Genomic DNA, 115,343 nt, shown 5'->3' with positions numbered 1-115,343 from the left:
GGGCAGCCTCGTGGCTCCGGCGGCGGCGAGCAGGCAGAAACCGAGCACCCACCAGAAGGTGTCGGCGAACGCCCAGGAGATGTCCGGGCCGCGGGCGGTCAGCCGGTTCTGGAGGACCACGGCGAGGGCCGCGGTGCCGACCGAGCCGCCGACGGTGTTGAGGAGGTTCAGGGCTCCTGAGGCGCGCGGGAGGTGTTCGGGTTCGATGCGGCTGTAGACGATGTTCATGACGGGCGCGCCGATCATGGCCATCCCGACGCCGCGGACGGCGAGCGCGGCAGCGATCACGAAGTCCGGAGGTTCATGGCCGAGTTGGGTGAAGGGGATGGTGCCCGCGACGATGAGTGCGATGCCGGTGACCACGAGGGTCCGGGGCGCGACCTTGTCGATGGTGCGGTTGACGAGGACCGAGCCGGCCGCCGCGCCCAGTCCCTGGGGGGCGAGCAGCAGTCCGGCCTCCCATGCCGAGAGGCCGCGGCCCGTCTGGAAGTACAGCGGCAGCAGGAACATCGTGCCGAACACCGAAGCGCCCAGGACGAGCAGGGCGAGGGCGGCGGCGCCGAAGGGGGGGCGGGTGAAGAGGCGTGGGTCGACCAGCGGGGTGCGGCTGGTCCGCAGGCCGTGGACGGTGAAGGCGATCAGCATCGTCAGGCCCGCCGTGATGCCGACCACGGCCGGCAGGTTGCGGTCGTGGGAGACCTCGGTCAGGCCGTACACCAGCACGGCGAGGCCGGGTGAGAGCAGCGCGGCCCCGCGCAGGTCGAACGGCGTCCGCCGTGTCGACGGCGGCACGTCGGGAACGTACCGACGGGCAAGGAGCACCGCGACCGCGCCGATCGGCAGGTTGACGAGGAACAGCCACGGCCAGGACGCCGCGCTGAGGATGGAGCCGCCGACCAGGGGGCCGAGTACCGGTGAGAGGAGGGGGACGACCGCGACGACGCTGATCACGCGGCCGGTGCGGCCGGGGCCCGCGACGCGGGCGAGGAGTGCCTGCCCGGTCGCGGGCAGCAGACCGCCGCCGAGGCCCTGGATCACCCGGAAGACGATCAGGCTGGTCGCCGACCAGGCAAGGGCGCACAGCAGCGAGCCGAGCAGGAAGACCCCGATCGCGGCGAGCCAGGTGCGCCTGCCGCCGAAGCGGTCGGCCAGCCAGCCGGAGGCGGGTACGGCGGTGACCACTGCAAGGAGGTAGGCGGTGGAGACCCATTGGATCTCGGTGACCGAGGCGCCGAAGTCGGCGGACAGGGTGTCGATTCCGACGCTGACGATCGTGGCGTCCACCGTGGCCATGAAAGTGCCGAGGACCAGGATGAAGGCGATGCGGAGGAGGTTTTTGTCGATCCGATCGGGGGGTGTGGGTGGGGGTGCGGAGTCGTTCTCCTCCGTCGGCGCTCCGGGGGATTCCTGGGATTCCTCGCTCATCGGGGCTCCAGGAGGTCGAGTACGTTCTCGTCGAGGTGGGCGGCCAAGTTGCGCAGCAGGTCCAGGAGTTCCTCCGCGAGGCCTTCGATGTCCGCGCCGGACCGGTGGGCGAGTACGGCCGTCCAGCCGTTGCCGTCCGGCATGACCGTGAGGGTCACCGGGTGGTGGGTGGCCTCGCGGAAGCGGGTGCCGACGACCGTGAGGCCGGGGGCGGGTTCGCGGAGGCGGTCCGGGTCGACCGGGTAGTTCTCGAACACGACGAGGCTGTCGAACAGCCTGCGCCGTCCGGTGAGTTGCTCCAGGTCGGGCAGGGCGACGTGCTGGTGCTCGACCAGCGTGCGCTGGCGGGCCTGCAGGTCGGCGAGCGTGTCCGCGAGGGTGCCGGTGAGTCGGGCGCGTACGGGAACGGTGTTGGCGAGCAGGCCGATGATCTCCTCCACGCCCTCCAGCTCCGGCGGGCGGCAAGCCACCATCGCGCCGAAGCAGACGTCCGTGCGGCCGGAGCGGCGTGCGAGGAGCACCGCCCACGCGCCCTGGACCAGCGTGTTGCGGGTCAGGCCGCGGCGGGCGGCGAGGTGGGCAAGGTCTGCGACGAGTGGGGCGTCGAGGGTGATGAGTGTGGGCTCTTGCCAGGCGGGGCCTAGTTGGCTGCCGCCGGGTTCGCTGTCGGTCAGTTGGCTTTCGCCGCGATGGCCTTCGCCGCTGTGGCCGTCGCCGCGTCCGCTGTCGCTGGGCGCGCCGTCGCCGCGTCCGCCGTCGCCGAGTTCACCGTCGCCGGGTTCGCCGTCGTTCCGTCCAGCGCCCGTTACGTAGTTCCCCTCGGGCAGGCCCGTCAGTTCGACGGCCCAGGCGCCGAGGTCCGGCTCGTGGTCGGCGCGCCAGCGCAGATAGTCGCCGAACGGTACGGGAACGGGCAGGTCAGGGGTCTCGTCGCGGAGCCGTGCGGTGTACAGGGCGAACAGTTCGGTGAGGATGCGGGGGGCCGACCAGCCGTCGGAGAGTACGTGATGTGTCGTCAGGACCAGGTCGGCGCGCTCGGGGCCGCGGTGGATCACGGTCAGGCGGACGAGGGGGCCTTCGGCCAGCTCGAAGGGTTCGGCGAGGTCGGCGGCGAGGAGCTCCGCCACTCGGCCGTCGAAGGCCACCGGTTCGTCGGATCCCGCGTGCCCGTCAGGCTTCAACCGCCCGTCGAACGCCGCCGGTTCGTCGAACGCCGCCGGCTCGTTGGCTTCCGCCGGCTCGTCGGATTCCACCGGTTCGTCGGATTCCACCGGTTCGTCGGATTCCACCAGCACGTCGACCGACACCCGCCCGTCCAGCACCCGGAACTCCGGCCGAGGCGACTCCGGGATCACCGCCAGGTCCGCGGGGAACACGGCGCCCAGGTTCGGGTGGCGGGCCAGCAAGTCGTCGCCCGCCGCGCGCAACGCGTCGACGTCGAGCGAACCCGCGAGGGAGAACGTCGACTGCACGGTGTACGGGTCGGGGCGCTCCGTACGGGAGTGCCGCAGCATCACCTCCTGCAGCGGGGTGAGCGGCTGCACCTCCGCGACCGGGCGATCCCCGGCGGCGCGGTCGAGCGCCAGGATCTCCGGCGCGGCGGCGGTACGCAGCAGCGCCGCCCGCAGCCGCTCGGCCAGGTCCTCGATCTCGGCGGCGGTGAACAGCGCGGCCGGCCAGGTGATCCGGACGCCGAGCACGGAGCCGCCGGCCGCCGCGTCGTCGCGTACCAGCGCGTTGACCATCAGGCTGTGCGGCAGCGGCAGCGCGTCGGTGCCGCCGGAGCCGAGCGGGTCTGCGTCCGGGGGTGCCTGCCAGGGCGTCTCCTCGGCCGGGGCGCCGGGGAATTGGCCGAGGTAGTTCCAGGCGACCTCGGGGCGTACGGGGTCCAGGAGGCCCGCCGTGGTGAGGATGCCGTGGCCGAGGCCGTCGCCCTGGGCGCGAAGCCGCTCCCCGACGGCCTTCACGTCGTCGGCGGCGTCGAGGCGTACGGGGTGGACGGCGGTGAACCAGCCGGCGGTCTGGGACAGGTCGACATGCGTCGGGCGGCCGTGGCTCTCCAGCGCGACGAGCAGTTCCGGCGTGCCGCGCCAGTCGCGTACCGCTCGCGCGAGTGCCGTGAGCAGTACGGCGTCGGGCGTGGTGCGGTGGGCGGCGGGCAGGGTCGTGATCAGGGCGCGGGTCGCGGCGGAGTCGAGCCGGAACTCGTGGTGCGTGGCGGTGGCCACGGTGTCCCTGGCGGGGTCGAGCGGGCGGGTGAGCGCCGGAGTGGCGGTCATCCGCTGCCAGTGCGGGAGTTCGGCCTGCCGGTCGGCGTCGCGCAGCGAGCGCGCCCAGCCGAGGAAGGACTGGCCGTGCCGGGCCAGCGTCCCGCCGGAGTACGCGTGCTCGACGTCGTCGAGCAGGACGCGCCAGGACACACCGTCGACGACCAGGTGGTGGGCGATCAGGACGAGCCTGCCCGGCCGGTCGGGCCCGGCGTCCACCCACACGGCACGCAGCAGCGGACCGGTGCGGGGGTCCATCGACTCGCGTACGACGGCGACTTGGGCGTCGACGAGGGCACGCAGGTCGGCCGCTTCGGAGTCGGCCAGGGCGCGCGGGCTGTCTCCCGCTTCGGAGCCGACCACCGCACGACCGCCGTCGGTCACCCCGGAGCCAGCCACGACCCGCAGGCCGTCCGCCGCATCGGAGCCGACCCCCGCACCAACACCATCGGCCGACTCAGAGCCCCCCAAAACCCGCAGGCCACGGACCGCCTCGGAGCCGGCCAGAGCGCGCGAACCCTCCCCCGCCCACACGCACGTCAGCACCTCGCCCGCCGTCACCGCACCCACCGCCGGAACGCGCAAAGCGTCGTCCACCAAGTGCGCCCGCAACACGTCGTGCCGGGCCAGCACCGCGTCCAACACGCCCCGCCAGCCCGCCTCGTCCCCGCCCGCGGGCACACAGATCTCCACCCACTGGCAGAATCCGTCGGCCGCGGAACCGGCACGGCTCAGCAGGTCCCGCATGATCGGGGTCAGGGGTGCGTCGCCGACGGCCGGAGTGTCGGCGGCGGCGAGGGCGCGTGCCCGTGCCGCGATCCCGGCGACCGTCGCGCCCTCGAACACGTCGCGCGCGGTCAGGCCGAGGCCTCGGCGGCGGGCGCGCGACACGACCTGCAGGGAGACGATGCTGTCGCCGCCGATGGCGAAGAAGTCGTCGTCGGGGCCGACTTCCTCGGTGCCGAGGACGTCGCGGAACACGCCGAGCAGGACGGTTTCGGCCTCAGTGGCGGGTTCGCGTCGCGCGGCGGCGACGGTCTCGGGGGCGGGCAGTGCCGCGGCGTCGAGCTTGCCGCTGGGGCTCAGGGGCAGTCGGTCGAGGGGGACGAGGGCCGTCGGCACCATGTGGTCGGGGAGTTCGTCGGCGACGTACGCACGTACTCGTGTGGTGTCCAGGTCGGCGCCGTCGGTGGGGATGACGTAGCCGACGAGCCGGCCCTCGCGGACGATGACGGCGGCGGCGCGGACGTCGGGGTGGCGGGTGAGGGTGGACTCGATCTCGCCCAGCTCGACCCGGAAGCCGCGGACCTTGACCTGGTGGTCGACGCGGCCGAGGAACACCAGCTGCCCGTCGGGGCGCCACCGCACCAGGTCGCCGGTGCGGTACATGCGTGTGCCCGACGCGCCGTACGGGTCGGCGACGAACGCCGACGCGGTCAGGGCGGGGCGGCCGAGGTAGCCGCGGGCCAGGCTGGGCCCGCCGAGGTACAGCTCGCCCGTGACGCCGACGCCGACGGGCTGGAGCCCGGAGTCGAGGACGTACGCGCGGACGTTGGGATCCGGGCGGCCGATCGGCAGCGGACCGGTGTCGTCCGGGTCGTAGTGCCAGGTCACGGAGTTGATGGTGACCTCGGTGGGACCGTAGGCGTTGAAGAGCGCCTTGCGGCCCGTGCCCCAGCGCCGCGCGAGGGCGGGGTCGAGCCGCTCGGCGCCGACGACGAAGAACACGTCGGGGGCGACGGTGCGGTCGTCGGGCATCGCGGCCAGGAACGACGGCAGCAGGTTCACACCGGTCACGCGGTGCTCGACGATGTAGTCGAGCAGTTCGTCGCCGGGTACGCGCACCTCCTCGGGCGCGATGACGGACGTGCCGCCGGAGAGCAGCGGCACCATGGTCTGCCAGAACGCGACGTCGAAGCTGGTCGACGCGAAGTGCAGATACCGGTCGTGCTCGGTGACCCCGACAACCTCCTCCTGGAGCGCGATCAGGTCGGGCACACCGCGGTGGGTGACGCCGACTCCCTTGGGGCGCCCGGTGGTTCCGGAGGTGTAGATGACGTACGCGAGGGCGTCGCCGGTGAGCTTGGCGCGCGCGTCGGCCGGGTCGGTGTCCGGCATGGAGGCGAGCGTGGCCGGTTCGTCGAGTCGCAGGACCGGGATCTCACGGTCGCCCGGCACGTCGGCGCCGGTCGTGAGGGCCGCGGCCGGGACGATGTCGTCGATCATGTACGCGAGACGGTCACGCGGATAGCTCGGGTCGAGCGGGACGTACACCGCCCCCGCCTTGGCCACGCCGAACAGGGCCACCGTCATCTCGACGTCGCGCCCGAGAAGGACCGCGACCGGGTCCTGCGGCCGTACGCCGCGCGCGATCAGCGCGTGCGCAAGGCGGTTGGCCTGCCGGTCCAACTCGGCGTAGCTGAGGCTGCGGTCGCGGCAGACCAGGGCCTCCGCGTCGGGCTTGCGGCGCACCCAGGCGGCGAACTCCTCCAGCCAGTGGCCGCGGGACTTGGCGGAGACGATCTCGGTGCCCGTACGCAGCATCCGCGTCCGCTCGTCGGGAGCGAGCGCGGGCAGCGCGATCGCGGGGCGTGCCGGGTCGGCGACGATCTCCCGCAGGAGGTTGTGCAGCCAGCGGCCGTAGTCGCGCACGGTCGCCTCGGCGAACGCCCCCGGCTGGTAGCCGAGGCCGATGGTGATCTCGTCGTCGGGGATGACGATGACGGTGAGCGCGTAGTGCGTGGCGTCGGTGATGTCCACGCCGGCCAGGTCGAGGCCGGGGGCGAGCGGGGTGCGCTTCCGGCTGGACAGCGGGAAGTTCTCCATCACCAGCATCGTGTCGAAGAGTTCGCCGACGCCCACCGCGCGCTGGATCTCGGGCAGGCCGACGTGGTGGTGCTCGGCGAGCGCCACGCTCTGTGCGTGTACGTCCGCCATCAGGTCCCGCGCGGTCCGGTCCTGGGTGTGCCGTACGCGTACGGGGATGGTGGTGCCGAGCTGGCCGATCATCGACTCCACGCCGTCGACCTCGGCGGGCCGCCCGGACACCGGGCAGCCGAACACGACGTCGCGGCGCCCGGTGAGCCTGCCGAGCAGCAGGCCCCAGGCGGTCTGGAGCACCGTGGTCAGGGTGACGCCCTGTTCGCGGGCGAACGCGCGCAGGCGGTCGCTGAACTCCTCGCCGAGTCCGACGGTCACGCGGCCGGGCCGCTCGACGCCGGTGCCGACGCGCGCGGGTGCGAGCCGCGTCGCATCGTCCACGCCGGTGAGCGCGTGCTGCCACGCGGCCAGGGACGCCTTGTGGTCGCGGCCCGCCAGCCAGCGGAAGTACTCGGAGAGCGGCGGGGCGACGGGCGCGGCGGGGCCGCCGCCCAGCTCGGCGTAGAGCGCCAGCAGGGTGCGGCCGACCAGCGGCATCGACCAGCCGTCGAGCAGGGCGTGGTGATTGGTGATCACCAGCTTGTGCTCGGCGGGGCCGACGCGGGACAGCAGGAAGCGGATCAACGGTGGCCGCTCTGGATAGAACGTTCGTTCCAGCTCGGTATGTACGGCCTCCTCGAACCGGTCGTCCTGCCGCCAGTCGAGGGCCACCTCGGCGGGGATCACCTGCACCACGTCGTCCCCGGCGGTGCCGAGGTACACGCGCAACGCCGGGTGGCGGCGCAGGAGTTCGCGTGCGGCCTCGGCCATCCGGTCCGGGTCGAGTTCGCCGACGAGGGTGGTGACGGCCTGGACGACGTACACGTCGGTGTCCTGGTCGTCGCGGACCAGGGTGTGGAAGGAGAGGCCGACCTGGAGCGGCGTCGCGGGCAGGACCTCCGCGATGCGGCCGACACCGTCGGCGCTTTCGAGGGCGTAGGCGCGTTCGAGGGCGTCGATGGCGGCCTGGTCGAGGTCGACGAGCGGCAGGTCGGAGGGGGTGAGCCCGCCGGGCGTGTGGCGCGCGTGCTCGGCGAGCGCGTCGAGCGCGGCCGCCCAGGCCGTCTGCAGGGCCGCCACGGCGTCGGTGCCGAGCACCTCGGTCGCGGCGGTCCACTCGACGGCGAGCCGGGGCGCGCCCTCCTCGTGGACGAAGCAGTTGAGGGCGAGGACCTGTTCCAGGGCCTTGGCGTCGGGCTCGGTCACCGCGAAGGCGTCCCGCTCGGGCAGGCGCCATCCGGTTCCGGCCAACGGGGCGAACCGGCCCAGGTAGTTGAGGAGCACGTCCGGCGGCGGGGTGGCCGCCAACTCGGCGCCCGCCACCGGGTCGAGGGAGCGCAGGACGCCGTAGCCGACACCGCCGTCGGGGACGCCGCGCCTGGCCTCCTTGGCCGCGCGCAGCAGCCGCCCCACATCACCCGCGGCGGGCACGCGCACGGGGTACTCGCTGGTGAACCAGCCGACCGTACGCGCCAGATCGAGGTGTTCGCGGCCGTGGCCCTCCATCGTCACGGTCATGGCGTCGCCGCTCACGCCCCACTCCCGCAGGGCGAGCACGAGCGCGGCGAGCAGGACCTCGTCGACGCCCGCGCGGTAGGCCGCGGGCAGGGTGGTGAGGAGTGCCTCGGTGACCTCGGGCGAGGCCACGGTGACCGAGGTGTGGGCGGTGGACACGGTGTCGCGGGTCTGGTCGAGGGGGCGGGCGCCGAGGCGGGCCGCGTCGTCCAACGCGGCACGCCAGTAGGCGAGTTCGCCGCGTCGCGCGCCGGTCCCGCCCTGCTCGGCGAGCAGCGTCGCGTGCCGCCGCCAGGACGCGCCGACCGGGTCGAGCGCGACGCCCGCGCAGGCCGTGTGCAGGTCGGGCAGCAGGACGCGCCAGGAGACGCCGTCCATGGCGAGATGGTGTACGACGATGACGAGCCGGTCCGGCGTTCCGTCGCCGGTACGCAGCAGGGCGGCGCGCAGCAAGTCGCCCGAGCGCGGGTCGAGTTGACCGGCCAGACGCCGGGCGAGAGCGGTGACGTCCGCGTCGGCCTCGTGGACTTCGTTGACGACGGCTCGTACGTCGCCACGCGGAAGCACCTCCAGCGCGCCGCCGTCGCCCACCCGCAGCCGCAGCGCGTCGTGGTGGTCGAGGACCGTCTGTACGCCCATGACCAGGTCGTCGTACGCGAGTTCGTCGACACGCAGGGCCGTCCACTGGGCGTACCCGGCGACGACGTCCACGTCGGGGTGCGGGTCGAGCAGGCCGCGCACGATGGGCGGCGCGGGCACCGGCCCGGTCGGGTCGTCCAGCTCCTGCGGCGCGTCCGCGACGACGTCGGCGGAGGCGGCGAGGGCGGCGAAGGTGCGGCGGGCGAGGAGGTCCCGGGGCCGCAGCTCGATCCCCCGCGCCCGCAGCCTGCTGCTGACGGTGATCGCGGTGATGCTGTCGCCGCCGAGCGAGAAGAAGTCGTCGTCCACACCGACCCGTTCGGCCTCGAAGACCTCGGCGAGGACGGCACACAGCAGTCGCTCCCGCTCGGTGCTCGGCTCCCGGCCGGCGCCGCCGGAGGAGGCGGGCGCGGGCAGGGCGGCGCGGTCGAGCTTGCCGTTGGGCGTGACCGGCAGCTCGTCGAGGACCACGACGGCGGCGGGCACCATGTGCTCGGGGAGCCGCTCGGCGAGGTGGGCGCGTACGGAGTCAGCGGCGATCGGGGCGACGTCCTCGGTGCCGGACGCGTCGTCCCCGGTTCCGGAGCCCGCCACGACGTAACCGATCAGGCGCGACGAACGCACCACGGCCGCCGCCGCGCTGACCCCCGGCACCGCCGCGAGCGCCGCCTCGACCTCGCCGGTCTCCACCCGGTGGCCGCGGATCTTGACCTGCCCGTCGCCGCGGCCCAGGTACTCCAGGCCGCGTCCGGGCACCCACCGGCCCAGGTCGCCGGTGCGGTACATCCGCTCCCCCGGCGCGCCGAAGGGGTCGGCGACGAAGCGTTCCGCGCTCGCCCCGGGCCGGCCGAAGTAGCCGCGGGCCAGGTGCGGCCCAGCCAGGTACAGCTCGCCCGGCGTGCCGTGCGGCACCGGCTGCAGCGCGCCGTCCAGGAGGTGGATGCGGGTGCCCGCGAGCGGGTGGCCGATCGTCGGCACGTCGCCCTCGACCCGCCCGATCGTGCTGGTCACGGTGGCCTCGGTCGGGCCGTACATGTTGCGCGCGGCGATTCCCGCGTCGGCGATGCGCCGCCACAGCGCGGGCGGGGTGGCCTCGCCGCCGAGCACGAGGAGCGCGGGCGCGGGCCGCCGGTCGAGGAGGCCGCCGTCGATCAGCGGCGCGGCCATGGACGGCGTGGTGTCGACGATGTCGATGCCGTCACGGGCGTACGCGGCGAGCAGGGCGTCGGCGTCGCGGGTGGTCTCGGCGTCGTACACGTGCAGTTCGTGTCCGCACAGCAGCCACACCAGGTGCTCGAAGGCGGAGTCGAAGGCGAACGAGTAGGTGTGGGCGGCGCGCAGCCGCCGACCGGCCGTGGCGCCCTCGACCTCGGCGACGACGGTGGAGCGCTGGTGGTGCAGGAGCGCGGCGAGACCGCCGACGCGGCCGAGCACGCCCTTGGGGCGGCCGGTCGACCCGGAGGTGTGGATGACGTAGGCGAGGTGCTCGGGGTGGCGGGGGGCGGCGAGTTCGTGGGCGGCGAGGGGGGCGCCGGACAGGTCGGCGGCCTCGGCGAGGAGGGTGGTCCAGGGCAGGCCGTCCACCGCACTGCCGCTGGGGACGAGCGCGGACAGGTTCGTGTCGGTGAGCACAAGGACCGGACGCGTGTCCTCGACCAACTCCCGCAGCCGCTCCGCCGGATGGGCCGCGTCCAGGGGCAGGAACGCGGCCCCCGCGTCCATGACCGCGAGCAGCGCCACCACCGAGTCGGCCGAGCGCGGCAGCGCGAACGCCACGACGTCGTCGGGCCCGACCCCGCGGGCCCGCAGCGCGCGGGCGACACGGTGCACCCGGCCCGCGAGCTCGGCGGCGGAGAGCCGTTCGTCGCCGCACACCAGCGCGGTGTGCCCGGGACCGGCGGCGGCCATCGCGTCGAACGCGGTCGGTACGTCGACCGGCGGGCCGGGCACGGCGGGCGGCGCCCAGTCCGCGAGGATCCGCTCCACGTCGTCGGCCAGGGCGATCCGGCCCACGGGCAGGCCGTCGGTGAGCCCGGAAAGCAGGGCGCGAAGGCCGGAAAGCTTGGCGTCGACCATGGCCTGGTCGCTGTTCCTGGCGTCGACCTCGAAGCCGAAGAGCAGCCCGCCGTCCCGCGTGGGCAGAACGCTCAGGCCCATGTCCTCCGGCGGACCGCCCGCGACGTTGCGCATCACGCCGGTCGCCCCGGCGAAGTCGATCGCCAGGTCGAACGCCTTGAGGTTGATCCCGCGCCCGTGAAGCAGGGCGCCCGCGCCGGGCACACCGAGGTCGCGCGGCAGGTCCTCGCCCCGGTAGCGCTGGTGCTCGCGCATCTCCTTCATCGCGTCGGCGACCCGGCGGCTCAGCTCGCCGAGGCCGTCCCCGGCACGCACGGTCACCCGCAGGGGCAGGACGTTGACCGCCATGGCGGGCGTACGCAGCTCGGTCGAGCCCGTCCGGCACATCAGCGGCAGCGCGAACACGACGTCGGTGCGCCCGAGGACACGGTGCAGGAAGGCGGCGTAGCCGGCGATCAGCACCTCGCCCCAGGTGACGCCCGCCTGGTCGGCGAACTCCCGCAGCCGGGCCGTCTCTTCGGGCGGCAGCACGGTACGGGCGGTGAGGGTGCGCTCGGGCGGACCGGCGGCGGCGTCGACGTCGCCGAGGTCCGGGAGCGGCGTGAACCGCTCCACCCAGTACGCGCGGTCCTCCGCGAACCGGTCGCTGTCCCGGTAGTCGCGGTCGGCGGCGACGAGGTCGGCGAAGGAGCCGAAGGTCGAACGGCGCGGCTCGGTCCCGCGCACCAGCGCGGTGTAGCGGGCGGCCGTGCGGCGGGCGAGCATCGCGGCGGTGTAGCCGTCGAAGATCAGGTGGTGGCCGAGCTGGGTGTACCAGACCTCGTGGTCGGAGAGCTTGATGACGGTGCGTGAGTAGAGCGGGATGTCCACCATCGCGCGGCAGGCCTCGCCGGTGCGGGCCCGCTCGGCGACCACGAACGCCTCCGCGGCCGCCGCGGGGTCGGCCTCGCCGCTGAGGTCGACCACCCGGGGCGGCTCCACGGGCTCGTCGCCGATCCGCTGGCGCGGGCCCTGTGGGGTCTCGTACACCCGCAGCCGCAGGGTCTCGGCCTCCTCGGTGGTCGCCCTGACCGCCTCGACCAGCGCGTCCACGTCGGCGGGCTCGTCGCCGGATATCTCCACCACGTCGCCGACCACGTAGTACGGCGAGTCCGGTTCGAGGCGCTGCGCGTTCCAGATGCCCACCTGGGCGCCGGTCAGGGCGAGCAGCCCGTCGGGGGCCGCGCTTGCGGACAGGCCGTCCGAGGACACGCTTGCGGTGCTCAACTCATTCTCCTTGCAGGGTGGGGACGACCATCGGCGTGCCCGTCACGGGGTCGGGGACGATGACGCTCGGCAGGTCGAAGACGTCCTTGATCAGCGCGGCGTCCACGACGTCCGTGGGGTCGCCCTCGGCGGCCACGCGGCCGTCCTTCATGGCGACGAGGTGGTCGGCGTACCGGCACGCCTGGTTGATGTCGTGCAGGACGGCGATGACCGTGCGGCCCTCGTCGCGCAACTTGGCCAGCAGGCCGAGCAGTTGGTACTGGTGGGTGATGTCCAGGAAGGACGTCGGCTCGTCGAGCAGGAGGTAGGGCGTCTCCTGGGCGAGCACCATGGCCATCCACACGCGCTGCCGCTGTCCGCCGGACAGCTCCTGCACGGGCCGGTCGGCCAGGTCGGTGACGCCGGCCGCGGCCATGGCGCCGGTGACGGCCTCCTCGTCCTGTTTGGACCACAGGGCGAGCAGCGACTGGTACGGGAACCGCCCTCGGCCTACCAGTTGGCGGACCTTGATGTCGTCGGGGGCCTGCGGGTCCTGCGGCAGGAAGCCGAGTTGCTTGGCCAGGGCCTTGGCGGGGTAGTCGCCGACCTCGCGGCCGTCGAGCTCCACGTGTCCGCCGTCGGGGCGCAAAAGTCGTACGAAGGCGCGCAACAGGGTCGACTTCCCACAGCCGTTGGGGCCGACGACGGCCGTGAACGCGCCGTCGGGGACGTCGAGGCTCAGTCGCGTGGACACCACGCGGTCTCCGTAGCGCAGGGTGATGTCCCGCGCGGTCAGGCGTGCGCTCACGCGCGCCCCACCTCCTTGGTCAACAGCCAGATCAGGTAGCAGCCGCCGATGGCGGTGCTCACCACGCCGACGGGCAGCGCGACGGGTGCGAGCAGCATCTGGGCGACCAGGTCGGCGCCCTGGAGCAGCACCGCCCCGGTCAGCGCGGCCGGGAGCAGCGGCACCCCGGCAGCGCCCGCGAGCCGGCGGCCGATCTGCGGTGCGGCGAGCGCGATGAAGGCGATCGGCCCGGCCACCGCGGTCACCGTGGCCGTGCAGCCCACGCCGACCAGGACCATGAGGAGCCGCAGCCGGTCGAGGCCGACGCCCGTGGTCACCGCGATCGCGTCGCCGAGCGAGGCCTGGTGCATGGCGTGCGACCGGGTGGCCATCAGGGCGAGCAGCACGGCGATCACCGTGAACGGGATCCCGAGGTCGTCCCAGCCGACGCCGTTGAGCGAGCCCGCGCTCCAGCCGACCGCGGCGATCGCCACCTCCAGGTCGGCGCGGAGCACGATCCACGAATTGAGCGCCGTCACCATCGCGTTGACGGCGATGCCGATGACCACGAGCCGCAGCCCGGAGAAGCCCCGGTCGAACGCCAGCAGGTAGATGGTGGCGGCGACGACGAGTCCGCCGAGCACCGAACCGACGGCCAGTTGCGCGGACGTGCCCGACAGGACCGTGATCGCGACCAGGGCGCCGGTGTAGGCGCCCGCGTCGAGGCCGATCACGTCCGGGCTGCCCATCGGGTTGCGGGTGAGGTTCTGGAAGAGCGCCCCGGACACCCCGAGCGCGGCACCGAAGACGAGTCCGGCCAGCACCCGCGGCATCCGCCAGTCCCAGATCACCACGGAGGGCTCCGCCCCGCTGAGCACGGCGAACACCTCGCGGGGCGTGGACCAGGACGTGCCGTAGCAGAGCCCGGTGAGGCCGAGGGCGAGCATCAGGGCAACGAGGGCCGCGACGAGTACGACCGTCCGGCGTTCGACGCGCCAGCCGCCCAGGCCGGCCAACTTGAGTGTGCTCACAGCGACCCCGCCCCATAGCGGCGCACGGCCCAGATCAGCATGGGTCCGCCGAGGAACGCGGTCACGACGGCCACCGGCACCTCACCGGTGGGCAGCAGCACTCGCGACCCCATGTCGGCGACCAGCAGCACGATCGGGCCGAGCACCATCGTGTAGAGAATCAGCCAGGGCACCGATCCGGCCGCGGGCTTGCGGACCAGGTGCGGCACCATCAGGCCGACGAACAGGATCGGTCCGGCCACCGCGGTCGCCGCCCCGCTGAGCACGGTGATCAGTACGAGCGCCATGGCGCGCACCCGGCCGACGCCCGCGCCGAGGGTGTGCGCGACGGTCTCGCCGAGGGCGAGGGCGTTGAGGGCCCGGCTCAGCAGCAGCGCTCCGACCAGGCACACCGCGATCGCCGTCAACGGCCAAGCGAGCGGCGCCTGTTCGCGGGCCGCGAGGGACCCGACCGACCAGAAGCGGTACGCGTCGAACGTATCGGGGAGCATCAGCCGCATGCCGAGCGCGACACCGCTGAGCACCGCCGTCAGCGCCACGCCGGTCAGCACCAGGCGCAGCGGCGAGCGCCGCCCGACCGCGGCCACGAGGAGCGCCGCGAGCACCGAGCCGACGACCGCGGAGCCGAGCTGGCCCGCCTGCCCGGCGGCGAAGCCGAGCCCCGACCCGAGGGTGATGGCGAACCCGGCGCCCGCGGTGACCCCGAGGATGCCGGGCTCGGCCAGCGGGTTGCGGGCAAGGGTCTGGATCAGCGCGCCCGACACCGCGAGGGCGGCGCCCACCGCGACGGCGAGCAGCGCGCGGGGCGCCCGGACGTCGCGCACGATCACGTGGTCGTCGGTGCCCTGGTAGTCGAGCAGGGCGCGCACGACCTCGGTCGGCGAGATCGAGCGCGCGCCGACGCCGATGCTGACCACGGCGACCGCCGCGAGCAGCACGAGCCCGCCGACGAGCAGGCCGATCTGTGGCGCGGCCCGCCTCTCTCCCGCCGCCTCGGACGTGCGGCCTGCGACGGTCACCGGTTCAGCAGCGGCGCGAACGACTTGTCGATCGCGTCCAGGGTCTGCATGCCCGACCCGTAGGTCGCGGCCTCGGTGTAGCGGATCGGGAAGGTCTTCTTCGCCTTGACGGCGGGCAGGTTCTTCCACAGCTTCGAGTCCATGACGTACTTCACCGGCTCGGGGACGCTGCCGTCGGGGTTGACGGAGTACGTGATGGCGTCGGCCTTGCCGAGCGACTCGGGGAGTTCCTCGAGGGAGGGGTACTCACTGACGGCGCGCGAGCCGGGACCCTTCTTCTTGACCTTGCCGTAGTACTTCGCGCCCGCGTCCTCGGCGATGTTCGTGCCCCAGGAGCTGCCGAACTCGCGCTGGAAGGTGCCCTTGGCGGTCTCGCCGTACGCGCCGACGTGGCCCATCTTGAGCTGGGGCAGCACGTCCTTGTACTTCTCGGCCAGCTTGGCGGCCTTGGCCTCGTACTTCGCCTTGACGGCGTCGAACTGCTTGAGCGAGCCCGCGGCGTCGGCCTGCTTGTGGGACAGCTCGCGCCACGCGGACGGCACGGTCGGGCCGATCGCCACCACGGGGGCGATGGACTCGAGGCGCTTCACGTCGATGTCGCCGAGCACCGGGGCGGGCACGCCGATGACGATGAGGTCGGGCTCGGCCTCGGCGACGGCCTCGTAGTTGGTCTCCGTCGCCAGCTCGCCCGCCACCTTCGGGACCTTCTTGTACGTGGCGAGGTCCTTCTTGCTCATCATCGACTCGCCGCGCTTCCACGACGAGATCCCGACCAGCGGCGCGTGCGCCTCGATCATGACGGGCACGGCGTAGCCGGTGGCCACCACGCGCTGGGGGTCGGCCGGGATCTTGATCTTGCCGTTGTCCGCGGCGAACACCCGGGTCCCACCCTTCCCGGAGGAGTCCGACTTGCTGTCGGACGACCCGCATCCGGTCAGAGCCAGGGCCAGCGCCACGGCGCCGACGAGGCCCGAGGATCTGCGTAGGGACATGTGATGCTCCTTGTTGGTTGCTCTTTGTTCTTCGGGTACGCCGCGCTGTGTTGTGTACGGCGCTGTCTCACGTACGGCACGCACGGCACGTACGGCACGCACGGCCCGTCCGTCCGCCGGACGGGGTCAGTGGTCCTCGTCGAAGTCGGCGACGCCGCGCTTCCAGTAGCCGGTGATGTCGTGGTCGGCCTTCTCCAGGCGCAGTTCGTCGCGGACCCAGCGGCGCAGCGGCTTGAGCTGGCCCGCCTCGCCGGCGGCCCACACGTACACCCGCTCGTTCTCGGGCACGATCACCGCGGTCACGGCTCGCGCCAGCTCGTCGCCGGTGCCGGCCGGGCGGTCGCCGCGGTGCAGCCAGCGCACCTCGACGCCGTCGGGCGCGGACAGTTCGATCTCCTCCGCCGCGTCGGCGACCTCGATGAAGGCCCAGCCGCGCGCGTTGCGCGGCAGTTCCTCCAGCCAACGGGCGATCGCGGGCAGCGCCGTGATGTCGCCGGCCAGCACATAACGGTCGTACGCGTGCGGGACGATCAGCCCGCCGGGCGGGCCCGCGAGGTGCATCACGGCGCCCGGCTCGACGGCGCGCGCCCAGTCCGAGGCGAGTCCGCCGTCGTGCAGGGCGAAGTCGATGTCGATCTCGGCGGCGGCGGGGTCGTAGCGGCGCACGGTGTACTCACGCGAGGTGCCCGCGGGGCGCGGCCAGCGCAGCATCGTGCCGTTCGGCTCGGGAAGGCGCAGCGATCCGTCCGGCTCGGGGAAGATCAGCTTCACGTGCTCGTCGGGCGCGTGCGCCTCGAAGCCCTCGGTACCGGACCCGCCGAGGGTCACCCGCAGCAGTCCGGTGCCGACCATGGCGGTGCGTACGACCTCGGTCTCGCGGATGCCGATGGGGTAGCCCACCTTCTCGGGCTCGCGGCCCGCGCGGACCTCCGCGATCCGCTCCAGGTGCCGGTGCCGGTGCCGGTGGTCGACCAGGCTCATGCGGTGCCTCCGGTCAACAGCGCCGTCCAGTGAGCCAGTTCGGGCTGCTCGGCCAGGTCGGGGAACTCCAGGTCCGCGGCTCCGCCGGAGCGCCAGCGCTCGACCAGGGTCATGATCCGTACGGAGTCCAGGCCGAGGTCGAAGAGGTTGTCGTCGGGCGCGATCTCGGCGGGATCGCAGCCGAGCAGCTCCGCGACGTCGGCGCGGACGCGCTCGGGCGACAGGGTCTGGCTCATCGGACGGCTCCTGCGGAGGTGGGGGTGGGGGTGGGCGCGGAGGACCCGGACTGGACGGACGACCCGGCGAGCGCGGTCAGCGCGTCGGCGGTGGTGGTCACCACTCCGCAGCGCTCGGCTACGTACGCACACGCCTGGTCGTGGCGCTCGCGCGAGAAGTCGGCCACCGCGTCCGCCAGCAGGAACGGCTGCACGTCGCGCATGAACGCCTCGACGGCCGTGGCCTGGAGGCCGATGTGCGCGTACACGCCGGTGATCAGCAGCTGGTCGCGGCCGAGCGCGGCCAACCGCTCGGCGAACGTGCTGCGTTGGAACGCGCTGTAGCGCCACTTGACGAGCACGGTGTCGGTCTCGGCGGGGGCGAGCGCGTCGACGATGTCCGCGGCCTGCGGGTCGGTGTCGATCACCGCGCCGATGCCGTCGCCCCAGAACTCGGTGAGCAGCCCGCGGTCCGCGGGGTCCTGCCTGCCGGGCTGCGCGGTGTAGAACACCGGGACGCCGCGCTCGCGGGCCGCCTCGGCGAGGCGCGCGATGTTCGCGGTCGCCTCGGGCACCGGCGCCCCGGCGTACGGCGCCAGGAAGTACCGCTGCATGTCGTGCACCAGCAGCGCCGCGCGGGCCGGATCGGGCCGCCAGTCGACCCGTCCCGCGGGCAACTCGGCAGCCGCGGGCAGCGGATAGGGCCGGATCTCGGGCAGGGACACTCTCATCACTCCTTCCGAGCGAGCGCGGCCAGGGCCGCCCTCAGCTCGCGCTTGCTGGTCTTGCCGACACCGGTCACCGGGAACTGTTCGACGACCTCGACGAGGTCCGGCACCTTGAACGCGGCCACGCCGCGCTCGCGCACGAACTTGCGCAGCTCGGGACCGGTGGGCGAGGCGCCCGCGGCGGGCACGACGTAGGCGCAGGTCCGCTCGCCCAGATACGGGTCGGGGACGGCGACGACGGCGGCGTCTAGCACACTCTGATGGGCCATCAGATGGTTCTCGACCTCCTCGGCGGCGACCTTCTCGCCGCCCCGGTTGATCTGCTCCTTGGCCCGGCCGACGACCTCCAACTGCCCGCCGGGCATACGGCGTACGAGGTCGCCGGTGCGGTAGAAGCCGTCCGGGGTGAACGCGGTGGCGTTGTGCTCCGCGGCCCGGTAGTAGCCGCGGATCGTGTACGGCCCTCGGGTCAGCAGGGCGCCCGTCTCCCCCGGTGCCACGTCGGCGTCGGTCTCCGGGTCGACGACGCGGATCTCGTCGTCCGGCGAGATGGGGCGGCCCTGCGTGCCGAGCACGATCTCCTCGGGGTCGTCCAGGCGGGTGTAGCAGACGAGCCCTTCGGCCATCCCGAACACCTGCTGCAACTGGCAGCCCAGCGCCGGGCCGATCCGTTCGGCCAGCTCCCGCCCGCACTTGGCGCCCCCGACCAGCAGGACCTCAAGAGAGGAGAGATCACGGTCGGTACGCGCCGCGGCCTGCACCCACGCGGCGGCCAGCGGCGGCACCACCCCGGTGATCGTGACGCCTTCGGCCTCGATCAGCCGGAACGCGGTGTCCGCGTCCGGCCGCGGCGCCATGACGACGGCCGCGCCCGCGTGCAGCGCGCCGAGGACACCCGGCGAGCTGAGCGGGTAGTTGTGCGACACGGGCAGGGCGGCCAGGTAGACGCTGTCCGGGCGAAGGCCGCAGATCCGCGCGCTCTCCCGGACGCTGTAGAGGTAGTCGTCGTGGGTGCGCGGGATCAGCTTCGGCAAGCCGGTGCTCCCGCCGGAGAGCTGCAGGAACGCCACGCCCTCCGGGTCGGGGTCCGGCAGCTCGCGCGGCGCCGTCGCGGCCAGTTCGTCGAACTCCGGCGACCCGACGACCAGCACCTGTCGTACGGAGTCCACTTCGGACGCGACGGCGCGTGCGGTCCCGGCGTGGTCGTGCCGTTCGTGCTCGCCGACGGTGATGATCGCGGCGGCCTCGCTGTGCTCGGCGAAGTGCCGCAGCTCGCTGTGCCGGTGCGCGGGCAGCGCGAACACGGGCAGGACACCCGCGCGCCACATCCCGAACACCACGGACAGGAACTCGGGGATGTTGGGCAGTTGCAGCACGACCCGGTCGCCGGGCGCGAGCCCGGAGTTGACGAGTCCCGCCGCGATCCGGTGCGCCCGCTCGTCGAGTTCGGCGTACGTCCACCGCGTGTCCCCGCCGACGACGGCGGTCCGGTCGGCGTACGCGGCGGTCAGCGAGGTGAGCAGCGCGCCGAAGGTCTGCCCGCGCCAGTGGCCGGCGGCGCGGTGGCGCGCGGCGACCTGCGGGGGCCAGAGCACGTGGAGTCCGTGGTTCGCGCTGTGGGGTCCGTGGTCGGCACCGTGGAGTTCGTGGCGCGCGCTGTGCAGTCCATGGTCCGCGCCGTGGGGTCCGTGGTTTGCGCTCACGCCACGCCCTCCGCACCCAGGGCACGCAGCAGCGTACGGAACTTGGCGCCCGTCTCGGCCACTTCGGCGTCGGGGTCCGAGCCCTCGACGATCCCGGCCCCGGCGAACAGCCGCACCGTCCGGTCGCACACCTCGGCGCTGCGGATCGTCACCGCCCACTCGCCGTCGCCGTCGAGACCGGTCCAGCCGACCATGCCCGCGAAGTAGCCGCGCTCCTCCGGCTCCAGGTCCGCGATGGCCGCGAGCGCCCCGGCCTCCGGCACGCCGCACACCGCGGGCGTCGGGTGCAGCGCCTCGGCGAGGCCGAGCGCCGAGCAGGCGGGGTCGGCCGGGTCCGCGAGGCGTCCGGTGATCCGCGTCGACAGGTGCCACATCGTCGGCGTACCGATCACCTCGGGCCCCTCGGGCACCTCCAGGTCGACGCAGAACTTGCCGAGCACCTCGGCCACTTGGGCCGCGGTGTGGGCGTGTTCGCCGAGGTCCTTGGCCGAGTCGCGCAGCCGCGCGATCCGCTCGCGGTCGACGGCCTCGTCGCCCGACCGGGGGGCCGAGCCCGCCAGCGGGTTGGCCACGACGGTCGCGCCGCGCCGGGACACGAGGAGTTCGGGACTGGCGCCGACCAGGGTGCGCGGGGCGGGGTCGCCGGGCGCGGTGACGTCGACGGCGAAGGCGTACGCCGCCGGGTCCGCCCGCACGAGGCGGGCGAGCAGCGCGGGCACCCACACCGGGGTGTCGGCGGTCAGCTCCAGGCCGCGGGCCAGGACGACCTTGCTCAGGTCGCCGCGGCCGATCAACTCCAGTGCGCGGCGGACGCTTTCGGCGTAGCGCGCGGGTTCGGGGCGTGGCGTGACCGTCCACGACGTGCCGTGCTCCGCGTCGGGGGCGCGCACGCCGGCGGGGGCGTCGGCGCGCCGCACCACGGAGGGCACCACCAGGCCGGTCTCCGCCGCCGGGTGGAAGCCGACGGCTCCGGCGACGACGGGCTCGGGCACGCCCGCCGCGGCGGCCGCGCGGAGCGCCTCGGCCACGGCCTGGGCCTGTGCCCCGCCCGTGGCCCGGACCCGGGAGTGCACGCCGTCGGCGAGCAGCGTCCCCCCGGTCGAGGAGAAGTAGAACGAGCCGGGCAGATAGGCGGCCAGCAGGTCGGCCGCCCGGTGCACGGGTCTCGGCCGCACCAGCGCGGATATGGACACGTCAGGGATTCCTTTCTCAGGCGCGCGGTCGCGCCTCGGGCGCACGGGGTCGGCGGCGCCGGGCGCGGGGTCGCGTCTCAGGCGCGCAGGGTCGCGCCGCCGTCGACGAAGAGGTTCTGCATGGTGATGTGCCGGGCCCGGTCGGAGGCCAGGAACAGCACGGCGTCCGCGATGTCGGCGGGATCTGCGATGCGGCCGAGGGGAATGCCCACCCGGAACTGTTCGGGGGTGCCTTCGAGCACCCGCGCGAGGTCGGCGCCTTCCGTCTCACCCGTCCACAACTGACGCTGCATCGGGGTGTCGGTCGAGCCGGGCGAGACCACGTTGCACCGGATGCCGTGCTGCGCCACTTCGAGTCCGAGGCAGCGGGTGAGCATGACGGTGGCGGCCTTGGACGCGGCGTACGCGCCCATGCCGGTGCGGGGTACACCCGCGGCGTTGGAGGCGACGGTCACGAGGGACCCGCTGCCGCGCGGCACCATCCGGCGGGCGAGTTCGCGCAGGACGAAGAACACCCCCGTGGTGTTGACGGCGAAGGTGTCCGACCAGTCCTTGTCGGTGGTCTCGCACAGCGTTCCCGGCCGCAGGATGCCCGCCACGGACACGCCGGTCGCGACCGGGCCGATGTCACGCTCGGTCTTGTCGACGACGTCGGCGATCGCGGCGGCGTCCGCCACGTCGGCGACGAAGGGGACGACTCGCCCCTTCGAGCGGTCCGCGAGTTCCGCGAGACCGTCCGCGTCGATGTCGACGGCGGCGACGGTGGCGCCTTCGCGGACGAGTCCGTCGACCACGGCGGCGCCGATTCCACGGGCCGCACCGGTGACCAGCGCGACCGGGCCCGAGCCTGAACCCGAGCCTTCCTCATCCCGGGCAAACACGCTTCCCCCCTCGCTCGGTTAAGTAAGGCTAACCTAACTAGAGCATGGGGAGATATGCAAGCGGGCTATGCGTTGCATGACTGTGCGACATATGACGCCGCTTCAAGCCTTCGGCGGCAACGGGCAGTTGGGGCACGACCGTCGGATTTCACCGCCTCCTGGGCCTCGGATCCGACCCGTGAGCGGGCATGGCTGAGCGGGGCCCCTCACCTGCGGAAGGACCCCTTACGTGGGGAAACTCGGCGTCGGCCGTGTGAGCAGGCTCGGCACCCGCCACACGGGAAGGCTCAGCCCGCCGCCGCGAGCACCAGCGGAAGCACCCCGTCGCCGCCCGCCCGCCGCAGTAGCCGCGCGGCGACCGCGAGCGTCCATCCGGAGTCCGTGTAGTCGTCCACGAGCAGAACTGGACCGGCGGCACCGGCAAGCGCGGCGGCCAGCTCGTCGGAGACGGCGAACACCCCGGACAGTGCCCTCAGGCGCTGGGCGGAGTTGCTGCGGCGTGCCGCGTGCGCGCCGTCCGGTCCGGTGTACGTCAGGGTCCCGAGGAAGGGCAGGCGGCCGACGCTCGCGATTCCCTCGGCGAGGGAACCGACCAGCTGCGGGCGGGCCAGGGACGGCACGGCGACGACTCCGACCGGCCGCGCGGCGGCGTCCTGGGCGCCCGAAGCCCAACCTCCCGGGGAGCGCGCCCAGTCGGCGAGGACCGCCACCGCGGCGCGCAGCACCTCGTCGGGGACCGGCCCGTCGGGCGCGTTCTCGGCGAGCAGCGGGCGCAGCCGGTTGCCCCAGCCGATGTCCGAGAGCCGCCCCAGGGCACGCCCGGTGGAGCACTGCTCCCGGGCGGGGATGCGCCCCTTGAGGTCGATGCCCAGGGCGGGCATGCCCGTGGGCCACATCCGGCGCGGCTCGATCTCCACTCCCGGGCGGTCCAGTTCCTTCGCCGCCGCCGTCAGCGTCTGCTCGGACACGGAGGCGTCGACCCAGGCGCCCGCGCAGTTGTCGCAGCGCCCGCACGGGGCCGCGCCCTCGTCGTCGAGCTGGCGGCGCAGGAACTCCATCCGGCACCCGTCCGCGCTCACGTAGTCGCGCATGGCCTGCTGCTCGGCGGCCCGCTGCCGCGCCACCCACGCGTACCGCTCCGTGTCGTACACCCAGGGCTGCCCGGTGGCGGTCCAGCCGCCCTTGACCCGCTTGACCGCGCCGTCGACGTCGAGGACCTTCAGCATCGTCTCCAGGCGGCTGCGCCGAAGCTCCACCGCCGCCTCCAGGGCGGGCACGGACAGCGGCCGCCCCGCGTCCGCGAGGGCGGCGAGCGTCTGGCGGACCTGGGTCTCGGGCGGGAAGGCCGTATCGGCGAAGTAGCGCCAGATCGCCTCGTCCTCCTTGCCGGGGAGCAGAACCACGTCGGCGTGCTCGACGCCGCGCCCCGCGCGGCCCACCTGCTGGTAGTACGCGATCGGCGAGGACGGCGAGCCCAGGTGGAGCACGAAGCCCAGGTCCGGCTTGTCGAAGCCCATGCCGAGCGCGGACGTGGCGACCAGCGCCTTGACCCGGTTGGCGAGCAGGTCCTCCTCGGCCTGCAGCCGGTCCGCGTTCTCCGTGCGCCCGGTGTAGGAGGACACGGGGAAGCCGCGCTGGCGCAGGTAGGCGGTGGCCTCCTCGGCCGCGGCCACCGTGAGCGTGTAGATGATCCCCGAGCCCTGCAGTTCGTCCAGATGCTCCGCGAGCCAGGCGAGGCGATGCGCGGCGTCGGGCAGCCGGACCACGCCGAGGCGCAGGCTCTCCCGGTCCAGGGCGCCCCGCAGCACAAGCGCCTCCCCGGCGCCCGTGCCCAGCTGCTCGGCCACGTCCGCCGTCACCCGCGCGTTCGCCGTCGCCGTCGTGGCGAGGACCGGCACACCGGGGGCGAGGTCGGCGAGCATCGCCCGCAGCCTGCGGTAGTCGGGGCGGAAGTCGTGTCCCCAGTCGGAGATGCAGTGCGCCTCGTCGACCACGAGGAGACCGGTCGTGGCCGCGAGCTTGGGCAGCAACTGCTCGCGGAAGTCCACCGAGTTGAGCCGCTCCGGGCTCACGAGGAGGACGTCGGTCTCGCCGCGCTCCACCTCCTCGTAGATGGTGTCCCACTCCTCCGGGTTCGCCGAGTTGATGGTGCGCGCCTTGATTCCGGCGCGGTCCGCCGCCTCCACCTGGTTGCGCATCAGCGCGAGCAGCGGCGAGACGATCACCGTCGGCCCGGAGCCGCGCCGCCGCAGCAGAGCGGTGGCGACGAAGTACACCGCCGACTTGCCCCAGCCCGTCCGCTGCACCACAAGCGCCCGCCGCCGGTCGTTGACCAGGGCCGACACCGCCTGCCACTGGTCCTCCCGCAGCCGCGCGGAACCTCCCGGGTCGCCGACCAGCTCGGCGAGGATCGTGTCGGCCTCGGTGCGCAGCTCCAGATCGTCCATGCCCCCATGCAACCCGATGGCACTGACAATCGGCGAACCCACCCGCTCAAGGGAGTGTTACCGCTGGTCCCGGCCGTACTGGCGGGAAACGGGCTTGGGCGAGGGGCCCGCTGGGCAGGGATATGCGAGACGTATCACCGGATACGGGGCGACGGCTGCAATTGCTCGTTGCCGCAAGCCAGTACGACGGGAAGAATTGGAAGCGCTCCCGCGCGGCTCCCGTGGTCCGGTAGGGCCGGCAAGGCTGTGCCGCGGTGCGCCCCAGTCCGACGCCGCCCCCCTTCGGGGGCGTGTAGCCGAAGGGAGGATCGTGACCTTCGGATTCACTCCGTCCGACGCGGCGTCGACGCCGGATCCATCGGCCGTCACGGCGATACCCGATTCCGGTCAGCCGCTCACCCGCATGCTCGAACCCGCCGAGTGGTCGACCGCCGAGATCCCACTGCTCCGCAATCCGCGCGAGGTGGTGAGCGGTCTGCACGCCCGGCACCGGCCGGCTCCCGCCACGGCGGTCGTGGCCGTCCTCGACCAGGAGGAGCGGGTCACGGCGTCCGCTTCGTTCGCGCGCCGTGCCGGCGTGGCCGACGGCTGGGTGTTCCGCAACGCCCTGCTCGCGCAGTTGCGCCGCGTCATCCCGCACGATCTGCGCCGCCGCACCCCGGTGCGTACGGCCGTGCTGCTCTACTGCCGCGACGGCGACGGCCGTTGGACCCAGGAGGACGGCGCGTGGATGTGGGGCCTGCGGGACGCGTGCACGCTGCACGGGCTGCGCTGCGGGGCGTACATCACCCTGACCCGGGAGGGCTGGCAGGTGCTCGGCGAGGGGCGCGGGGGCCGGCGGCCGAGCACCGGCTCGCGCCCTGAGGACCTCTCCGCGGCCGATCCCGCTCCGCCTCCGGCGCCGCGCATGGGTGGTGCGGCGTCCGAGTTGTTACGTCGCGTCTCCGCCCGCTGACACCAGGTACGGGGCACTCGATGACACCAGGTACGGGGCACCCGAGCACCGAGCCACCGACGACGTCACCCGCGCCGCATCGGCCTCATGCGTCACGTAAGCCGCACGCGTCACAGACACGCGCGCACCGCACCGCACGACACCGCGCACGGCACCGAGCCACCGGCGCGCACCGAGCCACCGCGCACGCCCACCGCCGTGGCGCCCCGCACCCACCCGCGACCGAGCGCGAGGTGCCACGCGCCGCCGCGACACATCGGCGTCGCGGCGTGCCCGCCGGGCGTGGGCGTCAGACGCCCGCGCCCAGCATCGCGTTGATGCGCTGCGGGTCGCCGCAGACGACCAGCAGGGCTCCGGCCCGGGTGAGCGCCGTCGGCAGGGCCGCCACGGCGGCCTCCTCGCTGCCGCCGTTCAGGGCCACGACGACCACAGGACGGGCGGCGGCGCGGGACAGCGCGGCGGCGTCGGCGTAGAAGACGTCGTCGCCCGCGTCGTGCTGGGCCCAGTAGGCGTCCTCGCCGAAGGACAGCTCGTGCGTGGCCCACGGGTGGAGTTCGCCCGTGGTGATCACCAGGACGTCACCGGGACCGCGGCCCGAGTCGAGCAGCAGGTCGACGGCCTCCTCGGCCGCGTCCAGCGCGCCCTCGACGGAAGCCGGGATCAGCTGGATCTGCGGGACCGCGGCGGCGGCGCCGGTGGTGACGGCGTCGTTGGCGGAAGCTTCGGGGACAGCCGGAGCCGTCGGCTCCGGCTTGGCGGCCTGGGCGGTGAGCCCGGGCTTGACGGCCGGTTCGCGGGTCGCGCGCTGCGCGGCCGGCATCGGCCGTGCGGGACCGGGACGTCCTGGCCGCGGCGGCGCCGCGGGACGCGGGCCGGGTACGGGGCGGGGGGTCGGCGCGGTGCGGCCACTGGCCGGCGTGGCGCGGGGACCCTGGGCACTCTCGTGAATCTGAGGCTCCTCGGGAATGAGAGGCATGCGTTGTTGTCTATCAAACGCCGACGCGACACGCGTCGGCGGGTGGCACGTAAGTGCGACCGGAACTGCGGAAAACATCAGAAGTCAAAGCCGAGCTGGCCCTCGATTTCCGGAACGTTTCCCTCCGCCCAGGCGCGGGCTTTCTTGAGATGCCGCCACTGGGGCAGCGCATCAAGATACGCCCACGTAAGCCGGTGGAAGGGAGTGGGTCCCCGTTCCGCCAGCGCGGCCTTGTGCACCGGCGACGGATAACCGGCGTTGGCCGCAAAACCGAAGTCTGCATGTTCGATGCCCAGTTCGGCCATCATTTTGTCGCGCCGAACCTTGGCGATCACCGACGCCGCGGCGACGGCCACGCAGGACTGGTCGCCCTTGATGACCGTACGGACCCGCCACGGCGCCCCGAGATAGTCGTGCTTCCCGTCGAGGATGACCGCTTCCGGACGGACCGGCAGGGCCTCCAGGGCACGGCAGGCGGCGAGCCGCAGCGCGGCCGTCATGCCCAGGTCGTCGATCTCCTCGTGCGAGGCGTGCCCCAGGGCGTGCGCCGTGACCCAGCCCTCCAGCTCCTCGGCGAGCTCGGCCCGCCTCTTGGGGCTGATCAGCTTGGAGTCGGTGAGTCCGGCGGGCGGCCTGCGCAGTCCCGTCACCGCCGCACAGACGGTGACCGGTCCCGCCCACGCTCCGCGTCCGACTTCGTCGACACCGGCGACGATCTTCGCTCCGGTGGTGGCGCGCAGGGAGCGCTCGACGGTGTGGGTGGGTGGTTCGTACGGCATGGCGCCATCAGCGTACGCCGCCGATGACCACTGGCGACACCCCGGTCGCCGCGCGCCGACCCGGCGCACGCCTCACGGGCGCAGCAACGGCATCATGACCTGGTCGATGAGGTCGATGAATTCCTCGTCCGGCCATTCGCTCCCGCACACCTTGGAGCGATACATCATCATCGCCGGAATCACATCGCAGACGTACTGGTCCGTCGCTCCGGAACGCACCTCTCCGCGCTCCATTCCACGCCGCATGACCTGCCTGATGAGTTCCACACTCGGCTCGATGACACCCTCGACGATCACGCCGTGAAAGCGCTCCGCGGTTGCCGTGTCGCACTCGTGAAGAACTGCCATCAGGGCATAGCCGGGCCGTGACGTCATGGCCGCGCGCATCTGTCGGCACAATTGCAGGAGGTCCTCCCGGACACTTCCGCAGTCCGGAACGTCGTCGACCTTCGGCAGGCCCGCCTGCAGGGCATTGACGACGAGGTCCTCCTTCGACGGCCAGCGGCGGTAGACGGCCGCCTTGCCCGTCTGCGCGCCCGCGGCCACGCCCTCCATCGTCAGTCCGCTCCAGCCGACCGTGCTGAGCTGTTCCAGCGCGGACTCGAGGATCGCACGCTCCAGCACGGGCCCCCGACGGCGCGAGGCGACCGCCTGAGCGGAGGCGGACGTCCAACGCGAAGTAACCATCTGCACATCTCCGTTGAGCAATCGAGGTAGCCCCAGTGAACGCTTGCGTTCACTGTCAGGGTGTCACTACCGTAGAGCGCGACAGTGAACGTCTGCGTTCACTAACGCACTTGTGGGGGACCCATAGTGACAACCTCTCAGTTAAAGCAAGATCAAAAGCCAGGCGCGGCCCGCCGCGAAGGGCGCCCCGGTCTGGCGCTCACCATCATCGCCGCCTGCCAACTCATGGTGGTACTGGACGCGACGATTGTGAACATCGCGCTCCCGCACATTCAGGACGCGCTCAAGTTCTCCACGACGGACCTCACTTGGGTCGTGAGTGCGTACACCCTCACCTTCGGCGGCCTGCTGCTTCTCGGCGGCCGTGCCGGTGACATCCTCGGCCGCCGCCGGGTCTTCATGTTCGGCATCCTGCTGTTCACGTTCGCCTCGCTGCTCGGCGGATTCGCCCAGGAGCCCTGGCAGTTGCTGGCGGCGCGCGCCCTCCAGGGCGTCGGTGGCGCGATCGCGTCGCCCACGTCCCTGGCCCTGATCACGACCACGTTCCCCGAAGGCCCCGAGCGGAACCGCGCGTTCGGTGTCTTCGCGGCCGTCTCGGCGGGCGGTGGCGCGATCGGCTTGCTGGCGGGCGGCATGCTCACGGAGTGGCTGGACTGGCGCTGGGTGCTGTTCGTGAACGTACCCATCGGCGTGCTGATCGCCTTCCTCACGCCGCTCTACATCAGCGAGTCCGAGCGCCATCCCGGCCGCTTCGACTTCGTGGGCGCGCTGACCTCGACAGCCGGTATGGCCTCGCTGGTCTACGGCTTCATCAGGGCCTCCGAGGAGGGCTGGCGCGACGGGCTCACGCTCGCCTCGTTCGGCGCGGCGGTCGTCCTCCTTGTGGCCTTCGTGTTCATCGAGAGCCGCGCCAAGGAACCGATCACGCCACTGAAGATGTTCGCCGACCGCAACCGGTCGGGGACGTACGTGATCATGCTCAGCCTGGCCGCGGCGATGTTCGGGATGTTCTTCTTCATCGTTCTCTTCGTCCAGAACGTGTTGAACTACACGCCCATCGAGGCCGGTCTCGCCTTCCTGCCCGTCACGGTCGCGATCGTGATCGGCGCGGGTCTGTCGCAGCGGTTCCTGCCGGTGCTCGGCCCCAAGCCCTTCATGGTGACCGGCTCCGCCATCGTCGCCCTGGGCCTCGGATGGCAGACGTTCATCACCCCGGACAGTTCGTACGCGGGCGGGGTGCTCGGCCCGATGGTGCTCTTCGGCTTCGGCATGGGCCTGAACTTCGTGACGCTCACGCTGACCGCGGTGTCCGGCGTCGCCGTGCACGAGGCGGGCGCCGCGTCGGGCCTGCTCAACGCGACACAGCAGGTGGGCGGGTCGCTCGGCCTGTCCATCCTGACGACGGTGTTCGGCACGGCGAGCCGGGACGAGGCCAAGGACCAGGTCGCGGACTTCATGGCCCACGCCTCCCCGCAGGAGAAGGCCGCCTTCGCCAAGTCCGGCGAGCTACCGGCGCCATGGGGCCACGAGGTGCTCTCCACGGGCATCTCCACGGCCTTCATACCGGCGGTCGCCATGGCCGTACTGGCCCTGATCACGGCCCTGCTCGTGATCCGAGTCCGCAAGAGCGACCTGGACGCCCTCTCCGGTACGGCGAGCGCGGCAGGTCCAGCGGGGGGCTGACGGGGGACGTGTGTGCCGGGCCGTTCGCGACAGCGAGGCCGGCCCGGCACACACGTGGCCACCGCGCGGGGGCGCCCACGCGGGCTCAGGCCCCCGTAAGCGGCGCAAGCGGCAGGCTCAGGCCGACGTGACCGGCACCCAGCCGGGCAGCGGCTCCGTCCGCTCCAGCCACGCGGCCGGCGGCGCCCCACCGGCGCCCGCGGCCACGACTCCGCCCACGATCGCGCAGGTGGTGTCCATGTCGCCGCCCACGCGCACGGTGTCCCAGAAGGCCTGTTCGTACGCGCCGAGGCCACGAGCCGCGGACCACAGCGCGAACGGCACGGTGTCGTGCGCCGTCGTGCGGCGCCCGCACCCCAGGACGGCGGCCACCGTCCCGGCGTCGTCGTAGTCGAGCATGTCCCGCGCGCGGCGCAGGCCCGCGCCCACGGCGCTGCGGGGCACCAGGTCGATGACGCCGTCCAGCAGCGCCTTGGGGGCGGGCGGCCCCGCGGGGTCGGCCGCGAGGGCCGCGGCGGCGGCCACCGCCATGGCGCCGACGACGGCCTCACGGTGCTGGTGCGTCGGGTAGGCCGAGATCTCCGCCTGGTGGGTCGCCTGCTCCGGGTCGTCGGCGTACCAGGCGCCGAGCGGAGCGATCCGCATGGACGCGCCGTTGCCCCAGGACCCCTGCCCCTTGAACAGGGCGGAGGCCAGCTCCCGCCAGTCCCCGCCGTCGCGGATCCGGCCGAGCAGCTGGTTCACGGCGGGGCCGTAGCCCCGGTCGGCGTGGTGGTGCCCGGCGAAGGAGCGGGCCAGGGCGTCCTGGTCGATCCTGCCGTGCCCGGCGAGGACGGACAGGACGGAGCAGGCCATCTCGGTGTCGTCGGTCCAGGGCCAGGGCCCCTCGGGCAGCTCGCGCCGCTTGAGCAGCGGGTAGTGCGCGGGCGTGAAGAACTGGAAGCCCAGCGCGTCTCCCACCGCAAGACCACGCAGGCTGGCGAGGGCGCTCTCAAGGCGCCGGTCTGGAGAGAGGTCAGCGGTCATCGCCCTGTCACCCTATCCGGTGATGCCGTACGGCTCCGGCTCACGCCAGCGCTCGAACGGCCGGTCGAGTGTGTACTTGCCGTCCTCGCCGAGCAGCAGCGTCCGCGACTCGCCGTTGCCCGGGTTGGACAGCGACTCGAAGTCCGCCACCGACCAGTGGAACCAGCGCATGCAGAACAGCCGCATGGTCAGCCCGTGCGTGACGAGCAGGACGTTCGGCGGATGGTCGGGGGCCTCGAAGCTGCGGTACAGGCTCTCCAGGAAGGCGCCGACGCGGTCGTAGACATCGGCACCGGACTCGCCCTGGGCGAAGCGGTAGAAGAAGTGCCCGTAGGCGTCGCGGTAGGCCTTCTGCAGCCTGACGTCGTCCCTGTCCTGCCAGTTTCCCCAGTCCTGCTCCCGCAGCCGCGGCTCCTCCCGCACCCGCACGAGCTCGGGGTCGAGCCGCAGCGCCTGGAAGGTCTCGTGGGTGCGGCGGTACGGCGAGACGTACACGCTCACCCGCTCCCGGCCGAACAGCTCCCGCATCCGCTTGCCGGTCTCCTCGGCCTGGCCCCGGCCCGTCTCGGTGAGGGCGAGAGCGTGGTCGGGCTCGCGTTCGTACACGGTGTCGTCGGCGTTGCCTGCCGATTCGCCGTGCCGGACGAGAACGATGCGCCGCGGTCGTGCCATGGGTCGACCCTAGATCGGCCCCTCCCCCGGCGGCGCAGCCGGGCTCCATCCGGCGTACGCGCCCGGTGAGGCGGCGAGAAGCCCCGCCTCACACCGCCGCCGAACACCTCACACCGTCCACGACGGCTCCAACTCCACGACATCCCCGGTCAGCGAGGCCACGTCCGCCTCCGTCTGCGCGCGCAGCGCGAGCCGTTCGATCCGTTCCACGCGGTACTTCCCGTGCTCGGCGGCGGACTGCCACATCGACAGGATCAGGAATTCATGGCCGGGAGCCTCGCCGAAGAGCCCGCGCACCATGCCGGGCGAGCCCGCCATCGCGGGGTTCCAGACCTTCTCCTGCATCAGCGCGAAGTTCTCCACCCGCGCCTCGTGGACACGGCAGTGCGCCACCCGCACGACGTCCACTTCCGTGAAGCGCGGCTCGAAGCCCGTCTTCACGTCGAAGCGGTGGTCGAAGAGCTTGGCCTGCGCGTTCTTGTACGTGCCCACCTGTGCCGCGGCCAGCCGGTCGTGGGAGCGGGCCATGAAGGAGTCGTAGAAGGCACGGCTCTCCCAGAACGCGAAGACATGCGCCACGTCCGGCCGGCCACGACTCCATCCTCCGCCCTGTCCCCGGAACCCCGGCTCCCCCAGAAGCCCCGCCCACTTTCGCTGCGCCCGCTCGAAACCCCGGCGGTCCACCACGGTGCAGCGAATCCACTTGACCAGCACCGCGCCATCGTACGGCGCGGTGCGTGGCACGGGTCACGCTCCGGCGTAGTGCGCCCGGATCAACTCGGCGAAGTCGTCGTCACCGAGCTCGATGCCGAACTCCCGCACGAGCGTCTCCCTCAACTCGCTTACCGGTACGTCGCGTTCGTCCGTCGAACCGTCGGGGCGCGTAAGGGTCAGCTGCGCGCCGACCAGCCGGCGGCGCACATCGGGAGCGGCCTGCTGGAGCACCGGACGCCGAATGAAGGGCGATTTGGGGTGAGTTGAGGTGTAGTGGTTCATCACCACGTAGTCGACGGGCAGTCGCCGGTCCATCGTGTAGGCGTAGAGGTCGAACCAGCCGTCGGCGTGCTCGGTGCGCAGCACCCGCACACCTTCGTCCTCGCCCACGATGCCGAAACGCCACTCTCCTTGTCGTACGTCGACGCCTTCCCGCATCGGGATGGGTTCGAGCAGTCCGTCCCCGCCGAACCCGACGTCACAGTGCCACTGTTCGCCGTCCGCCTCGACGCTCAGGAGCATGTGCGACGTGGGGCGCGTGGACGACGCGCCCGCCCTGACCCGCGCACCGAGCCCCTTGACCGAGAACCCGAAACGCTCCAGGACCGCGGCGAACAGGAGGTTCTGCTCGTAGCAGTAGCCCCCGCGCCGCCTGCGGACCATCTTGTCCTGGAGCGCGGCCAGGTCCAGGAGGACCGGGCGGCCGAGCATGATCTCCAGGTTCTCGAAGGGGATCGAGGCCACGTGCGCCCGGTGGAGCGCGCGCAGCGTCTCCAGGTCGGGCTTGGCCTCGCCCTCATAGCCGATTCTCGCCAAGTAGGCGTCGACGTCCAGCTCTTCCCCGTTCCATGTCATGGGAACAATGATCGCAGGCGATCCGCAGGGTTCACGGCACCGATGTCAGCGGCAGGCCTTAGCGTGGTCGTAGCACTGACAACGCACGAAGACCGAGGGGGAGTTCGGTGAGCAACATCAACAAGGGGCCCAAGAAGGTCGAGGTCGGCCTGAAATGGGACCCGAGCCCCCTCGGCACGCCCTCCCACGACCTGGACATCGTCGCCGCGACGTACACCGCCGACGACCCCCACGGCAGCCCCGCCTACCTCGTGCACTTCGACAGCCGCTCCCCGGACGGCACGATCACGCTCAGCAGGGACAGCAAGACCGGCCAGGGCTTCGGCTACGACGAGGTCATGGTCCTGGAGCTGGAGCGGCTCGCCGAGAGGTATGTGCGCGTGGTGATCGGCGTGGCCATCCAGCAGCCTCCGGAGGGCAGGGCCTTCGGCGACATAGGGAATCCCTCGGTCCGCATCCGCGAGGGGTACACGGACCTCACCGAGAACGACTTCGCGGACGTGGCCGGCTGCACGGCCTCCGTGGTCGCCGAGTTCACCCGGGAACAGCCGGGCGGGCCCTGGTCGTTCCGCGAGCTGCTCCACGGCTTCGACACCGACCTGGCGTCCTTCACCTCCGCGATGGGTGGCGTCCGCTGAGAAGCGGTGAGGGGCGGCGGGCCCGAAGGCCCGCCGCCCCTCACCTCACGGCGTCAGCCGCTCAGCTGCAGCCGCTGGTGGAGCCGCAGCCCTCGCAGATGTAGCAGGAGCCCGCGCGCTGCATCTTCGTACCGCAGGAGAAGCACAGCGGCGCGTCGGCCTGGATGCCGAGCTGCATCTCCACGAGCTCGGCGCTGGTGTGCGCCTGCTGCGGAGCGGCCTCCTCGACCACGGGCTTCGGCGCGACGACCGCCTTCAGGGCCTCCGTCTGCCGCGGTGCGGACTGGGCCAGACCCTCGACGTCGACGTCCTCGTCGGACGGCTCGTACGAACCGGTCTCCAGGTGACGCTGGCGCTCCTCGGCGGAGTGGATGCCGAGCGCGGAGCGGGTCTCGAAGGGCAGGAAGTCCAGGGCCAGGCGGCGGAAGATGTAGTCGACGATCGACTGCGCCATCCGCACGTCCGGGTCGTCCGTCATGCCGGCCGGCTCGAAGCGCATGTTCGTGAACTTGGAGACGTACGTCTCCAGGGGCACGCCGTACTGCAGGCCGACGGAGACGGCGATGGAGAAGGCGTCCATCATGCCCGCGAGGGTCGAGCCCTGCTTGGACATCTTCAGGAAGACCTCGCCCAGACCGTCGTCCGGGTAGGAGTTGGCGGTCATGTAGCCCTCGGCGCCACCGACCGTGAAGGAGGTGGTGATCCCCGGGCGGCCCTTGGGGAGGCGCTTGCGGACCGGACGGTACTCGACGACCTTCTCGACGGCCGTGCGAATCGTGTCCTCGGCCTTGGCGGTGACCGCCTCCTTCTCCTTCTCCTTGGTCTTGGCGGAGAGGGGCTGGCCGACCTTGCAGTTGTCGCGGTAGATCGCGAGCGCCTTGACGCCCATCTTCCAGGCCTCGAAGTAGACCTCTTCGACGTCCTCGACGGTTGCCGTCTCCGGCAGGTTGACCGTCTTGGAGAGCGCGCCGGAGATCCACGGCTGGATGGCCGCCATCATGCGGACGTGGCCCATCGCGGAGATGGAGCGCTCGCCCATGGCGCAGTCGAAGACCTCGTAGTGCGCGGTCTTCAGACCCGGGGCGTCGATCACATTGCCGTTCTCGGCGATGTGGGCGACGATCGCCTCGATCTGCTCCTCCTGGTAGCCCAGGCGGCGCAGGGCCTGCGGGACGGTGCCGTTGACGATCTGCATGGAGCCGCCGCCGACCAGCTTCTTGAACTTGACCAGGGCGAGGTCGGGCTCGAGGCCGGTGGTGTCGCAGGACATCGCGAGACCGATGGTGCCGGTGGGCGCGATGACCGAGGCCTGCGCGTTACGGAAACCGTTCTTCTCTCCGAGCCGCAGGACGTCCTGCCAAGCCTCCGTGGCGGCGGCCCAGATCGGGGTGTCCAGGTCGTCCGTGCGGACGGCCGCGGCGTTGGCGTCGGAGTGCTGCTTCATGACGCGCTTGTGCGGCGTGGCGTTGCGGGCGTAGCCGTCGTAGGGGCCGACGACCGCGGCGAGCTCCGCGGAGCGCTTGTACGAGGTGCCGGTCATCAGCGACGTGATGGCGCCGGCGAGGGCGCGGCCGCCGTCGGAGTCGTACGCGTGGCCGGTCGCCATCAGCAGGGCGCCGAGGTTGGCGTAGCCGATGCCGAGCTGACGGAAGGCGCGGGTGTTCTCGCCGATCTTCTGCGTCGGGAAGTCCGCGAAGCAGATGGAGATGTCCATCGCCGTGATGACCAGCTCGACGACGTTCGCGAAGCGCTCGGAGTCGAAGGACTGGTTGCCCTTGCCGTCGTCCTTGAGGAACTTCATCAGGTTCAACGAGGCGAGGTTGCAGGACGTGTTGTCCAGGTGCATGTACTCGCTGCACGGGTTCGAGCCGTTGATGCGGCCGGACTCCGGGCAGGTGTGCCAGGCGTTGATGGTGTCGTCGTACTGGATGCCGGGGTCGGCGCAGGCCCAGGCGGCCTCGGCCATCTTGCGGAAGAGGGACTTGGCGTCGACCTCCTCGATGACGTCGCCCGTCATGCGGGACGTCAGGCCGAACTTGCCGCCCTCCTCGACCGCCTTCATGAACGCGTCGTTCACACGGACCGAGTTGTTGGCGTTCTGGTACTGGACGGACGTGATGTCGTCGCCGCCCAGGTCCATGTCGAAGCCCGCGTCGCGCAGCGCGCGGATCTTCTCCTCTTCCTTGACCTTGGTCTCGATGAAGCCCTCGATGTCGGGGTGGTCGACGTCGAGGATGACCATCTTGGCCGCGCGGCGCGTGGCGCCGCCCGACTTGATCGTTCCTGCGGAGGCGTCGGCGCCGCGCATGAAGGAGACCGGGCCTGAGGCGTTGCCGCCGGAGGAGAGCAGTTCCTTGGAGGAACGGATCCGGGAGAGGTTCAGGCCGGCGCCGGAGCCGCCCTTGAAGATCATGCCCTCTTCCTTGTACCAGTCGAGGATCGACTCCATGGAGTCGTCGACGGACAGGATGAAGCAGGCGGAGACCTGCTGCGGCTGAGGCGTGCCGACGTTGAACCACACCGGGCTGTTGAAGCTGAAGATCTGGTGCAGGAGGGCGTACGCCAGCTCGTGCTCGAAGATCTCGGCGTCGGCGGGCGAGGAGAAGTACTTGTAGTCCTCGCCAGCCTTCCGGTACGTCTTCACGATGCGGTCGATGAGCTGCTTGAGGCTCACCTCGCGCTGGGGCGTGCCGACCGCACCGCGGAAGTACTTGCTCGTGACGATGTTGACCGCGTTCACCGACCAGAAGTCGGGGAACTCGACGCCACGCTGCTCGAAGTTGACCGAGCCGTCGCGCCAGTTGGTCATGACGACGTCGCGGCGCTCCCAGACCACCTCGTCGTACGGATGCACGCCGGGGGTCGTGTGAATGCGCTCCGTGCGCAGGCCCTTGCCGCCCTTGGCTCCCTTGGCGCGGGAACCTCGTGCGGGGCCGCTCGTCGTCTCGGTCATGCCGCCTCCCTGTTTCAGGCTAAAACGCCCTGAAGTGCCACGTTCTTCCCGCAGCACGGTGTGTTGTCTTGTGCCGTGGACACCCCTGCGGGCGACCCACGACAGGTCTGGTAAGCCGCCGGACCCGGATCCGGGATCCGGTCAGTCGGCGGCGGTGGCAGGCTGCGGGACTTCGGCAGTCCCACCGGGCCCGCGGCCGGTCGCGGTCCGCTCCGCGGCGGAGCCGTCGGGTGCGGCGTCGCGCCGCCCTCGCAGCTCTTCGACGGCGGCCTCGAAGTCCTCGAGCGAGTCGAACGCCCGGTACACGGACGCGAAGCGCAGATAGGCGACGAGGTCGAGTTCCTGCAGCGGGCCGAGTATGGCCAGTCCCACGTCGTGGGTGGTCAGTTCGGCACTTCCGGTGGCCCGGACCGCCTCTTCGACACGCTGGCCGAGTGCGGCGAGCGCGTCCTCGGTCACGGGCCGCCCCTGGCATGCCTTGCGGACGCCGTTGATGACCTTGGTGCGGCTGAACGGCTCGGTGACGCCGCTGCGTTTGACGACCATCAGCGAGCAGGTCTCCACGGTCGTGAAACGACGCGTGCAGTCCGGACACTGACGGCGCCTGCGGATCGACGTGCCGTCATCAGTGGTGCGGCTGTCGACTACGCGGCTGTCGGGGTGCCTGCAGAAGGGGCAGTGCATGGAACTCCCAACCCTCCTTCACGGCACGTCTCAAAGACCTCAACGGGCCCTCGGGACCCTCGAAGCAGCCCCCAGCATAGGCGATGCCCGCGGGCTCGAAAGACCGGGGACCACAACTTCTGGGCTGCGGTTGCAATCCAACCACTAGATCTGGGGTTTGCCGTAAATTTCGACACCATCGCGTGTCGTCGCCGACACCGCCCGGGAGGGCCCGGTGCCCCGTCGCCGGAGCACCCAGTGGCACTATGGAAACCGCCTCCGGCAGGGTCTCGGCCCCGGCGGTGAAGCGTACCGTAATGAACCGAAATTTCTTTCGGCCCGAGCGTCAGCCATACACCCAGACACGTGATCGCGGCAGGGAATCTACGATTTTTCACTCGAACGTGTGTTTGGCGCAACCTTTCGAAAGCAACTACCGTTGGCTAACTAGGGAGAACATCTCGAGAGGGGCCGACCGACGTGACCACCACCGCAGACAGCGCCACCATCACTGCCCAGGACCGCTCCCAGAGCCGATTCGAGCCGGTGCATGCCATGAATGACGCAGCCACGAACCAGGAGGGGCCCAAGCCCACGCGCTCCCTGCCGGGCCGACCTCCAGGAATCCGCGCCGACAGCTCCGGGCTCACCGATCGCCAACGCCGGGTGATCGAGGTCATCAGGGACTCGGTGCAGCGGAGGGGTTACCCGCCGTCGATGCGTGAGATCGGTCAGGCGGTCGGCCTCTCCAGCACCTCCTCGGTGGCGCACCAGCTCATGGCCCTGGAGCGCAAGGGCTTCCTCCGCCGCGACCCCCACCGCCCCCGGGCGTACGAGGTCCGCGGCTCGGACCAGCCGAGCAACCAGGCCACCGACACCACGGGCAAGCCCGCCGCTTCGTACGTCCCGCTGGTCGGCCGCATCGCGGCAGGCGGCCCGATCCTCGCCGAGGAGTCCGTCGAGGATGTGTTCCCCCTCCCCCGGCAGCTCGTCGGGGACGGCGAGCTCTTCGTCCTGAAGGTCGTCGGCGACTCCATGATCGAGGCCGCCATCTGTGACGGGGACTGGGTCACGGTCCGCCGCCAGCCCGTCGCCGAGAACGGCGACATCGTCGCCGCCATGCTCGACGGCGAGGCGACCGTCAAGCGCTTCAAGCGCGAAGACGGCCACGTCTGGCTCCTGCCGCACAACTCCGCGTACCAGCCGATCCCCGGCGACGAGGCGACCATCCTCGGCAAGGTGGTCGCGGTCCTGCGTCGCGTGTGAGCCTCCGCCCCTGACCGGGCCCCGGGACCTCTGCGCCGGTTCCGGGGCCCGTCTCATGTGCGGACGAGCCCCGCCCCGCGTGAAGAGCCGCGAAGAGCTACGCCTCCGCCGACTCCACCACCGTCGCCGACTCCACCACGGCCGGCTCCACGGCCGACTCCGCCGTCGTCGCCTCCGCCGCATTCGACTCCGCCGCATTCGCCACCGCGTCGATCGCCGCCAGCGAGCGGCGCACCTGATTACGGTCCGTGGTGTACCAGAAGTCCGGCAGCGAAGCCCGCAGATAGCTCCCGTAGCGCGCGGTGGCAAGCCGCGGGTCCAGGACCGCCACCACACCGCGGTCCCCCGACGCCCGCACAAGACGACCGGCGCCCTGGGCCATCAGCAGCGCCGCATGCGTCGCCGCGACCGCCATGAAGCCATTGCCGCCCGCCTCGTCCACGGCCTTCTGCCGGGCGCTCATCAGCGGATCGTCGGGGCGCGGGAACGGGATCTTGTCCATGATCACCAGCTGGCAGTTGGCGCCCGGTACGTCGACGCCCTGCCACAGCGAGAGCGTGCCGAACAGACACGTCTTCGCGTCGGCCGCGAACCCCTTGATCAGCTCACCGAGGGTCTCCTCGCCCTGCAGCAGGATCGGCATGTCGAGCCGGTCCCGCAGCTCCTCGGCCGCGGACTGCGCCGCCCGCATCGAGGAGAACAGGCCGAGCGTCCGCCCGCCCGCCGCCTCGATCAGCTCGGCGAGCTCGTCCAGCATGTCGGCGCGCGTGCCCTCGCGCCCCGGACGTGCCAGGTGCTGCGCGACGTACAGAATGCCCTGCTTGCGATAGTCGAAGGGCGAGCCGACGTCGAGGCCCTTCCAGACCGGGGTGTCCTCGGCCCGGGTGCCCTCGGGGGCAAGGCCAAGGGACGCCCCGACGCCGTTGAAGTCGCCGCCGAGTTTGAGGGTCGCGGACGTCAGGACCACGGAGCGGTCCGTGAACAGCTTCTCGCGGAGCAGGCCCGACACGGACATGGGAGCCACCCGCAGGGAGGCACCGAAGCGGTCGTGCCGTTCGTACCAGACGACGTCGTACTCGGAGCCGTTCGTGATGCGCTCCGCGACGTCGTGGATCGACTCCACGGCGGCCAGGGCCTGCTTGCGGACCGCGTCCTCGTCCTGGACGGACTTGTCGCGGGTGGAGCCGAGCGCCGAGATGACCGTGCGCGCGGCGTCACGCAGGGCCATCAGGGCATAGCCGAGGTCCTCAGGGACCTCTTCGAGACGCCCCGGCAGCGCCAGCTCCATGAGGCGCTCGAAGCCCTCTGCGGCCGTCTGGAGCTGATCCGCGGCCTTCTCGTTGACCAGCTTCGCCGAGCGCCGCACCGCCCGGTTGACCTGCCCCGGAGTGAGCTCGCCCGTGGCGACACCGGTGACGCGGGACACCAGCTCGTGGGCCTCGTCCACGATCAGCACCTCGTGCTGGGGCAGCACGGGGGCGCCCTCGATGGCGTCGATCGCGAGCAGCGCGTGATTGGTGACGACGACCTCGGAGAGCTTCGCCCGCTCCCGGGCCGCCTCGGCGAAGCACTCCTGGCCGTACGCGCACTTCGAGGCGCCGAGGCATTCCCTGGAGGAGACGGACACCTGCGCCCAGGCGCGGTCGGAGACGCCCGGGGTCAGGTCGTCGCGGTCGCCGGTCTCCGTCTCGTCCGCCCAGTCCCGCATGCGCAGCAGGTCGCGGCCCAGCTTGCTGGTGGGCGCCGCGGCCTCGAACTGGTCGAACAGGCCCTCTTCCTCCTCCTGCGGCACGCCTTCGTGGAGGCGGTGCAGGCAGAGGTAGTTCGATCTGCCCTTGAGCATGGCGAAGGCGGGGCGGCGGCGCAGCAGCGGGTGCAGCGCGTCCACCGTCCGCGGCAGGTCGCGCTCGACGAGCTGGCGCTGCAGGGCCAGCGTGGCCGTCGCGACGACGACCCGCTCCCCGTGCGCGAGCGCGGGCACCAGATAGCCCAGGGACTTGCCGGTGCCGGTGCCGGCCTGAACCAGCAGGTGGGAACCGTCGTCGATCGCCTCGGCGACGGTCTCGGCCATGGTCACCTGGCCGGGGCGCTCGGTGCCGCCGACAGCGGCGACGGCGGCGTGCAGGAGCTCGGGGAGGGAGGGCTTCGTCATAGCTCGACCAGCCTACGGTGCCCCACTGACAACAGCGCCAACACCGAGATCAAGACGGGTGGAGGGGGTTGGGCACGGTCCCGTGGACAGCGGCGTGCGGGCGCTGGGGGCGGTCGCGGTAACCATCGAGGTGGAGCCGGTTGCGGTTCAGGCACAGGCGCTCGATACGTGGGGTGAGCAGGTCGAACATCTCGTAGCGCTCCTTCAGCTCGGGGGCGCGGGCCTGATGGCGCAGGATCTCGGCCCGGACGAGGGACCAGAAGTCGGCCTCGGGGACGCCCAGTTGCTCCTCGCACAAGGGAGCCAGATAGCGGAAGACACCTACGAAGAGCCCGGCGTGGATGAACTGCGTCAGAAAGGCCGGCGGCTCGGTGAGCAGGATCTCGCGTACGTCATCGGGCATGGAGGCGTGCTCCGGCACCGGTTCCGCGCTGACGTTGACGTCGTCCACGAAGTCCTTGACCGCGAGGCGCACGGGCACGTCCTTGTCGTCGAAAACGACGATGGTGTTCTCCCCGTGCGGCGAGAACACCGTTCCGTACCGGTAGAGGAACTGCAGTAGGGGCGGTAGCAGCGCGGCGAACAGATGCGTCAGCCAGACCGTGGGGGTGAGTCCGGAGCGGCGTACGAGCTCCGCGACGAACGCGCGGCCCTGCGGATCGGTGTGCAGGAGCGCGGCGAGCGTGCGGGCGCGCTCCCCCGGCGCGAGGTAGCGCGTGAGGGGCTCGCGCCAGATGGCGCCCAACAGTTCCTTGTACTGGTAGGGAACTTCGGGGAGCGAGTCGTACACGGGGTGCTCGACCGCGACGGCGGCGACCTCTCCGAGGAGGATCACCCGGCACTCGTCCCGCAGGAAGGGGTCGCCGTCGCGCAGGGCGTGCACCCAGGAGGTGACGGCCGAGGCGGCGACCGTCCGCTCGGTGGGCAGGCCGCGCCACACCAGGGTGTTGAGGACCGAGAGCGGCAGTTTGACCGTGTGGCGGTCGGGGCGTGTGGTGTTCAGGAAGGTCCGGATGGACTGCTGGGGCAGACGCAGATCGCCGTCGGTGGGCAGCGGGACGATCGTCCCCGCGGCGATGGAGGGGGCGAAGAGGGGCAGCACGATGTCGTCCCACTGCCAGGGGTGCACCGGCAGGTAGAGGTACTCCCGCGGGTCGAGACCGCGCGCGCGGAGTATGGCCGCGTAGGACTCCCTTGTGGCGGGCTCCAGTTCGCGCGCGTACAGCTCGTCCGCGCTGCTCAGGCCCGGCACACCCCGGTAGGTGGCGAGGCTGGTGTGCACCGCGATCCACGGCAGTGGCGCGCTGGTGCGGGCCTCGGGGGCCCAGTGCCGCGCGTCGGTCGCGGAGAACCCGATGCGCCCTTTGTTGAGGACGAGCCAGGGGTGGCCGGTCTGGTGGCCTTCGAGCTCCGCGTAGCCGACGTCGGCGAGTTCCTCGGCGGTCAGCGCGCCGTGGTCGAGGCGGGTGTCGGCGCTGAGGGTGACGGTCAGCTCGCGGATGAGGTGGCCGAGGGTGGCGCCGTCGAGGTCCAGGGTGCGGCGCGCGGCGGTCAGGAAGTGGAGCGGGTCGGTCAGGGGGCGCGGGCCGCCGGTGCCTTCGGTGAGGGTCACGCTCGCCGGGTCCACGCGCCAACTGCCGTAGGAGCCGCGGCGGGCACGGAAGGTGAGGCGGGGGCGGGTCTCGCCGTCCGCGGAGGGCTCGTCGAGGAGGAGGGAGTACGTTTCCGCGGCGCCGGTCGCTGTCGGCCGGATGATTTCCTCGTACGCGAACTCGCCGACGATCTTGGCCAGGAGCCGCTGCCCTGCCTCCTCCCAGCGCTCGCGGGTCAGCTCGGGCGGATCGTAGAGGGCGGCGCGGTCGTGCGCTGTCCGGGGTGACTGAGGCGTAGGGGATGCCTGGGGCATCAGATCTGTTCGGGGTGTCGCGGGGTCGGAGAGATTCGGCACGGGGACTCCTCGGGGAGGGAACCGGATCGGGTCGAGCGGTGTAACAGAAGTGAGCGGATCAGTGAGCGGGTCGGAGGGTGGGTCGGAGGGCGACGGGCTGGGCGGGTCACAGGACGGCGCGCAAGGTCCGGTCGCGGACCATGAGCGCCGCCCGCTTGTCGGGAAGGTCCACCTCGGCGGCGAAGCGGAAGCCGCCGCTCAGAAAGGCGGAGACGGAGGGGGTGTTGCGCAGGTCTGGTTCGGCTACGACGCGTGCGCAGGAAGGACGGTGATCGAGTACGAGATCGGCTGTGGCTCTCAGCAGGATGCTGCCGAGCCCTCGACCGCGGTCGGAGACTCCGCCGACGAGGAGGTGGATGCCGGTGTCATGGGGACGTGCGGGGTAGTGGCGCGCCAGCGGGTCGAGGTCGGCGCGGTAGATCTCCCAGTAGCTCATCGGGGTGCCGGCCAGGACTCCGAGGCAGGGGACGCTGCGTCCGTCGCCCTCGAGCTGGGGGCGCAGGTGGGCCTCGGTGACGGACGGGGGTCCCGCCAGCTCCCAGAAGGCAGCCACGGCTGGGTCGTTCATCCACCGGCTGATGAGCGCGAGGTCCCGGTCGAGGCACACGGGGACGAGCTGGAAGACGCCGGCGTCCGTGGTGGCCGGGCCCCAGGTGGCGACGTGGTCGAGCAGGTCTCCGCGTGCTGTTTCGGCCTCGGTGGCCGCGTTCGTGCGGTCCGGGGCGGCGGGGCCGCCGGAGGTGAGGGGTGCCGTGCGCCCACCGCAGTCGGCGATCAGCGCGACGAGTTCGTCGGGCAGCCGCAGGTCCAGGGTGTCTTCACAGTCCGGGGGGCCCGCGGTGGCGGGCTCGGTTCCGGCGGCGGTGCTCGCGTCGGTGGGAGGCACGGCGTCGCTCCTCTCGGAGGGGGATTCGGCAGTGGTGGGGCCTGGTCCTCAGGAAGGGGTCATGGTCATCAGGAAGCGGGCGTGGTCATCGGCGGGGGAAGGGGGCGTGGTCGTCGGTGGCGCGAACACGGTGGTCCGTGGCGGCGGGAAGAGGGCGCGCCCCGGCCGGGGCGGGCCGGGAGCGGGCAGGTCGCGGGCAGTCACGCATGGAGGGGGTTCGAGATGGTGACGTACACGGATTGGGTGTCGACGGGTCCGACGAGTTCGTCGAGGCCGTGCAGCCGCGTCAGGAGGTTGGCCTTGCAGCGCAGCACGGGTGAGTCGAGCAGCCGGGCGGGCAGCGGGGTGCGGAGCTTGCCGGCACCGGAGGCGGCGTCGGTGAGGAAGCGGCGGAACGCGGCGAGCAACAGCCGTTCGTCGGCGAGGCGTTCGGCGCCCAGGGCGCCGATGAGACCGAGGACGTTGTTGATGCCGAGGTAGTAGGCGAAGCGCTCGTCGGTGACCTCGTCGGAGACGAAGGTGTCGCTGCGCTCCCCGATGCCGGGCAGCCGCTTCTCCAGCTCGGCGCGGCGGGACTCGCGGAAGTAGTAGCCCTGGTTGTCGCGGTAGCGGCCGCCGGTGGGCCAGCCCGCGGGGTCGAGAAGGAGCAGGGTGTTCTGCTGGTGGGCCTCCAGTGCGACGCCTGCTTCGGAGTCGAGCCAGAGCACGGGCCGTACGACGTGCTGGAGGTAGCGCAGGAACCACTCCGTGGCGACAGCCCCGCGGGAGCGGCCCGTGTGTCCGGCAAGCCGGGTGATGATCGCGGCGAGCCGGGAGTGCATCGGGGGCCGGTCCTGGCCGGTGGGCTGAGCGGTCGGCCGCGGGGATACGAGACCGGCGATGCAGGTGGCGTCGTCCCCAGAGCGGAACGGGTTGTGCCGGATCATGAGGTCGAATCCGGTGACCTCTTCGCCGTCGGCGCCGGTGACGGCGAGCCAGGCCGGGTCACGGATCACGTCGAACCCGGGGTGGGCTGCCTGCCACTGCTCGGCGAGACCGCTGCGCAGCAGCCGGTGGACCTCGACGCCGCGGTGGAGTTCCTTGCGGAGGTTCTCACGACGGGAGTTGGTGATGCGCAGGGCGAGGGACAGCTTCAGCATGGCCGGGGCGCCCGGCCGGTAGAGGGTGCGCACGGAGGAGGTGGGGTACCAGGGTTCGCCGTGCGGGCCGAGGTCCTTGAGGAGTCCGGCGTCCAGGAGGGCGGCGGTGTCGGGGCGGTGGCGGAGTTCGCGGATCTGCCACGGATGCGCGGGCAGCGCCGCGTGGCCGTCCGGGAGCGGCAGGTCGGGACCCGCCAGGCGGGCGGTGAGCTGGTCCGCCGGGAGGGCGCGGCCGCGCTCGGTCCAGGCGGAGTCCATGGCGAGCACCGAGCGGTCGACGGCGAGCCAGTGCAGCGGGAAGCCGCCGCGCAACTCCGGTGAGTAGAGCCGGACTTCGGTGTCGGAGAGGCCTTCGCGGCTCTTCGGGGTCGGGTGCAGCGGGTGGCCGAGGAGCAGGGACTGTTCGGCGGCGAGGAAGAGGTCGGGGGTGTCCCCCGGGTTGTTCCTGCGGTCGGCGATGAAGTCGGCGGTGCGGCGGACGGAGTCGGCGACGCGGGCGACGAGGTCGGAGCCGTCGGGGGCTTCCCTCGGGCCGGCGGGCGCGGTGGGTTCCTCGTCCGCCTCGTCCGTCTCGACCGCCTCGTCCGTCCGGGCCGTTTCGCGGCTCAGGAGGGCGGCGACGGTGACGGCGTCCACCGGCGGCGCGTTCGTCGGGCCGTCCTCGAGCCAGGGGAGGCCGAAGCGGTGCCAGCCGGTCGGGGACCAGTAGTCCACCGGCACGAGGAGCGCGGTGCCGCTGGCTTCGAGGGGGACGCGCAGGGTGCCGTGGTCCGGCGCGGCCGTGTCGTTCTCCCGTACCCAGCAGCGCAGCAGGTTCTCGACGGCCGCGGCCTGTGCCGCCGTGTGCGGGTCGGGGTGGTCGAGGAGGTCGGCGGTGCCGTGCAGCAACTGCTCGGCCCCCTGGTTCCTGTCCTTCTGCCGGGGAACCGTGCCGGCTTCCGCGGTCTGCGCGGATTGCGTGCCGCACGCTCCCGCTGGGTGTGGTTGGGGACGGCCGTCGGGTGCGGGGGTGGCGTTCAAGAGAGTTCCTTGGTGGTTGTTCGGGCTCCGTGTGGCGACGGGCGGCGGCTTACGTGGACGAGAGGAGGGGGCCGACCTGTGACCGGTGGGGTCAGGGGGCGGGAAGGGGGCTGGTCATGCGTGGTCGGGACGGGGTCGGCCGGTGGCGGCGCGGCGGTGGGAACGCTCGGCCGCGGTGAGTGCGTCGGCGAGGCGGTCGAGGACCGCGGTCGCCTGTTCGTCCGTGATGGTGAGGGGAGGCAGGAGACGTACGACGCTGGAGTGCCGTCCGCCGAGTTCGACGATGAGTCCGCGGCGGAGGCATTCGCGTTGTACGGCGGCGGCCAGGTCGGGGTCGGCCGGGTGCGGGCGGGTGTCGGGAAGGTCGTGCGGCGAGTGGTCTGGCCGGTCGTGGGGGTGGGGGTGGGGGTGGGGGTGCGACTGGTCGTGGGGCTGGGGGTGCGGCTGCTGGGGAAGCGGGCTGCGCTGGTGCGGGACCTGGTGGTCGTACGGAAGCTGCTGGGCCACGCCACCCGACTTCCCTCCCCCGCCCGCGAGTTGACTCCCCTCAGCATCCACCAACTCGACACCCAACATCAGCCCAAGTCCCCGAACCTCGCCGACGCAGTCGTGGTCGGCGGCCAGCGAGCGCAGCCCGGCGAGCATGCGGCTGCCGAGGTCCGCGGCGCGCTCGGCGAGGCGGTTCTCACGGACGTACGCGAGGGTCGCGGCGCCTGCGGCCATGGCGAGTTGGTTGCCGCGGAAGGTGCCCGCGTGGGCGCCCGGAGGCCAGACGTCGAGGTCGTCGCGGTAGACCACGACGGCGAGCGGCAGGCTGCCGCCGATCGCCTTGGACAGCACGAGGACATCGGGGACGATGCCGCTGTGCTCGACGGCCCAGAAGGCGCCGGTCCGGCCGACGCCCGTCTGCACCTCGTCGGCGATGAGGGGAATCCCGCGCGCCGCGGTGATCTCGCGCATCCGGCGCAGCCAGGCGTCGGGGGCGGGCAGGACGCCGCCCTCGCCCTGGACGGGTTCGAGGATCATGGCGGCGGGCGCGGGGACACCGGACTTGGTGTCGTCCAGGACGTTCTCGGTCCAGCGGGCGGCGAGTTCGGCCCCGCGCGCGCCGCCGATGCCGAAGGGGCAGCGGTAGTCCTGCGGATAGGGCAGCCGCGCCACGCGTACGTCCCGTGCGCCACCGGATGCTTCGAGCGCCCCCGCGGTCATGCCGTGGTAGGCGCCGGTGAAGGCGAGCAGGCCCTCGCGCCCGGTGGCCGTGCGGGCCAGTTTCAGCGCCGCCTCCACCGCGTCGGTGCCCGCGGGGCCGCAGAACTGGATGCGGCCGCGGTCGGCGAGGGCGGGCGGAAGCGTGCGGAACAGCTCGGTGGTGAAGGCGTCCTTGACGGGCGTGGCCAGGTCGAGGACGTGCAGCGGGGCACCGGAGTCGAGGACGGTGCGGATGGCTTCGAGCACGACCGGGTGGTTGTGGCCGAGGGCGAGGGTGCCCGCGCCGGACAGACAGTCCAGGTAGCGCTGTCCGTCGGCGCCCTCGATCGTCATCCCGCGTGCGCGGACCGGCACGATCGGCAGGGCGCGCGCGTAGGTGCGCGCCGCGGACTCGCGGGCCGACTGGCGGCGCAGGATCCCGGCGGCTTCGTGCGCCGCGGGCACCACCGCGGGAGCAGGCTCGGTCACGGACACGGCTGTTGGTCCTCCCGCTGGGACTGTGCGGGCCCACCGCGTCCGGGCGGGCGCGCGGGCGAGTTGGCGCGGGGGCTGAACGCGCACAGCGTGTCCCCCGTACGTACCAACGACGGCGCCTGCGCGGGATCACGGGTGGACGGAAGATCTCCTCGGGGAGGGGCGGAGGTTCCTTGGGGGGCAGAGGTTCCACGGGCGGAACGGAAGATCCTTGCCGTGACGGAACCGTTGCCATCTCGTGGGCCGTCCCGAACGGCACCGGCATAGTGTGGGTTGCCGTTCATCAGCACTTACGGCTCCGCGATGTACGGCATGTGGAACTATTTCGAAGCCCAGGGGGATTCTCACCATGCGACCCATACGTCCGCTCTTCACCTCTCGTCGCGGGAGGAGCGCGCGCGGCAGGACCCCCGTGGCGGCCGCCGTCGCGCTCGGCGCGGCACTCGTACTGACCGCGACAGCCTGTGGTCCTGGCGACGACAACGCGGACGACTCGTCCGCGTCGCAGCCCGGCGACAACGGCGGCGACGACAAGATCCAGCTTCCCGGCGACATCCAGGACCGGCTCAAGGAGCACGGCATCGACCTGGACAAGTGGAAGGACGGCGCCTGGAAGAACTGGGACAAGGACGACTGGCTGCGCGAGGCGGGCGACTTCGTCAACCCGATCATCGAGGACCTGTGGGACCCGGACCGCATGCGGGACGCGGACAAGAACCCGGACCGGGGCGTCGACGAGGGTGACATCTCCGGCGACCAGGGCGTGACGGACCCGACGCCGGAGCCCGTCGAGGCGGCCGGTGTGAAGACGCCGTACCACGACCAGGTCCCCGCGGCCGGCAAGCTCTTCTTCGACGGCCCCGAGGGCTCGATGGTCTGCTCGGCCACGGTCGTGAAGGACCCGAAGAACCCGGGCAAGTCAAACATGGTGTGGACCGCGGGCCACTGCGTGCACGCGGGCGCCAAGGGCGGCTGGTACCGCAACATCGCCTTCGTCCCGTCGTACAACGACAGCGGCAAGGACACCGCGGACCTGCAGGGCGCGCCCAAGGAAGAGGTCGCTCCCTACGGTGTCTGGTGGGGCGACTGGGCGCAGACGTCCGACCAGTGGATCGAGCAGGGCGGCCCGACGGGCGGCAAGGGCGCTCCGTACGACTTCGCGGTGATCCATGTGACGCCGGAGAAGGGCAGCGACGGCAAGTCCCTGGAGGAGCGGGTCGGCGCGGCGCTGCCCGTGGACTTCGACGCGCCGAAGGTCGCGGACATCAAGGACATCACGGCCACCGGATACCCGGCGGCGCCGCCGTTCGACGGTCAGAAGCAGTTCCAGTGCGCGGACAAGCCGGGGCGGCTCTCGATCAGCGAGCCCGACCCGACGATGTACCGCATCGGCTGCACCATGACCGGCGGTTCGTCCGGTGGCGGCTGGGTCGCGGCGGGCCAGGACGGCAAGCCCGCGCTGGTGTCCAACACGTCGATCGGCCCGGTCACGGCGGGCTGGCTCGCAGGTCCGCGCCTCGGTGACGAGGCCAAGGGCATCTACGAGGCGGTCAGCAAGAAGTACGCGGGCCGCTAGGCAGGTTCGGCGACCGCGCGGTGCGGTGAGTTCGCCCGCGGTGGGTGAACTCACCGCCCGCGAGTGGGTGAACTCACCGCCCACGGGCGGGCGAACTCGCCTCCCGTGGGCCGGACGAGGCGGCGAAACCTTCACGATCCCGCCGCCGTTCGTCCCCGATTCCACAGGCATAGTGGGGTGTCACGTCGGCCCAGTTGGCGGATGCCACGCCCACGCCTGACACGCACATGGCAAATACACGTTCCTACGGGGGTTACAGCTCCATGCGTTCCATTCGTGCGCCCTTCGCGCGCAGCCGCGGCCGTCGCGCCGCGCTCGCCGCCACCGGGCTCGCCGCGGCTCTGGCGCTCACCGCCACGGCCTGCGGGCCGAGCGACGACAAGTCCAGTGACAAGGCGGACTCCGGCGCGTCGCAGGAGGCGGACAAGGGTTCCGACTCGGGCGGCGGCCTGCCGGGCGACATCACCGACCGGCTCAAGGAGCACGGCATCGATCCTGACAAGTGGAAGGACGGTGCCTGGAAGAACTGGGACAAGGAGGACTGGCTGCGCGAGGCCAAGGACTTCGTCAACCCGGTCATCGACGGGCTGTGGAAGCCCGAGCGGATGAAGAAGGCCAAGGACCCGAGCAAGACGATCGCGGCGAAGGACGCCCCCACCGATCAGGGCGCGAACGATCCCGAGCCGTCACCGGTCCAGGCCAAGCCCGAGAAGACGCCGTACCACGACAACGCCGCCCCGGTCGGCAAGATCTTCTTCGACTCCCCCAAGGGGTCGATGGTCTGCTCCGGCACGGTCGTGAAGGACCCGAACAACCCGGGCAAGTCCAACATGGTGTGGACCGCGGGCCACTGCGTGCACGCCGGCGCGGAGGGCGGCTGGTACCGCAACATCACCTTCGTGCCCTCGTACAACGACCTGGGCAAGTCCGAGGCGGAGCTGAGCAACGCGGCGCCGCAGGAGATCGCCCCGTACGGCCAGTGGTGGGCGGACTGGGTCTCGACGTCCGGCGAGTGGATCGACCAGGGTGCCGCTTCGGGCGGCGCGGGCGCTCCGTACGACTACGCCGTGATGCACGTGAAGCCGCAGGAGGGCACCAAGTCCCTGGAGGAGACCGTCGGCAACGCGCTGGATGTCGACTTCTCGACTCCGTCGGCGCAGAGCGTGAGCTCGATGGGCGCCTGGGGCTACCCGGCCGCGCCACCGTTCAACGGCCTGACCATGCACAAGTGCATCGACAAGCCGAGCCGTCTGACGCTGGACCCGGCGACGCCGACGATGTACCGCATCGGCTGCACCATGACCGGCGGTTCGTCGGGCGGCGGCTGGTTCCGGGTCGTGGGTGACAAGACCGAGCTGGTCTCCAACACCTCGATCGGCCCGGCCCAGAACACCTGGCTGGCGGGCCCGCAGCTCGGCAGCGGGGCGAAGCAGATCCTGGACATGATGAGCGAGAAGTACGGCTCTCAGTGATCCTCACGGAACACTGAGGGGGTGCGGGCCGCGCGGCCCGCACCCCCTCCGGTCCGGTACGTCGGAGGCCCCGCCCCTCGCAGGGGGCGGGGCCTCCGCCTTGTGTCTAAGCGCCCAGCGAGCGCCTGCCGCCCAGTGCGAACGTCACCGCGCCGCCGGAACGAACGGCGCAAGCTCCGCCGCCAGTTCCTCGTGCACCCGGGCCTTGAGCAGGGTGCCCTCGGCGGTGTGCTCCTCGGAGAGCACTTCGCCGTCGGCGTGCGCGCGGGACACGAGATTGCCGTGGGTGTACGGAACGAGGGCCTCGATCTCGACCTCGGGCCGCGGCAGTTCGGCGTCGATGAGCGTGAGCAGCTCCTCGATGCCCATGCCCGTACGGGCGGACACGGCGATCGCGTGCTTCTGCGTGCGCAGCAGGCGCTGGAGGACCAGCGGGTCCGCGGCGTCCGCCTTGTTGATCACCACGATCTCCGGTACGTCCGTCGCGTTGACGTCACGGATGACCTCGCGCACGGCGGCGAGCTGCTCCTCCGGCGCGGGGTGCGAACCGTCCACCACGTGCAGGATCAGGTCGGACTCGCCGACCTCCTCCATGGTGGAGCGGAAGGCCTCCACGAGGTGGTGCGGCAGATGCCGGACGAAGCCGACCGTGTCGGCCAGCGTGTACAGCCGGCCACTCGGGGTCTCCGCCCTGCGGACCGTCGGGTCGAGGGTGGCGAACAGGGAGTTCTCCACCAGCACGCCCGCGCCCGTGAGGCGGTTGAGCAGCGAGGACTTGCCCGCGTTGGTGTAACCCGCGATGGCGACCGAAGGCACCTTGTTGCGCTTGCGCTCCTGGCGCTTGATCTCGCGGCCCGTCTTCATCTCCGCGATCTCCCGGCGCATCTTCGCCATCTTCTCGCGGATCCGTCGCCGGTCCGTCTCGATCTTGGTCTCACCGGGACCACGGGTGGCCATGCCGCCACCGCCGCCGCCACCCATCTGACGGGAGAGCGACTGGCCCCAGCCGCGGAGCCTCGGCAGCATGTACTGCATCTGCGCGAGGGCCACCTGTGCCTTGCCCTCTCGGGACTTGGCGTGCTGGGCGAAGATGTCGAGGATCAGGGCGGTCCGGTCGACCACCTTGACCTTGACGACGTCTTCGAGGTGGATGAGCTGGCCGGGGCTGAGCTCACCGTCGCACACGACGGTGTCCGCTCCGGTCTCGAGCACGATGTCGCGCAGCTCCAGGGCCTTTCCGGAGCCGATGTACGTTGCCGGGTCCGGCTTGTCGCGGCGCTGGATGACGCCGTCGAGCACGTGCGCGCCCGCGGTCTCCGCGAGTGCGGCCAGCTCGGCGAGTGAGTTCTCCGAGTCCTGAACCGTCCCGGAGGTCCAGACGCCCACGAGGACGACGCGCTCCAGGCGGAGCTGTCGGTACTCGACCTCGGTGACGTCCTCGAGCTCGGTGGAGAGGCCGGCGACGCGGCGCAGGGCCGCGCGCTCGGAGCGGTCGAGCTGTTCGCCGTCCCGCTCTCCGTCGATCTCGTGGCTCCAGGCGACGTCCTCTTCCATCAGGGCATCGGCCCGAAGACCTTCGGGGTAGTTCTGCGCGAAGCTCTGTGCGTCCTGGGAAGGGGAAGAAGAGGAGGTCATTGGGTCCTTTACGTCGATGGGAATCCGATACGGAGAGCGCCTGAGAGCGTCTGCCGCCCTGTCGCACCGCGTGTGCCACAGCGCCGCCCGTCATGTCCGACAACGCTCACGACCACCCGGAGATTCCCCGGACCAGCCGAAACCGCCCCTGAGATGTCCCCGAGGGGATGTCCCGGACGGGCCGCGCCGTCGACCTGAAGATGGTCGCACGGTACGGCCCGTCTCGTCACCTGACTTTTCCTGACCGGACGGCTGCCCTGCGGCGCCTGCCGGACTGCTGGCCGGGCGGCTGCCCCGCGCTACTTCTTCGCGGGCGCCGTCTTCGTGTCCGGCGCCGTCGTGGTCCAGTCCGGGTGCCCCGGCATCGGCGGCGTCTTCTTGCCGTACAGCCAGGCGTCGAAGAACGTGTCCAGGTCGCGTCCGGAGATGTCGGAGGCGAGGCGCACGAAGTCCGCGGTGGTCGCGTTGCCGTCACGGTAGGTGTGGACCCATGCGCGTTCCACGGCCTCGAAGGTGGGGCGGCCGATCTCCTGGCGCAGGGCGTACAGCGCGAGCGCGCTGCCGTCGTACACGACCGGCCTGAAGATGCTGATCTTCTGCCCCGGCCGGGGCCCCTTGGGCGCGGCCGGCGGCCCGCCCGTCGCGCGCCAGCGGTCGGAGAGGCGGTAGGCGTAGCGCATCCGCTTCTCGAGCGGCTGGCGCGCCTTCTCCTCCGCGTACAGCGCCTCGTACCAGGTGGCGTGCCCTTCGTTCAGCCACAGGTCGGACCACGTGCTCGGGCTCACGCTGTCGCCGAACCACTGGTGCGCCAGCTCGTGCACCATGATCGATTCGACGTACCACTCGGGGAACTCCGGGCGCGTGAACAGCTCCTTCTCGAAGAGCGACAGCGTCTGCGTCTCCAGCTCGAACCCGGTCTGGGCGTCGGCGACGAGCAGTCCGTAGGTCTCGAACGGATACCGGCCGACCTTGTCCTCCATCCACTCGATCTGGCCGGGCGTCTTCTTGAGCCAGGGCTCCAGTTCCTTGCGGTTCTTCGTCGGCACCACGTCGCGTACGGGCAGGCGGTACGGGCCGGTGCGGTGCAGCACGGTGGAGCGGCCGATGGACACCTGGGCGAGCTCGGTCGCCATCGGGTGCCGGGTGCGGTAGGCCCAAGTGGTGGTGGCCGCGCGGTGCTTCTTGGCGACCGGCAGGCCGTTGGCGACGGCGGTGAGGCCCTTCGGGGCGGTGACGCGGAAGGTGAACTGCGCCTTGTCGGCGGGGTGGTCGTTGCACGGGAACACGTGGTGCGCCACATCGGCCTGGTTGGCCATCGCGAGCCCGTCGGCGGTGCGCACCCAGCCGCCCTCCGTCTTGCCGGACACCGGGTCGCTGGTGTGCCGCACCCTGATGCGCAGCCGCTCACCGGGCTGCACGCGCGCGTGGGGCGTGACGACGAGGTCCTCACCGGCGGTGCTGAAGTCGGCGCGGGCGCCGTTCACGTCGACGGAGCGGACCTTGCCGTGGGTGAAGTCGAGGTTGACGCGCTCCAGCGGGGCCGTCACCAGGGCGTCGATCCTGGTGACCGCGTCCAGGGGTTTGGTGTTGTCCCCGTGGTAGGTGAAGGCGATGTCGTACGAGGTCACGTCGTACCCGGGATTCCCCAGGTGCGGGAAGAGCCTGTCGCCGATGCCGAGCGGGGCGGCCGGCTGCGGGGCGCTCGCGGCGAGCAGGGCCGCGGAGGTGGCGGAGGCGAGGACGGCGACCGCGATGCGCACGGTTTTCGGCCGGAACGCCTTGGAGCGAGGGGTGAGGAGCATGAACTACCGCTACCAGCGCGTGCCTGCCGCGCCGGGACGGCACGCCACCGGGCCCACCCGAACGAGTATCTCCGTGGCGAAGCGCGTGTCTACGAAGAGTGCCGTTACGGCGCCGCTGCCGCCCGGTGCTGTGCGCGGGTCACGTCGTACACCCCCGGGACGTTGCGCATCGCGCGCATCAGGCCGGGGAGGTGTGCGGCGTCGGGGAGTTGGAGTGTGTACGTGTGGCGTACGCGCTGCTGGGTCGGTGGTTCGACGGTCGCCGAGATGATCGCGGCGCCCTCCAGGGCGATGGCCTCGGTGAGGTCGGCGAGGAGGTGCGCCCGGCCGAACGACTCGGCGACCAGGGTGACCCGGCACTCGGTGGTGTCCCCCCAGCGCACGCCGACCTCCGGGCGCCCCACTTCCGTCATGCGCGCCACCGCCGTACACGCGATCCGGTGCACGGTCACGACGCCGCCGCGTACCGCGAAGCCGGTGATCTCGTCGGGCGGCACCGGTGTGCAGCAGCCCGCGAGCCGCACGGTGGCGCCCTTTCGGTCGGCCACGACGTCGGCCCCGGCCGGGCGCAGGGCCGCGGAGACCTGCGGCCTCGGCGTGGTCGCGGGCACCGTCACGGGTGCGGGTGCCGGGGCGGCCGTGGCGGGCGGCGCGGGCGCGGGCGCCGGGTGGGTGGTGAGCCAGCGGCGGATGGCGATGCGCGCGGCGGGCGTGCGGGCGTGGTCGAGCCAGTCGCGCGAGGGCCCGGACGCCGGGTCCTGGCCCATGAGGAGCTGCACGGTGTCGCCGTCCCGCAGGACGGTGCTGAGCGTCGCCAGGCGGCCGTTGACGCGGGCTCCGATGCAGGCGTGGGCGTCCTCGCCGTACTGCGCGTAGGCGGCGTCCACGCAGCTCGCGCCCGCGGGCAGGCCGAGGGTGCCGCCGTCGGGGCGGTAGACGGCGATCTCGCGGTCCTGGGCGAGGTCTTCGCGCAGCGTCGACCAGAAGGTGTCGGGGTCGGGGGCGGCCTGCTGCCAGTCGAGGAGGCGGGAGAGCCAGCCGGGGCGGGTGGGGTCGGCGCGCTCGCCGTCGACCGGCTGTTCCTCGGGGGGCGGGGCGTAGGGGTTGCGCAGGGCGATGACGCCCGCCTCGGCGACCTGGTGCATCTGGTGGGTGCGGATGAGGACTTCGGCCACTTCGCCGTCGGGGCGGGCCACGGCCGTGTGGAGCGACTGGTACAGGTTGAACTTCGGTACGGCGATGAAGTCCTTGAACTCCGAGACGACCGGCGTGAAGCACGTGTGCAGCTCGCCGAGCACTCCGTAGCAGTCGGCGTCCTCGTTCACGAGCACCAGGAGGCGTCCGAAGTCGGAGGGGCGCAGGTCGCCGCGTTTGCGGTGCACCCGGTGCACGGACACGAAGTGGCGTGGCCTGATGAGGACTTCGGCGGCGATACCGGCGTCGCGCAGCACGCCGCGCACCTCTTCGGAGATGTCCGCGAGCGGGTCCGTACCGGCCTTGGCCTTCGCCGCGATCAGCTCCCTGACCTCGGCGCACTCCTGGGGGTGGAGGATCGCGAAGACGAGGTCTTCGAGCTCGGTCTTCAGGGCCTGCACGCCGAGCCGTTCGGCGAGCGGGATGAGGACGTCGCGGGTGACCTTGGCGATGCGCGCCTGCTTCTCGGGGCGCATCACGCCGAGGGTGCGCATGTTGTGCAGCCGGTCGGCGAGTTTGATCGCCATGACGCGTACGTCGTTGCCGGTGGCGACCAGCATCTTGCGGAAGGTCTCGGGCTCGGCGGCGGCTCCGTAGTCCACCTTTTCCAGCTTGGTGACGCCGTCGACCAGGTAGCAGACGTCGTCGCCGAACTCCGTGCGCACCTGATCGAGCGTCACATCCGTGTCCTCGACGGTGTCGTGGAGCAGGGACGCGGTCAAGGTCGTTGTCTCGGCGCCGAGTTGAGCCAGGATCAGGGTGACGGCGAGCGGATGTGTGATGTACGGCTCACCGCTCTTGCGCATCTGGCCGCGGTGCGAGGACTCCGCGAGGACGTAGGCGCGGCGCAGCGGCTCCAGGTCGGCGTCCGGGTGGTGGCCGCGGTGGGCCTCGGCCACATGGCCGATGGCGTCCGGGAGGCGGCCGCGGCCGGCTGGTCCGAGCAGTGCGGCACGGCCGAGTCGGCGCAGGTCGAGGCGGGGGCGGGAGCGCTTTCGCGGGACTGCGGGCGTCGCGGGGCCGGGCGTCGCGGGATTCGTCGCCTCCGCACTCATGGGCACCTCCGGCAGCTCCGACCGGCGGTGGGCGGACGGCAGCCTGCTCCGTCCGGGCCGGTGCTTGATGCTATCGAGCCCATCACGTGGCGCTGACCCGCTCTCGCCGAGCGTGAAACGGATCACCCATTCGAGCGACAGTTCTGTGGAGTGTCGTTTCGACTGGGGCGAGCGGGGTTTCGACCCGGGCGCGCGAGCGGGGCCGGGCGCGCGGCCCGGACTCCCCTGTGCGCCGTGCGGCCGGGCGCGGCACTCAGGCCGTCACCGCCGCAGCCTCTGCCGCCGTCGCTGCCGCTGTGGCGGTCGCTGTGACTTTCGCGGTCGCGGTCGCCAGCCAGTCCGCGTCGATCTCGCCTTCGGCGACGATCACCGCGGGGCCCGTCATCTCGATCTCGCCGTCCGGCGCCTCGGTGATCACGAGGCGGCCGCCGAGGACGTCGACGGTGTACGTCACCGGGGTGCCGGTCACGGCCGGGTCCAGGCCGTCCCTGCGCGCCGCCGCGACGGCCACCGCGCACGCGCCCGTGCCGCACGAGCGGGTCTCGCCCGCGCCGCGCTCGTGCACGCGCATGGCGACGTGGCGCGGGCCGCGGTCGACCACGAACTCCACGTTCACACCGTCCGGGTAGGCCGTGGCCGGGCTGAAGGGGGGCGGCGCCAGGAGGTCGCCCGCGTGCGCCAGGTCGGCCACGAAGGCGACCGCGTGCGGGTTGCCCATGTTCACGTTCCACGCGGGCCACTGGCGGTCGCCCACGGAGACGGTGACGTCGCCTTCGGGGAGCGCGGCCTTGCCCATGGACAGCGTGACGTCGCCGTCGGCGGCGTCCGGGGTGGCGGACTTGGCGATGTGCGCGCGCTTCACGCCGCCGCGGGTCGCGACGGCCAGGTCGCCCTCGCCGACGAGCCCGGCGCGACGGAGGTAGCGGGCGAAGACGCGCACGCCGTTGCCGCACATCTCGGCGATCGAGCCGTCGCCGTTGCGGTAGTCCATGAACCACTCGGCCTCGGCGGCCAGGTGCCGCGCCTCCGGGTGCGCCGCGGAGCGCACGACGTGCAGCAGGCCGTCGCCGCCGATGCCCGCGCGGCGGTCGCACAGGGCGGCGACGGTGGCCGGGGACAGCTCGATGGTGTTGTCGGCGTCGGGGACGATCACGAAGTCGTTCTCGGTCCCGTGCCCCTTGAGGAAGGCGATCCGCGTGCGCGTGCTCATTCCTCGATCGTACGGGGTGGCTATGACAGTCGGCCGGGGGCCGTCGGCAGGGGCTCCGCGAGGGCTGTCAGCGGAGGCGGGCCACGCGCCAGACGGCGAGCACCGCGGCCGTCGCGAACATCAGCGTGTACGCCGAGACGACCCGCCAGTCCAGCCGCCGCCCGGAACCGCGCTCCGGCAGCCCCGGCCAGGTGTGCCCGACGCGGCGGGCGGCCATCATGCCCCAGCCGGCGGCGCAGCAGCTGATGAGCAGCCCCAGCATGGCGACGACCGCGCCGCCGTCGCCGAACTCGAAGGCAAGCGGGAAGGCGAACATCAGGGAGCCGACGGCGGCGAGGATCACGATCGGCGCGAGCTGCCAGATGCGGAGCCTGCGCTGCGGCCGCAGCTCGACCTCGACCTCCGGCTCCGTCGCCAGCTCGTCCTCGGTGGGGCCGTCGTCCGTGACGCCGCCCGCGGCGACCCCGGGGCTGTCCGGTCCGTCCGGGCTGAGCCGCGCACTGTCGCGTGCGGCGTGCTCGCCTTCATGTGCGGTGTTTCGAGGGCCGGCCTCCATCGCCACGCGCCCTCCCACTCCGGACTCCACTGGTCGATCGATGGTCGATGATGGCACGCCGTCAGGTACCCGGATGACCGGCGGAGCGTCCCGATGCCATCACGTGATCAGGCTGTGACCGCTCGTTCGACCAACGTCAGTGCGCTCCCGGGGAGTTCCCCGCGGTCGGCGGCGGCGCCGCTCAGCCAGTGCACGCGCGGGTCCCGGCGGAACCAGGAGTCCTGACGGCGGGCGAAGCGCTTGGTGGCGCGCACGGTCTCGGCGCGCGCCGCGTCCTCGGTGCACTCTCCGGCGAGCGCCGCGAGCACCTGCTGGTAGCCGAGCGCGCGGGACGCCGTGCGCCCCTCCCGCAGCCCGCGCTCCTCCAGCGCGCGCACCTCGTCGACGAGCCCGGCCTCCCACATGCGGTCCACGCGCGTGGCGATGCGCTGGTCCAGCTCCGGCCTGGCCACGTCCACGCCGATCTGCACGGTGTCGTACACGGACTCATGACCGGGGAGATTGGCCGTGAACGGCTTGCCCGTGATCTCGATGACCTCCAGGGCGCGGACGATCCGGCGGCCGTTGCTGGGCAGGATCGCGCGGCCCGCGTCGGGGTCGGCGGCGGCGAGGCGCGCGTGCAGCGCGCCGGGGCCGCGCAGCTCGAGCTCCTCCTCCAGGCGGGCGCGTACGGCGGGGTCGGTGCCGGGGAACTCCAGGTGGTCGACGGCCCCGCGGACGTACAGACCGGAGCCGCCGACCAGGATCGGCCAGCGGCCCTCCCCCAGGAGCCGGTCGATCTCCGCGCGGGCGAGCTTCTGGTACTCGGCGACGCTCGCCGCCTCCGTCACGTCCCAGATGTCCAGGAGGTGGTGCGGTACGCCGTCCCGCTCGGCGGGCGTCAGTTTGGCGGTGCCGATGTCCATCCCTCGATAGAGCTGCATCGAGTCGGCGTTGACGACTTCGCCGCCGAGACGCTGGGCGAGGAAAACGCCCAGATCGGACTTTCCGGCCGCGGTGGGCCCGACAACGGCGATGACCCGCGGGGCGGGAGCTGCACTTCTCACCGCCCCAGTCTCGCAAACCGCACGGCAAGTGCCCGAACGAGCTACGTGACGGCACGGCTTCGGGGTCGTTGCCTGTTGCGAGGTTCCGGCCGCCGATTTCGAGGATCGGTGACCCGTGCGACGCAATCGGACGCACCGGGCGGCGCGGGATTTCGCCCACACGAGTAACGTATGGAGTAGATATGGGTGTTTTTTCACGGTTCCGCCGGAAGAAGTCTGAGGACGCGACGGAGTCGCCCGAGGTGTCGGCCGACACCTTGACGGCCGAGTCCGAGGCGGCCGAGGAGTCCTCCGAGGCGGAGGGCGGGGCCGCGGCGAAGGACGAGGCCAAGTCCGAGGCGAAGAGCGACGCCGAGAACGCCGAGAACAAAGCCGCGGAATCCGCCGAGGCGGCCTCTACGGAGAAGGCGGACACCGCCGACACCCCTGAGACCGCGAAGAGCGCGGAGACCTCCAAGGGCGCCGAGAACGCCGACAGCTCGGAGAACGTCGAGATCCCCAAGCAGCAGTCCGCACAGGAGGCGGCCGACAACGAGGCCGGTGAGAGCGCCCGTAAGTGACTCCCCGGCGAGGGAAGGTGGACCCATGGGCTTCCTGGACCAGCTGAAGGACAAGCTCGCCCCCGTCAAGGGCAAGGCCGCGGGTCTCGCGCGGCAGCACGGGGGCAGGATCGACCAGGGCCTGGACAAGGCCGCCAAGGCGGTCGACAGGAGGACCAAGGGCAAGTACAGCGACAAGATCCGGACGGGGACGGGCAAGGCGAAGGACGCCGTGGACCGCCTCGCCGGTACGGAGGGCGGGAAGGGCGCGGGTGGCGGTGCCACTCCCCCGGGAAACTCTCCGCCGTCGCCGCCTCCTTCGGCTTCCTGAGCACACCTGCACAACCGGCGGACGGCCGTGAAGCGCTACTGGCTTCACGGCCGTCGGCCTGTGTGCGTACGCAGGTGCGCTCGGGGCCCCCGCCTAGGACCAGGCCGCCACCAGATAGCCGACCCCGTACGGCGCCTCGTCGAAGAGCAGCTCGCCGCTCAGGCCCGCGCCGTCGGCCGCGCCCGCGAGCACCTGCCAGGGCGCGCGCCCGGCCGCCTTGAGCTCCTGCGCGAGCTCCGCGTCCAACGCCTTGAGCGCGGCCACGTCGGCCGCGCCCAGCGCCCGCGCCACGTCCGCGTCGAACCCGGCCGCCCGCTCGTCCAGGTAGCCCGGCGCCTTGAGCGTGCGGCAGGCACTGGCGTCGCCCATCACGAGCAGCGCCACCCGGTCCGCCACCGCAGCGATCTCCCCTCCGACCTGGATACACCGCTCGGCCGCAAGTGGTTCCCCCACGCCGAGGCCTTCTACGGGAGCGGCCGACCATGCCGTACGCCCGAGCAGCCATCCGGCGACGGCCAGCGACACCGGAAGCTCACGTTCCGATGTCTGCCCGGTGTCTTCGGTAGGTGCCGCTCCGAGGCGTACGTCGAGGTCCACACCGAAGCCCCGGAACGAACCGCGTGCCCCCTGGGGGTGCGGTCCGCGGCCGTTCAGCCCGGCGGGGCCCACGACGACGAGGCGGTCGGGACGGGAGGCGGCGAGCACCCCGATGGCGTCCGTGCACGCCGCCCGCGCGGCATCCATTTCCGGTGCCGCACCCGCGGCGACCTCGGGCACGAGCAGGGGCGGACAGGGGCAGACGGCTGCGGCGACAAGCATGATCCGCAGCGTAACGCGCGTCTACGTAGGCATCGCCTTCGGCGTGCGCGGGGACTCCGCGCACGCCGCACCGAGCGGCCTCAGTCGCAGCCGCACCCGCTGCCCGTGGCCGCCGGCAGCGGCTCCGGTACGCCGATCTTGGGCAGGCCGAGCAGCACGCCGGCCGGCTTCGCGGTCTCGGCCGTGTTGCGCTTCTCCCAGGCGTCGCCCGCGCCCGTGCGCCGCACGCCGAGCACGGCGCCCTCGGCGAGCAGGTGGTGCGGCGCCGCGTACGTGATCTCGACCGTCACGACGTCGCCGGGGCGCACCTCGGTGTCGGGCTTGGTGAAGTGGACGAGGCGGTTGTCGGGAGCGCGGCCGGACAGGCGGTGGGTGGCGCCGTCCTTGCGGCCCTCGCCCTCGGCGACCATCAGCTCCAGGGTGCGGCCGACCTGCTTCTTGTTCTCGGCCCAGGAGATCTCCTCCTGGAGGGCCACCAGACGCTCGTAGCGCGCCTGTACGACCTCCTTGGGGATCTGGTCGTCCATCTCGGCGGCGGGCGTCCCGGGGCGCTTGGAGTACTGGAAGGTGAAGGCGTTGGCGAAGCGGGCCTCACGGACCACGTGCATGGTCTGCTCGAAGTCCTCCTCGGTCTCACCGGGGAAGCCCACGATGATGTCCGTGGAGATCGCGGCGTCCGGCATGGCGGCGCGGACCTTCTCGATGATCCCCAGGAAGCGGTCCTGGCGGTAGGAGCGGCGCATCGCCTTCAGGACCGGGTCCGAGCCGGACTGCAGCGGCATGTGCAGCTGGGGCATCACGTTCGGCGTCTCGGCCATCGCGGCGATGACGTCGTCCGTGAAGTCGCGCGGGTGCGGCGAGGTGAAGCGCACCCGCTCCAGGCCCTCGATCCGCCCGCAGGCGCGCAGCAGCTTGCTGAAGGCCTCGCGGTCGCCGATGTCGGAGCCGTACGCGTTCACGTTCTGCCCGAGCAGGGTGATCTCGGAGACGCCCTCGCCGACGAGCGCCTCGATCTCGGCGAGGATGTCGCCGGTCCTGCGGTCCTTCTCCTTGCCGCGCAGGGCGGGCACGATGCAGAAGGTGCAGGTGTTGTTGCACCCCACGGAGATCGACACCCATGCCGCGTACGCGCTCTCGCGGCGCGTGGGCAGGGTCGAGGGGAACGCCTCCAGGGACTCGGCGATCTCGACCTGCGCCTCTTCCTGTACGCGGGCGCGCTCCAGGAGGACCGGCAGCTTGCCGATGTTGTGCGTGCCGAAGACGACGTCCACCCAGGGCGCCTTCTTCACGATGGTGTCGCGGTCCTTCTGGGCCAGGCAGCCACCGACGGCGATCTGCATGCCGGGGCGCTGGGTCTTCCTGGGGGCGAGGCGGCCCAGGTTGCCGTACAGCCGGTTGTCGGCGTTCTCGCGGACCGCGCACGTGTTGAAGACCACCACGTCCGCGTCGCCGTCGGAGCCTTCGGGCGCGCGTACGTAACCGGCGTCCTCCAGGAGGCCGGAGAGCCGTTCGGAGTCGTGGACGTTCATCTGGCACCCATAGGTGCGGATCTCGTAGCTTCGCGTTACGGCCACTTCGTCCACTGCTCCGGTCCGGACACTGCTGATGGTCATCCCTCAAGGGTAAAGGGGCCGCGGCGGTGCGCCCCCACCCCCTGTACGACCTCGGTCACCCCGCCTAGACGACCCCGGTCACCGTGACCCTGACCTGCGCGGAAACCTTTTCTCCCGCCTCGCCCGCCAGGACGTCCACGACCGCCGCGCGCACCGCGCGGGTCACGTCCAGGGCGCGGTGCCCCCGACTCAGCACCACGTAGACCTCGATGTCGAGCCCGGCAGAGCCCTTCCGCCGCTGCACACGCACCCCCGACGCCCCGGCGGCGCCGGACGTGCCCCGGCCCGCTCCCAGGCCCACGGAGGAGCGCAGGAGCTCGGCGAGGCCGGGGCGGAGGAAGGCCACTCCGCGGGTGGCGAGGACGGCGGCGCCGACCAGGTCCGCGAGCGCGCGCGGGGTCTGCTGTTCCGTCATCGCTGCCCCCCTTCGACTTCATCGGCTTCTTCAGCTTCTCGGTCTTCTCGGTCTTCTTGGTCTTCTTGGTCTTCTTGGTCTTCTTGGTCTTCTTGGTCTTCTTGGTCTTCTTGGTCTTCTCGGTCTTCTTCGTCTTCGTCGAGCAGGTCCGCGACCACCACGTCGACCGCCGCGACCCGCATGCCCAGCTCGCCGTCCGCGGCCTCGACGATGCGTCCGCGCACCTCGTCCGCGACCAGTTGCAGGTTCCAGGAGAGGCCGACCTGTACTTCGATACGTACCCTCGCGGGTCCGCGCGGCAGTCGCCCCGCGGGCGGAGCGGAAGCCCCGGAGGCCGCGTTCACGACGGCCGTCTCGATGCGGCAGCTGCCCGCGCGGACCCCCGGCAGGGCGTCCACCGCCGCCCGGAACGTCCGCGCGGCGGCCGCCTCCACGATCCAGGCGTCCTCGTCGGGCTCGCCGAGGGCGAGGGTGCGCCCCGGCCGGAGTTCGAGCCGCACGACGTCCATGACGCGGCCCGCGAGCGCGGCGGTGTCCCACTGCCTCTCCTGGGGCTCGTCCGCGCGTGCCCGCGCGACGACGCCCTCCAGGGTGCGCAAGGCTCGCAGCGCCTCGGCGCAGTGCGGGCAGTCCGCCGTGTGCGGGTCCGGCTCGCCCGTCTCCGCCTGCTCCCAGACCTGTGCGAGTTCCCGGCCGCAGGGCAGGGTCTCCTCGTCGGGCACGTCGCCGAACGCCGCCCCGCCCGGTGTCCCGCCTTCGTTCATCGCCATCCGGCCATCGCCTCCGTCAGATAGCGCCGGGCCCTGAAGACACGGCCGCGGACCGCCTCCTGGCTGATGCCGACCGTCTCGGCAATGGATTCGTAGGGCACGCCGTCGAGTTCCCGCAGGACCCAGCACACCCGCTGCTCCGGTGAGAGCCCCTCTATCGCGCGCGACAGGTCGCGCACGGCCGCGTGCGCCTCCGCCGCCCTCGCCGGGGACACCTGGTGCTCGGGGGCCTGCGGCTCCGGAACGCTGTCCAGAGCGGTCACCGGGGGCCGCGAACGCAGCACGTTGAGGCACCGGTTGGTGACGATCCTGTGCATCCAGGTGCCGAACCGGGCGTCCCCGCGGAACTCCGGCAGCTTGCGCCAGGCGCTCACGAAGGCCTCCTGGACGGCGTCCTCGGCCTCTGTGGGGCTGCCGAGCAGCCGCGTGGCGAGGCGCAGCAGAACGGGCGCGTGGCGGTGCACGAGCGCCTCGAAGGCCTCGTCGTCGCCCTCGGCCGCGCGCACCACCAGCAAGGCGTCCTCGTGCGGCAACGGCGCATCCGTCTCCTCCGGCGCTCTGCCCCGATCCCCGGGCACACGCGGCTCCTCTCGCTTCGGTCGTGCTCCTACGACACACGACAAGCCGCCCGCGTTACGCGGCGCACGCACGGTACCGGCCATCGGAAGAAATTCCCGGGAGGCGCGTAACGGATCCTGGGCATCTGTGTCAGTGGGAGTGAAGGGCGCGAAACGTACGGCACACACAGCGCATCAACTCGACCGAGACGACTAGGAGATGCCGATATGGCGGCACAGGAGCTCACTTCGAAGTCGGCCACGTCCAGCGATACCGAGAAGGGCCTCGTCGGCGGCTCGCACAGCGCGGAGGGAGCCACCACCGTCACGGGCCGCACCGGCCCCAGCGAGCCTCCGGCCACGCGCGGCAAGACCTCGATCGCGGACGTCGTGGTCGTCAAGATCGCCGGTATGGCGGCGCGCGAGATCCCCGGTGTGCACGACATGGGCGGGGGCCTCTCCCGCACCATCGGCGCCGTCCGCGACCGCGTCCCCGGCGGGCGCCCGAACGTAGGCCGGGGCGTGAAGGTCGAGGTCGGCGAGCGGCAGACGGCGATCGACCTCGACATCGTCGTCGAGTACGGCGTGCCCATCACGGACGTCGCCCACGACGTGCGCGAGAACGTCATCACGGCCGTGGAGCGCATCACGGGCCTGGAGGTCGTCGAGGTCAACGTCGCCATCAACGACGTGCACCTGCCCGACGACGACCGGGACACCACCGCCGAGACGCGCGTGGAGTAAGCCCCCCATGTCTTCCCGCGGCTGTCCTTCGCGAGATGTCCCTTCTGCGGGTCTCTTCTGCGGTGTGAGGTGAGTGGTGAACAAAGCCTTGGTGGGCCTGTTGGCGGGCATGGCACTGGGATTCGCCGGATGGTTCGGCGGCTTCGGCGCCTTCCTGCTGGTCGCCGCGCTCGGCGCGGTCGGCTTCGTACTGGGACGCCTCATGGACGACGGCATCGGCATCCGCGAGTTCCTTTCCGGCCGTGCGGACCGCGTCGCCCGTGACGGCCGTGACCGGGAGCGGCGATGAACACCCCCGCCGGGGAACGCGGCGCGACCACCATCGCGGACCGCGCGGTGCGCCGTATCGCGGAACGTGCCGCTACGGAGGCGCTGGGTACGGGCGAGGTCAGGGTCGGCCGGGGCTCGGCGGCCGTGCGCGGTCGCCGGGCCCGGGTGGGTGTCACGGTGACCGTGCCCTACCCGGGCGTCCTGGACGACACCGGCGAGAGCGTGCGGTCGCACGTCACCGAACGCACCGCCCGGCTGACCGGGCTCTCCGTGGACCCGGCCCGGGTCCACGTGCGCGAGCTGGCCCTCCAGGAACTCTCGACACAGGGGCTCTCTACGGAGCGGCTCTCTACGGAGGGGCACGGCTCGGGCGGCAAAGCGGCATCTACGGAGGCGGCGGTTTCGCACGGCGGGCGTCGGCCGTGGTCCGAACGGCGCCTGCCCGTGGCCGTGTTGGCCCTGGCCGCGGCCGTCGCCTCCGGAGTGCTGCTGTTCGACGTCGTGGCGGTGCACGCTGCGGAGGAGCCTCCCGCGCGGTGGCGGGTTCGGCTCCTGGACTGGCTGGCCACGCACGGCCCGGACGGCGGTTCGGCGCTGAACCTCGCGGTGGCGGCCGCGGTGTTCGCCCTCGGCGTGTGGCTGCTGGTCCTGGCGGTCGCACCGGGGCAGCGGCGCCGCCTGCCGATGGCCCCGCCGCTGCCCGGCGTGCGCGCGGTCCTCGAACGCGGCACGGCCGCCGCCCTGTTGCGGGACGCCGTGGCGGAGGTCCCCGGTGTCCGGCGGGTCGGCGTGCGCGTCGGCCGCCGCCGGGCGCGGGTGCGCGTGGGGCTGGAGTTCGGCGACCCCGTCACGGCCCGCCAGGAGGTCCGCGAGGCGGTCGAGGCGACGGTGGCGGAGTTCGGGCTCACCAGGCCGCCACGCCTGCGCATCCGGCTGCGTACGGAGCCTTCGTGGCGCGCACCGACGCCTCCGCGCGGAGAGACCGAGGCCGCCGCGCGCCCCGCGGAGACCGAAGCCCCGTCACAGCCCCAGGAATCGCCACCGAGGAGCACTCCCTGATGAGCGCACTCCGTCAGGGCGTCAACCGCGCGACGCTGTTCTGCGCCGCGGCGGTCCTGCTGTGCGCGGGCGCCGCGCTCGCCACGACGACGGACCCCGTGCGCGACCGGCTGCCCTCCGGCTGGCCGCGTCTGGGGGCCGACCGCGTGTGGCTGGACGAGGACACGCTCGGCCGCTGGCGCGACCACGGCTGGTGGCCGCCCGTCGTGATCGCGGCCCTGGCCGTCGTCCTGCTGCTGCTCCTGGCCCTGGCCGTCCTGGAGATCCGCGCGGGTCGACTTCGCGTGCTCACCCTGGGCAGGCCCGGCGTCACCCTCGCGGGCTCTGCGTTGGCCGCGGCGATCGCCGAACGCGTGCGGGCGGTCGACGGCGTGGCCCGCGCCCACGTGCGCCTCCTCGGCCGTCCACGGCGGCTGCGGGCCCGCATCACCCTCGTCCTGACCCCCGACGGCTCCCCGCGGGGCGCACTGCGTCAACTGGCCGAGCAGGCCGTCGTGGAGGCCCGCGCGGCCGCGGCGCCGCGCGCCCTGGAGGCGGACGTACGGATCAGCGTCCAGGCCCACAGGACCCGGCGCATCCGCTGAACGCCGCCCCTCCTTGCGGGCGTTCACGGGTTTCCTCGCGGACGACTGGCGCACGGCCGGAGGGCACCCCACCGGCACCTGCCCGGCAACTGCCCGGCAACTGGCGGACGATCCGCGCTTTCCCGCGCAGTCGTGTGCGCGGCGCGCAAGTTCCGGGACTAGATTGCCTGTTGGCACACACGTGGCCCGTCGGCACACCGACGGCCGTCTGACGGCGCTCCAGCAGCCGCCCGTCGGCATCTCACCGGCCTCACGCGTCACGCCACCACCGTCACAAGCCAACACGTCGCGCCAGGAGGCGATCACGTGACCGCGAGCCCTTCCCCGCAGGAGCCGCAGGCCCCGCAGGAGCCCTCCCCGCAGGACGCGGCCGACGCCGTACGGAGCCGGATCAACACCGCGCAGCCGCACACGGCCCGCATCTGGAACTACTGGCTGGGCGGCAAGGACAACTACGCGGTCGACCGTGAGGCGGGCGACGCCATCCGCGGGCTGCACCCGGGAATCGGCGACTACGCGCGCGCGGACCGACTGTTCCTCGGCCGCGCGGTGCGGCATCTGGTGGCGGACCGCGGCGTACGCCAGTTCCTCGACATCGGCACCGGGCTGCCGACCGCCGACAACACCCACGAGGTGGCCCAGCGCATCGCTCCGGAGTCACGCGTCGTCTACGTAGACAACGATCCGTTGGTCCTCACCCACGCGCGGGCCCTCCTCACCAGTTCCCCCGAGGGGCAGACGGACTACCTGGACGCCGACATGCGTGACGTCGAGTCCGTCCTCGAACACGCCTCCCAGACGCTGGACTTCAACCGTCCGGTCGCGTTGATGCTCCTGGGGGTGGTCATTTTCATCGAGGACGACCAGGAGGCCCTCGGTCTCGTACGCCGTCTCATGGACGCGCTGCCCTCCGGGAGCCACCTGGTGCTCTCGCACACCGTCACCAGTCCGAAGATGCCCGACGTGGACGCGGCGGTCGCCTTCTGGAACGAGCACGGCACCCCGAAGCTGACGCAGCGCACCCCCGAGAAGGTGGCCCGGTTCTTCGACGGCCTCGAACTCCTTGAGCCCGGCGTGGTGTCCTGCTCGCGGTGGCGTCCGGAAGAGGCGGGCGACGGCGAGCCGGACGAGGTGGCGATGTTCGGCGGGGTGGCGCGCAAGCGCTGAGCCGCGGGCGGCGGGCCGGACGCGCGCCCAAGGACACCAGGACACCGCGAGGACACCGCGGCGGGCCCGCGCGGAATTCGCTTTCGCCCGGCCCGTGCACACACCAACAATGCCCGCATGCAGACTTCGAACGAGTCCCTCACCTGCGGCAAGCTGCACGAGGGTGAGCCGGACATCGACGTGCCGCTCGTGCGCGAACTGATCGCCGCCCAGTTCCCGCGGTGGAGCCACCTGCCCGTCGAGCCGTTCGCCTCGTCCGGGACGGTGAACTCAGTGTTCCGGCTCGGCGACGACATGACCGTACGGCTCCCCCGCACCGCCGGCGGCGCCGAGGACGTGGCCATGGAGAGCCGCTGGCTGCCCTGGCTGGCGCCGCGGGTCCCGGTGGCCGTGCCGAGCGTGCTCGGCCGCGGTGAGCCCGGCCAGGGGTATCCCTGGGCGTGGTCCGTCCACCGCTGGCTGGACGGCGAGAACCCGGTCGCCGGCGCCGTCACCGCGCCCCGGGCGCTGGCCGAGGACCTGGCCGCCTTCGTCACGGCGCTGCGCCGCGCCGACGCCACGGGCGGGCCGGCCGCCTACCGCGGGGGTCCGCTGGCGGCGGACGACGACGAGACGCGGGCGGCGATCGCCGACCTGCGCTCGATGCCGGCGGACGCCGTGGATCTCGACGTCGACTGCGACGCCGCCACCGCAGCCTGGGACGCGGCCCTCCGCGCCCCCGCCTGGGACGGCCCGCCCGTCTGGGTCCACTCCGACCTCATGCCGGGCAACCTCCTCGTCCGCGACGGCCGCCTCAGCGCGGTGATCGACTTCGGCACCGCAGGCGTGGGCGACCCGGCCTGCGACCTGATCGTCGCGTGGAACCTGCTCCCCGCCGACGTACGCGAGTCGTTCCGCGCCGCGCTCGGGGCCGACGACGCGACCTGGGCACGCGGGCGCGGCTGGGCGCTTTCGATGGCCCTCATCCAGCTCCCGTACTACGCGGTGACGAACCCGGTGCTCGCCGCCAACGCGCGCCATGTGATCCGCGAGGTCCTCGCCGACCACGCCTGCGGGACCTGACGGCCGCCCGGGCCCGGGGGCCGACCCTGGCCAGCACGCTGCGCGAGGTGGCAGGATCGCGCCCATGTTCGCGGCCCTGCCCCACCTCAGCCGGCGCCGGGCCCTGCAGGGCTCGGCCGCCGCCTTCGTGGTGTGCGGGCTGCTCCTGTGGTGGCTGCTGCCGGTGGGCGGGAGTTCGCCGGAGGGACGGATGACCTTCAGTACGGGTGTGAAGGGCGCCGTCTACGAGACATACGGCAAGCTGCTGCGCAACGCCGCGGCCAAGGACATGCCGGACCTCGACATCGAGCTGATCAACAGCCAGGGGTCGCAGCAGAACGTCGAGCGGGTGGCCACAGGGAAGGCCGACTTCACCATCGCGGCGGCCGACGCCGTGGAGAAGTACCGCCTCGACGGCCGGCCGGGCGCGGACCGGCTGCGGGGCTGCGCGCGGCTCTACGACGACTATGTGCAGCTCGTCGTGCGGCGCTCGTCCGGGATCCATGAGGCGCGGGACCTACGCGGCAAGCGCGTCGCCGTGGGGCAGCCGCGCTCGGGCGTGCGGCTGATCGCGGACCGGGTGCTCAAGGCCGCCGGGCTGCGCCTGGACAAGGACGTGACGGCGCTGCCCTCGGGCATAGACACCGCGCCGGAACTGCTGCGGCGTGGCGAGATCGACGCGTTCTTCTGGTCGGGCGGGCTGCCCACGACCTCCGTGCGCGAGCTGTCCGAGGGCCTCGCCATCCGCCTCGTACCGCTCGGCGACCTCGTCGACGCGCTGCACAAGCTGGGCGGCGCGTCCCGCTACTACCGCGCGGCCGTCATGCCGGCCGACGCCTACCCGCGGGCCCAGCAGAACGCGGCCGTCCCGACGCTGGCCGTGGCGAACCTCCTGGTGACCACCGACCGCGCCGACCCGGAGCTCACCGAGGGCCTGACCCGGACGGTGATCGACAGCCGGGACCACATCGGCCTGCGCGTGCACGCGGCCCAGCTCGTGGACCTGCGCACCGCCCTGTACACCGACCCGCTGGCCCTGCACGAGGGCGCGCGGCGCTACTACCGCTCGGTCAAGCCCTGACCCACCCCCCGGTCAAGCTCTGACCTACCGCTCGGTCAAGCCCTGACCCACGGGCGCCTGCCGCGGGATGCCCACCGTCACCTTCAGGCCGTGCGGTTCATGGCGCTCGTACGCCATCGTGCCGCCGCCCGCCGCGAGCAGCGCGCGTGAGATCGACAGGCCGAGGCCGGATCCCTTGACGTTCTGGTGGCGGTTGCTGCGCCAGAAGCGGTCGCCGACGCGGGACAGCTCGTCGTCCGTGAGTCCGGGGCCGCCGTCGGTGACGACGACCGTGGTGGTCGAGTCGGCGGCGGCGACCCGCACCCGCACTTCCTCTCCCTCCGGTGTGAACTTCAAGGCGTTGTCGATCACCGCGTCCAGGGCGCTGGACAGGGCGATCGGGTCGGCCCAGCCCGTCGTCGCCGGGCACTGCCCGGCCAGCCGCACGCCCCGCTCGGCGGCGAGCGGGCGCCAGGCGGCGACGCGCTCGGCCGCCAGCTCACCGATGTCGGTGAGCCGCAGATCCGCCGCCGCGTGTTCCGCGAGCGCCAGGTCGAGCAGGTCGTCGAGGACCTGCGCGAGGCGCTTGCCTTCGGTGCGCACCGAGGCGATCTCCTCGTTGTCCTCGGGCAGTTCGAGGGCCAGGAGCTCGATGCGGAGCAGCAGGGCGGACAGCGGATTGCGCAGTTGGTGCGAGGCGTCGGCGACGAAGGCGCGCTGCTGCTCGAGGACGTCTTCGACGTTGTCGGCCATCTCGTTGAACGACCGGGCCAGGCGCCTGAGTTCCGGGGGTCCGCCGGCGGCCGCGACGCGGGAGGCGAGGCGTCCGGTGGCGATGTCGTGGGTGGTGGCGTCCAGGACCCGCACCGGGCGCAGGACCCAGCCGGTGAGGCGCAGCGCGGCGCCGACGGCGAGGAGCATCGCGGCCGACTCGCCCGCGCCGATGAGCAGCCAGCCGTGCAGCGTCTTCGCGCGCATGCGCCCGGTCGGCGAGTCGGTGACGACGACCGCCACGACGTCGCCGTCACGGATCACCGGTGAGGCGACGACGATCCGCCCGCCCTCGTTCCAGGGCCACACCTGGGGCGGGTTGTGGCTGCCGCGGGAGCGCAGGGCCTCTTCGAAGGCTTCGAAGGCGTCGCTCACGTCGCCGCTGCCGGGGGTCAGGAACCAGTCGCTGGGGGCGTGCGCCATGGGGAAGCGGTCGCGGAAGAAGACGCCCGCCTTGATGCCGTACACCTCGTGGTAGTAGTCGAGTTCCTTCTGAAGGGTCTCGCGCCGCTCGTCCTTCTCGCGCACGCGGGAGCCGCTGGGGCGCTGGGTGACGAACTGCGCGAGCGCGGCGAAGCGCGCCGTGTCGTCGATGCGGTCGACGACCACCTTCTGCTGCTGCGCCGACGCCACGCTGACCGCGAGCGGGAAGCCCAGGGCGAGCAGCACGCCGGCCATCAGGACGATGAGGAGCGGCAGGAGGCGGGCGCGCACCTGTGCCCGCTACGACGCCGGGGCGACGAGCCGGTAGCCGACTCCGCGCACCGTCTCGATCAGGGCGGGCATGTGCAGCTTGGCGCGCAGGGACGCCACGTGCACCTCCAGCGTGCGCCCCGTGCCCTCCCAACTGGTGCGCCACACCTCGCTGATGATCTGCTCCCGGCGGAAGACGACCCCGGGCCGCTGGGCGAGGAGCGCGAGCAGGTCGAACTCCTTGCGGGTCAGCTGGACCACGGTGCCGTCCACGCTGACCTGGCGGGTGGGCAGTTCGATGCGGACGCGGCCGAGCCGCAGCTCGGTCTCGGCGGGCGTCTGGGCCCCGTCGGCGACGGGGCGCCGGATGACCGCGTGGATGCGGGCGATGAGTTCCCCGGTGTCGTACGGCTTCACTACGTAGTCGTCGGCTCCGAGGTTCAGGCCGTGGATGCGGGAGCGTACGTCCGCGCGGGCGGTGACCATGATGACCGGGGTCGAGGTGCGCTTGCGGATCTTTCCGCAGACCTCGTAGCCGTCCTGGTCGGGCAGGCCGAGGTCGAGGAGTACGACTCCGTAGGGTGCCGCTTCGCAGGGCAGCAGGGCCTGGAGTGCCTCCTCGCCGCTGCGGGCGTGAGTGACGGCGAAGCCGTGCCGGGCCAGGATCGCGGACAGGGCGGCGGCCACGTGGTCGTCGTCCTCGACGAGCAGCAGTCTCATGCGGTCCCCCTCCAGCCCATTGGCCCCCCTGCGGTTCATCGGTCGTTCCGTTCCCGCTCAAGCGGTGCTTCGCACGTGTTCGCGACTGCCCGGCACGCGCGCGCACGCGCGGTTCTCAACGGTGTGCGGACGCGTGTGTACGCACCATGGCATCCACTCCGATGGATAAGGACCGCGTCAAGGCCCTTCGGGTCACGGACACGTTCCGTTATGCACCCGGTACGCAGCCGGGTCGCCCTCTTCACACGGTGTGTCCGGTTGCGGCCGGATCGTTATGCTCAATTTCCCCTCAGATGTAATGACGCTGGTCGCACCGGGTTACTACTGTCCTCCCAACCCGAGGAGGATGGAGCAACAAGCCGTGACCGAAGTATCGGTGACCAAGGACGCCAAGCCCGCGGCGGACGACCTTGTCGTGCTGAAGGGTGTCAACAAGCACTTCGGCGCCCTGCACGTCCTCCAGGACATCGACCTGACGATCGCCCGTGGCGAGGTCGTCGTCGTGATCGGCCCCTCCGGGTCGGGCAAGTCGACGCTGTGCCGCACCATCAACCGCCTGGAGACCATCGATTCGGGAGCGATCTCGATCGACGGCAAGCCGCTGCCCCAGGAGGGCAAGGAGCTCGCCAGGCTCCGCGCGGACGTGGGCATGGTCTTCCAGTCCTTCAACCTCTTCGCGCACAAGACCGTGCTCGAGAACGTGATGCTGGGCCAGGTCAAGGTGCGCAAGACCGCCAAGGCCGAGGCGGAGCAGAAGGCGCGCGAACTGCTCGACCGGGTGGGCGTCGGCTCGCAGGCCGACAAGTACCCGGCGCAGCTCTCCGGCGGCCAGCAGCAACGCGTCGCCATCGCCCGCGCGTTGGCGATGGGCCCCAAGGTGATGCTGTTCGACGAGCCCACGTCGGCGCTCGACCCCGAGATGATCAACGAGGTTCTCGAGGTCATGCAGCAGCTCGCCCGCGACGGCATGACCATGGTGGTCGTCACGCACGAGATGGGCTTCGCCCGGTCGGCGGCCAATCGCGTCGTCTTCATGGCGGACGGCCGGATCGTCGAAGAGGCCGTGCCGGACCAGTTCTTCAGCAACCCGCGCAGCGACCGGGCCAAGGACTTCCTGTCGAAGATCCTTAAACACTGAGGCCTCACACCGTCTCAACGCCAGCCGAAACAAAGGATGTTCACTCATGAAGCTCCGTAAGTCCGCTGCCGTCGCAGCGGCCATCGCTGCGCTGTCGCTGACCGCCACCGCCTGCGGCGGCAAGGAGGGATCCGCCGGCGACAAGCCTGAGGGCCCCGCCAAGTCCGGCGGCAAGGAACTCAGCTACACGGTCAAGAAGGACGTCTCGGTCGACTCCTCGGTCTTCAAGGCGGCCAAGAAGCGCGGCAAGTTGATCATCGGCGCCAAGGCCGACCAGCCGTACCTGGGCTTCGAGGACCAGTCCACGAAGGAGCGCTCGGGCTTCGACATCGAGATCGCCAAGATGGTCGCCGCCGACCTCGGCTTCTCCCCGAAGCAGATCGAGTGGAAGACCGTCGACTCCGGCGCCCGCGAGACCGCGGTCTCCAAGGGCGACGTCGACCTCATGATCGGTACGTACACGATCAACGACGAGCGCAAGAAGCAGATCGACTTCGCGGGCCCGTACTTCCACGCCGGTGCCTCGCTGCTCGTCCGCAAGGACGAGAAGGACATCAAGGGCCCGGAGTCCGTGCGCGGCAAGAAGGTCTGCTCGATCGTCGGCTCCACGCCGCTGCAGAACATCAAGAAGCCGAAGTACGGCGCCAAGGTGACCGAGCTCTCGAAGTACTCGGAGTGCGTCGCCCAGATGCTGAACAACCAGGTCGACGCCGTCACCACGGACGACGCGATCCTGATGGGCTACGCCGCGCAGAACAAGGGCAAGCTCAAGGTCGTCGGCAAGCCCTTCTCGGACGAGCCGTACGGCGTCGGCCTGAAGAAGGGTGACACCACCCTGCAGAAGGCCGTCGCGGACGCCATCAAGGCGCACCAGGAGAACGGCGACTACAAGAAGGCGTTCGACGCCACCATCGGCATCTCGGGCTCCGAGTACCAGGAGCCGCCGGCCTTCACCGACCCGAAGTAGTCCCGGACGTCCCGCTCCCCCCGCGCGAAGTCGCGGCCAGGAGCGGGACGTTCACTGTAAGCACCGAAGCCGGAATCGCTGTCGGACCCGTCGCGAAGACCTGCCGCCCCGCCGACGTCGACGGCCTGGGCCTGTCGTGAACCCTGCGACCCGTCGCGAACACCTCGCGGAGAATTCATGGACGTATTGCTCGACAACCTGTCGCTGTTCCGCGAAGGGTTTTACGGCACTGTCAAGTTGACCGTCGTCAGTGCGCTGGTGGCCATCGTGATCGGCGTCGTCATCGCCGGATGCCGTGTCTCGCCGGTGCTCCCGCTGCGCATATTCGGGACCGCCTGGGTCACCCTGCTGCGGAACACCCCGCTCACGCTGCTGTTCCTGGTGGCGTTCTTCGTCGTCCCGAAGGTCCTCTATCCGGACCTGGACTCCTTCGTACTCGCCGTGTGCGCCTGTGGTTTCTACACCTCGGCGTTCGTGGCCGAGGCGGTGCGCTCCGGCATCAACACGGTGTCGCTCGGCCAGGCGGAGGCGGCGCGGGCCATCGGCCTCACCTTCACGCAGACCATGCGGCTCGTCGTCCTGCCGCAGGCCACGCGCAACGTGGTGCCGCCGCTCTCCAGCATCTTCATCGCTCTGACCAAGAACACGGCCATCGCGGGCGCCTTCGACAACACCGACCTGTTCAATGTCTCGAAGACGCTGAGCAACGAGGGCTACGACATCGTGATGATCTTCGTCTGGATCACTCTCGCCTACCTGATCATCACGTACGCCATCAATGGTCTCTTCCGGGTCCTGGAGCACCGTTTGGAGGTCGCCCGATGAGTGCGAACGTCCTCTTCGACGCCCCGGGCCCCAAGGCCCGCGTCCGCAACATCATCTACACCGTCATCGGCAGCCTCGCCGTCATCGGCGGCATTGTCTGGATCATTCTGCGGCTGAATGACAAGGGCGAGTTCGACCCGGATCTGTGGGGCATCTTCAATTACTCCGGAATCCGGCAGAACATTCTGGATTCGCTGGTCGCCACCCTGAAGGTGTTCGCCCTCGCCGGTGTTCTCTCGCTGGTGTTCGCCGTGGTGCTGTGTGTGGCGCGGCTCTCCGAGCACCGTCCGGTGCGGTGGTTCGCCGTCGCCTTCATCGACCTCTTCCGGTCGATTCCGCTGCTCATCACGATCTTCGCGTTCTGGGTCGGCCTCGTCGGCGACATGGAGCCGTTCTGGGCGCTGGTGCTCGGCCTGACGATCTACAACGGGTGCGTGCAGGCGGAGGTCCTCCGCGCGGGCATCAACGCCGTGCCCACGGGCCAGAAGGAAGCCGCGTACGCGCTCGGCCTGCGCAAGACCCAGGTCATGGCCACGGTCCTGTTCCCGCAGGCCATCCGGTCCATGCTGCCGTCGATCATCAGCCAGCTCGTGGTGACCCTGAAGGACACCTCTCTCGGGTTCATGATCCTCTACCCCGAGCTGCTGCAGTCGGCCCGGCTCATCGCCAACAACACCCCGGTCAACGGCGTCTATCCGTTCGTCCAGACGGTCACCGTCTTCGGTGTCATCTACATTTCCCTCTGCATGATCCTTTCCGGCATCGCCACCTGGCTCGAGCGGCGCGGCCGTCGCGCGAAGACGGGCATCAAGGTGGCCGCCGCGGCCGAGCCCGCCGCGGTGGCGGAGATCGTCGACACGGCTCCGGACAAGAAGTAGTCAGGCTCAACCCGTAATGGCCCGCCGAGATTTCGGCGGGCCATTACGCGCTCTCCTGTAGTCGCCTTCCTTCCGGATGTGGCATGAGGAGTCACGAGGGGTTCTGTCCCCGAGCGTCCGGCTTGACGGGGTGCCACGCAGTCTGTTGCATACGTTCTGTGATCGTGCACCGGGCTCCAACTGCCATTTCCTGTACGTACGTCCAGCGCTCGCGGACAGTCCTGGCAGGAGGCCGCGCGCCGTGGACCCGGTGATCGTCGTCGGCGCGGGCCCCGTCGGCCTCACCCTCGCCCTGTCCCTCGCACGTCACTCCGTCCCCACCGTGGTCCTCGACGAGGGACCGGGCAAGGACGAGCAGCGGCCCGCGCGGACCGCCGTCCTGCGCGAGGACACCGCGGGGCTCGTCGAGCGGCTCGCCGGGCACTCCTTCGGCGACGTACACACCGGCGCGCGCTGGACCGGCTGGCGTTCGATGCGCAGGAAGCAGGTGGTGCGGGAGCTCACGTTCGGTGACGAACTGCCCTCTCCGCTGCACCTTCCCCAGCATGTGCTGACCGGCGCGCTGCGCGACGCCATCGCCGACGAACACCTCGTCAAGGTCGCGGTCGAGAGCAAGCTCGACGCCCTGGAACAGGACGCCTCCGGCCTCACCGCCCACACGCGCGGCCCGAAGGACACCTGGTGGCGCGGCAGCTACCTGGTGGGCTGCGACGGCCCCCGCTCGACCGTGCGCAAGCTGCTCGACGTCCGCTTCCCGGGGCGCACGGCCGTGGAGCGGCACGCGGTCGCCGCGCTGCGTACGGAACTTCCGTGGGCCGGTGAGGCGTTGTTGCATCGGAGCCCTCCTTGGCGCGACGCCGGTGCCGAGGTGACGGGGCGTCCGCTGGCCGACGGCGGCTGGCGGATCGACTGGCTCCTGCCGCCGCGCGGCGAGCTGGTGACGCCCGACGCCCTCGTGGCCCGCATCCGCGAGACCCTCGCCGGCTGGTGCGGCGGCACCACGCCGTCGTACGAACTGCTCGACACCGGCGTCCACACGGTCCACCACCGCCTCGCCCGCCGGTGGCGGGTCGGCCGCGCCTTCCTCGCCGGGGACGCCGCGCACCTCCTCGGCGCGCTGGGCACCCAGGGCCTCGACGAGGGGCTGCACGACGCGGACAACCTCGCCTGGAAGCTGGCACTCGCCTGGCACCACGGCCCGCGCCCCGCACTGCTCGACAGCTATCAGGCGGAGCGGCGCGCCGTGGTCGCCGCGCGGCTGCGCGCCGCCGATCAGGTGCTGCCGATGCTGCGCGGCGGCAAGGGGCTGCGTGCGTACGTCCCCGGCTCGGCGCGCAGCCAGGACGCGCTGCTCATGGACGGCCATGTCGGCAGCGGACAGCTGGGCACCCCCGCGACGTACGCCGACTCGCCGCTGGCGCCGGAGAGTTCGGACTCCGTGGTGCGCCTCGACACGGCGCCGGGCGGTCCGGTCACCGACGTGGGCGTGACGGCTCCGGACGGTTCCTTCGTACGGCTCCGGGACCGGCTCGGCCGCGGCCGGCTGCTCGTCGTGCTCGTGGCGCCGGGCACCGTCGTGTGGGAGCGGCGGCACTGGGTGACGGCGGGGGTCATGCCCCGGCTCGCCGCCGCGGTCGCCGCGCTCCCGCATCCCGCCGAACTCCTCGTCGCGGAGGCCTACCCGGGCGCCGCGGCGCACACGGTCCTTCTCGTACGCCCCGACGGCCATCTGGTCACCGCGCTCGGCGGGGTGCGTCCGGCGGAGCTGTACGCGGCCGCGGAGGCGGCGCTGGGGGTGGCCGCGGAGGCGCGGCGGCGGACGCCCGGCGGCGGACCGGAGGCGGATGGCGCGTCCACCGCTGGTGCCGACGGACCGTCCCGTTCTGCGTCCGCCGGCGGCCCGTCCGGTTCCGCTGCTGCCGACGGCACGTCCAGCTCCGCGGACTCCACCCCGAACAAGGCTCCGAAAGCCGCTCCGACCAGCGGAAAGGGAGACGCAGAAGCCCCTGGTGTCCCACCCGGAAGTGACCGACCGACCGGATGATGAACATGAGTTGACCGTCCTCCGGCTCCATGGTCTACTCCGGACCATGACCGACACCGCTGTTCGCCTGTGGCGGAGGGTCCATATGGACCTCGTCCGCTACGCGGGCTGCGTGTGTCGGCCGTCTTGCTGAATTCGCCATTTCCCCCTTTCTGCGCGCGCCGTGCGTCGGCGCGCACTTCCGCGAACTCACAGGACGGCCCTCATGTCTGCCTCCGTACCGGCTTCCGCGTCCGAACCGGCTTCCGCCGCCGTTCCGGGCCCCCCTCCCGTCCCGGCCAGGGCGTCCGCCCCCAGCTCCGCCGAGCTGCTCGACTTCGTACGCCGGGCCGCGGCCGACACCGACCTCATCGCCTCGCTGCCCCTTGATCCCGAGGGCCGCACCTGGGTGCGCCTGGAGGGCCCCGGCGGCAGCGAGGCCTGGCTGATCGGCTGGCCACCGGGCACCGGCACCGGCTGGCACGACCACGCCGAGTCGGTGGGCGCCTTCACCACCGCCGCGGGCACGCTCAAGGAGCACTCGCTGGCCGCCCGCCTGCCCACCGACGGCTGGAAGACCCTGGAACTCACCGAGGGCGTCGACCGCGAACGCCGCCTCGCCACCGGCCAGGGACGGGCGTTCGGCCGCAACCACGTGCACGAGGTGCTCAACGAGTCCCCGGCCGAACACGCCGTCTCCGTACACGCCTACTACCCGCCACTGCCGCAGATCCGCCGCTACAGCCGCACGGGCGACGTACTGCGCCTCGAACACGTCGAGCGTCCGGAGGACTGGCAGTGAGCGCGGGCAGGGAACTGAACGGCGTCCCCGGCGTGCCCGCGAAGGCGCCCGCCTCCGGCGAACCCCAATCCCCCGTAGGCATCGACGAGTTGCTGGAGCGGGTGCGGCGCGGGCTCGACCGGGTCACCCCGGAGCAGGCGTACGACATCGCGGAATCGGGCGGGCTGCTCGTCGACACCCGGTACGCGGCGCTGCGCGAGCGGGACGGCCTGATCCCCGGCGCCCTCGTCGTCGAGCGCAACGAACTGGAGTGGCGCCTCGACCCCCAGGGCAGCCACCGCGCGCCCGAGGCGGTCAGCCACGATCTGCGGGTCGTGGTGCTCTGCAACGAGGGCTACGCGTCGAGCCTCGCGGCCGCCTCCCTGCGGCAGCTGGGGCTGCGGCACGCGACGGACCTCATCGGCGGTTTCCAGGCGTGGAAGGCGGCGGGGCTGCCGGTGCGGGGCACGGGGCTGTCCGGGGCGGAGTGAGCGGGGCTGCCCTCGGCCGAGTGCGGAGTACGCGCCCGTAGGCGCTCGCTCAGGGGGCATGCGGTAAGGGGCGCCCACTATTGCGGGACGCCCCTTACCGTGCGTACGGCCGCCTACTCCTTGGCCGTCGCCACGGTGACGGGACGGGGCTTGAGGGCGGCGCGGCCGGGGATGGCCGTCGCCGCCAGGGCGAGTAGTCCGGCGACGGCGACCACGGCGGCGTACGCGAGGGGCATGACCGCCGGTGCCGCGCTGCCGGTCATGCCGATGCTGAAGCCGGTCAGGACGGCGAGCGCGATGCCGCTGCCGAGGGCCGTCGCGAGGAGCAGGACGGCCAGCGCCTCGGTGCGCAGCATCCGCAGGACCTGGCGGCGTGTGGCACCCGCGAGGCGGAGCAGCGCGAACTCCCGGACGCGTTCGGAGACCGACATGGCGAGCGTGTTGACGACGGCGATCGCGGTGAAGGCCAGGACCAGACCCATGGCCACGTAGTTCACCTCGGCGTTCTCCTGCCCGCGCTCGGCCTGGAGGTCGCCGACAGCGGAGGGTGACGAGACGCGTACGTTCGGGAACTTCGTGAGGGCCGCCGAGAGTTGGTCCTTCGTACGGTCGGTCTTGACGAGGACCGTGGCGGCGAGCGGGTTGTCGACGTGGCGGGCAACCAGGTCGTGCGCCATGGTCAGATCGCCGAAGCCGAGCCCGCGCGCGTAGACGGCGGTGACCTTGAGGGTCGTCGGGGTGCCGTCGCCGAGCGTGAGCTTGAGGCTGCTTCCCGGCTTCAAGTGGAGCTGGTCGGCGGCGACTTCGCTGATCGCGACGTCACCCGCGCCGAAGGACGTCAGTGAGCCCGCGGTGACGTCCGGGTCCCAGGTGCGGCTGAGCCCTGCCGGGGTCACGCCCTGCGCGGGGTACTTGTCGAGGCCGACGCGCACGGTCGTGCGGACGACCTCGGTGACGGCGTCGACGCCTTCGGCCGCCCGGAGCTGCCGCGCGGCCTGCTCCGGCACGCCGGGACCCCGCGCGGCCAGGGTCCAGTCCGCGCGGACGCCGTCGCGGGCCTGGTCACGGGCGGCGGCGCCGAGCGTGGGCTGGACGAAGAGGACGGTGCAGGTCATGCCGATGAGGAGGACGAGGGGGGTGACAACGGCGGCCATGCGGGCCGCGTTGCCGCGGAGATTGGCGTGCGCGAGACGGCCGCCGGGGCCGGTCAGGCGCAGCGGGCGGGCGAGCAGGGCGGCGGTCGCCTTGACGAGGAGCGGACCGAGCAGGGAGACGGAGGTGGCAAGGACGACAACCGCCAGGAAGGTCACGGGAGTCGAGGCGGGCTCGGTGCGCAGGGCGCCGAGGACGGCGACGAGGACGACGCCTCCGGCGAGGAGGGCGAGACCGGCGCCGATCCGGGCCCAGCCGGGCCGGGCGGGCTCGACGCGCGACTCCGCGAGGGCCTCGCCCGGACGGATCCGCGCGATGCGGCGCGCGGAGAGGCGGGCGGCCGCCCACGCGCCCAGGAGCGTCGCGGCGACGGCGACGAGCGGCGGGACGACGCCGACGACCCGGTCGAGCGTCGCGGGGACGGCGCCCCGCGCCACGAACTCGTCGTACAGCAGCGCCCCGAGCGGGATCCCGGCGAGCGCGCCGAGCACTCCCGCGGCCGCTCCGACGATGAGTGCCTCGCGGCCGAGCAGCTTGCGGATCTGCTTCGGGCTCGCGGCGATGGCACGCAGCAGGGCCAGTTCGCGGTGGCGCTGCTGGACGGAGAGCGCGAAAGTGCCGACGACGACAAGGATGGCCACGAGCAGCGAGGTGCCGCCCATCGCGCCGCCGATGCTGACGAGCTTCACCCGGGCGCCCGCGGCGTCGAGGAACTCCACCGGCCCGCGGTCCCCACCGGTGCTGACCTGAGCCGTCGTCCCGGAGAGCGCCTTCTTGACCGCCGCCTTGAGCTCGCCGGCGGACACACCCTTGGCGGGCGTGACGCCCACGGCGGTGACCTTGCCGGGGTGGGCTGCGAGGCGCTCGGCCTCCTGGGCGGAGAAGAAGAGTGAGGTCTGGTGCGCGAGGGCGCCGCCGCTTCCGGCGCCCTGGCCGGGGGCGGCGATACCCGTCACCCGGTACGTGCGCGGGGCTTGCGTGGACTGCACGGTGAGTCGGTCGCCGGGCTCAAGTCCGGCGCGGTCGGCGAGGCCGCGGTCGACGACGAGGTCGGCGGCGGCGTGCGGGGCCCGGCCGTCGACCAGTCGGAAGGGCGTGAGGGCGGCCGACGTCCAGGCGTGTCCGTACGTGGGGCGGCTCGCGTCCACGGCCCCGGCGGGCGTCAACGGCTGTGCCAGGAAGGTGAGTTCGGGAACCACCTCGCCGGCTCCGGGGGCGTCCTTGAGGCGTTGTGTGATGCCGCTCGGCAGCCAGGCCCGCTCGGCGATCGGCTTGGCCTTGTGCTTGACCTTGGTCTTGCCCTTCTTGTGCTTGACCGTCGTCCGATGCACGTTCTGGTCCCCGGAGACGATCACGGGTGCGGCCGCGTAGCGCTCGGTGTGGATGGTGCCGCGCAGGCCGGTCTCCAGGAGCGTGCCGCAGGCCGTGATGAGCGCGGCGGCGCACATCAACGCGACGAAGGCGCCCAGGAAGCCGCCCTTGCGGTCCCGGATTGTCTGCAGTGCGTAGCGCAGCATCATGACGTCTCGGTCTCTTTTCGGTTGTCTGCGGCGGCTTCGTCGGGCGCCGGGGCCGGGGTCGGGGTCGGGAAGGCCAGGAAGCGGGTGAGCACCGTGCGCGCGCCGGGCGGGGTGTCTGCGTCGGAGCGCTTGTAGCGGTTGAGGAGCGCGATGTACTCCTCGAAGAACTCGCGGAGTTCGGGCACGGTCAGCCGCATCGTGCCGCGCGAGTACGGGAAGGCGTCGGCCCATTCGCCCGCCTCTGCGCCGCCGGTCTCCTGCTGGAGCCGCTCGAAGAGTTCGAGGTCGGCGGCGTACGCGTGGTGGTTCAACTCGTCCATGACGAGCCGCGTTTCGGCGCTCTGCCGACTGCGCGGCGGGAACCGCCGGTCCCCCGGGACCAGACGCCACCAGCGCTCACGGCCGTGCCCGGAGCCGGGTGCCCCTTCCACGAAGCCGTATCGGGCGAGCTCGCGGAGGTGGTAGCTGGTGGCCCCGGTGTTCAGCCCGAGTGCTCGCGCCAGCGTCGCGGAGGTGGCGGGCCCGTGCACGGTGAGGTGCTGCAGCATCTGCTGCCGCCGCGGCTGCGCGAGCGCCTTGAGTGCGCGGAGGTCGTTCAACTCCTGGGGCACGGGCGGGAGGCTGTCGCCTGTGTCGCCCTCGGGGGCGCTGGCAGTGGGCGCATCGGTCGTGGGCGCACCAGCCGCGCAGGCACCGCCCGCGCAGGTCACACCAGTCACGCCAGTCGCGGCGCCGTCGTCAGTCGTGCTCTCGTCCTGAGCCATGCGTACACAGTCGTCTGTGCACAGGGTCCTGTGCACTGCGGCGACCAGGCATCCTCAGGGTGGGGTTAGCCCTACCCCCGAGGGTCCGAGGGGTGTCTCGCTCAGAACCCCTCGTACCCCAGCTCCTCCGTGTCCCCTCCCTCTTCCCCCTCTTCCTCCAGTGCCTGCCGCACCACTCGGAGCGCCATGCCCTCCGAGTACCCCTTGCGGGCGAGCATGCCCGCGAGGCGGCGCAGCCTCTTGTCGCGGTCGAGGCCGCGGGTGGAGCGCAGCTTGCGGGCGACGAGCTCACGGGCGGTGGCCTCTTCCTGCTCCGGGTCCAGCTGCCCGACGGCCTCGTCGATCACCGCCGAGTCCACGCCCTTGGTGCGCAGCTCGCGCGCGAGCGCCCGCCTGGCCAGGCCCCGGCCGTGGTGCCGGGACTCGACCCAGGCGTCCGCGAAGGCCTCGTCGTTGATCAGGCCGACCTCTTCGAAGCGGGAGAGCACTTCTTCCGCCACGTCCTCGGGGATCTCCCGCTTGTGCAGCGCGTCGGCCAGTTGCTTGCGCGTGCGCGGTGTCCCGGTGAGCAGGCGCAGACAGATCGCCCGCGCCCGCTCGGCCGGGTCCCCCGCGTCCCCCGTGGGCGATTCCCCGTCCCCGGCCCTCGACGAGGACGGGGAACCGCGGTCCTGTTGGCCGCCGAAGCCGCCGCGCCGCCGACGGCCGCCCTTGCCACCCCTGCCGCCTCGGCCGCCGCCCCGCGGGCCGCCGCCTTCGCCGTCGCCAGAGGTCGCCGGGTCGGCGTCGTCCAGAGCGAAGCCGTCGCTCAGGGCGAAGCCGTCCGGGCCGACGGCATCGGAGCAGCCTCGCCCCGCGGGCCCGGCGGCGTGGTCCGCCCAGTCGGTTCGTCGCGTCACGGCCTAGCTCTTGGCCGCCGTGGCCTTGGCCTTGGTGACCTTGGCGGCCGCGGGGGCGGGCACCGTCTTGGCCGCGTCGTCCGCTGCGGGGGCGGCCGCGACCGCCGCGTCCGCGCCCGGCTCCGCCGCCGGGGTCTCCGGGCGCACACCGACGCCCAGCTTCTCCTTGATCTTCTTCTCGATCTCGTTGGCGAGATCGGGGTTGTCCTTGAGGAAGTTGCGGGCGTTCTCCTTGCCCTGGCCGAGCTGGTCGCCCTCGTACGTGTACCAGGCGCCGGCCTTGCGGACGAAGCCGTGCTCCACGCCCATGTCGATCAGGCCGCCCTCGCGGCTGATGCCCTGGCCGTAGAGGATGTCGAACTCGGCCTGCTTGAAGGGCGGCGCGACCTTGTTCTTGACGACCTTGACGCGGGTGCGGTTGCCGACCGCGTCCGTGCCGTCCTTGAGGGTCTCGATGCGGCGGATGTCCATGCGCACCGAGGCGTAGAACTTCAGGGCCCGGCCACCGGTCGTGGTCTCCGGGGAGCCGAACATCACACCGATCTTCTCGCGGAGCTGGTTGATGAAGATCGCGGTGGTCTTGGACTGGTTGAGCGCGCTGGTGATCTTCCGCAGGGCCTGGCTCATCAGACGGGCCTGCAGACCCACGTGCGAGTCGCCCATCTCGCCCTCGATTTCCGCGCGCGGCACCAGGGCCGCGACGGAGTCGATGACGATCAGGTCGAGCGCACCGGAGCGGACCAGCATGTCGACGATCTCGAGGGCCTGCTCGCCGTTGTCCGGCTGGGACAGGATGAGGTTGTCGATGTCGACGCCGAGCTTCTTGGCGTACTCGGGGTCGAGGGCGTGCTCGGCGTCGATGAACGCCACCGAGCCGCCCGCCCGCTGGGCGTTGGCCACCGCGTGCAGGGTGAGGGTGGTCTTACCGGAGGACTCCGGTCCGTACACCTCCACCACACGGCCGCGGGGGATGCCGCCGACGCCGAGCGCGACGTCAAGCGCGGTCGACCCGGTGGGGATGACCTCGATGGGCTCATTCGGCCGCTCGCCCATGCGCATCACTGCGCCCTTGCCGAATTGCCGTTCAATCTGTGCGAGCGCGGCGTCGAGCGCCTTCTCGCGGTCGGTTCCTGCCATGGGTTCCACCCGGTTTGCTTGAGTCGATCGCTTCACGTCAAAGACGCTAACGCCTGCCACTGACAATGCGCCCCGACGGCCGCCCGGCCTGTGGATAACTCGGGCGTTCCGCCCGCCTCGATCCACCGGCGCAGGCCGGGGATCCCCCCGTGGACCCCCGGAACAACGCCTCCGGAACCCCTATATGAATGGATGTTCGATTTTGCTGTCAAGCGCACCACGCGGCGGAAGCGGAAGCAGTCGGTCGGGCGGCCGAGGCCGGCCGCCAGGACGTCAGGCCGGGCGGTCGCCGTCCCCGGGACCCGTCAGCACGCGCCGCACGCGTGCGAAGAGGGGCGATCCGCCGCGGCGGTGGTGACCGTGGACACGCGGGTCGTCCGTGACGTCGTACCGCTTCACGTACGCCCCCAGGAAGGCCTGCAGGGTCGCGACCGCCGGGATGGCGACCAGGGCGCCGACCGCGCCGAGGAGCGCCGTGCCCGCGATGACCGACCCGAAGGCGACCGCCGGGTGGATGTCCACGCTCTTGGCGGTGAGCTTGGGCTGCAGGACGTAGTTCTCGAACTGCTGGTAGATCACGACGAAGATCAGCACCCACAGCGCGTACCAGGGGTCCACGGTGAAGGCGATCAGCATCGGCAGGGCACCCGCCAGATACGTGCCGATCGTCGGGATGAACTGCGAGACCAGGCCGACCCAGACCGCGAGCACGGGGGCGTACGGCACTTCCAGGACCTGCAGCAGGATGTAGTGCGCGATTCCGGAGATCAGCGCCATCAGGCCCCGGGAGTAGAGATAACCGCCGGTCTTGTTGACCGCGATCTCCCAGGCGCGCAGCACCTCGGCCTGCTTGGCGGGCGGCAGCACGGAGCACAGCGCGCGCCGCAGCCGCGGCCCGTCGGCGGCGAAGTAGAACGAGAACAGCAGGATCGTCAGGAGCTGGAAGAGGCCGCCGAGCACCTGCGCCGAGACGTCCAGGACGCCGCTCGCGCTGTTCTGCACGTACTTCCGCAGCCAGTCGGAGTGGATCAGGCTGTCCTGGACCTCGACCCGGGACAGGTCCGTGTCGAAGGTCATGTTGATCCAGCGGATGACCTTGTCCAGGTAGTCCGGGAAGTCCTCGACCATGTCGACGATCTGGCCCGCGAGCATCGATCCCATCATGGTGATGAAGCCCGCGCTCGCGACCACGACGCCCAGGAAGACGATGGCCGTGGCCAGACCCCGGCGCAGCCCACGCGCCGCCATCCAGCTCACGGCCGGCTCGACGGCGAGGGCCAGGAAGAACGCGATCAGGATGTTGATCAGCAGCCCGGTGAGCTGGTGGAAGGCCCAACTGCCGAGCTGGAAACAGGCGACCAGGGCGAGCGCGAGCACCATCGCCCGCGGCAGCCAGCGCGGCATGCCGGCGCCACGCGCCTGCTCGGCCCCGGCGGGGGGCTGGGCGGGCGGGGTGGTGCCGGGCGGTGCTGCCTCGGAGGTGATCTGCGCGGTCTCGTCTGTGGGTGCCACCGTGCCAGTCTCGCCCACGCCACCGAGATTCAGCCGCCGCCCCCGGATTTAGCGATCCAGCCGAAACATAAAGTGCTCTCCGCGCGCGAGGGGAACGCCTGCGCGACGCCCTGTCAGCGCTTTTCGGCCGGTACGTCCATGGCCGAGCACACCACCCGCCACACGTCCTTCGCGTCCCAGCCCGCGTCCAGCGCCTGGTGCACCGTGCGCCCGCCGAGGCCCGTCATCACATGATCGCGCGCGAAGGTGTCGGCGTATCCCGCGCCGAAGTGAGCCGCCATCCGCTGCCAGAAGACCGTCAACCGCATGCCTTCAGTATCGCGCCCCTGAGAGTGCAGCCCGGCGCAGAGGGCTTGCCGAGGCGGCGTTCCGCCCTACCTTCGGAACATGGCCGAAAACGGAGCGTCACCGCACGCCGCTTCCTCCCCGCTCGCCCGCGCCGAGCAGTTCGTCTGGCTCACCGCGCGCGTCCTCGAACAGCGCCGGTTCGCGTACCACTTCCTGGACGGCGGCTCCTGGAACGCCGACGCCGTGGAGACCGCGCTGTCCGCGTACGCCAACGAGGACGGCGGATACGGCCACGCCCTGGAGCCCGACCTGCGCGGCCCCGTGAGCCAGCCGCTGCACACCGGGCACGCGCTGCGCGTCCTGGACACCATCCGGCGCTGCGGCGGCATGCGCGTGGAGCGCGTGTGCCGCTATCTGACCGCGGTGTCGACGGCCGAAGGCGCGCTGCCCGCGATCCATCCCAGCCAACGCGGCTACCCCTCGGCGCCGTTCGTGCCCGTGGTGGACAACCCGCCGAGCGAACTGCTCGCCACCGGCCCCGTGGTGGGCCTGCTGCACCGCAACGAGGTGTGGCACGCCTGGCTGTTTCGCGCCACCGACTTCTGCTGGCAGAGCGTGGAGTCCCTGGAGAAGTCGCATCCGTACGAGATCATGGCGGCCGTCGCCTTCCTGGACGGGGCTCCCGACCGCCCGCGCGCGGAGGCGGCCGCCGACCGGCTCGGCCGCCTCGTACGCGAACAGCACCTGGTGGCCCTCGACCCCGAGCGTGCCGACGCCAACCCGATCCCTCCGGGGTACGGCCCCGGCGAGCACCACTTCGCGCACGACTTCGCGAAGGCACCCGAATCGCTCGCCCGCGCGTGGTTCACGGACGACGAGATGACGCGTTCCCTGGACTTCCTGCTGAACGACCAACAAGAAGACGGCGGTTGGCCGATCCGGTGGAGGCAGTGGGCTCCCAGTACGGCTCTGGAGTGCCGCCCGATGGTCACGATCGAGGCGTTGCGCACACTGCGGGCGTACGGGCGGCGCATCGGCTGAGGCCCGCCACCCCGGCCCGTCGCCCCGGCCGTCCGTCAGCCGGCCATGGCCCGCACCCCCGCCGTGACGAGCACGGCCGCCGCGATCACGAGGAGGAAGGGCGCGCGCAGCAGCAGCGCCACGGCGGCCGCGGCGAGTCCGGCCGCCTTGGCGTCGAGCACGAGGGTCCTGCCGTCGGCGAAGGTCTGCTGGGCCGTGAGAGCGGCCAGCAGCGCCACCGGCAGCAGCGCGGCCATGCGCTTGACGAGCGGCCGCTCCAGGGCGCCCACGGGCACGAGGAGGCCCGCCAGCTTGACGGCGTAGCAGCCGACGGCGGTCACGGCGATGGCGGTCCAGATGTTCAACGGTCTTTTCCTTGCGTGCTGTTGGACGTCGTGCCGTCCGTGCTGTGGGGCTTCGGGCCGTCTGCCTCAGGTGCGGAGGCTTTACGGCCCACTCCGTAGAGGACCATCGGCACGGCCAGCGCCGCGGCGAGAACCGGCACTCCCTGGGGCAGCACCGAAAGCAGTCCGAGGCCCAGAAGGACGGCGATTGCGGCGACCGCGCGCTCCGTTGCGGTGCGCACCATCGGGGCGAGCAGCGCGAGGAACACGGCGGGACCCGCGGCGTCGAGGCCCCAGGTGTCGGTGTCACCGATGGCCTCCGCGCCGAGTGCCCCCAGGAGCGTGGTGAGGTTCCACAGGAGGTACAGGCTGATTCCGGTGACGGCGAAGCCGATGCGGACGGCCCGTCGCCCCGACTGCGCGAGGGAGACGGCCGTCGTCTCGTCGATCACGAAGTGGGCGGCCAGGGGGCGCACCGCGCGCGGGAGGGCGAGCAGTTGGGAGAGCCGCAGCCCGTAGAAGGCGTTGCGCATGCTGAGGAAGACGGCTCCCACCGAGGCCGTGAGCGGACTGCCGCCACCCGCGAGCGCGCCCACCAGGGCGAACTGCGAGGCTCCGGTGAACGCCAGCAGGCTCAGCGCACAGGTCTGCAGCACGGTGAGCCCGCTGCCGGCCGAGGTGACGCCGAAGGCGAAGCCGGAGAGGCCGACGGCGACTCCGACGCCGAGGGCGTCCCGGACCACGGCGGAGTCGGGACGGTTCGGGGCGTCGGCGCCGTCAGAACGGCTCAGGACGTCGGCGCCGTCCGGGCGGGCCGTTACGTCAACGGCGTCGGCGTCGGCCGGGCCCCGGGGTATGTCTGCGGATGATGTTCGTTCTGCCACGCCGTGGACGCTACGAGGAGGGCGTCCGAGCGGTCTTGTACGTTCTTGCGCTCCCGCTGGTAGGCGCCCGGAGGCACCCCGACGATCCGCGCGAAGTGCCGGTTCAGGTGCGGCTGGTCGGCGAACCCCACGGCGACGGCCGCCTCCGCGGGCGTCGTACCGGCGTCCAGGAGACGGCGGGCGCGCCGCACGCGCGCGTCGGTGAGCCAGGCGTGCGGCGGCATGCCGTAGGCGTCACGGAAGGCGCGCAGCAGGGCGAAGGAACTCACGCCGAGACCGGCGGCGAGCCGCTCCAGGCTCGGCGGGTCGACGAGCCGCTCTTCCAGGACGGCACGCGCGCGTGCCGCGACCCCCGCGCCCGCCGAGGGCACACCGCGCTGCGGCAGGTTGCCGCCGTTCAGCCGCAGCAGCCTGGTGACGGCCACCTTCAGGAACGTGTCGGCGGCGAGCGCGTTGGCTTCCTCGGCGGCCCGCAGCACCCGGTGGATCAGGGTCACGGCGTACGGGTCCTCCAGCACCGGCAGGACGAAGCCGGGCGTCCCGCGCAGGGTGGTCGTCTCCGCGGCGATGGCGGCGACCACGTCCGGGGCCGGGTAGACCGCGCCGTACAGCCAGCCCTCGGGGTCTCCGGCGCGGCCCGTGTGCGGGGTCTCGGGGTTGATCAGGGCGAGGCTGCCGGGTCCCGCGTGCCGGTCGGCGCCGCTGTGCCGGAAGACGTCGACGCCTTCGAGGACCGCGGCCATCACGAAGTGCTCGTGGGTGTGGCGCGCGAAGGTCTTGCGGACGTAGCGCGCCCGCAGCAGGTCGACGCCGGGCAGCTCCGCGTACGTCCAGTGCCGCGCCTGCTCCGCCGAACCTGCCATACCTCCATTCTGCGCCGTCGGCGCAAACCCTTTTTCGCAGGTCGGGGCCATTGTCAGTGGCGGGGTGCACGATGGGGTCATGGTCAGGTCCGCCCGCAGCCCCCGCGCTGCCCTCGACGGCTTCTCCCCCGCGACCCGCGGCTGGTTCACGGGAGCCTTCTCCGCGCCCACGTCCGCCCAGGCCGGGGCGTGGCAGGCGATCGCGGAGGGCTCGGACGTGCTGGTGGTCGCCCCGACCGGCTCCGGCAAGACCCTGGCCGCCTTCCTCGCCGCCCTGGACCAGCTCGCCTCGACCCCGCCCCCGGCCGACCCCAAGAAGCGCTGCCGGGTGCTTTACGTATCGCCCCTGAAGGCCCTCGCGGTCGACGTGGAGCGCAATCTGCGCAGCCCGCTCACCGGCATCCGCCAGGAGTCCGTGCGCCTCGGCCTGCCCGAGCCCGAGGTGCGGGTGGGCATCCGCTCCGGGGACACCCCGGCGGCCGAGCGCCGCGCCCTGTCCACCCGCCCGCCGGACATCCTGATCACGACGCCCGAGTCACTGTTCCTGATGCTCACGTCCGCCGCGCGGGACGCCCTGACGGGCATCGAGACGGTGATCCTGGACGAGGTGCACGCCGTCGCGGGCACCAAGCGCGGCGCCCACCTGGCCCTGTCCCTGGAGCGCCTGGACACGCTCCTGAAGCGCCCCGCGCGCCGGATCGGCCTGTCGGCGACGGTCCGCCCGGTGGACGAGGTGGCGCGATATCTGTCGCCCCAGCGCCGCGTGGAGATCGTGCAGCCCGCGTCGGGCAAGGAATTCGACCTCTCCGTGGTCGTCCCGGTCGAGGATCTCGGCGAGCTGGGCGGCTCCCCGGCGACCGACACCGACCAGAGCGCGGAGCGCCCCTCGATCTGGCCGCACGTCGAGGAGCGCATCACCGACCTCGTGCAGGCGCACCGCTCGACGATCGTCTTCGCCAACTCCCGCCGCCTGGCGGAGCGCCTGTGCAACCGCCTCAACGAGATCGCGTACGAGCGAGCGACGGGCGAGGCCCTGCCGGACGACCACAGTCCGGCGGAGGTGATGGCGCAGTCGGGCGCCGCGCAGGGCGCGCCGCCCGTGCTCGCCCGCGCCCACCACGGCTCGGTCTCCAAGGAGCAGCGCGCCCAGGTCGAGGAGGACCTGAAGGCGGGCCGGCTGCCCGCCGTGGTCGCCACGTCCAGCCTGGAGCTGGGCATCGACATGGGCGCGGTGGACCTGGTGGTGCAGGTCGAATCGCCCCCCTCCGTGGCCTCAGGGCTGCAGCGGGTGGGCCGCGCGGGGCACCAAGTGGGCGCGGTCTCCACGGGAGTCGTCTTCCCGAAGTACCGCGGTGACCTGGTCCAGGCCGCCGTCGTCACGGAGCGGATGCGCACGGGCTCGATCGAGTCCCTGCGGGTCCCGGCGAACCCCTTGGACGTGCTGGCCCAGCAGCTCGTCGCGATGGTGGCGCTCGACAGCTGGCAGGTGGACGACCTGCTGGCGGTGGTCCGCCGCGCCGCGCCGTTCGCCGCGCTCCCGGAGTCCGCGTTCACGTCCGTCCTGGACATGCTCGCCGGCCGCTATCCGTCCGACGCGTTCGCGGAGCTGCGCCCGCGCGTGGTGTGGGACCGCGTCGCGGGCACGGTCACCGGGCGGCCGGGGGCGCAGCGCCTCGCGGTCACCTCGGGGGGCACGATTCCCGACCGCGGTCTCTTCGGCGTCTTCCTCGCGGGCGCCGACCCGAAGAAGGGCGGCGGCCGCGTCGGCGAGCTCGACGAGGAGATGGTCTACGAATCCCGCGTGGGCGACGTCTTCACCCTCGGCACGAGCTCCTGGCGCATCGAGGACATCACCCGCGACCGCGTCCTGGTCTCCCCTGCTCCCGGCGTCCCCGGAAGGCTGCCGTTCTGGAAGGGCGACCAGCTCGGCCGCCCGCTCGAACTGGGCCGCGCCGTGGGCGCGTTCCTCCGGGAGGTCGGCTCGCTGCCCGAGGCCGACGCGCGCGGACGCCTGCTCGCCGCGGGCCTCGACACCTGGGCCGCGGACAACGTCCTGGCGTACCTCTCCGAGCAGCGCGAGGCCTGCGGCCACATCCCGGACGACCGCACGATCGTGGTCGAGCGCTTCCGCGACGAGCTGGGCGACTGGCGCGTCGTGGTGCACTCCCCGTTCGGCGCCCAGGTGCACGCGCCCTGGGCGCTGGCCCTCGGCGCCCGCCTCACCGAGCGGTACGGCATGGACACCCAGGTCATGCACGCCGACGACGGCATCGTGCTGCGCCTGCCGGACGCCGACCTGATGGGCCTCGACCTGCTCGACCAAGACCCGGTGGACGTCACCGTGGACTCGGCGTTCGACCCCGAACAGGCCCCCGTGGGCGCGGGCGACGTGGCCTTCGACAAGGGCGAGGTCCGCCAGATCGTCACCGACCAGGTGGGGGGCTCAGCGCTGTTCGCCTCCCGGTTCCGTGAGTGCGCCGCCCGCGCGCTGCTGCTGCCGCGCCGCAGCCCGGGCAAGCGCACGCCCCTGTGGCAGCAGCGCCAGCGCGCCGCCCAGCTCCTCGAAGTCACCAGTGAGTTCGGCTCCTTCCCGATCGTCCTGGAGGCCGTCAGGGAGTGCCTCCAGGACGTCTTCGACGTACCGGGCCTGACCGAGCTGATGGGCGACATCGAGTCCCGCAGCGTCCGCCTCGTCGAGGTCACCACCCAGGAGCCGTCCCCCTTCGCCCGCTCCCTCCTGTTCGGGTACGTGGCGCAGTTCCTGTACGAGGGCGACTCACCGCTGGCCGAGCGCCGCGCCGCCGCCCTGTCCCTGGACTCCCGCCTCCTCGCCGAGCTGCTTGGCCAGGCGGAACTGCGCGAGCTGCTCGACACCGACGTCCTCACCACCCTGGAGCAGGAGCTCCAGTGGCTCACGGAGGACCGCCGCGTCAAGGACGCCGAAGGCGTGGCCGACCTGCTGCGCCTCCTCGGCCCGCTCACGGACGCCGAGCTGGCCGAGCGCGGCGCGGAGCCCGATTGGGCCGCGGAGCTGGCCAGCGCCCGCCGCGCCATCCGCGTCCGCGTCGCCGGGGCGGACCACTGGGCGGCGATCGAGGACGCGGGCCGCCTGCGGGACGCGCTCGGCACGGCGCTGCCGGTCGGCGTCCCGGAGGCCTTCACCGAGCCCGTCAAGGACCCCTTGGGCGACCTCCTCGCGCGCTACGCCCGCACGCACGGCCCGTTCACGTCCGCCGCGGCGGCCGCCCGCTTCGGCCTGGGCGCGGCGGTCACGGACGGGGCGCTGCAGCGCCTGGCGGCGAACGGCCGTGTCGTACAAGGAGAGTTCCATCCGGCGGGGATCGGCCAGGAGTGGTGCGACGCCACCGTCCTGCGCCGACTGCGCCGCCGCTCCCTCGCCGCCCTGCGGCACGAACTGGAACCGGTGCCACCGGCCGCCCTCGCCCAATTCCTGCCGCAGTGGCAGCACTTGAGCGGGCACGGCCTGCGCGGAATCGACGGCCTGGTGCGCGCCATCGAGCAGCTCCAGGGCGCATCGGTCCCGGCGTCCGCCCTGGAGAAGCTCGTCCTGCCCTCCCGCGTCACCGGATACACCCCCGCGATGCTCGACGAGCTGACAGCGGCCGGCGAGGTGGTCTGGGCGGGCGCCGGAGCACTCCCCGGCAAGGACGGCTGGATCAGCCTGTATCTGGCGGACGCGGCCCCGCTCCTCCTCCCGCAGCCCCACCCCCTGGAGCTCACCGCACTCCACCAGTCCGTCCTGGACACCCTCTCCGGAGGCTACGGATTGTTCTTCCGGCAGATCGCCGACCAGGTACGCGCCACCACGCATCCGGACGCCTCCGACCCCCAACTGGCGGACACCGTATGGGACCTGGCGTGGTCCGGCCGCCTCACCAACGACACGCTCACCCCCATGCGCAACCTCCTGGGCTCGGGCCGCACCGCGGGTTCCACCGCCCACCGGGCCAAGCGCGGCATCCCGCGCGGGCGGTACGGCTCGCTCACGGCCGCGGCCCGCCCGGCCTCGCGCACCGGCCCGCCCACGGTCGCGGGCCGGTGGTCGCTGCTGCCCGCCCGCGAGCCCGACCCGACCCTGCGGGCCCACGCCCTGGCCCGCACACTCCTCGACCGGCACGGCGTGGTGACCCGCGGAGCGGTCGCGGCGGAAGGCGTGGAGGGCGGCTTCTCGGCGGCGTACCGCGTCTTGTCGGCCTTCGAGGACAACGGCCAGGCACGCCGGGGCTACGTGGTGGAGGGCCTGGGGGCCGCACAGTTCGCGATGGACGGCGCGGTGGACCGACTGCGGGCGGGGGCCAACGCCCGTGAGCGCGCGGACACTTCCCGACCGTCCGACGCCCAGGCGGTCGTCCTGGCAGCCGCCGACCCCGCCAACGCATACGGCGCGGCGCTGCCCTGGCCGGAGCCCCCCACCGAAGCCGGCCACAAGCCGGGCCGCAAGGCAGGCTCACTGGTCGTCCTGGTCGACGGCGAGCTGACCCTGTACATGGAACGCGGCGGCAAGTCACTGCTCGCCTGGCCCACCGCACCGGCTGACACACCCCCCTCGGAGGACCCACGTCTACCGGCCGCCGCCGAGGCACTGGCCTCCGCGGCCAAGGCGGGCGCCCTGGGCACGGTCACCGTAGAACGAATCAACGGCTCCGCCTCCCTGACGTCCCCCTACGCCCCACTCCTGGAACAAACAGGCTTCCACGCCACCCCTCGCGGCCTACGCCTCCGCCCCTGACCCCACCGGCCGAACAACCGCCAACGAACCGGAGGGGCCGTGCCACAACGGACCGCAAGGCGAAAGGCGAGCAACCGCCCCCGGCGAAAAGGCGACCGGCGACCCCACCACCAGCACCACCCAGGCACCCAGACACCCAGACACCCAGGCGCCCAGACACCCAAAAGCGCCCAAGCCACCCACCCCGCCCAAGGCGCCCCCGCCAGCAAAAGTGCAACGCTAACCCCATGCCCGAAGGAGACACAGTCCACCAAACGGCCCACCGCCTGCACAAAGCCCTGGCCGGACACCCCCTCACCCGCTCCGACCTCCGCGTCCCCCAACACGCCACGGCCGACCTAACCGACCGCACCGTCCTGGACGTGACCCCGCGCGGCAAGCACCTCCTCACCCGGGTAGAAGGCGGCCTCACCCTCCACTCGCACCTGGGCATGGACGGCTCCTGGCGGGTGTACGCCCCGCAGGAGCGCTGGCGCGGCGGCCCCGCCCACCAGATCCGAGCAGTCCTCGCGACCGCCGCCCACACGGCCGTGGGCTACCGCCTCCCGGTCCTGGAACTGCTCCGCACCGCCGACGAACCCCGCGCGGTGGGCCACCTGGGCCCGGACCTCCTGGGCCCCGACTGGGACCCGGAGCAGGCGCTGCGCAACCTCCGCGCAGCCCCCGAACGCCCGCTGGGCGAGGCCCTGCTGGACCAGCGCAACCTCGCGGGCATCGGCAACATCTACAAGAGCGAGCTCTGCTTCCTGCTCGGCGCCACCCCCTGGCTCCCGGTAGGCGAGCTCCCCGAGGAGACGGCGGCCCGCCTCCCGACCCTGGCGAAGAAGCTCCTGGAAGCCAACCGCGACCGCCCGGCCCGCACGACGACGGGCAGCACCCGCCCGGGACAGCGGCTGTACGTGTACGGCCGCGCGCCACGCCCCTGCCTGCGCTGCGGCACATCCCTGCGCTCGGCGGAGCAGGGCGACGCCACCCGCCGACGCCCCACGTACTGGTGCCCGACCTGCCAACAGGGCCCCACCCCCTGACGAAGCGCGGCCACCCCCCACCCAGCCCCCGCAACCGACAGACAACCCACAACCACGACCACGCAGGCCAGTTGACGCCCCGTCAGATACCGCCGTACGGTCCCGCCATGGCCATAACGGCGTACGACCTCACCGGCCGCACCGCGTTCGTCACCGGCGCCGCCGGCGGAATCGGCCGAGCCACCGCCGTACTCCTCGCCGAGGCGGGCGCGACAGTGCACTGCGCCGACCTCGACGCCCAGGGCCTCAAGGAAACGGCCACCCGCATCAAGGCGGACGGCGGCACCGCGTCCACGTACACCCTGGATGTCGCCGACAAGGCACAGGTCGACCAGGCCGTGGCCGAGGCCACCGCCCCGTCGGGCCGCCTGGACGTAATGGCGGCCATCGCCGGGATCATGCACAGCAGCCCGGTCCTGGAGACCCGCGACGAGGATCTCGACCGGGTTCTGGCCGTGAACTTCAAGGGAGTGCTGTACGCGTGCCAGGCGGCGGCCCGCGCGATGATCGACGCGGGCGCGGGCGGCAGCATCGTGACGATGGCGTCGAGCGCCGTCGACACCAGCCACCCCGGCCTGCTCTGCTACGCCTCCGCGAAGGCGGCCGTCGTCCAGCTGACGAAGACGCTGGCGACGGAGGTCGGCCCGCACGGCATCCGCGTCAACGCCGTTGCCCCGGGGTGGACTCGTACGCCGATGACGCATCGTCACGAGGAGGACGCCCAGGCGGCGACGGAGGCCGCGCTGGCGCGCAGGTCACCCCTCGGCAGGGTCGGCGAACCCGAGGACGTGGCGCACGCAGTGCTGCACCTGGCGTCGGACGCGTCCTCGTTCACGACGGGCCAGATCCTCCGCCCGAACGGCGGCGTCGCCATGCCTTGGTGACCCAGGCACGCAGCGACCTCGCCCCAGCCCCGGACGCGGACCCGGACTCCACACCCACCTTCGCCCCCGACCCATTCCCGGACCCGAACCCCGAACCCACCTCCGGGACCCACCCCTGCCACGGACCACCCCCACCCCCACCGCCCACATCTCCCCCGCCCCCACCCCCACGCACACGCCCCCGCCGCCCCGCCCCCACAGCCCGCCCCTTCGGCACGCAGTGCACCGGCAGCAGACTCAACCCCCACCCCCCGGCCGCGACGGCCCCCTCCAGCACCCCCGCGTCGGGCGCCAGCGCGAGCCGGAAGACGGCCCACCACCACAGCGCGGCAAGCCCCAGTGCCGGCGCCCACCGCAGCATGCGCCCCGCCACGGCTTTCACCTCCCGCCAGGAGCCGGACCGACCGCACGGCCACACCCCAGGAGCCCGCCACCCGACCTGGACGCGGGCCTTCCGAGTCTCCCCCGCCCCGCCCCGACCCGCATCCGATGCCCCTTAGGCACACCCATAGGCACACCCGCCGGGACAGCGCCCCCTCACCGCTCGCCCTCCGGCTCCCCCTGGCCGATCTCCCGCTCGAACCGCGCGAGCCGCCGGTACCCGCGCAGCGCCCGCCCCATGGGAACGATCGGCGCCGGCGTGAGCCGCACCAACGGCTGAAGGACGACCCAGAACATCCCGAGCGTCAGGCTCGCCAGGCAGAACACGGCCTGGCCGCGCTCGGCCGAGGCGTCGGGCCGCGCGAGCCAGAACAGCGCGATGAACTCGGCCACGCAGAGCAGGAACACCACGAAGGCCCAGGCGAACCCCGCCAGGTAGGCAAGGACCGGCTGCCGCGCGAGGTGATCTCCTCGATCCGCGCACGCGTCGCCCGCACCAGCTCGGGCGTCGGCTGCCGGGAAGGGCGTCGAACACGGCGAGGCCTGGACCGCTGTCCGAGAACCGATCAAGCCCGTCCGATCCACCGAGACAACGGCCCACCACCGGCACGCCGACGAAGCCCGGAAAACCTGGCCGGACGCCGCCCACTCGGCCACCCGGCCACCCGACTGGAAACCCGGCAAAAGGCCCCCGGCCAGCCCTATCCGTTCTCGGCCTGGAACATCCAGTGATGCTTCTCCAGATCAGCCGTGATCTGGATGAAGATGTCCTGGCTCACCGGATCCGCGTCCCCGGTGGAGTTCACCCGCTCCCGCATCCGCGTGATCACCGCGCCGAGCGCGTCCACGAGCGTGCCCACGGCGTCGGTGTCCTTGACCCAGCCCTCGGCGACCTTGCCGATGCCGCTGGTCGACGCCACCGTCCCGGCCCGTCCGTCGGGCGAGACGCCCAGGGTCGAGGCGCGCTCGGCGACGGTGTCGGAGTGCAGTCGGGCGGTGTCCACGACCTCGTCGAGCTGCAGGTGCACGGAGCGGAAGCGCGGACCGACCACGTTCCAGTGGATCTGCTTGGCCACCAGGGACAGGTCGACAAGGTCCACGAGGGCTCCCTGCAGGGCCTCGGACACCGTCTTCAGGTCGTCGTCGGGCAACGGGCTCTTCACGACGTACATCGGTTCCTCCGCGTCTCGGCTGTCGGTCGGGGTCGTCCAGAACCACCACCAACCATCGCGCAAGCACGTGATCGCGGCCACTTCGGACAGCGAAAAGCCCCGGCCAATGACCCGGCCGGGGCTCTTCGTGTGCGTGCGGGCCTGCCGTCAGGCGGCGACGACGTCGACCGCCTCCGCAGGCGCCTTGATGGTCACCCGTTCCGGTGGCACGCCGGTCACCGAGACGGAATTGAGCATCGGGCGTACCGGTGCGCGCACCGGTTCCGTTGCCGCTGCCGACTCGGCCAGCTCGGCGAGCGAGAGCTCGTCGCTCACTTCTCGCATGAGCTCGGACATCCGTACGTCAAGCGCGTCGCAGATCGCGGAAAGCAGCTCGGAGGAAGCCTCCTTCTGCCCCCGCTCCACCTCGGAGAGATAGCCGAGTGAGACTCGGGCGGACGAGGAGACTTCGCGCAGAGTACGGCCCTGGCGCTGGCGCTGCCGACGCAGCACGTCACCAAGCAGGCGACGGAGCAGAATCATCGGTGGCTCCCTCCTCGGACCGCGTAGCCGCATCCTTCTCGCCCCACCGTACCGCCTCGCGCGGCGGCCGTGCGGGGAGCGATGTCGTGTTCACTCAGGGCTGCAAACATCAAGTCCCCCCGTTCTGTTCCGTATCCTGTGCCCGCCCATTCCCGGCGCGTTCGCCGGAGAGCTGCCGAAGGAGCAGTCCCAGCACACTGCGTACGCTCTCTGTACGGATTTCCGTACGGTTTCCGTTCAACCGCAGGGCGGCCACATTCCCCTCAGAGCGAAGCGGGGAACCAGGGCCCACGACCGCCACGAACACCGTTCCGACGGACTTGCCGTCCTGCGGATCGGGGCCGGCGACGCCCGTCGTGGCCAGCCCCCAGTCCGCCCCGAGCAGCCCTCGTACGCCCGCGGCCATCTGCAGCGCGACGTCGGCGTCCACGGCCCCGCGGGCGGCGAGCAGCGCGCCGTCCACGCCCAGGACCTGCTGCTTCAGCTCGGTCGCGTACGCCGTCACGGAACCCCGGAAGACCTGCGAGGCACCCGGCACCGCCGTCACCTCGGCGGCCACGAGACCGCCCGTCAGCGACTCGGCGACGGCCAGCGTCTCCCCGCGCTCGCCGAGCAGCCGCAGCACCTCGGCAGCGGCAGCACCGGCCGCGGGAGCGGCGGCGGGAGCGGCAGCAGCCTCAGGGCCACCGGCGGCCACGACGCCACCACCGGCACCGGCCGCCCCCCGCCCCCCGGACATCACTTCGCGGCTCCCCGAGCCGACTCCGGCCCGGCCTCCTCGCGCGCAGCCGCGGACGCGGCCCCGGCCTCCGCCATCCCCTGCCGACGCAGCACAATGGCCTGTTTCACATAGTCGAGCCCGGTCACCACGGTGAGGACGACCGCGACCGCCATCACCCAGAACCGCAGCGTCGCCAGCGGGCCGGTCAGCGCCAGGACGTACATCCCGACGGCCGTGCCCTGCGCGAGCGTCTTCATCTTGCCGCCGCGGCTGGCGGGGATGACGCCGTAGCGGATCACCCAGAAACGCAGCAGCGTGATCCCGAGCTCACGCCCGAGGATCACGCCCGTCACCCACCACGGCAGATCGCCCAGCCAGGACAGACAGATCAGCGCGGACCCCATGATCGCTTTGTCGGCGATGGGGTCGGCGATCTTCCCGAAGTCCGTGACCAGGTTGTACGTACGTGCCAGATGGCCGTCGAAGAGATCGGTGATCATGGCGACGGCGAAGGCGGCCCAGGCGAACGAGCGCCAGGCCGGGTCGTACCCGCCGTCGGCGAGCAGCAGCATCACGAAGCCGGGCACGAGCAGCAGCCGGATCATGGTCAGCATGTTCGCGACGTTCCACAGACTGGCCTGGTCGACCGCCGCGGCGCCCAGCTTTCCGCCGCGCACCGGCTTCGCGCCGTGCGCGCCGGAGCCGCCCGCCGCGGATGCCGGGACTTGGGTCATCTGCCCACCCCTTCCGCGGCGCCCTGGGACCGGCCCGCGCCGGGGCCCTCGGACCCGGACCCAACGGGTCCGGTTTCCAGGAGCTCGCACTGCTCAGCCACCAGATCCACGCCTTCCGTGCCGACCACCTTTGCCACGACCATACGGCCGACGCGCAAGGCCTCCCCAGCCGTCGCGTCCGCGAAGCGGATCTGGCCGTCCGTCTCGGGCGCCTGGTGCGCGGCACGCCCGAGGGCGCCGTCCTCGTCGTCCACGGACTCGATCAGCACCTCGATGCGCTCGCCGAGGCGCTCCTCGGCGCGCTGCGAGGTCAGCTGCTCCGCGAGCCGCGAGACCCGCGCGAGGCGCTCGTCGACGACGTCCTGGTCGAGCTTGTGGTCGTACGTCGCCGCTTCGGTGCCCTCCTCGTCGGAGTACCCGAAGACGCCGATGGCGTCGAGCCGCGCGCCCGTGAGGAAGCGCTCCAGCTCGGCGACGTCGGCCTCGGTCTCGCCGGGGAAGCCGACGATGAAGTTGGACCGGACACCGGCCTGCGGGGCCTTGCTCCGGATGGTGTCGAGCAGCTCCAGGAAGCGGTCGGTGTCCCCGAAGCGCCGCATCGCGCGCAGCACGCCGGGCGCGGAGTGCTGGAAGGACAGGTCGAAGTACGGCGCGACCTTCTCCGTGGACGTCAGGACGTCGATGAGCCCGGGGCGCATCTCGGCGGGCTGCAGGTAGCTGACGCGGACGCGCTCGATGCCGTCGACGGCGGCCAGCTCGGGAAGCAGCGTCTCCAGGAGGCGGATGTCGCCGAGGTCCTTGCCGTACGAAGTGTTGTTCTCGGAGACCAGCATGACCTCCTTGACGCCCTGCTCGGCCAGCCAGCGCGTCTCGCCCAGCACGTCCGAGGGGCGGCGGGAGATGAACGAGCCGCGGAAGGACGGGATGGCGCAGAAGGAGCACCTGCGGTCGCAGCCGGAGGCCAGCTTCACCGAGGCGACCGGGTTGCTGCCCAGACGGCGGCGCAGGGGCGCACGCGGCCCGGAGGCGGGTGCGACGCCCTCGGGCAGGTCGACGGGCGCGTGGCCCGGCAGGGAGACCTCCGTGCCCGCTTCCTGGCGCTCCGCGGGGCTGATCGGGAGCAGCTTGCGGCGGTCGCGCGGGGTGTGCGAGGCGTGGATGCCGCCGTTGAGGATGGTTTGGAGGCGGTCGGAGATGTCGGCGTAGTCGTCGAAGCCGAGGACGCCGTCGGCCTCGGGCAGCGCCTCGGCCAGATCCTTGCCGTAGCGCTCGGCCATGCAGCCGACGGCCACGACGGCCTGGGTTCTGCCGTGACCCTTGAGGTCATTGGCTTCGAGCAGGGCGTCTACGGAGTCCTTCTTGGCGGCTTCGACGAAGCCGCAGGTGTTGACGACTGCGACGTCCGCGTTCTCGGCGTCCTCCACGAGGTCCCAGCCGTCCGCCTCCAAGCGGCCTGCGAGCTCCTCCGAGTCCACCTCGTTACGGGCGCAGCCAAGCGTGACAAGGGCGACAGTGCGGCGTTCGGGCATGGAATCAAGACTACTTCGTCCATGCGTCGGCGCCCGCCGCCAGGGTTCCTGGTGCTCGCGACGGGCGCTCGGGACGGAGCAGGTCAGCCGACTTCCGGGTCACCCTTCGTGTACGAGAGGCGCTCGACCTGGCCCGGTTCGAATTCGTTGTCGACGGGCTTGCCGTTCACGAACAGCTTGATCGCGCCGGCGTCGCCGAGCACGAGATCGATCTTCTGCTTGTCCTGGAAGGTCTTGGTCTCGCCCTGCTTGAGCAGGCCGTCGAACAGCTGCCGGCCGTTGTGGTCCTTCACGGAGATCCAGCTGCGGCCGTCGGCGGCGTCGACCTTGACGGTCACCTTGTCCCGCGGCACCCCGGCGACGGCGCTGTCCGAGGGGTCGGGCTTGGGATCGGCGGGCTTGCTGCCGGTGGGCTTGGGCGCGGCGGTCTTGCTGGGCGTGGAGCCCTCGGCGACCTGCTGGCCGCCGTCGCTGTCGTCGTCGCCGCTGAAGGCGGTGTACCCGACGAAGGCGATCACGGCGACGATGGCGGCCACCATGGCCGCGGTCCAGTTCGGCCGGCGCGGGTCGGAGCGGATCCGCTCGGCCTCGAACAGCGGCGCGGCCGGGGTGGGCGCGGGCGGCCTGCCGCCGTGGCCCTCGTCGTAGCGCGCGATCAGCGGGGCGGGGTCGATGCCGACGGCACGCGCGAGCGTACGGATGTGCCCGCGCGCGTAGACGTCGCCGCCGCAGCGCGAGAAGTCGTCCTGCTCGATCGCGTGCACGATCGGGATGCGCACCCGGGTGGACGTACTGATCTCGTCGACGGTCAGCCCCGCGTCGACACGCGCCTGCCGCAGGACGTGCCCGACCGAGGGACGGTCTTCCGCGGGCCGCTCGGCCGCGGGGCCGTCCTCGGGGAGGGGGTTCTCTGTGGGGCGGGCGTCTGAAGGGTGGTCGTCTTCAGGGGAGTTGCCGATGGACACGGGTGCGCCTTTCGAGCGTGTAGCCACCTGCCGGACATTCAGTCTAGGGGGGCCGAGAAAGGGTGGGGCAACCGGGCGGACGGACTTTGTACGCCATCAGAATGGCCGGACATCCTGATGGTGGGACATGCTGGTGTTCTTCCCCTCAACTTGACGTGAGGCGAAGAGAAACGGTTGCGTGCGTTCTCAGACGGGTCAGCCGTCATCCGTACGGGTGAACCGGCTCCGTACGAATCAAACCACTCCGTCAGTCAGCCTCCCCGCGGATCACCGCGAGCACTCCATCCAGCTCATCGGGTTTCACAAGAACGTCACGTGCTTTGGAGCCCTCGCTCGGTCCGACGATGTTCCGCGACTCCATGAGGTCCATGAGACGGCCCGCCTTGGCGAAGCCGACCCGCAGCTTGCGCTGGAGCATCGACGTGGACCCGAACTGGGTGGAGACGACCAGCTCGGCGGCCTGGCACAGCAGGTCGAGATCGTCGCCGATCTCCTCGTCGATCTCCTTCTTCTGCTTGGTGGCCACGGTGACGTCGTCGCGGAAGACGGGCGCCATCTGGTCCTTGCAGTGCTGGACGACCGCGGCGACCTCGTCCTCGGTCACGAAGGCGCCCTGCATACGGGTGGGCTTGTTGGCGCCCATGGGCAGGAACAGGCCGTCGCCCTTGCCGATCAGCTTCTCGGCGCCCGGCTGGTCGAGGATGACGCGGCTGTCGGCGAGCGAGGAGGTCGCGAAGGCGAGCCGTGAGGGAACGTTTGCCTTGATCAGGCCGGTCACGACGTCCACGGACGGCCGCTGGGTGGCGAGCACCAGGTGGATGCCGGCGGCGCGCGCGAGCTGCGTGATGCGGACGATCGAGTCCTCGACGTCGCGCGGCGCGACCATCATCAGGTCCGCCAGCTCGTCGACGATCACCAGCAGGTACGGATAGGTCCTGAGCTCGCGCTCGCTGCCCTCGGGCGTCTTGAGCTTGCCGTCGCGCACGGCCTGGTTGAAGTCGTCGATGTGCCGGTAGCCGAACGCCGCGAGGTCGTCGTAGCGCAGGTCCATCTCGCGTACGACCCACTGGAGCGCCTCGGCCGCGCGCTTGGGGTTGGTGATGATCGGCGTGATCAGGTGCGGGATGCCCTCGTACGCGGTGAGCTCGACGCGCTTGGGGTCGACGAGGACCATGCGGACGTCCTCGGGGGTGGCCCGCACCATGATCGACGTGATCAGACAGTTGATGCACGACGACTTGCCGGAACCGGTGGCTCCGGCGACGAGGATGTGCGGCATCTTCGCCATGTTGGCCATCACGTAGCCGCCCTCGACGTCCTTGCCGAGCGCGACCAGCATCGGGTGATCGTCCTCGGCGGCGTCCGCGAGCCGCAGCACGTCGCCGACCTTGACCATCTCGCGGTCGGTGTTCGGGATCTCGATGCCGACCGCGGACTTGCCGGGAATGGGCGAGATGATCCGCACGTCCGGCGATGCGACGGCGTACGCGATGTTCTTGGCGAGGGCCGTGATCTTCTCGACCTTCACGGCGGGGCCGAGCTCGACCTCGTAGCGCGTGACCGTCGGCCCGCGCGTGAAGCCGGTGACGTCGGCGTCGACCTTGAACTCGGTGAAGACGTTCGAGAGCGAGTCGACGACCGCGTCGTTGGCGGCGCTGCGGGCCTTGCCGGGGCCGCCGCGCTCCAGGAGGTCGAGCGAGGGCAGCGAGTAGGTGATGTCTCCGGAGAGCTGCAGTTGCTCCGCGCGCGGGGGCAGGTCGCGGGGCGCGTCCGGAGCCTCCTTGGTCAGGTCGGGGACGCCGGTGCCCGCGGGCTCCTTGGGCGGATTCCGCCGGCCGGCCACGGGGGCGCCCGCCGCCGGGGCCCCGGTCGCGCGGGCGGGCGGCACCGGCGCGGACCGCTCCTGCTCGTCCCGGTCCACGGAGACGCCGTGCGTGAGGTCGGCGACCAGGGCCGAGGGCGGCATGCCGTGCATCACGGCCCCGTCGAGCGCCGCGGCCGCGGCAGCGGCCACGTCCACGGCGTCCATGGGCCGGTCCATGTCGGGCTGCACGGAGGCGCGACGCGGCCTGCGCCGCTTGGACAGGGCCGCCTCCTCGGCCTGGTCCGGCGAGGGCTCCTGCGGGCCTCCTGCGGGCTTCCTGCGGCCTCGGGGGCGCGCGGGCAGGGCCTCACGCCACTGCTCGTCGTACCGCTCGTCGTCGGAGTACTCGCCGTATTCGCCGTACTCCCCCGCCTCCCCCACGGCGGGCTCGCCCTCGAGGACGCCGAGCCGCACGCCGAGCTTTCGCAGCCGCTGCGGAATGGCGTTGACGGGCGTGGCCGTGACGACCAGCAGCCCGAAGACCGTCAGGAGCACAAGCAGCGGCACGGCGAGGACCTCGCCCAGCGCCTTGTTCAGCGGAGTGGACGCGCCCCAGCCGATGAGCCCGCCCGCGTCCCTTATCGCCTGCATGCCGTCCCCGCGCGCGGGCGAACCGCACGCGATGTGCACCTGGCCGAGCACGCCGATGACGAGCGCGGACAGGCCGATCACGATGCGGCCGTTGGCGTCGATCTTCTCGGGGTGCCGGATCAGCCGCACGGCGATGGCCGCGAGCAGTATCGGAACGAGCAGGTCGAGCCGCCCGAAGGCGCCGGTCACCAGCATCTCGACCAGGTCGCCCACGGGGCCGCGCAGATTGGACCAGGTGCCCGCGGCGACGATCAGCGCGAGGCCGAGCAGCAGCAGCGCGAGGCCGTCCTTGCGGTGCGCGGGGTCGAGGTTCTTGGCGCCGCGTCCCACGCCGCGGAACATCGCGCCCACCGCGTGCGCGATGCCGAGCCAGATGGCGCGCACGACGCGGTAGAGACCGTTGGTCGGGTTCGGCGCCGGCTTCGGGGCGGGCTTCTTGGCCGCGGCCTTCTTGGCGGGAGCCTTCGCCGCGGACTTCTTCGCGGGCGCTTTCTTGGCGGCGGCCTTCGCCGGAGCCTTGGTCGGCGCGGCCGCCTTCTTCGCGGGCGTCTTCTTGGCTGCGGGCTGACGTGAGGCCATGGGGTGAGGTTACCGGGGGAGACGACTGTGGACACGTGTGCCTACTGCTTCACCCGTCTGTGTCGCCCTTGTCGGGGAGGCGAACTGACGGGTGCTCACAGCGGACGTACGGAACCTGCGCTTCCGTTCACCGCGCGGACGTACGGAATTGTCGATTCCGTACTCAGCGCGGCGTGCGGAGCCTTCGGCGCGGTGTGCGGCCTTCGCCCGGGTCAGTTCTGTGACGGCACCGAGGGCGCACCGCTGCCGGTGCCAGGCTCCAGGGCGTCAAGAGCCCTGCGCAAACCGGTCAGTTTGCGTTCGAGATGGGCTGCCGTGGCGACGGCGGCGGCGTCCGCCGAGTCGTCGTCGAGCTGCTTGGAGAGCGCCTCGGCCTGCTCCTCGACGGCCGCGAGACGCGCGGACAACTCGGCAAGGAGACCCGCAGGCTCCTTGGTGTCCGCGGCCGCGGCCTTGGCGCCGCCCTCGAGCTGGAGGCGCAGCAGCGCGGCCTGCTCACGCAGTTGGCAGTTCTTCATGTACAGCTCGACGAACACCGAGACCTTGGCGCGCAGCACCCACGGGTCGAAGGGCTTGGAGATGTAGTCCACGGCGCCCGCCGCGTACCCCCGGAAGGTGTGGTGGGGTCCGTGGTTGATGGCGGTGAGGAAGATGATCGGGATGTCCCGGGTCCGCTCCCGCCGCTTGATGTGCGCGGCAGTCTCGAAGCCGTCCATTCCCGGCATCTGGACGTCCAGCAGAATGACCGCGAAGTCGTCCGTCAGCAGCGCTTTGAGCGCTTCCTCCCCGGACGATGCCCGCACCAGCGTCTGATCGAGCGCAGAGAGGATGGCCTCCAGCGCCAGCAGATTCTCCGGCCGGTCATCGACCAGGAGGATCTTGGCCTTCTGCACCATGGCCCGCCCTCCTCGCCCCGGCGGTACACCGGGCGCCGCCCCAGAGGACGGCTCCCTTGCGCCGCCCGTCCTTGTGCCGGTCATGGTAGCCGCACCCCGCCTGTCGCCACACCCTGTCACCGCGATGTCACTGTGCACGTAGCAGAAACGCCGCGGCGGACCAGAAGGTTCCCCGAATACCGCGGTTCTACACGACGTCGGCCACACTCTGTCAGCAACTCCGCGTAATGGTGCGGCTTCTTCCCGACTCAGCGAGCCGCCGCGTCACTCCCCGCGCATCCACTGCCCCATCACCGACAACAGATGATCGGGATCGACCGGCTTGGTCACGTAGTCCGACGCCCCGGAGTCGATGGCCTTCTCCCGGTCGCCCTTCATGGCCTTGGCGGTGAGCGCGATGATCGGCAGCCCGGCGAACTGCGGCATCCTGCGGATCGCCGTCGTCGTCGCGTAGCCGTCCATCTCCGGCATCATGATGTCCATCAGCACGACCGTCACGTCGTCGTGCTGCTCCAGGACTTCGATGCCCTCCCGGCCGTTCTCCGCGTACAGCACGGACAGGCCGTGCTGCTCCAGGACGCTGGTGAGCGCGAACACGTTCCGGATGTCGTCGTCGACGATGAGCACCTTCTCACCGCTGAACTGCAACCGCACGCGCGGGGCCGGCGCCTCCTGGCCCGCGCCGTCCTGCCACTGCTCCGGCGTCCCCGCGGCCCCGGTCCCGGGCTGCCCCGGAAGGGCCCGCGACGGCTCCCCCGCGGGCGGCGCGGACCGGCGGCGGCGCCGGAACAGCTCGGCGGTGCCAGGGGGTGCCTGCGGGGGCCTGGCGGCGGGCGAGCGGGACTCCGGCCGCTCGCCGTTCTCCGTGGGCTCCAGGGCCTCCAGAGCCTCCAGGGCGGGCAGTTCGGCCGCCGTGGGCGACGGCGGGAGCTGGGCGTAGCCCTGCGGCGGCAGTTCGCTGAGGTGCAGGGGCAAATACAGCGTGAAGGTGGAGCCGCGGCCCGGCTCGCTCGCCGCGTGGATCTCGCCGCCGAGCAGCCGCGCGATCTCCCGGCTGATCGACAGGCCGAGGCCCGTGCCGCCGTACTTGCGGCTGGTGGTGCCGTCGGCCTGCTTGAAGGCCTCGAAGATCACCCGCATCTTGCTGGCCGCGATGCCGATGCCGGTGTCGGCCACGGAGAACGCGATCAGGTCGGCGTCGGCGTCCCGCAGCGAGCCGGCCTCCAGAAGCTGCTCCCGGATGGCGTTGGGCACGTCGTTGTTGGCGAGCCTGATGACCAGCTCCACCGCCCCGGAGTCGGTGAACTTCACCGCGTTGGCCAACAGGTTGCGCAGCACCTGAAGGAGTCGCTGTTCGTCCGTGTGCAGCGTCGCGGGCAGCTCCGGCGACACGCGTACGGAGAAGTCGAGCCCCTTCTCCGCGGTCAGCGGGCGGAAAGTGGCCTCTACGTAGTCCACGAGTTGGACGACCGCGATGCGCGTCGGGCTGACGTCCATCTTGCCCGCCTCGACCTTCGACAGGTCGAGGATGTCGTTGATGAGCTGGAGCAGGTCCGAGCCCGCGCCGTGGATCGTCTCGGCGAATTCCACCTGCTTGGGGGTGAGGTTCGCGTCGGCGTTGTCGGCGAGCAACTTGGCGAGGATCAGCAGGGAGTTGAGCGGCGTACGCAGCTCGTGCGACATGTTCGCGAGGAACTCGGACTTGTAGCGCATCGAGACCGCCAGCTGTTCGGCGCGCTCCTCGAGGACCTGGCGAGCCTCTTCGATCTCGGTGTTCTTGACCTCGATGTCGCGGTTCTGCTGGGCGAGCAGCGCGGCCTTGTCCTCCAGTTCGGCGTTGGACTCCTGCAGCGCCTTCTGCCGGTTCTCCAACTCCGCGGAGCGCTCGCGCAGTTGCTCGGTGAGCTCCTGCGACTGCTTGAGCAGGATCTCCGTCTTGGTGTTGACGCTGATCGTGTTGACGCTCGTCGCGATCATCTCGGCGATCTGGCTGAGGAAGTCCTTCTGGATCTGCGTGAACGGCTGGAACGACGCCAGCTCGATGACCCCGAGCACTGTGCCTTCGAAGAGCACCGGCAACACGATGACCTGCGCCGGCGGCGCCTCACCGAGCCCGGAGGCGATCCGCAGATAGCCGGACGGCGCGTTCTCCACGAGGATGGTGCGCCGCTCCTTGGCGGCCGTCCCGATCAGCGTCTCGCCGGGCCTGAACGACGTCGGCATCGATCCCATCGAATAGCCGTAGCTGCCGAGCATGCGCAGTTCGTACGCGTCCTCGTCAGCGCTGAGGTCCTGCGCGTCGTCGGTGGGCATGGCCAGGAAGAACGCGCCGTGCTGCGCCGAGACGACGGGCGTCAGCTCGCTCATGATCAGCGAGGCGACGTCCTCCAGGTCGCGGCGGCCCTGCATCAGGCCGGAGATCCGCGCCAGGTTGCCCTTGAGCCAGTCCTGTTCCTTGTTGGCGAGGGTGGTGTCGCGGAGGTTCGCGATCATCGTGTTGATGTTGTCCTGGAGGACCTGGATCTCGCCCGCCGCGTCCACGTCGATCTTCAGGTTGAGGTCGCCGCGGGTCACCGCCGTGGCGACGGCCGCGATGGCGCGCACCTGCCGGGTGAGGTTCCCGGCCATCTCGTTCACGGACTCCGTCAGGTCGCGCCAGGTGCCGTCGACGTCCCGCACCCGAGCCTGCCCGCCGAGCTGGCCCTCGGTGCCCACCTCGCGCGCCACACGCGTCACCTGGTCGGCGAACGACGACAGCTGGTCGACCATCGTGTTGATGGTGGTCTTGAGCTCCAGGATCTCGCCGCGCGCGTCGATGTCGATCTTCTTGGTGAGGTCGCCCTTGGCGATGGCCGTGGTGACCATCGCGATGTTGCGCACCTGACCGGTCAGGTTGGACGCCATCCCGTTCACGGACTCGGTGAGGTCCTTCCACGTGCCCGAGACTCCCGGGACGCGGGCCTGCCCGCCGAGGATGCCGTCCGTACCCACCTCACGGGCCACCTTGGTGACCTGGTCGGCGAACGAACTCAGCGTCTTCACCATCGTGTTGAAGGTGTCCGCGAGCTGCGCGACCTCGCCGCGCGCCTCGATCGTCACCGTCTTCGTGAGGTCGCCGTTGGCGACGGACGCGGCGACCTGCGAGATGTTCCGCACCTGCATGGTCAGGTTGTTGGCCATCAGGTTGACGTTGTCGCTCAGGTCCTTCCAGATGCCCGTGACGCCGACCACCCGCGCCTGGCCGCCCAGCTTGCCCTCCGTGCCCACCTCGCGGGCCACGCGCGTGACCTGCTCCGCGAACGACGACAGCTGGTCGACCATCGTGTTCACGGTCGTGACGAGCTCGAGGATCTCGCCCTTCGCGTCGACGGTGATCTTCTTGGACAGGTCGCCCATGGCGACGGCCGTGGTGACCTCGGCGATGTTGCGCACCTGGAGGGTGAGGTTGTTCGCCATGCCGTTCACGGACTGCGTCAGGTCCTTCCACGTACCCGACACGCCCTGCACCTCGGCCTGCCCGCCGAGGATGCCGTCCGTACCCACCTCGCGGGACACCCGCGTCACCTGCTCGGCGAAGGCCGACAGCTGGTCCACCATCGTGTTGAGGGTGTTCTTCAGCTCCAGGATCTCGCCCCGGGCGTCCACGTCGATCTTCTGCGACAGGTCACCGCGCGCCACCGCAGTGGCGACCTGCGCGATGTTGCGCACCTGCGCGGTGAGGTTGCCGGCCATGCCGTTCACGGAGTCCGTGAGGTCGCGCCACACACCGGCCACGCCGGGCACCTGCGCCTGGCCGCCGAGCCGCCCCTCCGTGCCCACCTCGCGCGCCACGCGCGTCACCTGGTCGGCGAACGCGGAGAGCTGGTCGACCATCGTGTTGATGGTGTTCTTCAGCTCCAGGATCTCCCCGCGCGCGTCCACGTCGATCTTCTGCGACAGGTCACCGCGCGCCACCGCCGTCGTCACCTGGGCGATCTGACGCACCTGCGAAGTCAGGTTCCCCGCCATGAAGTTGACGGAGTCCGTGAGCTCCTTCCACGTACCGCTGACGCCGTCCACGCGCGCCTGGCCGCCGAGGCGCCCCTCCGTGCCCACGTCCCGCGCCATCCGCGTCACCTGGTCGGCGAACGACGACAGCTGGTCCACCATCGTGTTCACGGTGTTCTTCAGCTGAAGCATCTCTCCGGAGACGTCGACCGTGACCTTCTGGGAGAGGTCGCCGTTCGCCACCGCCGTCGTCACCTGCGCGATGTTGCGCACCTGCCCGGTGAGGTTCCGGAAGGCGGTGTTCACCGAGTCGGTGAGGTCCTTCCACGTCCCCGCGGCACCCGGCACCTGCGCCTGCCCGCCGAGCTCCCCCTCGACACCGACCTCACGCGCCACCCGCGTCACTTCGGCACCGAACGACGACAGCTGGTCCACCATCGTGTTGACGGTGTTCTTCAACTCCAGCATCTCGCCCGCGACATCGACGGTGACCTTCTGCGACAGGTCGCCGTTCGCCACCGCCGTCGTCACCTGCGCGATGTCGCGCACCTGAGTCGTCAGGTTCCTGAAGACCGTGTTGACGGAGTCGGTGAGGTCCTTCCACGTCCCCGCCGCACCCGGCACATTTGCCTGCCCGCCGAGCTGCCCCTCGGCGCCCACCTCGTTGGCGACGCGCGTGACCTCGTCCGCGAACGTACGCAGCGTCTCCGTCATCTGGTTGATGGTCTCGGCGAGCTGCGCCACCTCGCCGCGCGCGCTCACCCGCACCTTCTGCGACAGATCGCCGTTCGCGACGGCCGTCGTCACCTGGGCGATGCCCCGCACCTGCGCGGTCAGGTTGCCCGCCATCAGGTTGACCGAATCCGTGAGGTCCTTCCACACGCCCGCGACGCCCGGCACCTGCGCCTGCCCGCCGAGCTCACCCTCCGTGCCGACCTCCCGCGCGACCCGCGTCACCTCGGAGGAGAACGAGGAGAGCTGGTCCACCATCGTGTTGACGGTGTTCTTCAGCTCCAGCATCTCGCCGGCCACATGCACCGTGACCTTGCGCGACAGATCACCCTTGGCGACCGCCGTCGTCACCAGGGCGATGTCCCGCACCTGCGCCGTCAGCCGGTACGCCATCGTGTTCACCGAGTCCGTGAGGTCCTTCCACGAACCGGACATACCGCGCAACCGGGCCTGCCCGCCCAGCTTGCCCTCCGTGCCGACCTCGCTGGCCACCCGCGTGACCTCGTCGGTGAACGTCGAGAGCTGGTCCACGAGGTTGTTGACCGTGCGGCCGACCTTCAGGAACTCACCGCGCAGCGGATGGCCGTTGCCCTCGTCGAGCTGCGCGCGCAGCTCCATGCGCTGCTCCAGGTCGCCCTCCGCGACGGCGGACAGCACCCGGCCGACCTCGGAGACGGGCCGTACGAGATCCTCCACGAGCGCGTTGGAGGCGTCGATCGCCGCCGCCCAGGAGCCCTCCATGGCCCCGCCCTGCAGCCGCTCTGTGAGCTTTCCCTCACGCCCCACCGTGCGCCGCACCCGCGACAACTCACCGGTGAGATGCAGATTGCGGTCGGCGACCTCGTTGAAGACGGCGGCGATCTCCGACATCACGTCGTCGCCCGACACCGTCAGCCGCTTGCGGAAGTTCCCGTCCCGCATCGCCACAAGCGCGACGAGGAGCCTGTTGAGGGCCGCGGCGTCCACCGTGGCCGTCGTCCCGTTGCGCGGCTTGCGCTGACTGTTCAGGGACCGTCCGTCTTTCGCGCGCGCCTTAGAGGTCCGCGTCGCAGCGCCAGACTCCACTGTGTCCCTCCCGCAAGGGTCGACCTACTGCTGGGGCTCCATCTGAAGCCTGTCCAGTGTTTCACCATGGCCGAACCAGGCCATAACAGTTCGGCAGCTTCGCACACCGTCCGCACACCCTCCGGGCGGAAAGACTGGCGACCGGCATCAGCATGGACGGCGAAGGTAAGTAACCTGGCATCCGGCTGTCCAACCACCCCGGTCCTGCCCGGCCAGGGCGGTGGCACACATATTCAGCGGGCATCGGAGGGGCGGCCGCACCATGGGAGTGCAGATTCCCGGGGGACAACGGACGAGGAGTTCTGTGATCACCGCGCGCGCGGCTGCGACTTTCGAACCCGTGGGGCGTTCCGTCGCGACGGCCCGTTCGTTCGTCAGGGACACACTCCAGGGGTGGGGCTTCACAGACGTCGTCGACGACGCGGTCGTCCTGACCAGTGAACTCGTCACCAACGCCGTCGTCCACGCGGGCACCGCAGCCGACGTCCTGTGCCTGCGCACCGAGGACGCCGTGCGCATCGAGGTCTCCGACCACTATCCCGAGCGCGAGATCCCCCTCCAGAGCTCCCCCGCGACCATGGGCAGCCCCGACCGCGAGGGCGGCCGCGGCCTCCAGCTCTGCGCCGCGCTCGCCACCCGCTGGGGCGTCGACTACACGTCCACGCACAAGCAGGTCTGGTTCCAACTCGACCTGCCCGACCGCCCCGTGGGCACCCGCGCCGCCGGCCCCGCGCTGCCGATCGACCTCCTGCCCCTCACCGACGGCCGCGTCCGCGTCGCCGTCGTACAGATCGACCGCGCGGGCGCCATCTCCGCGTGGAACGAGGACGCCGAGGAACTCTTCGGATACGTCGCCGAGCAGGTCACCGGCAAGCCCCTCACCGACTTCGCCGCCTGGCCGCACACCCCCGGCACCAGCACCGGCATCGTCGACGCCCTCCAGCTCTCCCGCTGGGAGGGCAGCTACGGCATCCGGGACTCGGGCGGCCGCGTCATCCCCGTCTACGCCTCGCACCTGCGCGTCCGCGACACCGACGGCGAACCCTCCACGGTCTGTCTTCTCGTACGTGACGACGAGCGCGCCGTCCTGCAGACCCCGCTGCGCGGCCCGGCCCCCGAGTCCAGCACGCTCAGCGAGCCGCACACCGCCGACCCCTTCGAAATCTTCATCGGCTCCCCCGCGCCCGACGACCTCGACGGCCTCCTCCAGCGCACGGTCGAGCGCGCCCGCGACATGCTCGACGGCGACGCGGCCTTCCTCCTGCTGGCCACGGACGACGAGACGGAACTGGAAGTGCGGGCCTCCACCGGCCTGCCCTCCGCCCGCCAGCGCTTCGCCCGCGTCCCCGTGGAGGCCGGTCCCGGCCGGTACGGCTCCGCGCGGATGCCCGCCGTCCACGAGGACCTCACGGTCGTACCGGGCGCAGTGCCGCTCCTCAACGGCACCGGCATGCGCTCGGTCGTCACGGTCCCGCTGAAGGTCGAGGGCCGCCTCACGGGCTCCCTGGGCGTCGCCGCCGAGTCCCCCGACCGGTACTCCAACGAAGAGGCCCTGCGCCTGCAGTTCGCCGCCGACCGCATCGCCCTCGCCGTCGAGTCGGCCCGCCTCGGCGAGCTGGAGCGCCTGCGCCGCGGCTCGCTGTCCTTCCTCGTGGAGGCGTCCGACCTGCTCGCCGGCACCCTCGACCGCGACCAGACCCTGGCCCTCATGGCCCAGATGACGGTCCCCACCCTCGCCACCTGGTGCGCCGTCTACACGATCGCCGACCAGGCCTCGGAGCCCTACCTCTCGTACGTCCTGCACGAGGACGAGGAGCGCATCGACGGCCTCAAGGCCCTCCTGGTGAAGGTCGACGCACCGGACCCGGTCCCGACCCCGGGCGCCCGCGTCTGGACCGCCCCCTCCGAAGCCGCGCACCAGGCCGCCCTGCGCACGTCGATGCGCAACCTCGGCCTCGGCGAGCCCATGACGGTCGGCTCGGGCATCGGCACGACGCTGTCCACGGCCTCCGCGGTGGGCGGCGAGACGGTCGTCCTGCCCCTGGTGGCCCGCAACCGCGTCATCGGCATGCTCGTCCTCGGCAAGCCCTCCGACGAGCACTTCCGCCAGGAGATCCTGGAGCTGGCCGAGGACCTCTCCCGCCGGGCCGCCCTGGCCCTGGACAACGCCCGCCTGTACTCGGAGCGCATGGCGATCAGCCAGTCCCTCCAGCGCAGCCTCCTGCCGCCCGGCCTGCCCCAGGTCCCGGGCGTGGAGGTCGAGGTCATCTATCGCGCGGCCGGCGAGGGCAACGAGGTCGGCGGCGACTTCTACGACCTCTTCCCGATCCGCGACGGCGCGTACGGCTTCGCGATCGGCGACGTGTGCGGCACGGGCCCGGAGGCGGCCGCGGTCACGGGCCTGGCCCGGCACGCGCTGCGCCTGCTGGCCCGCGAGGGCTTCGGCGGCCCCGCGGTCCTGGAGCGCCTCAACGCGGCGATCCTCGACGAGGGCGCCCGCAGCCGCTTCCTGACGCTCCTGTACGGCGAGTTGTGGCCCCAGGAGGACGGCTCGGCGGTCCTGAAGATCGTCTGCGCCGGCCATCCGCTGCCGCTGCGCCTGCGCCAGGACGGCACGGTCGAGCCGTACGCGGAGCCGCAGCCGCTGCTCGGCGTCATGGACGACCTGGAGCTGTACGAGCAGACGGTGACCCTGGACCCGGGCGACGTGCTGCTGTGCGTCACAGACGGCGTCACAGAGCGCCGTGAGGGCACGCGCATGCTGGGCGACGACGGCCTCGCCGACGTTCTCACCACCTGCACGGGCCTGACCGCGGGCGCGGTGGCGGCACGCATCATGCGCGCGGTGGAGCGCTTCGCGACGGACGCCCCGTCGGACGACATGGCGATCCTGGCAATGCGCGTCCCGGGCCTCGAGGACTGAACCAGCGCCCCTCGTAAGGCATACAACGCGGCCGTACAACAAAAGAAGGCCACCGCCCAAGGACGATGGCCTTCTTCTTTCTTCTCAGAGCCCCCAAGCGGAATCGAACCGCTGACCTTCTCCTTACCATGGAGACGCTCTACCGACTGAGCTATAGGGGCCAGTTGCGCCTTTCGCGGTTTCCCGCGCGGCAACGGAATAGATCATACCCGAACATCAGGCGGGCCCGAACCGCCCTCCCTTGCCCCTCAGAAGGCGGGTTGAAGAAGCCCTCCGAGCGCATTGCACGCCGATACGATCCGCTGCAGTTCCCGTCGGGACAGCGAGGCGTCCACAGGGAGCGCCAGGGTTTCGTCGGCGGCCCGCTCGGTCTCGGGCAGTTCGATGTCGCGCCAGAACTTCGGCGTGCGGTGCAGCGGCGTCTTCACCGGTACGTGGCAGTCGACTCCCCTGGCGCGTACGGCCCGCGCGAAGGCGTCGCGGTCCGGCCGCCCGTTGCCGGGCACCCGTACGACGTACTGGTGGCTGTGTGCGGCGTTCTCGGCCGGCGTTATGACTCCGGTCAGTCGCCCGTTCAGGTAGGTGGCGTAGGCCCGCCGCTGCGGCAGTCCGTCGCACGGCGCGTCCAGCTCGCCCTGTTCGAGGACGAGCAGCCCGTGCCGCTGCCCGACACGTCGCAGGCCTGCGACGTCGGCCTGGTTCCCGAAGCGGTGTACGGCGACGACGGCGGCGGTACGGGCGGTCACGACGGCGTCGACTGCCTCAGGGCTGAGGCAGTACGTCAGCGGGTCGATGTCCGCGAACACGGGCATGGCGCCCGCGAGGACGACGTCCTCGGCGACTTCGGCGTTCCCGTACGCGGGCACGATGACCTCGTCACCGCTTCCGACTCCGGCGGCTCGCAGCATTCCAAGTGTCCCCATGTCGCGGATGTTGGTCGCGCAACGTGAACAGCGAGTGACGGACAACAAAAAAGAGCTGGTCCCTGAACCGAAGTTCAGGGACCAGCTCTTCTACAATTAGTTCGGCGGCGTCCTACTCTCCCACAGGGTCCCCCCTGCAGTACCATCGGCGCTG

88 protein-coding genes and 1 tRNA gene (1 of these 89 running past the window's edge) are annotated in these 115,343 nt (G+C 71.8%); 28 read left to right on the top strand and 61 right to left on the bottom strand.

What is annotated here, in order from left to right; translation table 11 throughout:
- The 13 genes from IEY91_RS06385 to IEY91_RS06315 form a co-directional block, all read right to left on the bottom strand.
- On the bottom strand, window positions 1-1,425 hold the 5' portion of the coding sequence (locus IEY91_RS06385) for an MDR family MFS transporter (protein WP_229696746.1). 21 nt of this gene lie to the left of the window's left edge; 1,425 of the gene's 1,446 nt are visible here — the first part of the coding sequence; its start codon is at window positions 1,423-1,425; the stop codon falls past the left edge of the window.
- Window positions 1,422-12,107, bottom strand: a complete 10,686-nt coding sequence (locus IEY91_RS06370; protein ID WP_229696745.1) for a non-ribosomal peptide synthetase — start codon at window positions 12,105-12,107, stop codon at window positions 1,422-1,424. Before IEY91_RS06370 ends, IEY91_RS06385 begins: the two co-directional genes overlap by 4 nt.
- Before the next feature lies 1 nt (window position 12,108).
- Window positions 12,109-12,894 carry an ABC transporter ATP-binding protein gene (locus IEY91_RS06365; protein WP_189173187.1) on the bottom strand — a complete coding sequence of 262 codons (786 nt, stop codon included), beginning with the start codon at window positions 12,892-12,894 and terminating at the stop codon, window positions 12,109-12,111.
- A complete protein-coding gene (locus IEY91_RS06360; protein ID WP_229696795.1) occupies window positions 12,891-13,820 on the bottom strand; it encodes a FecCD family ABC transporter permease in 930 nt (309 codons plus the stop codon). The genes IEY91_RS06365 and IEY91_RS06360 overlap by 4 nt, the downstream gene beginning before the upstream one ends.
- Window positions 13,821-13,900: 80 nt before the next feature.
- Window positions 13,901-14,923 carry a FecCD family ABC transporter permease gene (locus IEY91_RS06355; protein WP_189173186.1) on the bottom strand — a complete coding sequence of 341 codons (1,023 nt, stop codon included), beginning with the start codon at window positions 14,921-14,923 and terminating at the stop codon, window positions 13,901-13,903.
- The gene (locus IEY91_RS06350) at window positions 14,920-15,915 is read right to left on the bottom strand and encodes an ABC transporter substrate-binding protein (RefSeq protein WP_189173185.1); all 996 of its coding nucleotides are present in this window, start codon (window positions 15,913-15,915) and stop codon (window positions 14,920-14,922) included. The genes IEY91_RS06355 and IEY91_RS06350 overlap by 4 nt, the downstream gene beginning before the upstream one ends.
- Before the next feature lie 126 nt (window positions 15,916-16,041).
- Window positions 16,042-16,896 carry a siderophore-interacting protein gene (locus IEY91_RS06345; protein WP_189173184.1) on the bottom strand — a complete coding sequence of 285 codons (855 nt, stop codon included), beginning with the start codon at window positions 16,894-16,896 and terminating at the stop codon, window positions 16,042-16,044.
- Entirely contained in the window at window positions 16,893-17,132 is a 240-nt protein-coding gene (locus tag IEY91_RS06340) for a phosphopantetheine-binding protein (RefSeq protein ID WP_189173183.1), read from the bottom strand. The genes IEY91_RS06345 and IEY91_RS06340 overlap by 4 nt, the downstream gene beginning before the upstream one ends.
- Window positions 17,129-17,836, bottom strand: coding sequence for an isochorismatase family protein (locus tag IEY91_RS06335; RefSeq protein WP_306309871.1), 708 nt, complete (start codon window positions 17,834-17,836; stop codon window positions 17,129-17,131). The genes IEY91_RS06340 and IEY91_RS06335 overlap by 4 nt, the downstream gene beginning before the upstream one ends.
- Before the next feature lie 5 nt (window positions 17,837-17,841).
- Window positions 17,842-19,434 carry a (2,3-dihydroxybenzoyl)adenylate synthase gene (locus tag IEY91_RS06330; protein ID WP_189173453.1) on the bottom strand — a complete coding sequence of 531 codons (1,593 nt, stop codon included), beginning with the start codon at window positions 19,432-19,434 and terminating at the stop codon, window positions 17,842-17,844.
- Window positions 19,435-19,538: 104 nt separating this feature from the next.
- On the bottom strand, window positions 19,539-20,735 hold the full coding sequence (locus IEY91_RS06325) for an isochorismate synthase (protein WP_189173181.1): 1,197 nt from the start codon (window positions 20,733-20,735) through the stop codon (window positions 19,539-19,541).
- Between the two features lie 77 nt (window positions 20,736-20,812).
- A complete protein-coding gene (locus IEY91_RS06320) occupies window positions 20,813-21,616 on the bottom strand; it encodes a 2,3-dihydro-2,3-dihydroxybenzoate dehydrogenase (RefSeq protein WP_189173180.1) in 804 nt (267 codons plus the stop codon).
- A gap of 287 nt (window positions 21,617-21,903) precedes the next feature.
- A complete protein-coding gene (locus IEY91_RS06315; RefSeq protein ID WP_189173179.1) occupies window positions 21,904-24,063 on the bottom strand; it encodes a RecQ family ATP-dependent DNA helicase in 2,160 nt (719 codons plus the stop codon).
- A 310-nt stretch (window positions 24,064-24,373) separates the two neighbouring features.
- Here IEY91_RS06315 and IEY91_RS06310 point away from each other — a divergent pair, with 310 nt between their 5' ends.
- Window positions 24,374-25,018, top strand: coding sequence for a hypothetical protein (locus IEY91_RS06310; protein ID WP_164319706.1), 645 nt, complete (start codon window positions 24,374-24,376; stop codon window positions 25,016-25,018).
- Between the two features lie 289 nt (window positions 25,019-25,307).
- On the opposite strand, the gene IEY91_RS06305 is transcribed toward IEY91_RS06310, so the two are convergent.
- The 3 genes from IEY91_RS06305 to IEY91_RS06295 all read right to left on the bottom strand — a co-directional run bounded on the left by IEY91_RS06305 (window position 25,308) and on the right by IEY91_RS06295 (window position 27,460).
- Complete coding sequence (locus IEY91_RS06305; RefSeq protein ID WP_164319708.1) at window positions 25,308-25,994, bottom strand: hypothetical protein; 687 nt, start codon at window positions 25,992-25,994, stop codon at window positions 25,308-25,310.
- Window positions 25,995-26,071: 77 nt separating this feature from the next.
- Window positions 26,072-26,773: a ribonuclease HII gene (gene rnhB, locus IEY91_RS06300; protein ID WP_164319710.1), complete on the bottom strand. Its 702-nt coding sequence runs from the start codon at window positions 26,771-26,773 to the stop codon at window positions 26,072-26,074.
- Between the two features lie 72 nt (window positions 26,774-26,845).
- On the bottom strand, window positions 26,846-27,460 hold the full coding sequence (locus IEY91_RS06295) for a TetR/AcrR family transcriptional regulator (RefSeq protein WP_164319712.1): 615 nt from the start codon (window positions 27,458-27,460) through the stop codon (window positions 26,846-26,848).
- Window positions 27,461-27,586: 126 nt separating this feature from the next.
- Between IEY91_RS06295 and IEY91_RS06290 the strand changes: the two genes are divergently transcribed.
- Window positions 27,587-29,143 (top strand): MFS transporter, encoded by a 1,557-nt coding sequence (locus IEY91_RS06290; protein ID WP_164319713.1) that lies wholly within the window; start codon window positions 27,587-27,589, stop codon window positions 29,141-29,143.
- Window positions 29,144-29,260: 117 nt separating this feature from the next.
- Here the strand turns inward: IEY91_RS06290 and IEY91_RS06285 are convergent, their stop codons facing one another.
- From IEY91_RS06285 to IEY91_RS06270, 4 genes are all read right to left on the bottom strand, one after another.
- On the bottom strand, window positions 29,261-30,169 hold the full coding sequence (locus tag IEY91_RS06285) for an ADP-ribosylglycohydrolase family protein (RefSeq protein WP_189173178.1): 909 nt from the start codon (window positions 30,167-30,169) through the stop codon (window positions 29,261-29,263).
- A 12-nt stretch (window positions 30,170-30,181) separates the two neighbouring features.
- The gene (locus tag IEY91_RS06280) at window positions 30,182-30,841 is read right to left on the bottom strand and encodes a histidine phosphatase family protein (protein ID WP_164319717.1); all 660 of its coding nucleotides are present in this window, start codon (window positions 30,839-30,841) and stop codon (window positions 30,182-30,184) included.
- A 108-nt stretch (window positions 30,842-30,949) separates the two neighbouring features.
- A complete protein-coding gene (locus tag IEY91_RS06275; protein WP_164319719.1) occupies window positions 30,950-31,555 on the bottom strand; it encodes a YdbC family protein in 606 nt (201 codons plus the stop codon).
- A 33-nt stretch (window positions 31,556-31,588) separates the two neighbouring features.
- On the bottom strand, window positions 31,589-32,410 hold the full coding sequence (locus IEY91_RS06270) for an arylamine N-acetyltransferase family protein (protein WP_164319721.1): 822 nt from the start codon (window positions 32,408-32,410) through the stop codon (window positions 31,589-31,591).
- Window positions 32,411-32,517: 107 nt separating this feature from the next.
- Here IEY91_RS06270 and IEY91_RS06265 point away from each other — a divergent pair, with 107 nt between their 5' ends.
- On the top strand, window positions 32,518-33,048 hold the full coding sequence (locus tag IEY91_RS06265; protein WP_189173177.1) for a TerD family protein: 531 nt from the start codon (window positions 32,518-32,520) through the stop codon (window positions 33,046-33,048).
- A gap of 61 nt (window positions 33,049-33,109) precedes the next feature.
- Here the strand turns inward: IEY91_RS06265 and IEY91_RS06260 are convergent, their stop codons facing one another.
- Together IEY91_RS06260 and nrdR are read right to left on the bottom strand one after the other, a co-directional pair.
- The gene (locus tag IEY91_RS06260; protein ID WP_164319724.1) at window positions 33,110-36,001 is read right to left on the bottom strand and encodes a vitamin B12-dependent ribonucleotide reductase; all 2,892 of its coding nucleotides are present in this window, start codon (window positions 35,999-36,001) and stop codon (window positions 33,110-33,112) included.
- Window positions 36,002-36,142: 141 nt separating this feature from the next.
- The gene (gene nrdR / locus IEY91_RS06255) at window positions 36,143-36,685 is read right to left on the bottom strand and encodes a transcriptional regulator NrdR (protein ID WP_164319726.1); all 543 of its coding nucleotides are present in this window, start codon (window positions 36,683-36,685) and stop codon (window positions 36,143-36,145) included.
- Window positions 36,686-37,144: 459 nt separating this feature from the next.
- On the opposite strand from nrdR, the gene lexA reads away from it, so the two are divergent.
- On the top strand, window positions 37,145-37,930 hold the full coding sequence (lexA, locus tag IEY91_RS06250) for a transcriptional repressor LexA (RefSeq protein ID WP_164319728.1): 786 nt from the start codon (window positions 37,145-37,147) through the stop codon (window positions 37,928-37,930).
- 97 nt (window positions 37,931-38,027) lie between these two features.
- Here the strand turns inward: lexA and IEY91_RS06245 are convergent, their stop codons facing one another.
- The 5 genes from IEY91_RS06245 to IEY91_RS06225 all read right to left on the bottom strand — a co-directional run bounded on the left by IEY91_RS06245 (window position 38,028) and on the right by IEY91_RS06225 (window position 46,758).
- Window positions 38,028-40,082 (bottom strand): ATP-dependent DNA helicase, encoded by a 2,055-nt coding sequence (locus IEY91_RS06245; protein WP_189173176.1) that lies wholly within the window; start codon window positions 40,080-40,082, stop codon window positions 38,028-38,030.
- 49 nt (window positions 40,083-40,131) lie between these two features.
- Window positions 40,132-41,988 (bottom strand): IucA/IucC family protein, encoded by a 1,857-nt coding sequence (locus tag IEY91_RS06240; protein ID WP_189173452.1) that lies wholly within the window; start codon window positions 41,986-41,988, stop codon window positions 40,132-40,134.
- Window positions 41,989-42,136: 148 nt separating this feature from the next.
- Window positions 42,137-42,916, bottom strand: coding sequence for a GNAT family N-acetyltransferase (locus IEY91_RS06235; protein ID WP_189173175.1), 780 nt, complete (start codon window positions 42,914-42,916; stop codon window positions 42,137-42,139).
- A 200-nt stretch (window positions 42,917-43,116) separates the two neighbouring features.
- Window positions 43,117-44,943, bottom strand: a complete 1,827-nt coding sequence (locus IEY91_RS06230; RefSeq protein WP_229696793.1) for an IucA/IucC family protein — start codon at window positions 44,941-44,943, stop codon at window positions 43,117-43,119.
- Window positions 44,944-45,189: 246 nt separating this feature from the next.
- Window positions 45,190-46,758 carry a diaminobutyrate--2-oxoglutarate transaminase family protein gene (locus IEY91_RS06225; RefSeq protein WP_229696744.1) on the bottom strand — a complete coding sequence of 523 codons (1,569 nt, stop codon included), beginning with the start codon at window positions 46,756-46,758 and terminating at the stop codon, window positions 45,190-45,192.
- Window positions 46,759-47,107: 349 nt separating this feature from the next.
- Here IEY91_RS06225 and IEY91_RS06220 point away from each other — a divergent pair, with 349 nt between their 5' ends.
- Both IEY91_RS06220 and IEY91_RS06215 read left to right on the top strand, forming a co-directional pair.
- Window positions 47,108-48,334: a trypsin-like serine peptidase gene (locus IEY91_RS06220; RefSeq protein WP_189173173.1), complete on the top strand. Its 1,227-nt coding sequence runs from the start codon at window positions 47,108-47,110 to the stop codon at window positions 48,332-48,334.
- Between the two features lie 263 nt (window positions 48,335-48,597).
- Window positions 48,598-49,806: a trypsin-like serine peptidase gene (locus tag IEY91_RS06215; protein WP_189173172.1), complete on the top strand. Its 1,209-nt coding sequence runs from the start codon at window positions 48,598-48,600 to the stop codon at window positions 49,804-49,806.
- A 144-nt stretch (window positions 49,807-49,950) separates the two neighbouring features.
- Here IEY91_RS06215 and hflX read toward each other — a convergent pair whose 3' ends face one another.
- The 6 genes from hflX to miaA all read right to left on the bottom strand — a co-directional run bounded on the left by hflX (window position 49,951) and on the right by miaA (window position 58,304).
- Window positions 49,951-51,441, bottom strand: a complete 1,491-nt coding sequence (gene hflX / locus IEY91_RS06210) for a GTPase HflX (RefSeq protein WP_164319738.1) — start codon at window positions 51,439-51,441, stop codon at window positions 49,951-49,953.
- A gap of 299 nt (window positions 51,442-51,740) precedes the next feature.
- The gene (locus IEY91_RS06205; RefSeq protein WP_189173171.1) at window positions 51,741-53,243 is read right to left on the bottom strand and encodes a M1 family metallopeptidase; all 1,503 of its coding nucleotides are present in this window, start codon (window positions 53,241-53,243) and stop codon (window positions 51,741-51,743) included.
- Window positions 53,244-53,347: 104 nt separating this feature from the next.
- Window positions 53,348-55,492, bottom strand: coding sequence for a RelA/SpoT family protein (locus tag IEY91_RS06200; RefSeq protein ID WP_164319742.1), 2,145 nt, complete (start codon window positions 55,490-55,492; stop codon window positions 53,348-53,350).
- A gap of 253 nt (window positions 55,493-55,745) precedes the next feature.
- Window positions 55,746-56,702: a diaminopimelate epimerase gene (dapF, locus tag IEY91_RS06195; protein ID WP_229696743.1), complete on the bottom strand. Its 957-nt coding sequence runs from the start codon at window positions 56,700-56,702 to the stop codon at window positions 55,746-55,748.
- A gap of 67 nt (window positions 56,703-56,769) precedes the next feature.
- Window positions 56,770-57,258, bottom strand: a complete 489-nt coding sequence (locus IEY91_RS06190) for a hypothetical protein (RefSeq protein WP_189173450.1) — start codon at window positions 57,256-57,258, stop codon at window positions 56,770-56,772.
- Window positions 57,259-57,365: 107 nt separating this feature from the next.
- Entirely contained in the window at window positions 57,366-58,304 is a 939-nt protein-coding gene (gene miaA / locus IEY91_RS06185; RefSeq protein ID WP_189173170.1) for a tRNA (adenosine(37)-N6)-dimethylallyltransferase MiaA, read from the bottom strand.
- A 182-nt stretch (window positions 58,305-58,486) separates the two neighbouring features.
- Here miaA and IEY91_RS06180 point away from each other — a divergent pair, with 182 nt between their 5' ends.
- Window positions 58,487-58,864 (top strand): hypothetical protein, encoded by a 378-nt coding sequence (locus tag IEY91_RS06180; protein ID WP_164319749.1) that lies wholly within the window; start codon window positions 58,487-58,489, stop codon window positions 58,862-58,864.
- A 25-nt stretch (window positions 58,865-58,889) separates the two neighbouring features.
- A complete protein-coding gene (locus IEY91_RS06175) occupies window positions 58,890-59,174 on the top strand; it encodes an antitoxin (RefSeq protein WP_164319751.1) in 285 nt (94 codons plus the stop codon).
- A 93-nt stretch (window positions 59,175-59,267) separates the two neighbouring features.
- On the opposite strand, the gene IEY91_RS06170 is transcribed toward IEY91_RS06175, so the two are convergent.
- The 5 genes from IEY91_RS06170 to IEY91_RS06150 all read right to left on the bottom strand — a co-directional run bounded on the left by IEY91_RS06170 (window position 59,268) and on the right by IEY91_RS06150 (window position 63,369).
- Complete coding sequence (locus IEY91_RS06170; RefSeq protein WP_189173169.1) at window positions 59,268-59,993, bottom strand: class III extradiol dioxygenase subunit B-like domain-containing protein; 726 nt, start codon at window positions 59,991-59,993, stop codon at window positions 59,268-59,270.
- An 80-nt stretch (window positions 59,994-60,073) separates the two neighbouring features.
- Entirely contained in the window at window positions 60,074-61,606 is a 1,533-nt protein-coding gene (gene miaB, locus IEY91_RS06165) for a tRNA (N6-isopentenyl adenosine(37)-C2)-methylthiotransferase MiaB (protein WP_189173168.1), read from the bottom strand.
- Between the two features lie 64 nt (window positions 61,607-61,670).
- On the bottom strand, window positions 61,671-62,021 hold the full coding sequence (locus tag IEY91_RS06160; RefSeq protein WP_164319755.1) for an Asp23/Gls24 family envelope stress response protein: 351 nt from the start codon (window positions 62,019-62,021) through the stop codon (window positions 61,671-61,673).
- Entirely contained in the window at window positions 62,018-62,791 is a 774-nt protein-coding gene (locus tag IEY91_RS06155; RefSeq protein ID WP_189173167.1) for a hypothetical protein, read from the bottom strand. The genes IEY91_RS06160 and IEY91_RS06155 overlap by 4 nt, the downstream gene beginning before the upstream one ends.
- A complete protein-coding gene (locus tag IEY91_RS06150; protein ID WP_373287896.1) occupies window positions 62,782-63,369 on the bottom strand; it encodes an RNA polymerase sigma factor in 588 nt (195 codons plus the stop codon). Before IEY91_RS06150 ends, IEY91_RS06155 begins: the two co-directional genes overlap by 10 nt.
- A 207-nt stretch (window positions 63,370-63,576) precedes the next feature.
- Here IEY91_RS06150 and IEY91_RS06145 point away from each other — a divergent pair, with 207 nt between their 5' ends.
- The 7 genes from IEY91_RS06145 to IEY91_RS06115 all read left to right on the top strand — a co-directional run bounded on the left by IEY91_RS06145 (window position 63,577) and on the right by IEY91_RS06115 (window position 69,294).
- Window positions 63,577-64,092 carry an Asp23/Gls24 family envelope stress response protein gene (locus tag IEY91_RS06145; protein WP_164319757.1) on the top strand — a complete coding sequence of 172 codons (516 nt, stop codon included), beginning with the start codon at window positions 63,577-63,579 and terminating at the stop codon, window positions 64,090-64,092.
- Window positions 64,093-64,168: 76 nt separating this feature from the next.
- Entirely contained in the window at window positions 64,169-64,381 is a 213-nt protein-coding gene (locus tag IEY91_RS06140) for a hypothetical protein (protein ID WP_164319759.1), read from the top strand.
- On the top strand, window positions 64,378-65,421 hold the full coding sequence (locus tag IEY91_RS06135) for a DUF6286 domain-containing Asp23/Gls24 family envelope stress response protein (protein WP_164319761.1): 1,044 nt from the start codon (window positions 64,378-64,380) through the stop codon (window positions 65,419-65,421). The genes IEY91_RS06140 and IEY91_RS06135 overlap by 4 nt, the downstream gene beginning before the upstream one ends.
- Window positions 65,421-66,005 carry a hypothetical protein gene (locus tag IEY91_RS06130; protein ID WP_164319763.1) on the top strand — a complete coding sequence of 195 codons (585 nt, stop codon included), beginning with the start codon at window positions 65,421-65,423 and terminating at the stop codon, window positions 66,003-66,005. Before IEY91_RS06135 ends, IEY91_RS06130 begins: the two co-directional genes overlap by 1 nt.
- 390 nt (window positions 66,006-66,395) lie before the next feature.
- Window positions 66,396-67,172 (top strand): SAM-dependent methyltransferase, encoded by a 777-nt coding sequence (locus IEY91_RS06125; protein WP_164328144.1) that lies wholly within the window; start codon window positions 66,396-66,398, stop codon window positions 67,170-67,172.
- Window positions 67,173-67,289: 117 nt separating this feature from the next.
- Entirely contained in the window at window positions 67,290-68,234 is a 945-nt protein-coding gene (locus IEY91_RS06120) for an aminoglycoside phosphotransferase family protein (protein WP_189173166.1), read from the top strand.
- 64 nt (window positions 68,235-68,298) lie between these two features.
- Entirely contained in the window at window positions 68,299-69,294 is a 996-nt protein-coding gene (locus tag IEY91_RS06115; RefSeq protein ID WP_164319767.1) for a TAXI family TRAP transporter solute-binding subunit, read from the top strand.
- A 24-nt stretch (window positions 69,295-69,318) separates the two neighbouring features.
- Here the strand turns inward: IEY91_RS06115 and IEY91_RS06110 are convergent, their stop codons facing one another.
- Window positions 69,319-70,758 carry a sensor histidine kinase gene (locus IEY91_RS06110; RefSeq protein ID WP_189173165.1) on the bottom strand — a complete coding sequence of 480 codons (1,440 nt, stop codon included), beginning with the start codon at window positions 70,756-70,758 and terminating at the stop codon, window positions 69,319-69,321.
- 9 nt (window positions 70,759-70,767) lie between these two features.
- The gene (locus IEY91_RS06105) at window positions 70,768-71,457 is read right to left on the bottom strand and encodes a response regulator transcription factor (protein ID WP_164319773.1); all 690 of its coding nucleotides are present in this window, start codon (window positions 71,455-71,457) and stop codon (window positions 70,768-70,770) included.
- Between the two features lie 361 nt (window positions 71,458-71,818).
- On the opposite strand from IEY91_RS06105, the gene IEY91_RS06100 reads away from it, so the two are divergent.
- The 8 genes from IEY91_RS06100 to IEY91_RS06070 all read left to right on the top strand — a co-directional run bounded on the left by IEY91_RS06100 (window position 71,819) and on the right by IEY91_RS06070 (window position 78,560).
- Window positions 71,819-72,595 carry an amino acid ABC transporter ATP-binding protein gene (locus tag IEY91_RS06100; RefSeq protein ID WP_164319775.1) on the top strand — a complete coding sequence of 259 codons (777 nt, stop codon included), beginning with the start codon at window positions 71,819-71,821 and terminating at the stop codon, window positions 72,593-72,595.
- Between the two features lie 46 nt (window positions 72,596-72,641).
- Window positions 72,642-73,562, top strand: a complete 921-nt coding sequence (locus IEY91_RS06095; RefSeq protein ID WP_164319778.1) for a glutamate ABC transporter substrate-binding protein — start codon at window positions 72,642-72,644, stop codon at window positions 73,560-73,562.
- Window positions 73,563-73,739: 177 nt separating this feature from the next.
- A complete protein-coding gene (locus IEY91_RS06090) occupies window positions 73,740-74,387 on the top strand; it encodes an amino acid ABC transporter permease (RefSeq protein ID WP_164319780.1) in 648 nt (215 codons plus the stop codon).
- A complete protein-coding gene (locus IEY91_RS06085) occupies window positions 74,384-75,265 on the top strand; it encodes an amino acid ABC transporter permease (RefSeq protein ID WP_164319782.1) in 882 nt (293 codons plus the stop codon). The genes IEY91_RS06090 and IEY91_RS06085 overlap by 4 nt, the downstream gene beginning before the upstream one ends.
- Window positions 75,266-75,506: 241 nt before the next feature.
- Window positions 75,507-77,309, top strand: a complete 1,803-nt coding sequence (locus IEY91_RS06080; protein ID WP_189173164.1) for an FAD-dependent monooxygenase — start codon at window positions 75,507-75,509, stop codon at window positions 77,307-77,309.
- 46 nt (window positions 77,310-77,355) lie between these two features.
- Complete coding sequence (locus IEY91_RS42595; RefSeq protein ID WP_346009348.1) at window positions 77,356-77,442, top strand: putative leader peptide; 87 nt, start codon at window positions 77,356-77,358, stop codon at window positions 77,440-77,442.
- 72 nt (window positions 77,443-77,514) lie between these two features.
- Window positions 77,515-78,090 (top strand): cupin domain-containing protein, encoded by a 576-nt coding sequence (locus IEY91_RS06075; RefSeq protein ID WP_164319788.1) that lies wholly within the window; start codon window positions 77,515-77,517, stop codon window positions 78,088-78,090.
- A gap of 14 nt (window positions 78,091-78,104) precedes the next feature.
- The gene (locus IEY91_RS06070; protein WP_229696792.1) at window positions 78,105-78,560 is read left to right on the top strand and encodes a rhodanese-like domain-containing protein; all 456 of its coding nucleotides are present in this window, start codon (window positions 78,105-78,107) and stop codon (window positions 78,558-78,560) included.
- 113 nt (window positions 78,561-78,673) lie between these two features.
- Here the strand turns inward: IEY91_RS06070 and IEY91_RS06065 are convergent, their stop codons facing one another.
- From IEY91_RS06065 to IEY91_RS06040, 6 genes are all read right to left on the bottom strand, one after another.
- Window positions 78,674-81,232, bottom strand: a complete 2,559-nt coding sequence (locus IEY91_RS06065) for an FtsX-like permease family protein (RefSeq protein WP_189173163.1) — start codon at window positions 81,230-81,232, stop codon at window positions 78,674-78,676.
- Window positions 81,229-81,843, bottom strand: a complete 615-nt coding sequence (locus tag IEY91_RS06060) for a winged helix-turn-helix domain-containing protein (RefSeq protein WP_189173162.1) — start codon at window positions 81,841-81,843, stop codon at window positions 81,229-81,231. The genes IEY91_RS06065 and IEY91_RS06060 overlap by 4 nt, the downstream gene beginning before the upstream one ends.
- A 254-nt stretch (window positions 81,844-82,097) precedes the next feature.
- Window positions 82,098-82,895, bottom strand: a complete 798-nt coding sequence (recX, locus tag IEY91_RS06055; protein WP_164319792.1) for a recombination regulator RecX — start codon at window positions 82,893-82,895, stop codon at window positions 82,098-82,100.
- Window positions 82,896-82,898: 3 nt separating this feature from the next.
- On the bottom strand, window positions 82,899-84,032 hold the full coding sequence (gene recA, locus IEY91_RS06050; protein ID WP_164319794.1) for a recombinase RecA: 1,134 nt from the start codon (window positions 84,030-84,032) through the stop codon (window positions 82,899-82,901).
- Window positions 84,033-84,305: 273 nt separating this feature from the next.
- Window positions 84,306-85,544, bottom strand: a complete 1,239-nt coding sequence (locus IEY91_RS06045) for an AI-2E family transporter (RefSeq protein ID WP_189173161.1) — start codon at window positions 85,542-85,544, stop codon at window positions 84,306-84,308.
- A 113-nt stretch (window positions 85,545-85,657) separates the two neighbouring features.
- Window positions 85,658-85,852: a DUF3046 domain-containing protein gene (locus tag IEY91_RS06040; RefSeq protein ID WP_164319799.1), complete on the bottom strand. Its 195-nt coding sequence runs from the start codon at window positions 85,850-85,852 to the stop codon at window positions 85,658-85,660.
- 79 nt (window positions 85,853-85,931) lie between these two features.
- Here IEY91_RS06040 and IEY91_RS06035 point away from each other — a divergent pair, with 79 nt between their 5' ends.
- On the top strand, window positions 85,932-86,873 hold the full coding sequence (locus IEY91_RS06035) for a hypothetical protein (protein WP_189173160.1): 942 nt from the start codon (window positions 85,932-85,934) through the stop codon (window positions 86,871-86,873).
- A gap of 35 nt (window positions 86,874-86,908) precedes the next feature.
- Here the strand turns inward: IEY91_RS06035 and IEY91_RS06030 are convergent, their stop codons facing one another.
- Genes IEY91_RS06030 through IEY91_RS06020 form a run of 3 tightly spaced genes read right to left on the bottom strand, consistent with a single transcriptional unit; the run spans window position 86,909 to window position 88,943 of the window.
- Window positions 86,909-87,217, bottom strand: coding sequence for an AzlD domain-containing protein (locus tag IEY91_RS06030; protein ID WP_164319803.1), 309 nt, complete (start codon window positions 87,215-87,217; stop codon window positions 86,909-86,911).
- On the bottom strand, window positions 87,214-87,987 hold the full coding sequence (locus IEY91_RS06025) for an AzlC family ABC transporter permease (protein WP_229696791.1): 774 nt from the start codon (window positions 87,985-87,987) through the stop codon (window positions 87,214-87,216). Before IEY91_RS06025 ends, IEY91_RS06030 begins: the two co-directional genes overlap by 4 nt.
- Window positions 87,988-88,013: 26 nt before the next feature.
- The gene (locus IEY91_RS06020) at window positions 88,014-88,943 is read right to left on the bottom strand and encodes an AraC family transcriptional regulator (RefSeq protein WP_189173158.1); all 930 of its coding nucleotides are present in this window, start codon (window positions 88,941-88,943) and stop codon (window positions 88,014-88,016) included.
- A gap of 79 nt (window positions 88,944-89,022) precedes the next feature.
- Here IEY91_RS06020 and IEY91_RS06015 point away from each other — a divergent pair, with 79 nt between their 5' ends.
- The 3 genes from IEY91_RS06015 to IEY91_RS06005 all read left to right on the top strand — a co-directional run bounded on the left by IEY91_RS06015 (window position 89,023) and on the right by IEY91_RS06005 (window position 95,605).
- Entirely contained in the window at window positions 89,023-93,693 is a 4,671-nt protein-coding gene (locus IEY91_RS06015; RefSeq protein ID WP_189173157.1) for an ATP-dependent helicase, read from the top strand.
- A gap of 227 nt (window positions 93,694-93,920) precedes the next feature.
- Window positions 93,921-94,721, top strand: a complete 801-nt coding sequence (locus IEY91_RS06010) for an Fpg/Nei family DNA glycosylase (RefSeq protein ID WP_189173156.1) — start codon at window positions 93,921-93,923, stop codon at window positions 94,719-94,721.
- A gap of 107 nt (window positions 94,722-94,828) precedes the next feature.
- The gene (locus IEY91_RS06005; protein WP_189173155.1) at window positions 94,829-95,605 is read left to right on the top strand and encodes an SDR family NAD(P)-dependent oxidoreductase; all 777 of its coding nucleotides are present in this window, start codon (window positions 94,829-94,831) and stop codon (window positions 95,603-95,605) included.
- Between the two features lie 537 nt (window positions 95,606-96,142).
- On the opposite strand, the gene IEY91_RS06000 is transcribed toward IEY91_RS06005, so the two are convergent.
- The 10 genes from IEY91_RS06000 to IEY91_RS05955 all read right to left on the bottom strand — a co-directional run bounded on the left by IEY91_RS06000 (window position 96,143) and on the right by IEY91_RS05955 (window position 111,343).
- Window positions 96,143-96,556: a hypothetical protein gene (locus IEY91_RS06000; RefSeq protein WP_189173154.1), complete on the bottom strand. Its 414-nt coding sequence runs from the start codon at window positions 96,554-96,556 to the stop codon at window positions 96,143-96,145.
- A 131-nt stretch (window positions 96,557-96,687) separates the two neighbouring features.
- Window positions 96,688-97,158, bottom strand: a complete 471-nt coding sequence (locus IEY91_RS05995) for a Dps family protein (RefSeq protein WP_164319817.1) — start codon at window positions 97,156-97,158, stop codon at window positions 96,688-96,690.
- Window positions 97,159-97,305: 147 nt separating this feature from the next.
- Window positions 97,306-97,680, bottom strand: a complete 375-nt coding sequence (locus IEY91_RS05990; RefSeq protein ID WP_030688912.1) for a helix-turn-helix domain-containing protein — start codon at window positions 97,678-97,680, stop codon at window positions 97,306-97,308.
- A 109-nt stretch (window positions 97,681-97,789) separates the two neighbouring features.
- A complete protein-coding gene (locus IEY91_RS05985; RefSeq protein ID WP_229696742.1) occupies window positions 97,790-98,419 on the bottom strand; it encodes a CinA family protein in 630 nt (209 codons plus the stop codon).
- Window positions 98,419-99,135 carry a CDP-diacylglycerol--glycerol-3-phosphate 3-phosphatidyltransferase gene (gene pgsA, locus IEY91_RS05980; RefSeq protein WP_164319819.1) on the bottom strand — a complete coding sequence of 239 codons (717 nt, stop codon included), beginning with the start codon at window positions 99,133-99,135 and terminating at the stop codon, window positions 98,419-98,421. The genes IEY91_RS05985 and pgsA overlap by 1 nt, the downstream gene beginning before the upstream one ends.
- Window positions 99,132-100,664, bottom strand: a complete 1,533-nt coding sequence (gene rimO / locus IEY91_RS05975; RefSeq protein ID WP_164319821.1) for a 30S ribosomal protein S12 methylthiotransferase RimO — start codon at window positions 100,662-100,664, stop codon at window positions 99,132-99,134. The genes pgsA and rimO overlap by 4 nt, the downstream gene beginning before the upstream one ends.
- An 83-nt stretch (window positions 100,665-100,747) precedes the next feature.
- On the bottom strand, window positions 100,748-101,629 hold the full coding sequence (locus IEY91_RS05970) for a helix-turn-helix domain-containing protein (protein ID WP_189173153.1): 882 nt from the start codon (window positions 101,627-101,629) through the stop codon (window positions 100,748-100,750).
- Window positions 101,630-101,876: 247 nt separating this feature from the next.
- A complete protein-coding gene (locus IEY91_RS05965) occupies window positions 101,877-104,663 on the bottom strand; it encodes a DNA translocase FtsK (RefSeq protein ID WP_164319823.1) in 2,787 nt (928 codons plus the stop codon).
- Window positions 104,664-104,875: 212 nt separating this feature from the next.
- A complete protein-coding gene (locus IEY91_RS05960; RefSeq protein ID WP_164319826.1) occupies window positions 104,876-105,559 on the bottom strand; it encodes a response regulator in 684 nt (227 codons plus the stop codon).
- 264 nt (window positions 105,560-105,823) lie between these two features.
- Complete coding sequence (locus IEY91_RS05955; protein ID WP_189173152.1) at window positions 105,824-111,343, bottom strand: HAMP domain-containing protein; 5,520 nt, start codon at window positions 111,341-111,343, stop codon at window positions 105,824-105,826.
- A gap of 262 nt (window positions 111,344-111,605) precedes the next feature.
- Here IEY91_RS05955 and IEY91_RS05950 point away from each other — a divergent pair, with 262 nt between their 5' ends.
- Window positions 111,606-114,266 (top strand): SpoIIE family protein phosphatase, encoded by a 2,661-nt coding sequence (locus tag IEY91_RS05950; RefSeq protein ID WP_229696741.1) that lies wholly within the window; start codon window positions 111,606-111,608, stop codon window positions 114,264-114,266.
- Between the two features lie 88 nt (window positions 114,267-114,354).
- Here the strand turns inward: IEY91_RS05950 and IEY91_RS05945 are convergent.
- Together IEY91_RS05945 and IEY91_RS05940 are read right to left on the bottom strand one after the other, a co-directional pair.
- A tRNA-Thr gene (locus IEY91_RS05945) sits at window positions 114,355-114,427 on the bottom strand.
- A gap of 87 nt (window positions 114,428-114,514) precedes the next feature.
- Complete coding sequence (locus IEY91_RS05940) at window positions 114,515-115,174, bottom strand: DegT/DnrJ/EryC1/StrS family aminotransferase (protein WP_164328150.1); 660 nt, start codon at window positions 115,172-115,174, stop codon at window positions 114,515-114,517.
- Between the last annotated feature and the right edge of the window lie 169 nt (window positions 115,175-115,343).

This window comes from Streptomyces lasiicapitis (assembly GCF_014646335.1).
GTDB classification, from domain to species: Bacteria; Actinomycetota; Actinomycetes; order Streptomycetales; family Streptomycetaceae; genus Streptomyces; species Streptomyces lasiicapitis.
The sequence above is the reverse complement of the archived record's forward strand: the minus strand, read 5'-3'. Positions and strand labels throughout refer to the sequence as shown.

Bases quoted from the DNA above. Each gene is read 5' to 3' on its own strand.
- IEY91_RS06360 (WP_229696795.1), bottom strand. From the start codon at position 13,820: ATGCTCGCCCTCGGCCTCACCGGGCTCTGCTACGGCACGTCCTGGTCC.
- IEY91_RS06350 (WP_189173185.1), bottom strand. From the start codon at position 15,915: ATGTCCCTACGCAGATCCTCGGGCCTCGTCGGCGCCGTGGCGCTGGCC.
- IEY91_RS06345 (WP_189173184.1), bottom strand. From the start codon at position 16,896: ATGAGCCTGGTCGACCACCGGCACCGGCACCGGCACCTGGAGCGGATC.
- IEY91_RS06340 (WP_189173183.1), bottom strand. From the start codon at position 17,132: ATGAGCCAGACCCTGTCGCCCGAGCGCGTCCGCGCCGACGTCGCGGAG.
- IEY91_RS06315 (WP_189173179.1), bottom strand. From the start codon at position 24,063: ATGGACGATCTGGAGCTGCGCACCGAGGCCGACACGATCCTCGCCGAG.
- IEY91_RS06305 (WP_164319708.1), bottom strand. From the start codon at position 25,994: ATGCCTCTCATTCCCGAGGAGCCTCAGATTCACGAGAGTGCCCAGGGT.
- rnhB (WP_164319710.1), bottom strand. From the start codon at position 26,773: ATGCCGTACGAACCACCCACCCACACCGTCGAGCGCTCCCTGCGCGCC.
- IEY91_RS06295 (WP_164319712.1), bottom strand. From the start codon at position 27,460: ATGGTTACTTCGCGTTGGACGTCCGCCTCCGCTCAGGCGGTCGCCTCG.
- IEY91_RS06285 (WP_189173178.1), bottom strand. From the start codon at position 30,169: ATGACCGCTGACCTCTCTCCAGACCGGCGCCTTGAGAGCGCCCTCGCC.
- IEY91_RS06280 (WP_164319717.1), bottom strand. From the start codon at position 30,841: ATGGCACGACCGCGGCGCATCGTTCTCGTCCGGCACGGCGAATCGGCA.
- IEY91_RS06270 (WP_164319721.1), bottom strand. From the start codon at position 32,410: ATGACATGGAACGGGGAAGAGCTGGACGTCGACGCCTACTTGGCGAGA.
- IEY91_RS06260 (WP_164319724.1), bottom strand. From the start codon at position 36,001: ATGACCGAGACGACGAGCGGCCCCGCACGAGGTTCCCGCGCCAAGGGA.
- nrdR (WP_164319726.1), bottom strand. From the start codon at position 36,685: ATGCACTGCCCCTTCTGCAGGCACCCCGACAGCCGCGTAGTCGACAGC.
- IEY91_RS06245 (WP_189173176.1), bottom strand. From the start codon at position 40,082: ATGACGAAGCCCTCCCTCCCCGAGCTCCTGCACGCCGCCGTCGCCGCT.
- IEY91_RS06240 (WP_189173452.1), bottom strand. From the start codon at position 41,988: ATGCCCCAGGCATCCCCTACGCCTCAGTCACCCCGGACAGCGCACGAC.
- IEY91_RS06220 (WP_189173173.1), top strand. From the start codon at position 47,108: ATGCGACCCATACGTCCGCTCTTCACCTCTCGTCGCGGGAGGAGCGCG.
- IEY91_RS06215 (WP_189173172.1), top strand. From the start codon at position 48,598: ATGCGTTCCATTCGTGCGCCCTTCGCGCGCAGCCGCGGCCGTCGCGCC.
- hflX (WP_164319738.1), bottom strand. From the start codon at position 51,441: ATGACCTCCTCTTCTTCCCCTTCCCAGGACGCACAGAGCTTCGCGCAG.
- IEY91_RS06205 (WP_189173171.1), bottom strand. From the start codon at position 53,243: ATGCTCCTCACCCCTCGCTCCAAGGCGTTCCGGCCGAAAACCGTGCGC.
- IEY91_RS06200 (WP_164319742.1), bottom strand. From the start codon at position 55,492: ATGAGTGCGGAGGCGACGAATCCCGCGACGCCCGGCCCCGCGACGCCC.
- dapF (WP_229696743.1), bottom strand. From the start codon at position 56,702: ATGAGCACGCGCACGCGGATCGCCTTCCTCAAGGGGCACGGGACCGAG.
- IEY91_RS06190 (WP_189173450.1), bottom strand. From the start codon at position 57,258: ATGGAGGCCGGCCCTCGAAACACCGCACATGAAGGCGAGCACGCCGCA.
- IEY91_RS06180 (WP_164319749.1), top strand. From the start codon at position 58,487: ATGGGTGTTTTTTCACGGTTCCGCCGGAAGAAGTCTGAGGACGCGACG.
- IEY91_RS06175 (WP_164319751.1), top strand. From the start codon at position 58,890: ATGGGCTTCCTGGACCAGCTGAAGGACAAGCTCGCCCCCGTCAAGGGC.
- IEY91_RS06170 (WP_189173169.1), bottom strand. From the start codon at position 59,993: ATGCTTGTCGCCGCAGCCGTCTGCCCCTGTCCGCCCCTGCTCGTGCCC.
- miaB (WP_189173168.1), bottom strand. From the start codon at position 61,606: ATGACCATCAGCAGTGTCCGGACCGGAGCAGTGGACGAAGTGGCCGTA.
- IEY91_RS06160 (WP_164319755.1), bottom strand. From the start codon at position 62,021: ATGACGGAACAGCAGACCCCGCGCGCGCTCGCGGACCTGGTCGGCGCC.
- IEY91_RS06155 (WP_189173167.1), bottom strand. From the start codon at position 62,791: ATGGCGATGAACGAAGGCGGGACACCGGGCGGGGCGGCGTTCGGCGAC.
- IEY91_RS06145 (WP_164319757.1), top strand. From the start codon at position 63,577: ATGGCGGCACAGGAGCTCACTTCGAAGTCGGCCACGTCCAGCGATACC.
- IEY91_RS06135 (WP_164319761.1), top strand. From the start codon at position 64,378: ATGAACACCCCCGCCGGGGAACGCGGCGCGACCACCATCGCGGACCGC.
- IEY91_RS06130 (WP_164319763.1), top strand. From the start codon at position 65,421: ATGAGCGCACTCCGTCAGGGCGTCAACCGCGCGACGCTGTTCTGCGCC.
- IEY91_RS06120 (WP_189173166.1), top strand. From the start codon at position 67,290: ATGCAGACTTCGAACGAGTCCCTCACCTGCGGCAAGCTGCACGAGGGT.
- IEY91_RS06115 (WP_164319767.1), top strand. From the start codon at position 68,299: ATGTTCGCGGCCCTGCCCCACCTCAGCCGGCGCCGGGCCCTGCAGGGC.
- IEY91_RS06105 (WP_164319773.1), bottom strand. From the start codon at position 71,457: ATGAGACTGCTGCTCGTCGAGGACGACGACCACGTGGCCGCCGCCCTG.
- IEY91_RS06095 (WP_164319778.1), top strand. From the start codon at position 72,642: ATGAAGCTCCGTAAGTCCGCTGCCGTCGCAGCGGCCATCGCTGCGCTG.
- IEY91_RS06090 (WP_164319780.1), top strand. From the start codon at position 73,740: ATGGACGTATTGCTCGACAACCTGTCGCTGTTCCGCGAAGGGTTTTAC.
- IEY91_RS06085 (WP_164319782.1), top strand. From the start codon at position 74,384: ATGAGTGCGAACGTCCTCTTCGACGCCCCGGGCCCCAAGGCCCGCGTC.
- IEY91_RS42595 (WP_346009348.1), top strand. From the start codon at position 77,356: ATGACCGACACCGCTGTTCGCCTGTGGCGGAGGGTCCATATGGACCTC.
- IEY91_RS06075 (WP_164319788.1), top strand. From the start codon at position 77,515: ATGTCTGCCTCCGTACCGGCTTCCGCGTCCGAACCGGCTTCCGCCGCC.
- IEY91_RS06065 (WP_189173163.1), bottom strand. From the start codon at position 81,232: ATGATGCTGCGCTACGCACTGCAGACAATCCGGGACCGCAAGGGCGGC.
- recA (WP_164319794.1), bottom strand. From the start codon at position 84,032: ATGGCAGGAACCGACCGCGAGAAGGCGCTCGACGCCGCGCTCGCACAG.
- IEY91_RS06040 (WP_164319799.1), bottom strand. From the start codon at position 85,852: ATGCGGTTGACGGTCTTCTGGCAGCGGATGGCGGCTCACTTCGGCGCG.
- IEY91_RS06035 (WP_189173160.1), top strand. From the start codon at position 85,932: ATGGCCGAAAACGGAGCGTCACCGCACGCCGCTTCCTCCCCGCTCGCC.
- IEY91_RS06020 (WP_189173158.1), bottom strand. From the start codon at position 88,943: ATGGCAGGTTCGGCGGAGCAGGCGCGGCACTGGACGTACGCGGAGCTG.
- IEY91_RS06015 (WP_189173157.1), top strand. From the start codon at position 89,023: ATGGTCAGGTCCGCCCGCAGCCCCCGCGCTGCCCTCGACGGCTTCTCC.
- IEY91_RS06010 (WP_189173156.1), top strand. From the start codon at position 93,921: ATGCCCGAAGGAGACACAGTCCACCAAACGGCCCACCGCCTGCACAAA.
- IEY91_RS06005 (WP_189173155.1), top strand. From the start codon at position 94,829: ATGGCCATAACGGCGTACGACCTCACCGGCCGCACCGCGTTCGTCACC.
- IEY91_RS05995 (WP_164319817.1), bottom strand. From the start codon at position 97,158: ATGTACGTCGTGAAGAGCCCGTTGCCCGACGACGACCTGAAGACGGTG.
- IEY91_RS05990 (WP_030688912.1), bottom strand. From the start codon at position 97,680: ATGATTCTGCTCCGTCGCCTGCTTGGTGACGTGCTGCGTCGGCAGCGC.
- IEY91_RS05985 (WP_229696742.1), bottom strand. From the start codon at position 98,419: ATGTCCGGGGGGCGGGGGGCGGCCGGTGCCGGTGGTGGCGTCGTGGCC.
- pgsA (WP_164319819.1), bottom strand. From the start codon at position 99,135: ATGACCCAAGTCCCGGCATCCGCGGCGGGCGGCTCCGGCGCGCACGGC.
- rimO (WP_164319821.1), bottom strand. From the start codon at position 100,664: ATGCCCGAACGCCGCACTGTCGCCCTTGTCACGCTTGGCTGCGCCCGT.
- IEY91_RS05965 (WP_164319823.1), bottom strand. From the start codon at position 104,663: ATGGCCTCACGTCAGCCCGCAGCCAAGAAGACGCCCGCGAAGAAGGCG.
- IEY91_RS05960 (WP_164319826.1), bottom strand. From the start codon at position 105,559: ATGGTGCAGAAGGCCAAGATCCTCCTGGTCGATGACCGGCCGGAGAAT.
- IEY91_RS05950 (WP_229696741.1), top strand. From the start codon at position 111,606: ATGGGAGTGCAGATTCCCGGGGGACAACGGACGAGGAGTTCTGTGATC.
- IEY91_RS05940 (WP_164328150.1), bottom strand. From the start codon at position 115,174: ATGCTGCGAGCCGCCGGAGTCGGAAGCGGTGACGAGGTCATCGTGCCC.